The organism is Paenibacillus sp. 2003, from assembly GCF_031455635.1.
GTDB lineage: Bacteria > Bacillota > Bacilli > Paenibacillales > Paenibacillaceae > Paenibacillus > Paenibacillus amylolyticus_B.
The window spans coordinates 1-115,343 of record NZ_JAVDTB010000007.1 but is presented as its reverse complement, the minus strand read 5'-3'; the positions used below and the strand labels follow the sequence as shown (position 1 = coordinate 115,343).

Annotated in this window: 86 protein-coding genes; 24 read left to right on the top strand and 62 right to left on the bottom strand. The window is 48.7% G+C overall.

Annotation, left to right across the window (positions count from 1 at the left end; genetic code table 11):
* Nucleotides 1-57 precede the first annotated feature (57 nt).
* From prmC to J2X75_RS23520, 4 genes are all read right to left on the bottom strand, one after another.
* Nucleotides 58-942 carry a peptide chain release factor N(5)-glutamine methyltransferase gene (gene prmC, locus J2X75_RS23535; RefSeq protein WP_124116885.1) on the bottom strand — a complete coding sequence of 295 codons (885 nt, stop codon included), beginning with the start codon at nucleotides 940-942 and terminating at the stop codon, nucleotides 58-60.
* A gap of 24 nt (nucleotides 943-966) precedes the next feature.
* Nucleotides 967-2,034 carry a peptide chain release factor 1 gene (prfA, locus tag J2X75_RS23530; protein WP_017691918.1) on the bottom strand — a complete coding sequence of 356 codons (1,068 nt, stop codon included), beginning with the start codon at nucleotides 2,032-2,034 and terminating at the stop codon, nucleotides 967-969.
* Between the two features lie 694 nt (nucleotides 2,035-2,728).
* Nucleotides 2,729-3,829: a redox-regulated ATPase YchF gene (ychF, locus tag J2X75_RS23525; RefSeq protein ID WP_124116543.1), complete on the bottom strand. Its 1,101-nt coding sequence runs from the start codon at nucleotides 3,827-3,829 to the stop codon at nucleotides 2,729-2,731.
* Between the two features lie 192 nt (nucleotides 3,830-4,021).
* Nucleotides 4,022-4,492: a GNAT family N-acetyltransferase gene (locus J2X75_RS23520; protein WP_310340661.1), complete on the bottom strand. Its 471-nt coding sequence runs from the start codon at nucleotides 4,490-4,492 to the stop codon at nucleotides 4,022-4,024.
* A gap of 215 nt (nucleotides 4,493-4,707) precedes the next feature.
* Here J2X75_RS23520 and J2X75_RS23515 point away from each other — a divergent pair, with 215 nt between their 5' ends.
* Nucleotides 4,708-5,142 carry a hypothetical protein gene (locus J2X75_RS23515; RefSeq protein ID WP_310340658.1) on the top strand — a complete coding sequence of 145 codons (435 nt, stop codon included), beginning with the start codon at nucleotides 4,708-4,710 and terminating at the stop codon, nucleotides 5,140-5,142.
* Between the two features lie 82 nt (nucleotides 5,143-5,224).
* Here the strand turns inward: J2X75_RS23515 and J2X75_RS23510 are convergent, their stop codons facing one another.
* The 12 genes from J2X75_RS23510 to J2X75_RS23455 form a co-directional block, all read right to left on the bottom strand.
* Nucleotides 5,225-5,395, bottom strand: a complete 171-nt coding sequence (locus J2X75_RS23510) for an aspartyl-phosphate phosphatase Spo0E family protein (RefSeq protein WP_310340656.1) — start codon at nucleotides 5,393-5,395, stop codon at nucleotides 5,225-5,227.
* A gap of 149 nt (nucleotides 5,396-5,544) precedes the next feature.
* Nucleotides 5,545-5,682, bottom strand: a complete 138-nt coding sequence (locus tag J2X75_RS23505; RefSeq protein ID WP_307415876.1) for a hypothetical protein — start codon at nucleotides 5,680-5,682, stop codon at nucleotides 5,545-5,547.
* A gap of 6 nt (nucleotides 5,683-5,688) precedes the next feature.
* Complete coding sequence (locus J2X75_RS23500; protein ID WP_310340651.1) at nucleotides 5,689-7,032, bottom strand: transcriptional regulator; 1,344 nt, start codon at nucleotides 7,030-7,032, stop codon at nucleotides 5,689-5,691.
* Nucleotides 7,033-7,297: 265 nt separating this feature from the next.
* Nucleotides 7,298-8,374 carry a type 2 isopentenyl-diphosphate Delta-isomerase gene (gene fni / locus J2X75_RS23495; RefSeq protein ID WP_310340649.1) on the bottom strand — a complete coding sequence of 359 codons (1,077 nt, stop codon included), beginning with the start codon at nucleotides 8,372-8,374 and terminating at the stop codon, nucleotides 7,298-7,300.
* A gap of 326 nt (nucleotides 8,375-8,700) precedes the next feature.
* Entirely contained in the window at nucleotides 8,701-10,182 is a 1,482-nt protein-coding gene (locus J2X75_RS23490) for a phytoene desaturase family protein (protein WP_310340646.1), read from the bottom strand.
* Nucleotides 10,179-11,327 carry a glycosyltransferase family 2 protein gene (locus J2X75_RS23485; protein ID WP_310340643.1) on the bottom strand — a complete coding sequence of 383 codons (1,149 nt, stop codon included), beginning with the start codon at nucleotides 11,325-11,327 and terminating at the stop codon, nucleotides 10,179-10,181. Before J2X75_RS23485 ends, J2X75_RS23490 begins: the two co-directional genes overlap by 4 nt.
* A gap of 1 nt (nucleotide 11,328) precedes the next feature.
* On the bottom strand, nucleotides 11,329-12,090 hold the full coding sequence (locus tag J2X75_RS23480) for a lysophospholipid acyltransferase family protein (RefSeq protein WP_310340641.1): 762 nt from the start codon (nucleotides 12,088-12,090) through the stop codon (nucleotides 11,329-11,331).
* A complete protein-coding gene (locus tag J2X75_RS23475; protein ID WP_310340638.1) occupies nucleotides 12,059-12,826 on the bottom strand; it encodes a carotenoid biosynthesis protein in 768 nt (255 codons plus the stop codon). The genes J2X75_RS23480 and J2X75_RS23475 overlap by 32 nt, the downstream gene beginning before the upstream one ends.
* On the bottom strand, nucleotides 12,826-13,698 hold the full coding sequence (locus tag J2X75_RS23470) for a phytoene/squalene synthase family protein (RefSeq protein WP_310340636.1): 873 nt from the start codon (nucleotides 13,696-13,698) through the stop codon (nucleotides 12,826-12,828). Before J2X75_RS23470 ends, J2X75_RS23475 begins: the two co-directional genes overlap by 1 nt.
* A complete protein-coding gene (locus J2X75_RS23465; RefSeq protein ID WP_310340634.1) occupies nucleotides 13,695-15,158 on the bottom strand; it encodes a phytoene desaturase family protein in 1,464 nt (487 codons plus the stop codon). The genes J2X75_RS23470 and J2X75_RS23465 overlap by 4 nt, the downstream gene beginning before the upstream one ends.
* Complete coding sequence (locus J2X75_RS23460; protein WP_310340631.1) at nucleotides 15,155-16,705, bottom strand: phytoene desaturase family protein; 1,551 nt, start codon at nucleotides 16,703-16,705, stop codon at nucleotides 15,155-15,157. The genes J2X75_RS23465 and J2X75_RS23460 overlap by 4 nt, the downstream gene beginning before the upstream one ends.
* A gap of 265 nt (nucleotides 16,706-16,970) precedes the next feature.
* Nucleotides 16,971-17,915 (bottom strand): MerR family transcriptional regulator, encoded by a 945-nt coding sequence (locus tag J2X75_RS23455; RefSeq protein WP_310340628.1) that lies wholly within the window; start codon nucleotides 17,913-17,915, stop codon nucleotides 16,971-16,973.
* A gap of 267 nt (nucleotides 17,916-18,182) precedes the next feature.
* Between J2X75_RS23455 and J2X75_RS23450 the strand changes: the two genes are divergently transcribed.
* The 8 genes from J2X75_RS23450 (at nucleotide 18,183) to J2X75_RS23415 (ending at nucleotide 27,910) form a co-directional block, all read left to right on the top strand.
* On the top strand, nucleotides 18,183-19,658 hold the full coding sequence (locus J2X75_RS23450) for a phospholipase D family protein (protein ID WP_310340625.1): 1,476 nt from the start codon (nucleotides 18,183-18,185) through the stop codon (nucleotides 19,656-19,658).
* A 126-nt stretch (nucleotides 19,659-19,784) separates the two neighbouring features.
* On the top strand, nucleotides 19,785-20,408 hold the full coding sequence (locus J2X75_RS23445; RefSeq protein ID WP_307541700.1) for a TetR/AcrR family transcriptional regulator: 624 nt from the start codon (nucleotides 19,785-19,787) through the stop codon (nucleotides 20,406-20,408).
* On the top strand, nucleotides 20,405-20,746 hold the full coding sequence (locus J2X75_RS23440) for a DMT family transporter (protein WP_017691902.1): 342 nt from the start codon (nucleotides 20,405-20,407) through the stop codon (nucleotides 20,744-20,746). The genes J2X75_RS23445 and J2X75_RS23440 overlap by 4 nt, the downstream gene beginning before the upstream one ends.
* Nucleotides 20,746-21,060, top strand: coding sequence for a DMT family transporter (locus tag J2X75_RS23435; protein ID WP_017691901.1), 315 nt, complete (start codon nucleotides 20,746-20,748; stop codon nucleotides 21,058-21,060). Before J2X75_RS23440 ends, J2X75_RS23435 begins: the two co-directional genes overlap by 1 nt.
* A 270-nt stretch (nucleotides 21,061-21,330) precedes the next feature.
* Nucleotides 21,331-21,462, top strand: coding sequence for a hypothetical protein (locus J2X75_RS23430; protein ID WP_310340620.1), 132 nt, complete (start codon nucleotides 21,331-21,333; stop codon nucleotides 21,460-21,462).
* 212 nt (nucleotides 21,463-21,674) lie between these two features.
* Nucleotides 21,675-22,622, top strand: coding sequence for a TetR/AcrR family transcriptional regulator (locus tag J2X75_RS23425; RefSeq protein WP_310340618.1), 948 nt, complete (start codon nucleotides 21,675-21,677; stop codon nucleotides 22,620-22,622).
* A gap of 33 nt (nucleotides 22,623-22,655) precedes the next feature.
* Nucleotides 22,656-25,892, top strand: a complete 3,237-nt coding sequence (locus J2X75_RS23420; RefSeq protein ID WP_310340616.1) for an efflux RND transporter permease subunit — start codon at nucleotides 22,656-22,658, stop codon at nucleotides 25,890-25,892.
* A gap of 341 nt (nucleotides 25,893-26,233) precedes the next feature.
* Nucleotides 26,234-27,910, top strand: a complete 1,677-nt coding sequence (locus J2X75_RS23415) for a PucR family transcriptional regulator (RefSeq protein ID WP_310340613.1) — start codon at nucleotides 26,234-26,236, stop codon at nucleotides 27,908-27,910.
* A 16-nt stretch (nucleotides 27,911-27,926) separates the two neighbouring features.
* Here the strand turns inward: J2X75_RS23415 and J2X75_RS23410 are convergent, their stop codons facing one another.
* The 11 genes from J2X75_RS23410 to J2X75_RS23360 form a co-directional block, all read right to left on the bottom strand.
* Nucleotides 27,927-28,154, bottom strand: coding sequence for a hypothetical protein (locus J2X75_RS23410; protein ID WP_310340609.1), 228 nt, complete (start codon nucleotides 28,152-28,154; stop codon nucleotides 27,927-27,929).
* Nucleotides 28,154-29,599, bottom strand: coding sequence for a dihydropyrimidinase (gene hydA, locus J2X75_RS23405; protein WP_310340607.1), 1,446 nt, complete (start codon nucleotides 29,597-29,599; stop codon nucleotides 28,154-28,156). The genes J2X75_RS23410 and hydA overlap by 1 nt, the downstream gene beginning before the upstream one ends.
* Nucleotides 29,596-30,891, bottom strand: a complete 1,296-nt coding sequence (gene preA, locus J2X75_RS23400; protein WP_192134950.1) for an NAD-dependent dihydropyrimidine dehydrogenase subunit PreA — start codon at nucleotides 30,889-30,891, stop codon at nucleotides 29,596-29,598. Before preA ends, hydA begins: the two co-directional genes overlap by 4 nt.
* Nucleotides 30,892-31,394: 503 nt before the next feature.
* Nucleotides 31,395-32,762, bottom strand: a complete 1,368-nt coding sequence (locus J2X75_RS23395; protein WP_310340952.1) for an NAD(P)-dependent oxidoreductase — start codon at nucleotides 32,760-32,762, stop codon at nucleotides 31,395-31,397.
* A 111-nt stretch (nucleotides 32,763-32,873) separates the two neighbouring features.
* A complete protein-coding gene (locus J2X75_RS23390) occupies nucleotides 32,874-33,755 on the bottom strand; it encodes a nitrilase-related carbon-nitrogen hydrolase (RefSeq protein ID WP_307541687.1) in 882 nt (293 codons plus the stop codon).
* A 4-nt stretch (nucleotides 33,756-33,759) separates the two neighbouring features.
* Nucleotides 33,760-35,049 (bottom strand): M20 family metallo-hydrolase, encoded by a 1,290-nt coding sequence (locus tag J2X75_RS23385; protein ID WP_310340603.1) that lies wholly within the window; start codon nucleotides 35,047-35,049, stop codon nucleotides 33,760-33,762.
* Nucleotides 35,050-35,085: 36 nt separating this feature from the next.
* Nucleotides 35,086-36,459: an aspartate aminotransferase family protein gene (locus J2X75_RS23380; RefSeq protein WP_310340601.1), complete on the bottom strand. Its 1,374-nt coding sequence runs from the start codon at nucleotides 36,457-36,459 to the stop codon at nucleotides 35,086-35,088.
* A gap of 21 nt (nucleotides 36,460-36,480) precedes the next feature.
* Nucleotides 36,481-37,545 carry an ABC transporter substrate-binding protein gene (locus J2X75_RS23375; protein WP_310340598.1) on the bottom strand — a complete coding sequence of 355 codons (1,065 nt, stop codon included), beginning with the start codon at nucleotides 37,543-37,545 and terminating at the stop codon, nucleotides 36,481-36,483.
* 79 nt (nucleotides 37,546-37,624) lie between these two features.
* Nucleotides 37,625-38,563, bottom strand: coding sequence for an ABC transporter permease (locus tag J2X75_RS23370; protein ID WP_310340595.1), 939 nt, complete (start codon nucleotides 38,561-38,563; stop codon nucleotides 37,625-37,627).
* On the bottom strand, nucleotides 38,560-39,372 hold the full coding sequence (locus tag J2X75_RS23365; protein ID WP_310340593.1) for an ABC transporter permease: 813 nt from the start codon (nucleotides 39,370-39,372) through the stop codon (nucleotides 38,560-38,562). Before J2X75_RS23365 ends, J2X75_RS23370 begins: the two co-directional genes overlap by 4 nt.
* On the bottom strand, nucleotides 39,353-40,177 hold the full coding sequence (locus J2X75_RS23360; protein WP_310340590.1) for an ABC transporter ATP-binding protein: 825 nt from the start codon (nucleotides 40,175-40,177) through the stop codon (nucleotides 39,353-39,355). Before J2X75_RS23360 ends, J2X75_RS23365 begins: the two co-directional genes overlap by 20 nt.
* A gap of 446 nt (nucleotides 40,178-40,623) precedes the next feature.
* On the opposite strand from J2X75_RS23360, the gene J2X75_RS23355 reads away from it, so the two are divergent.
* The 3 genes from J2X75_RS23355 to J2X75_RS23345 all read left to right on the top strand — a co-directional run bounded on the left by J2X75_RS23355 (nucleotide 40,624) and on the right by J2X75_RS23345 (nucleotide 45,182).
* Nucleotides 40,624-42,849 (top strand): methyl-accepting chemotaxis protein, encoded by a 2,226-nt coding sequence (locus J2X75_RS23355; RefSeq protein WP_310340588.1) that lies wholly within the window; start codon nucleotides 40,624-40,626, stop codon nucleotides 42,847-42,849.
* 119 nt (nucleotides 42,850-42,968) lie between these two features.
* Nucleotides 42,969-43,970: a GTP 3',8-cyclase MoaA gene (moaA, locus tag J2X75_RS23350; protein ID WP_310340583.1), complete on the top strand. Its 1,002-nt coding sequence runs from the start codon at nucleotides 42,969-42,971 to the stop codon at nucleotides 43,968-43,970.
* 375 nt (nucleotides 43,971-44,345) lie between these two features.
* Nucleotides 44,346-45,182, top strand: coding sequence for a methyl-accepting chemotaxis protein (locus J2X75_RS23345; protein WP_310340580.1), 837 nt, complete (start codon nucleotides 44,346-44,348; stop codon nucleotides 45,180-45,182).
* Between the two features lie 210 nt (nucleotides 45,183-45,392).
* Here the strand turns inward: J2X75_RS23345 and J2X75_RS23340 are convergent, their stop codons facing one another.
* Nucleotides 45,393-46,001 (bottom strand): LysE/ArgO family amino acid transporter, encoded by a 609-nt coding sequence (locus J2X75_RS23340; protein WP_310340577.1) that lies wholly within the window; start codon nucleotides 45,999-46,001, stop codon nucleotides 45,393-45,395.
* Between the two features lie 135 nt (nucleotides 46,002-46,136).
* Here J2X75_RS23340 and J2X75_RS23335 point away from each other — a divergent pair, with 135 nt between their 5' ends.
* On the top strand, nucleotides 46,137-47,630 hold the full coding sequence (locus J2X75_RS23335) for an aminotransferase-like domain-containing protein (RefSeq protein ID WP_310340575.1): 1,494 nt from the start codon (nucleotides 46,137-46,139) through the stop codon (nucleotides 47,628-47,630).
* A gap of 160 nt (nucleotides 47,631-47,790) precedes the next feature.
* Here J2X75_RS23335 and J2X75_RS23330 read toward each other — a convergent pair whose 3' ends face one another.
* From J2X75_RS23330 to J2X75_RS23305, 6 genes are all read right to left on the bottom strand, one after another.
* Nucleotides 47,791-48,618 carry a carbohydrate ABC transporter permease gene (locus J2X75_RS23330; RefSeq protein WP_062836914.1) on the bottom strand — a complete coding sequence of 276 codons (828 nt, stop codon included), beginning with the start codon at nucleotides 48,616-48,618 and terminating at the stop codon, nucleotides 47,791-47,793.
* Nucleotides 48,615-49,499, bottom strand: coding sequence for a carbohydrate ABC transporter permease (locus J2X75_RS23325; protein ID WP_091012865.1), 885 nt, complete (start codon nucleotides 49,497-49,499; stop codon nucleotides 48,615-48,617). Before J2X75_RS23325 ends, J2X75_RS23330 begins: the two co-directional genes overlap by 4 nt.
* A 181-nt stretch (nucleotides 49,500-49,680) precedes the next feature.
* Nucleotides 49,681-50,961, bottom strand: coding sequence for an ABC transporter substrate-binding protein (locus J2X75_RS23320; RefSeq protein WP_310340570.1), 1,281 nt, complete (start codon nucleotides 50,959-50,961; stop codon nucleotides 49,681-49,683).
* A 147-nt stretch (nucleotides 50,962-51,108) separates the two neighbouring features.
* The gene (locus tag J2X75_RS23315; protein ID WP_310340568.1) at nucleotides 51,109-52,218 is read right to left on the bottom strand and encodes a response regulator transcription factor; all 1,110 of its coding nucleotides are present in this window, start codon (nucleotides 52,216-52,218) and stop codon (nucleotides 51,109-51,111) included.
* Nucleotides 52,215-54,005 carry a sensor histidine kinase gene (locus J2X75_RS23310; protein WP_310340565.1) on the bottom strand — a complete coding sequence of 597 codons (1,791 nt, stop codon included), beginning with the start codon at nucleotides 54,003-54,005 and terminating at the stop codon, nucleotides 52,215-52,217. Before J2X75_RS23310 ends, J2X75_RS23315 begins: the two co-directional genes overlap by 4 nt.
* A gap of 123 nt (nucleotides 54,006-54,128) precedes the next feature.
* A complete protein-coding gene (locus J2X75_RS23305; RefSeq protein WP_310340562.1) occupies nucleotides 54,129-56,132 on the bottom strand; it encodes a beta-galactosidase in 2,004 nt (667 codons plus the stop codon).
* A gap of 245 nt (nucleotides 56,133-56,377) precedes the next feature.
* Here J2X75_RS23305 and J2X75_RS23300 point away from each other — a divergent pair, with 245 nt between their 5' ends.
* Nucleotides 56,378-57,352 carry an AraC family transcriptional regulator gene (locus J2X75_RS23300; RefSeq protein ID WP_310340559.1) on the top strand — a complete coding sequence of 325 codons (975 nt, stop codon included), beginning with the start codon at nucleotides 56,378-56,380 and terminating at the stop codon, nucleotides 57,350-57,352.
* Here J2X75_RS23300 and mobA read toward each other — a convergent pair.
* Nucleotides 57,322-57,951, bottom strand: a complete 630-nt coding sequence (mobA, locus tag J2X75_RS23295; protein ID WP_310340556.1) for a molybdenum cofactor guanylyltransferase — start codon at nucleotides 57,949-57,951, stop codon at nucleotides 57,322-57,324. The two genes, J2X75_RS23300 and mobA, sit on opposite strands and share 31 nt — an antisense overlap.
* A 162-nt stretch (nucleotides 57,952-58,113) precedes the next feature.
* Here mobA and J2X75_RS23290 point away from each other — a divergent pair, with 162 nt between their 5' ends.
* A complete protein-coding gene (locus J2X75_RS23290) occupies nucleotides 58,114-59,307 on the top strand; it encodes an MFS transporter (protein ID WP_310340553.1) in 1,194 nt (397 codons plus the stop codon).
* Nucleotides 59,308-59,649: 342 nt separating this feature from the next.
* Here the strand turns inward: J2X75_RS23290 and J2X75_RS23285 are convergent, their stop codons facing one another.
* Nucleotides 59,650-61,383 carry a glutamine--tRNA ligase/YqeY domain fusion protein gene (locus J2X75_RS23285; protein WP_310340950.1) on the bottom strand — a complete coding sequence of 578 codons (1,734 nt, stop codon included), beginning with the start codon at nucleotides 61,381-61,383 and terminating at the stop codon, nucleotides 59,650-59,652.
* A 193-nt stretch (nucleotides 61,384-61,576) separates the two neighbouring features.
* Between J2X75_RS23285 and J2X75_RS23280 the strand changes: the two genes are divergently transcribed.
* Both J2X75_RS23280 and J2X75_RS23275 read left to right on the top strand, forming a co-directional pair.
* A complete protein-coding gene (locus J2X75_RS23280; protein WP_091012850.1) occupies nucleotides 61,577-61,834 on the top strand; it encodes a DUF2164 domain-containing protein in 258 nt (85 codons plus the stop codon).
* Nucleotides 61,835-61,882: 48 nt separating this feature from the next.
* Nucleotides 61,883-62,431, top strand: coding sequence for a GNAT family N-acetyltransferase (locus tag J2X75_RS23275; protein ID WP_124116580.1), 549 nt, complete (start codon nucleotides 61,883-61,885; stop codon nucleotides 62,429-62,431).
* Nucleotides 62,432-62,543: 112 nt separating this feature from the next.
* On the opposite strand, the gene J2X75_RS23270 is transcribed toward J2X75_RS23275, so the two are convergent.
* Both J2X75_RS23270 and J2X75_RS23265 read right to left on the bottom strand, forming a co-directional pair.
* The gene (locus J2X75_RS23270; RefSeq protein ID WP_307541646.1) at nucleotides 62,544-63,332 is read right to left on the bottom strand and encodes an SDR family oxidoreductase; all 789 of its coding nucleotides are present in this window, start codon (nucleotides 63,330-63,332) and stop codon (nucleotides 62,544-62,546) included.
* A gap of 27 nt (nucleotides 63,333-63,359) precedes the next feature.
* Nucleotides 63,360-63,860, bottom strand: coding sequence for a GNAT family N-acetyltransferase (locus tag J2X75_RS23265; RefSeq protein WP_310340546.1), 501 nt, complete (start codon nucleotides 63,858-63,860; stop codon nucleotides 63,360-63,362).
* 257 nt (nucleotides 63,861-64,117) lie between these two features.
* Here J2X75_RS23265 and J2X75_RS23260 point away from each other — a divergent pair, with 257 nt between their 5' ends.
* On the top strand, nucleotides 64,118-65,317 hold the full coding sequence (locus J2X75_RS23260; RefSeq protein WP_310340543.1) for a methyltransferase domain-containing protein: 1,200 nt from the start codon (nucleotides 64,118-64,120) through the stop codon (nucleotides 65,315-65,317).
* A gap of 79 nt (nucleotides 65,318-65,396) precedes the next feature.
* Here J2X75_RS23260 and J2X75_RS23255 read toward each other — a convergent pair whose 3' ends face one another.
* Both J2X75_RS23255 and J2X75_RS23250 read right to left on the bottom strand, forming a co-directional pair.
* Nucleotides 65,397-68,789 (bottom strand): GH36-type glycosyl hydrolase domain-containing protein, encoded by a 3,393-nt coding sequence (locus J2X75_RS23255; RefSeq protein WP_310340540.1) that lies wholly within the window; start codon nucleotides 68,787-68,789, stop codon nucleotides 65,397-65,399.
* Nucleotides 68,790-68,950: 161 nt separating this feature from the next.
* Entirely contained in the window at nucleotides 68,951-69,940 is a 990-nt protein-coding gene (locus J2X75_RS23250; protein ID WP_307541638.1) for a LacI family DNA-binding transcriptional regulator, read from the bottom strand.
* 529 nt (nucleotides 69,941-70,469) lie between these two features.
* Here J2X75_RS23250 and J2X75_RS23245 point away from each other — a divergent pair.
* The 3 genes from J2X75_RS23245 (at nucleotide 70,470) to J2X75_RS23235 (ending at nucleotide 75,208) form a co-directional block, all read left to right on the top strand.
* Complete coding sequence (locus tag J2X75_RS23245) at nucleotides 70,470-72,116, top strand: ABC transporter substrate-binding protein (RefSeq protein ID WP_310340531.1); 1,647 nt, start codon at nucleotides 70,470-70,472, stop codon at nucleotides 72,114-72,116.
* A gap of 110 nt (nucleotides 72,117-72,226) precedes the next feature.
* Nucleotides 72,227-73,255 carry an iron-hydroxamate ABC transporter substrate-binding protein gene (locus J2X75_RS23240; protein WP_310340528.1) on the top strand — a complete coding sequence of 343 codons (1,029 nt, stop codon included), beginning with the start codon at nucleotides 72,227-72,229 and terminating at the stop codon, nucleotides 73,253-73,255.
* A gap of 240 nt (nucleotides 73,256-73,495) precedes the next feature.
* The gene (locus tag J2X75_RS23235) at nucleotides 73,496-75,208 is read left to right on the top strand and encodes an ABC transporter ATP-binding protein (protein WP_249912707.1); all 1,713 of its coding nucleotides are present in this window, start codon (nucleotides 73,496-73,498) and stop codon (nucleotides 75,206-75,208) included.
* Between the two features lie 144 nt (nucleotides 75,209-75,352).
* Here J2X75_RS23235 and J2X75_RS23230 read toward each other — a convergent pair whose 3' ends face one another.
* The 10 genes from J2X75_RS23230 to J2X75_RS23185 form a co-directional block, all read right to left on the bottom strand.
* Nucleotides 75,353-76,642, bottom strand: a complete 1,290-nt coding sequence (locus tag J2X75_RS23230; RefSeq protein ID WP_310340523.1) for an ABC transporter substrate-binding protein — start codon at nucleotides 76,640-76,642, stop codon at nucleotides 75,353-75,355.
* The gene (locus J2X75_RS23225; protein ID WP_310340520.1) at nucleotides 76,639-78,396 is read right to left on the bottom strand and encodes a sensor histidine kinase; all 1,758 of its coding nucleotides are present in this window, start codon (nucleotides 78,394-78,396) and stop codon (nucleotides 76,639-76,641) included. Before J2X75_RS23225 ends, J2X75_RS23230 begins: the two co-directional genes overlap by 4 nt.
* A gap of 92 nt (nucleotides 78,397-78,488) precedes the next feature.
* Nucleotides 78,489-80,138: a type 2 periplasmic-binding domain-containing protein gene (locus tag J2X75_RS23220; RefSeq protein WP_249912710.1), complete on the bottom strand. Its 1,650-nt coding sequence runs from the start codon at nucleotides 80,136-80,138 to the stop codon at nucleotides 78,489-78,491.
* Between the two features lie 27 nt (nucleotides 80,139-80,165).
* On the bottom strand, nucleotides 80,166-81,035 hold the full coding sequence (locus J2X75_RS23215) for a carbohydrate ABC transporter permease (RefSeq protein ID WP_036612724.1): 870 nt from the start codon (nucleotides 81,033-81,035) through the stop codon (nucleotides 80,166-80,168).
* Nucleotides 81,036-81,050: 15 nt separating this feature from the next.
* On the bottom strand, nucleotides 81,051-81,911 hold the full coding sequence (locus tag J2X75_RS23210; RefSeq protein ID WP_235193717.1) for an ABC transporter permease: 861 nt from the start codon (nucleotides 81,909-81,911) through the stop codon (nucleotides 81,051-81,053).
* A gap of 354 nt (nucleotides 81,912-82,265) precedes the next feature.
* Nucleotides 82,266-83,813 (bottom strand): response regulator, encoded by a 1,548-nt coding sequence (locus J2X75_RS23205; RefSeq protein WP_133386141.1) that lies wholly within the window; start codon nucleotides 83,811-83,813, stop codon nucleotides 82,266-82,268.
* Between the two features lie 269 nt (nucleotides 83,814-84,082).
* Nucleotides 84,083-84,997 (bottom strand): class I SAM-dependent methyltransferase, encoded by a 915-nt coding sequence (locus J2X75_RS23200; protein WP_310340511.1) that lies wholly within the window; start codon nucleotides 84,995-84,997, stop codon nucleotides 84,083-84,085.
* Between the two features lie 205 nt (nucleotides 84,998-85,202).
* Nucleotides 85,203-86,426: an MFS transporter gene (locus tag J2X75_RS23195; protein WP_310340947.1), complete on the bottom strand. Its 1,224-nt coding sequence runs from the start codon at nucleotides 86,424-86,426 to the stop codon at nucleotides 85,203-85,205.
* A gap of 192 nt (nucleotides 86,427-86,618) precedes the next feature.
* The gene (locus J2X75_RS23190) at nucleotides 86,619-88,682 is read right to left on the bottom strand and encodes a molybdopterin-containing oxidoreductase family protein (protein WP_310340509.1); all 2,064 of its coding nucleotides are present in this window, start codon (nucleotides 88,680-88,682) and stop codon (nucleotides 86,619-86,621) included.
* A 428-nt stretch (nucleotides 88,683-89,110) separates the two neighbouring features.
* Nucleotides 89,111-89,962 carry a formate/nitrite transporter family protein gene (locus J2X75_RS23185; protein WP_310340505.1) on the bottom strand — a complete coding sequence of 284 codons (852 nt, stop codon included), beginning with the start codon at nucleotides 89,960-89,962 and terminating at the stop codon, nucleotides 89,111-89,113.
* A gap of 542 nt (nucleotides 89,963-90,504) precedes the next feature.
* On the opposite strand from J2X75_RS23185, the gene J2X75_RS23180 reads away from it, so the two are divergent.
* Nucleotides 90,505-90,735: a hypothetical protein gene (locus J2X75_RS23180; protein WP_310340502.1), complete on the top strand. Its 231-nt coding sequence runs from the start codon at nucleotides 90,505-90,507 to the stop codon at nucleotides 90,733-90,735.
* A gap of 147 nt (nucleotides 90,736-90,882) precedes the next feature.
* Here the strand turns inward: J2X75_RS23180 and J2X75_RS23175 are convergent, their stop codons facing one another.
* The 10 genes from J2X75_RS23175 to J2X75_RS23130 all read right to left on the bottom strand — a co-directional run bounded on the left by J2X75_RS23175 (nucleotide 90,883) and on the right by J2X75_RS23130 (nucleotide 109,419).
* Complete coding sequence (locus tag J2X75_RS23175) at nucleotides 90,883-92,244, bottom strand: FAD-dependent oxidoreductase (RefSeq protein WP_310340500.1); 1,362 nt, start codon at nucleotides 92,242-92,244, stop codon at nucleotides 90,883-90,885.
* 409 nt (nucleotides 92,245-92,653) lie between these two features.
* Nucleotides 92,654-93,133, bottom strand: coding sequence for a glutathione peroxidase (locus J2X75_RS23170; RefSeq protein WP_047840764.1), 480 nt, complete (start codon nucleotides 93,131-93,133; stop codon nucleotides 92,654-92,656).
* A gap of 226 nt (nucleotides 93,134-93,359) precedes the next feature.
* The gene (locus tag J2X75_RS23165; protein ID WP_310340496.1) at nucleotides 93,360-94,244 is read right to left on the bottom strand and encodes an ABC transporter ATP-binding protein; all 885 of its coding nucleotides are present in this window, start codon (nucleotides 94,242-94,244) and stop codon (nucleotides 93,360-93,362) included.
* Nucleotides 94,245-94,924: 680 nt separating this feature from the next.
* Nucleotides 94,925-98,143, bottom strand: a complete 3,219-nt coding sequence (locus tag J2X75_RS23160) for a GAP1-N2 domain-containing protein (RefSeq protein ID WP_310340494.1) — start codon at nucleotides 98,141-98,143, stop codon at nucleotides 94,925-94,927.
* Nucleotides 98,140-99,399 carry a TRAFAC clade GTPase domain-containing protein gene (locus J2X75_RS23155; RefSeq protein WP_024632789.1) on the bottom strand — a complete coding sequence of 420 codons (1,260 nt, stop codon included), beginning with the start codon at nucleotides 99,397-99,399 and terminating at the stop codon, nucleotides 98,140-98,142. The genes J2X75_RS23160 and J2X75_RS23155 overlap by 4 nt, the downstream gene beginning before the upstream one ends.
* A gap of 89 nt (nucleotides 99,400-99,488) precedes the next feature.
* On the bottom strand, nucleotides 99,489-100,136 hold the full coding sequence (locus J2X75_RS23150) for a beta-mannanase (protein WP_124116599.1): 648 nt from the start codon (nucleotides 100,134-100,136) through the stop codon (nucleotides 99,489-99,491).
* A gap of 19 nt (nucleotides 100,137-100,155) precedes the next feature.
* Nucleotides 100,156-101,439 (bottom strand): vWA domain-containing protein, encoded by a 1,284-nt coding sequence (locus tag J2X75_RS23145; protein WP_124116600.1) that lies wholly within the window; start codon nucleotides 101,437-101,439, stop codon nucleotides 100,156-100,158.
* An 85-nt stretch (nucleotides 101,440-101,524) separates the two neighbouring features.
* Nucleotides 101,525-103,972, bottom strand: a complete 2,448-nt coding sequence (locus tag J2X75_RS23140) for a transcription initiation factor TFIID (protein ID WP_310340486.1) — start codon at nucleotides 103,970-103,972, stop codon at nucleotides 101,525-101,527.
* 1 nt (nucleotide 103,973) lies between these two features.
* On the bottom strand, nucleotides 103,974-107,363 hold the full coding sequence (locus tag J2X75_RS23135) for a tubulin-like doman-containing protein (protein WP_310340484.1): 3,390 nt from the start codon (nucleotides 107,361-107,363) through the stop codon (nucleotides 103,974-103,976).
* A gap of 262 nt (nucleotides 107,364-107,625) precedes the next feature.
* Nucleotides 107,626-109,419 (bottom strand): vWA domain-containing protein, encoded by a 1,794-nt coding sequence (locus J2X75_RS23130; protein WP_310340482.1) that lies wholly within the window; start codon nucleotides 109,417-109,419, stop codon nucleotides 107,626-107,628.
* A 262-nt stretch (nucleotides 109,420-109,681) separates the two neighbouring features.
* On the opposite strand from J2X75_RS23130, the gene J2X75_RS23125 reads away from it, so the two are divergent.
* Nucleotides 109,682-109,825, top strand: coding sequence for a hypothetical protein (locus J2X75_RS23125; RefSeq protein ID WP_167483717.1), 144 nt, complete (start codon nucleotides 109,682-109,684; stop codon nucleotides 109,823-109,825).
* Between the two features lie 2 nt (nucleotides 109,826-109,827).
* On the top strand, nucleotides 109,828-110,760 hold the full coding sequence (locus J2X75_RS23120) for a hypothetical protein (RefSeq protein WP_047840770.1): 933 nt from the start codon (nucleotides 109,828-109,830) through the stop codon (nucleotides 110,758-110,760).
* 490 nt (nucleotides 110,761-111,250) lie between these two features.
* Here the strand turns inward: J2X75_RS23120 and J2X75_RS23115 are convergent, their stop codons facing one another.
* Together J2X75_RS23115 and J2X75_RS23110 are read right to left on the bottom strand one after the other, a co-directional pair.
* Nucleotides 111,251-112,843, bottom strand: coding sequence for a DEAD/DEAH box helicase (locus J2X75_RS23115; RefSeq protein WP_310340479.1), 1,593 nt, complete (start codon nucleotides 112,841-112,843; stop codon nucleotides 111,251-111,253).
* A gap of 439 nt (nucleotides 112,844-113,282) precedes the next feature.
* The gene (locus tag J2X75_RS23110) at nucleotides 113,283-114,734 is read right to left on the bottom strand and encodes a SulP family inorganic anion transporter (protein ID WP_310340477.1); all 1,452 of its coding nucleotides are present in this window, start codon (nucleotides 114,732-114,734) and stop codon (nucleotides 113,283-113,285) included.
* Nucleotides 114,735-115,343: the final 609 nt, after the last annotated feature.

The following is a 115,343-nucleotide window of genomic DNA, read 5'->3' as shown; positions in this document are numbered from 1 at the left end:
ATCTTCGGTATATCTCATTGTAGAGGATTTCACGGCAAAAAGAAAACCCGCGGAACCTTACATTTTCGTCACCTGTTCCGAAGTACGAACACCCAGGACATGCCGCTCGATTCCGGCAAGGTCCGGTACAATGATGATTTCCGGCCAATGTCCTGCCGATTCAAGCAGAGCTGCGATGTCGCGAGCCTGCCCCTGGCCCAGCTCAAAACCAATGATCTGCGGCGGCGCAGGCAGCAGCGCCAACTGCTCCAGCATGACACGGTACGGTGCAAGCCCGTCCGGACCGCCGTCCAGTGCCATGCGCGGCTCATGATCGCGCACCTCTTGCTGTAACCCGGCGATATCCGCCGCCGGGATGTATGGCGGGTTGGACACCAGGATGTCCACCCGAGCCCCGGCGAACGGGGCCAGCAGATCGCCTTCACGGAAGTCGATCTGTACCCCGTTCGCGGCCGCGTTCCGCGCGGCCACTTGCAGGGCAGCCGCCGAGAGATCTCCGGCGCCAACCTGCCAGCGCGGGCGCAGCGAAGCCATCGTCACCGCGATGGCACCACTGCCCGTGCCGATATCGACGGCGAGCGGAGCGCCGTCAGGAAACACGCGGTCGGCTTCGCGCAGCACAGCCTCGACCAACAGCTCGGTCTCCGGCCGCGGAATCAGCACGGCCGGCGTGACCTCGAACGGCAGCCCATAGAATTCCTGGCTGCCGATAATGTATTGCGCCGGCTCACCCGCAGCCTTGCGCGTGACGGCGTCCTCCCAGCGGCTGCGATGCTCGCTGGGAAAAGGCTCCGGCTGCATCATGTAATACGCGGCGCCATAAACGCCGAGTACATGTTCCAGCAGCAGCCGGGCGTTGTTTTGCGGCTCGTACACGCCGCACTTTTCCAAAAAAGAGGAAGCCTCCACGAAGGCTTCCCGACAGCTCTGTTCCGGCGTCATGACAAACTGCGCGCGGGTCACAGATTATTCTCCTCTATCCATCAACTCGGTCTGCTGAGCAATCGTCAGTGCAGACAAGATATCTTCAATCTCCCCGTTCATGATCTGATCCAGCTTGTGCATCGTCAGACCGATACGATGATCCGTCACACGGCTTTGCGGGAAGTTGTACGTACGAATACGCTCACTGCGGTCGCCCGTTCCCACTTTACTTTTCCGCTCAACAGAGATCTTCGCTTCCTCTTCCATACGTTTCATATCGAAGATACGTGTACGCAGAACCTGCAACGCTTTTTCCTTGTTGGAGTTCTGTGATTTCCCATCCTGACATGTCGCCACAATTCCCGTTGGAACGTGCGTTACCCGTACTGCAGATTTTGTGGTATTAACCGATTGTCCACCGGCACCACTGGAACAGAACGTATCAACACGGATGTCTTTATCATGAATTTCAATATCGAAATCTTCGGCTTCAGGCATAACCGCAACCGTTGAAGTTGACGTATGAATACGTCCGCCAGACTCAGTTGTTGGAATACGCTGTACACGGTGTGCGCCGCTTTCGTATTTCATTTTGCTGTATGCGCCGCGTCCGTTGATCAGGAAAACAACCTCTTTGAATCCACCGAGATCATTTGTGTTAACGTCCATCAGCTCTACACGCCAGCCTTGTGCATCTGCATAACGTGTGTACATTCGATATAGATCTGCTGCAAACAACGCTGCTTCATCTCCACCAGCTGCTCCGCGAATCTCAACAATAACGTTTTTGTCGTCATTCGGATCTTTTGGCAGCATGAGTACACGAATCAATTCGTCCAGTTCCTTCTGGCGAGTGCTCAGTTCGTCAATTTCCATTTTGACCATTTCACGCATCTCATCATCCAGTTTCTCACCCTGCATTTCCTTCGCAGCTTCGAGATCCTGACTTACCTGTTTATATTCATTGTACGCTTCATAAGTCGGTTGCAGATCGGATTGTTCTTTGGAGTATTCCCGCAACTTTTTGTTGTCACTTGCCACATCCGGGTCACACAAAAGCTCGCTCAACTTGTCATAACGGTCGGCTAACGCCTGTAATTTATCCAACATGTATAGTCACCTCACGCATTATTTTGTCCAAGCACATCACATTTTCAATAATTATTTCAATTCAACATTAATTACATCTATAATCTATATTTCACAACGCACAGGATTCTCAATGAATCCCCTGACCGCAGCATGTATTCACATTCATGTATGATCGACGTATAACATCGCTACAACGTCATCAAATCCTTTACTTTTAAAGTGATATCAAGAAATCGTGTACCCTGTATGAAATCCGCTTCAGCTCATCTGTTCAAGTGCGAATTTAACGTGGTATACGACTCTTAATTATAGCATATTCTTATGGTTCTGAATAGTAACTGTTCCGCAGACGGATGAACTAATTTTTGTATTGCAAAATACAAAATGAAATTGTTGTTCGATATTGTTCCGAAATGTTCCTACTGTGGTGTAATACAATATAAAATAAACAAAAGCCACGATGCGCTAACATCGTGACTTCTCTAACAAGGCCGGTGGGCGACCACGGCGAATTTCAATCAAACGAATGAAAAACCACCGGATTGCAAGTCGACCAACCTAATCCCGGTGGTTTTTCTTGTTCCGCGCTACTTTCCACGCACTGCATATAAGGCTATTAACCCCACTGCAAAACTCTAAGTCAAAGACCCCACGAACTTCACGAGAAAGTCGCAGGGTCATGTTATTAGTCTACATATAAACGTGTAACAACCTATACGTTGAAACGGAAGTGCATAACGTCGCCGTCATTTACAACGTACTCTTTACCTTCAAGACGAAGTTGTCCGCGCTCTTTGGCACCGTTCATGGAACCCGCTGCAACCAGATCGTCGTAGGAAACCACCTCTGCACGGATGAATCCGCGCTCGAAGTCGGTGTGAATGACACCCGCTGCGCCAGGCGCTTTTGTACCTTTACGGATTGTCCAAGCACGAACTTCCTGTACACCTGCTGTGAAGTATGTGTACAGACCGAGCAATTTGTAAGCCGCTTTGATCAACAGGTTCAGACCGGAATCCTCGATACCGAGTTCTTCCAGGAACATTTGTTTATCTTCGCCTTCCAGCTCAGAAATTTCTTCTTCAACCTTCGCGCTGATTGGCACTACTTCTGCGTTTTCAGCAGCTGCGAATTCTCTTACTTTTTGCACGTAAGCATTGTTCGCCACATCACCAATTTCATCCTCAGCTACATTGGCTGCGTACAAAACAGGCTTTAGAGTGAGCAAGTGCAGATCACGGATGATTAGAAGCTCGTCATCTGTAAGTTCCATGCTGCGTGCCGGCTTGTCATCGTACAGAACAGCTTTCACTTTCTCCAGCACTTCTACTTCTTGAGAGGCGGACTTGTTGCCGCCCTTCATGTTTTTCTTGGAGCGATCGATTTTCTTCTCAACACTCTCGATATCGGCCAGGATCAGCTCCAGATTGATTGTCTGGATGTCGCTTACCGGGTCAATTTTGCCATCGACGTGTGTAATGTTCTCATCTACAAAGCAACGTACCACGTGTACAATCGCATCTACTTCACGAATGTGGGCAAGGAACTTGTTACCCAGACCTTCGCCTTTGCTCGCACCGCGAACAAGACCTGCGATATCTACAAATTCAAACGCCGTTGGTACTGTTTTCTTAGGCACAACGAGTTCTGTCAATTTGTCCAAACGCTCATCGGGTACTTCAACGATCCCCACGTTAGGGTCAATCGTACAGAACGGATAGTTTGCCGATTCGGCACCTGCTTGTGTAATTGCGTTAAACAACGTAGATTTTCCGACGTTCGGAAGCCCTACAATTCCTGCTTTCAAAGCCATGTATATGACAACTCCTCATTGATTACTTGTTCGGTATGGATAATCCTATACATTATATATGACAAACCTCAAGGCATCAAGGAACTTCGCCAATTCGACCAGAGTCCCATACGCTTCCCGAAATCCCCGGTTACTGCGGATAATTCGTTTTGCGCAGATCTTAAGTTTTGCCTAGAATATCCTCTATTAGGTTTACCCTTTGATTTCCTTGTACATCGTCAGATCCGTTACCTCATATCCCATCTTGCGATACAGGCTGCTCGCCCGCACATTATGACCAAACACATGCAGGCCAATGCGATCCACGCCAAGACTCAAGGCCGTCTGTTCAAGCGCCTCCATCGTCTCTGTTCCATACCCTTTACCGCGGTGTGCTTCTTCAACCACAATGTCTAGTAAAAATGCATCTTTGCCACGACGATTATCCGTAATATTAAACCAGATATACCCCACATTACCGTCTACAGGGTGCACCAGATTGTAGAGATACGCTCCAGGCGTGTTCAAGCCCTCAGGCAGATAACGTTCATAAGATTCCTCCGCCAGTTGCTGCGCCTCTTCCTCCGCCCAAGTGCCCGCTTCTACTTTTTCCTGTGCAAAATCCTTAATCGATCGAATGCGAAAACTCGCATAATCTTCCTGATTCATTGGAGAAAGTTTCAATTTATTCCCCTCCTTATTTCGAGTGAACAACATTATGTAGTATCCCTGTGCAGTCCTTTTTGCACTGCTAGTATCTTATTGTATCCTGTTCTCCCGCTTGGCGCATGAAGTAATTCTGACGATTTGAACTTCAATTTTCATATGTATCCATTTTATCTATAACTTTTGATCTCTTCCCATCGTTTATACCTCATGAAGGAAAGGAGTAGATCATATTGAACACACGTCGCCGATTCTCCAAAAAGAAAATTATTATCTTATCCGCTATCATACTCGGAATCGCCATCGTCGCTTTTATGAGCTTTCTGAATGCAATGGATCCCTTTCGCCACTTAAGGATCACGATCCACAATCAGTCCGACTATGACCTCACCAATATTCAGGCTAGCCTAGTCCAAGGTGACAACTCGTTAAACAACAATGAGAGTGGCTCCACTTACGTATTCGATAAGGATATTCCCAGCGGAGCAAACGTGAAATTCGCCCCGCAGCTGAAACTTTCCGGGGAGGGGGTCGTATCCTTGGCGTTCACGGACAGTCGCGGAAAAACCTATAACAAAACGGTTTGCGGTTATACGGAATACTTGTCCGGCAATTCCTACGTTACTGTAACCAATGAGAATGTCACCGTGAAAGATGAATGTATGTAATAACGATACTTCGCTCTGTGGAATTATGTTAAAATATAGGGGCGAGCGACCCGCCAAAGTTTCTCGCCCAAAGTCGATTGAATTATTCAATCGGCTTTTTTATTTTAACCTGATTGTATAGATTAATTAGATCATCCAGGACCATAGATTGCTGTATAACATGAGGATGAAGCAGATCTCCATAGTCCATCTTGAGTTGATAGAGCTTTTGTCTCGCTGCTTCGATCTGCAACTTGAGCTCAACACAATCCATATTCACCCCTCCCTGTTGTAACATTCTAGTCCATTCTGCTAATTAGTAGGAAATCAGGCGAACTCCAACACGAAAAAGCTCCCTTCAAAGTAGAAAATTCACCATTCTACTTGAGGGAGCAGCTCATATTAAATTCAGAAACGCTGGTATTAACTTCCCATGCCATGGCCATTAGTTGTCATGATTACTGGACGGTCTTTTTCAACGGGGATGGGTTGAGTTATAGGAACAACTACGCCTACTGCGATACTGCATGTAACTATTAATACTGCCAATTTCATCTTCATTCGTCATCAAACCTCCCGAATCATTTTTTTATATCGTAGTTTAGCTTCTTCAACTGCAAAATACCGAAATTCTTCAAATATTTTTATACACTCTAGAACACTATCTTTATTCTTAATTTTAATTACAAAATCCAAACCGTTAAGAATCAACTCAAATCCTCTGTTATAATCTTGATGTTTTAAATAGTATGTACCTAGGCCCACAAGCAAAGTACCATATTGATCATTCGTATATTGCTCGCTGATTTTTCCAATACGGCTACTCTGTTCTTGGTACATGAAATACGCGTCATATACTTCAAGAACTGAATCAATGTTAATATCAAACCGATTTGCTGCATTCACAATTGCACATAAAGCAGGGAAGATTTCGTTCTCTCTCTCCGAGATGTAGTTCATATAACTTGGGATAACCTCTGTTTTACCTGACATTAATTCATATAGATAACGGTTGCCTTCTGCCCATTCCTCGAACTGACGAATAACAACAGTTTCCTCTTCGCTCGGATTATTTACCCAGCTATAATCGGTGTACAAAGAGACATATTGAAGTGCCTTTTCATATTCTTCATAATAGAAACAAGCTTCTCCAAGCGCTAAATATGCGTACAAAACGTAAAAAACAATCTGCTTTTTGGGTTTAGCCTCGGGCTCTTCAGATGCTCCCCCTAATTCATAATGGATCATTGCTTTTAATTTTAACTTGTCAGCAAGATTCTTCACCTTATCCCATCGGCGTAACGAAGCATACACATTAATCAAATCGTTCAATCCATCCAGCTGGTAGTGCTCATCAAGCCGATCTACAAAAAACTCAAACTGCGTAGCAAGTGTAAGATTGCTCAACTGATCCTTGGAAAGCCCGATTGTGAACAAACGATACTGACTTAGAGCCAACCGTTCAGAATGTTGCATTTTCTCCCCCTCGGCTACACAAAGGTACAAGGGCTTGGCCGCTTCAAACTTCCCTTCACGATATAACTGTTCAGCCAACTCGAACAAAAGCGGTGCATAGGAAAGATTATCCATAATTAGATTAACGGCTTCTTCCATATAATCGACCTTACCGAGTTCGGCACAACGGTATAAAAAAGGCCCAAGTCTTCGCCAATCCGGGCTTGTATGTACAAAACACTCATTTATGTATAATTCATAGAAGTAACCCTCTGTTAAACCCATCCCGGCAGTTAGTCGATCCAACTGCTGCATGCCTATGGGACGCAGCCCGTTCAGCGTACCACTCAACGTCCCTGAGTTAATTCCCGACACCTCAGAGAATTGATTGAGTGTCATATGGTTAGTTTTTAAGTAGTCTGCTAAATGATCACGTATTGTGGCTACTGAGTTCAAAGGTACACCACCTTTCCAAGCGAAATTAAGCAATGGTCAATAAAATAATACTATATTTTTGAATTTAATATCAATATTTTACTTGTAAATAATTTACTTTTATTTAAATTCAACATATCTATTGTCATATTAAAAAAGCCGAACGATATTACGCTCGGCTAGTTAGCTTATTATTTGCTGATTAGAAGCATCTCTGAGACATCGCAATCAAAGAAATTCTTAATTCTTACTCCTTATGCATTAATCGATGCTGCAGCATGTCCTTTTACAAAGTTAAACGCCGTTCAACCAGCCGCTCCGTCTGTTTCAAATCCTCAATCCGCCCTGAGCCAATGCCAAACATCACGGTACGCAGCTCGAATTCAACCTGTTCCAACCGCTCATTCAGCGCATCATCGGAAGCTACTGCGGATTCGAGCAGAGATCGACCGAAGCCGGCGAGATCCGCGCCGAGCGCGAGGGCTTTGGCCGCATCCACGCCAGTGTGCAGTCCACCGCTGCCAATCAGGGCCCCCGCTGGATTCAGCCCTCGTACTTCCTGAATACACTCCGCTGTTGGAATACCCCAGTCGGCAAAAGCTTCAGCTGCTGCCCGGCGTACCGGGTTATTGTTGCGGTACTTCTCCACCTGTACCCAGCTTGTACCACCTGCCCCGGCTACATCAATAAACGCGACACCCGCTTCATATAGGCGTTGAGCCGTCACGCCATCAATCCCAAAACCTACTTCTTTTACGCCAACAGGCACGTCTAACTCACGACACAAGTTCTCAATCCGCTGAAATAATCCGCTGAAGTTGGTATTACCTTCCGGCTGAAAAACTTCCTGCAACGTGTTCAGATGAAGCACGAGCATGTCCGCTCCTGCAATATCTACGGCACGCTGGAAGTCGGCCGTGGTGAACCCATAATTCAGCTGCACCGCGCCCAGGTTGGCTATGACCGGGATGTCCGGTGCCCAGCGACGGACATCGAAGGTACTCGCGAGTTCCGGCTGTTCCACGGCAGCCCGGATCGAACCTACGCCGAGCGCCCAGCCTCTGGCGTTCGCTACTCGGGCGAGGCGCTCATTGATGGCGCCCGTTGTTTTGCTTCCACCCGTCATCGAACTGATGAGCAAGGGTGTACGTACTTTTTTGCCAATAAACGAAGTCTCCAGATGCACCTCTTCAAAATCCAGTTCCGGCAGTGGGTGATGGCGAAACGCATACCGCTCCATACCGCTGGTTACCCCTTCTCCTGCCACATTCTCCTCAAGACAGAGGCGCACGTGTTCCAGCTTCCGTTCTCCCGTAGCCACTTCGGGAAGCAGCCGTTCGCCGGCTCGCTCTTGTTCATTCATGATGAGACCTCCTATGTGAGAATCGTGCGGATCGACAGGATAACCTGCCTGTTCCTAGCTTCTATGTATATAAGTCTTTTGTAAAAAAGACAAAACATTTATTAAATAAGCATTACAACTCAACTCTATCCAGTATAACGTTCCAAACCATCTATTGAAAGGATGCCCCGACACCAAATGTCTCACTTAAATCTCGGAGCACCGCTATCTTATGCCTACTCAAAAACACTGATCGTCCGTCGCACCTTCAAAGCTGGTTAGCACGGACGATGCACACGAACATGGATCAACAGAACACATTTCACTCCATCATCTGCACAACAAACTTATCTCAAAATTTCCGATGCCAACTGCTCACCAACAAGCTGCCCGGACAACGTCACAATCGGGGTTCCGCCGCCGGGATGTGTCGTTCCGCCTACGTACCAGAGTCCTTGTACATCTTTGCTTCGGTTGCCCGGTCGCATGAAGGTCTGCTTCACGGAGTTGGATGAAATGCCGTAGATCGAGCCTTGATGCGCCAAAGTATCCCGTTCAATATCTCGCGGCGTATATCGGATCAGCACATCGGATTGGTTCAACCCCGTTATTCCCCGTCCTGCCAACTGATCAAGCACAAACGCTCCATAACGTTCCGTCTGCTGCTCCCAATTCCATGAATCCGACAAGTAGGGGGCATTGACCAGAATGAATAGATTACTGGCTCCCGCCGGGGCCATGCCCGCTTCCGAATAACCGGAATAACAGATGTAGATTGTGGGATCGTCTGGCATTTTACGGTCGCCGAAAATATGGTCGAACTCCGGTTCATACCGTTCCGGGAAGAAAACCGTATGATGCAACAGTGCATCATATTGCCTTCGAACACCTGCCAGCGTCACAAATCCCGAAATGGAGGGCTCATATTTCCGTATGCGGGCATCGCTCATCTCTTTCCGATGTTCCGGTGCGAGCAGCAGTCGATTCACGCTAAGCACATCGCCATTGGCAACCACCTGATCGGCTTCCCGGAAGCCTTGATCCGTATCCACGCCTGCCACTTTGCCATTCCGAACAACAATCTGCCGGACCTCTGTACCGGTAATGATCTGCACACCTTTTTCCCGTGCCAGACGAGTCATTCCTTCGATCAGTTGATAGGTTCCGCCTTTGACCCCGTAGATGCCGACTTCTGCTTCCACATGACCCATCATGGCAAAGATAGAAGGCGATTGATACGGCGATGATCCCACATAGGTTGCGTACCGTCCGAACATAGCCAGCGTATGTGGATGCTGGAAATACGAACGCAACAGCTTATCCAGCTTCACCGTTGGCCGCACGCGGAGCAGGCTGCGCAGCATTTGGAGATTGTATTTGTCAGAAGGAGACAGCAGCAACTTACCGAGAAAATGACGATTGGCTTCCGCATATAGCGCAGCAGACTCATCCATAAATGCATCATAACGAGCCGCATCCTCCAGACTGTACGCTGCGATCTGCTCCTTCATCCACCCGCGATTACCTGACAAATCTACCACTGTGCCATCTGCGAATATATTACGCGTGCGCGGCTCTAACTCATATAACTGTACGTAATCTTCCATTGCTACTCCCGCATGGTCGAAGACTGAACGAAAGGTGGATGGCATCGTGATTGTGCTCGGTCCCCGGTCAAAATGATACCCGTCCCGCTCAATCTGTTGCAGCTTGCCACCTACGTGTTGCTGCCGTTCCATAATGGTCACCTGCACACCTTGTGAAGCCAGTCGTATCGCACACGACAGACCTCCGAATCCTGCACCGATTATAATGACGTTACCTCTCAACTGTACCGCCTACCTTTCCATACATACCCCTTGCCGGAGCGGCCTGCCTGCCAGGAAGCGAGTCCGATGGCAATGACACAGGCCATGCTGACCGGTTGCAGAAGGGCAAGCCACCAGGGTTGTCCGCCAGCATGATCTGCAACTCTTTTCACAGCCATACCTAATAATGTTCCAATCAATCCATACAGAATGGACATCGAACTGCCCATAAGGAGTCCAACAACTAAGCCCAGCGGGGGCACAATATACATCAGTGTATACATCAACATCGTGCCAAGCAGCAGTACGTCTTTACGCCCCATACCTTCGTACATGTTTTTCTTGTATCCATTCCATACTTCTGCACCGTTCTGATACATGCGGGTATTTGTTACGTCATGCACATCTGTCAGCATCACCGGATGACCTGCACGCTTGACCGCTTTGGCAAGACTCATGTCATCCACCAGATGCGCCTGAATGGCAGCATGACCGCCGGATGCTTCGTAACTGGAGCGGTGAATCAGCAAAAAAGCCCCCGTAGCGGCCACAAACATCGGACTGGATGATCTGCGTATCATGAAAATGGGCAGGTGACTGATGATGGTGAAGACCATCATGGGTACAACAAGTTTTTCCATCCACGTCTTTGTCACCTGATAAGGAAATCCGGTTACCAGACCCCCACTCTGCTCACACCCTGCCGCAAGAGTCTGTCGAATCGCACTTGGTTCCAGACGCACATCCGCATCCACAAACATAAACCATTCTCCCTTGGCCTCCTGAACCAGCCTGTGACACGCATGGGATTTCCCCATCCAGCCCTCAGGAAGATCGACGCCATGCAGCAGACGCACACGTGCATCGCGATCTGCAATTGCCTGTACCATGGCCGCTGTCTCATCTTCAGAGCGATCATCCAGCACCAATACTTCCATCCGGAATCCTGATGTATCACTCGCGAGCACACTTTCCAGACATCCTTCGATATGTAGTCTTTCATTTCTGGCTGGAATCAGCACCGAGACCAGCAGGTCTGGTGGTTGTATTCGGTCTGCTCGGAATGAACGCACTTTGGGCAGACAGGAGACATTCCATAGAGCGAACAGCAACTGTATGCCCAATATGCAGGTAAGCACAATCCAGAAGATTTCAGATGCATTCATGCTAACGGTTCACCCGCTTTCGCGTGCCATCGTATTTTTCACTTGTCGAACGTACATGACGAATCAGCGGAAGCGCATCTGGCAAACTTCCCTGTCCCAACCGTACAAGCTCTGATCTATGATCGTCTAACTGCTGTTCCAGCACATCGCCGAGTCTGGCGGCAATCTCTTCACTCTTGAGCGTCTTCCAGTCTTCCATCACAGGCGGACCCGCCTGCATCGATATTTCGGGTAAATCATGCTGGACCATCCCATGGCACAAGGTTACCGGTACGGCGATGGCATTCGGAGAACGACGAAGCAACAAACCGATGCCTCGACGGAACTGAATCGGTCTGGCCTCCTGATGCAGAATTTCTCCTTGTGGAAAAACCCAGACCCTTTTACCCGAATCCAGCAGTTCACCGGTGTACTGTAGAGAGGTCCGAATACCGGACGCACTCTCCTTATTGATCGAATACGCACCCAATTTACGAAAAAAAGCATATTGCTGAAGCTGTTGCTCCTCCATCATCACATAATGATCACCCCGCGATGTCTGCCTGGCCGCATGATAGAGCAGCAGACCATCCCACCAGGAACTGTGGTTCATGAAGTAGATCACCGGACGAGTCGGATCAATCGGGGAGTTGTCCCTGATGTCCACCTGCGGGTCCAGTGACCCTGTGAGCGTGAAGGAGCGGAAGCGCCGACGCAGCAGATAATAATGATTGTATAAGGCAAAAATATGATTAAACGGTTTTGATTTTACGGCGCGAATCATAGAGCCAGCTCCCTTCGGCAAGAAGCACACCAGCAATGGCGATGATAAAGCTGCCCGTAATTCCTTCCTTTAGGGCAAGCAGGCCGAACAGAAGAATAAACAGCTGATACAGCCATTTTGCACGCAGCAAAGAGCTACGGTCATTAGGCATGGCCGGAAGGAAGAGAGAGAGGAATGCACCCATGATAAACCAGCTTATGTAATTGGTCCACGGAACACCGTAGAATCCACCTGGAGCTTGCCACTCCCAGAATCCTCTTGCATGCGCAACAGGGTCGAGTACCAGATCAAGAACAATCGCCCAGAACCCGGTCTTCACTGCTCGAAGCAATTTGCCAGGCCAGGTTGAACCCCCGCCACTTAACAGCGCCGAGTTACCAACCACTGCGATCCAGGCAAACCCCAGCGTAACTGGCACACTGAACAGATGAATCCCGAAGAAATCTGAGTAAGCATACTCACCAAAGGGCCAATGCGTATGCACTCCTACCCACTCTACCCCCATACCTCCAAGCCAGATGATCACAGAGGATATCCAAAGTCCGGGTTTCAGCCAGATGACTGACTGGTCGGACAGGCCTGTCCGATTACGCCCTTGATAGATTAGATCCAGCACATACAATGCGTAGAAGATTAGAAATAAACCATTTGAAAAAGACAATACGTCAGGCACACCGATCGTTAACATCAAGGTTGCTCCAATGACATACCACGCCCAGTAAAGCCACTGGATCATCAGGATACCGCCGTTCGGGAGGCATGATAGGCCAGCATCGGGTAACGTTTCACAATCGCACCCAGCATCTCCAGTTTCAATTCCTCGCTAACATATGCCCGTTTGGTATATACGTCATAATCGTTGCGTTCAACCGCGTGTAGAATGGTGGAGTAAAAGGCTGCTGCCAGCTCTATGGAAAACGCACTTTCCGTTGGGTACGTATCCAGACGATCCATGCCAATACGGAGCCAGTTCAATGCTGCAGCTTTTAATTCATGAACAATGGCAATAAAACGTTCGTCCACGATTCCGTCTTCAAAGTCCTGCTCGGTGTAACCATGCTTCTCCATGATCTCCAGCGGAACATACCGGCGCACTCTGGCCCGATCTTCACCAACATCCCGAATAATATTAACGATCTGCATCCCTTTACCCAAAGCAATCCCGTTCACGGCTACTTCTGCGCCGTTATCATCCCGCAATACAGGCAACAACATCTCGCCTACGGTCCCGGCCACCAGATAACAATAATGCTCCAGTTCCTGCATCGTTGCATAATGCGTTACTTTAAGATCTGTGAGCTGCCCTTCCATCTGACGGAAAAATGGGCCCTTATCCAGATGAGGAAAACTGCTGAACAACCATCTCAGTGCTGGCCAGATAAAGTGTCCTTCCGCGTCATCCAACTGATCAAACAAATCATGGATCTCGTGAATCGTATATGGCGAATATTCCGGCTCGTCTACACTGTCATCAATCATGCGGCAGAAGGCATAAATGACATATACCGCTTCCCGACGTGGACTTGGCAGCCCTCTAAAGGCCTGATAAAAAGAGGAAGAACCCTTTTGCATCAACTCTTCACACCTGCTCAAAATCGCTTCATTCATGTTCCCATCTCCTTCATGAGTTGATTGACTGCCATACGTGCACTCTGCATTACAATCGGCACTCCGCCACCTGGATGTACTGATGCTCCTGCGGCATATAATCCCTTTATATTAGGGAATGGTTTGGGTTGCGGTCGGTATACACCGGACTGGAACAATACAGGTGCTATACCGAAGCTTCCGCCCCCATAGAGACCGTCTCGCTCTGCGTCAGCGGGTGTACGTACCTTTTTCCACTTGATCGCTGCACGAAGTCCCGGGAATCCACGTTGCTCCGCTTCTTCCAGTACCCGTTCTGCCAATGCTTCACTCTCCTGATCCCAGTCGACACCTTCGGCATCAGGCACGGGAATGAGGAAATACAATACACTCTGTCCGTGAGGCGCTGCAGATTCATCCAATGCGACCGGATTAAATACGTAAAATGAGGACTTTGCCGGAATGCGTCGCTGATTGAACACTTCCTGTAAGCTGCCTTCAAGACTCGGTGGCAGGAAGAACTGGTGCGTCGTTGTATCTTCCCAGGTTTTGTCCACGCCAACGTAGAGCAATACACATCCGGAAGATGGGCGATACGGTTTTCTTTTCCGCGGAGCCTTAGGCAACTGACCAAGCAATCCCGAGAGATGGGGAAAATCACCATTAAAGATAACTGCATCCACATGTTCTGCGCCTGCTGCCGTTTCTATACCTTTACAAATACCATTTTCAATCGTGAGGCCTGTAACTTCCGCATTCAGCACAACACGTCCACCACGTGAGATCAGTTCCTGTTCCAGAATGGCCGGCAAAGCTGCATATCCACCTTTGACCATCCAGATCCCATATTCATGCTCTGCATAGGGGAGCAGGGAGTAGATGCCTGGCGTTCCAAACGGTGATCCACCGATGTATAGACTTTGTAGCGAGTATGCGTCGAGTAATTCCTCGTGCTGAAAATAATCACCTACCGCTTTCCGGACACTTTTGTGTGCACGCAATCTGCCCATGAGTGACATAAGAGAAGGCGTAAAGAAATCCCTTTTGCGCGGAAAAGCCCGTTCCAGAAACGCTGCCCGGCCTGCCGGAAACAACGTGTCCATGTCTTTCATGAATCGTGTGAATCCCCGGCTCTCTCCCGGGAACAAACGTTCAATCTCAGCCGTCTGCTCCTCACGTGACGTCATCTTGGTCATGACACGACCACTGTGATAGTGCACTCTGTATAACGGATCACAGCGAAGTAACTCAATCTTCGAACGATCTACGCCTGCTTCCTCCAGTATGCCAAGTAACATCTCCGGCAGAAGCACGATGGTCGGCCCCTGATCGATCCGGTACTCTCCTTCCTGCTCATATCCAATGCGTCCGCCAACGCGGGAACCCCGTTCATACACGGTGACATCCCATCCCTGACGGTTCAACAACAACGCAGAAGTAAGTCCGCCAATTCCTGCCCCTACAATGGCGGCCCGCTTCATGAATGCCCTCCGGCTTCTGCCGTCTTCACATAAGAGGATGGTTTCAAGCGCGTGCGAGCGTCCTCTTCCTGGATCAGCCTCACGCTGATTCGAGCCGATTCAAAGATCGTGGGCAATCCGCTGCCCGGATGTGTTCCGCCGCCTACCAGCCATACACTTTTCAACTCTTCAAACTGGTTATGGGGACGCAGATACATCATCTGACCCAAATTATGTGCCATATTAAACGTTGCTCCGCGATACACATCCAGTTCATTCTCCCAATCAAGTGGAGTGAACAGCATACATTCTTCAATACGGCTGCGTATGTCTGCCAGCTCAGGAATGCCTTCCATGCGTTTCAGCATGGCCTCTTGCACATTCTCCCGTTCTGCCTCCCAATCAATGTCTGCGGTAAGGTTAGGCGTAGGCATAAGAACATATAAAGCAGATTTCCCTTCCGGTGCCAGCGTCGAATCAAGTCTGGAAGGGTTATGAATATATATAGATGGATCGGCTGATAACATTTTGTGCTTTGTAATCTCATCAACGTTCAACCGGTAGTCCTCGGGAAAATAGATCGAGTGGTGTGGCAGGTCCACTTCACCATCCACTCCCAGATACAGCATCGCTGTAGAGCAGGAGTACTTTTTGCGTTTCATTTTCTCCGGGGTATATTTCTTAAGCACGCCTGGTTCGAAAAGATGATTCACCGCATGTGCGAAGTCGGCGTTCACCACCACATGGTCCGCATCGATGCGTTCACCGTTCTCAAGCAACACACCTTCTGCACGACCATTGCGAACGATGACCTGTTTCACTGGGGTGGAAGTATGTATTCGTCCTCCGTATTCTTCCACGACATCAGCCATGGCTTGGAAGATCCGATTCACGCCGCCAATGGGGTGGAACAATCCGTAGTGATGCTCAATAAACGATAATATGGTAAAGGTACCCGGACAATCCCAGGCAGACATGCCAAGATATTTGGATTGGAATGTAAATGCCCAGCGTAGACGCTCATCTGTAAAATAGCGGGACAAGATTCCATAGACTGTATTGTGGACATCAAGCTTGGGTAGAGCTGTTACCGCATCCTTGCGCAAATAGTCAGTCAGCTTGCCAAAAGGACGACGGAGCAAAGGCATGACTTTGCCAAACTTCACTTCCTCTTCTTGCATGAACCGAAGGTAATTGTCTTCATTGCCCGGAAACAATTCCTTAATCTGTGCAGCTGTATCTTCCCGATTACGAGAAGGCGTGAACACCTTATCACCAAAGTTCAGTGCGTACAGTGGGGTTAGTTCTTTCATATGCACATAATCGGATAATTTACGTCCCACCACGTCGAACATCTCTTCAATCAGCTGGGGCATCATCAAAAATGTAGCACCCCGGTCGAATCGATATTCACCCAGTTCCAATCTGGCAGAACGCCCCCCGATGACTGGCTGTTTCTCATACACATCTACCTCGTACCCCTGACCGGACAATAACATCGCTGCTGCAAGTCCACCCGGACCTGCGCCAATAACAGCTGCACGTTTGCGTTGTTGATTCGGTATCATGCCACTCACCTTTCTATGTAGGGAATTCCTATAGTTCTCTAGCCCCTAACCTATTATTAAACCGCCCAAGAACACTTTAAGCGGTAACTAGCAAAAACATTATACAAATATAATACAAATATTATACGACCTTGTAAACCAAAAAATGACCCACCGGTCAAAATACAAGGATACTCCAATTATAAACGCAAAAAAACATCCCTTGATCACTTCGTCAAAGGATGTCCTGTATTCACTGAGCTATTCATTGAATGATAAGATATGTTTAGTTATTTGCCTGTCCAAACCTCGCACCAGGTGGTCGATTTGCGAGATACTCACGTTCTATCCATGACTGCCAATTCGCTGAATCCTCTGGCATAATCCATTGCGGGTAACGAGCATGTTCTGCACGCTCATAGCCCTTTCCACCAAGTACGAAGCGAATATGCGGAAACTCGTTTTTGATTCGCTCTATAAGCTGATCACACCGTTCAAGAAGCCCCGGACTTGTGATCGAAAGGCAGACCAACTTGATCTTTTGCTCCCGAATAATCGGGAAGACACCTTCCTCTGGCGTGTTCGCACCGAGATATAGTACTTCCGCTCCATTTTTACGCATAAAGAGAGAGAACAGCAGCAATCCAACCTGATGGTGCTCCCCTTCCGGACACAACGCCAGAACTTTGGGCAGATGCGGATAGATCGGGAACAGATGGAAAAACTGATAAAACCGCTGTGAAATCAGCTGTGTCATAAAGTGTTCCTGCGCTACCGAAGCCCTGCCTTGCTCCCATGCATCTCCAACCCGAACCAGAATGGGCACCAACACATGATAGAACATCGAGTCATACCCATACATGGTGAACCCAAAATCAATCAAACCATTGGCACGTTCACCCTGAAAGTTGTAGAGCGAGTCATAGATCTGATCTGCCATGCGTGCGTAGGCTTCTTCCATCGTAGGCACCGGAGCCATGATCGGCGTGGGCACAACCTCGGGCGGATTTAATTTGTTTACTTTCAACATCCTTACCGCTTCCGAAATATTGGTCTGATGTAGCTCAACCTGTTCTTTCAACCAGCGCAGATCCGCAACATTCTCTTCGGTATACATTCGATAACCCGATTCCGTCCGCTCAGGGGTGACCGCACTATACCGATTCTCCCAAGCCCGAAGCGTCACCGTCGGGATACCGAGCATGGCAGCGACTTGTTTGATGGAATACACCTTATTACCCACTTTCTTTCCTAAATGTCCAGATTTCAAAGGTTATATCATTGGTTCCCCGTCCTTGTCAGGCATATGAAAACCCTGACATTCTACAAAAATAATACACTCATTATACACAACGCTCAGACACCTGTCGATTGCATAATGCCAATTTTGCCATATGCATTTTACCGCTACATCAGTTATTCTACCGGGTTTTCCTGCGTCAACATTATCAACCGTGTGGTAATAGAAGTCAGCAAGTACAGAAGGGGGAGTCCACCGTTGGTCTCATTACGCCGCCATACATCAGACCGCAAGTCTTCACGCGGCAAATTTCCATACATACGAACAGGACTTGTCCTATTGGTCCTATGGCTCATCGCCGTCATGCTCTATCAGACCTACAAACCATTACCACCGGGTATTTCCTACGAAAGTCCGGAGTATCGTGTGGATCAAGTCGATTTCCTGCATGACCTCACTTATCCTTCCTCCGACGGACAGATGGAGCACGAACAGCAGATTTTCCAGCGCATGATGCAAATTGTGGAGGAAGCAGAGCAGTTTGTCCTGGTGGATATGTTCCTGTTCAATAATTATCAGCACAAGGGACAGAATTTTCCTCCCGTGAGTACTGAATTCACCGAAGCGCTGGTCGCCAAAAAAAATCAGCATCCTGATATGGACATCTGGTTTATTACAGATGAAGTAAATACCAACTATAACTCAGCACCCAATCCGTTGCTGGAACAAATGAAACAAGCAGGCATTCATGTGGTCATCACGGATGTGGACCCTTTGCGTGATTCAACTCCGGTATACTCTGCGGTCTGGCGGACCATCTTCCAATGGTTCGGCCAATCCGGAGATGGCTGGATCAAAAACCTGATGGCCACGGATGGTCCGGATGTAACGGTCCGTTCCTATCTCAAGCTGCTCAATGTGAAAGCAAATCATCGCAAAGTTGTTGTTAGTGAGAAGACGGCGATTGTCTCTTCTGGCAATATTCATGATGCGAGTGCCTACCACTCGAACATTGCATTTGAAGTAACAGGTCCAATCATTGGCGATATTCTTCAGTCAGAGCAAGCTATTCTCGACATCTCAGGCGGAGGCCAGGTTCCTGCCTACACAGCTCCTTCCACGGATTCGAACACGGGAGATTTGCGAATACGCTATTTAACTGAAGGCAAAGTGAATGACGCTGCACTCCATGAGATCAATCAGGCTGGCAAAGGTGACACCTTATGGATGGGCATGTTCTATGTGGCCTCTCCTAAAGTATTGGAAGCCCTGCTGGAAGCCGCAAAACGAGGAACCGAGATCCGGCTTGTACTTGATCCAAATGAAAATGCCTTTGGTCAGGAAAAGATTGGTATTCCGAACCGTCCTGTCGCTGCTGAATTGCATGATAAATCCGACGGTAAAATTCAGATCCGCTGGTATAACACCACCAAGGAGCAATACCACACCAAGATGATCTATATTGCCAAAGCAACCGGTGATCATATTGTCCTCGGGGGTTCAACCAACTTCACACCTCGAAACCTGAATGACTACAATCTGGAGAATGATCTATGGGTTGCTGCTCCTCCAGACAATAAGTTCACGCTTGATATCGCGAATTATTTCGAGCGTATTTGGAATAATAATGATGCCGAATTCACGTTAGACCTGGATGAGTTCCAGGAGAAGACTACGTTTTTGAAAGGTATCCTATATAAGCTGCAACTGATTCTGGGTTTTACAACCTTTTGATCAAAAACCACATTCATACCTGTTATGTCCGTCTGTACTCTACTGTGCAGACGGACATTTTCATCTTGACAGGCGATGTGAAGTGTGAAAATATAATTACCTAACGACCGTTAGGAAGGTGATTGAATGACTGCACAATCCATTCGGGATGCAGCCCTGTTCCATTTTGCCAGAGATGGCTATGAGGGAGCTTCTCTGAGAGCTATTGCTGATGAAGTCGGGATTAAAAAACCGTCCATATATGCGCATTTTAGCTGCAAGGATGACTTGTTTTTACACACACTTGCCTTTGCTTTTCACGAGGTAAAACGGCACACACTGGAATATTTCCGCGATCATGCGGATTTGCCATTGGAGCAGAGGCTGAAAGGCTTGCTGATCTGGTTCGAACAAGAATACAACGCCCATGCTTCGGCTCGTTTGATGCTGCGTAATTGTTTTTACCCACCCCTTTCTCTGTATGGCGAAGTGATGGATCAGGTGTATCCGTTTATCGATGGCATGGAACGCGCACTGACTCGTCTGCTGCAAAGGGCAATGCGTAATGGAGATATACCGCCCCTTCCCGCTGAACAAGCCGCCATTGCATTTATGACGTTCCTCGACGGTATTACCGTGGAGATTATCTATGGAAGTTCCCGTCGGTACAAGAGACGGTTGGAAGCATCCTGGCCTGTCTTTTGGCATGGCATTCATCATTTGAACGAAGAGGCACAAAGCGTTGTGCCGGAAGGAGATTTAACAACATGAACCGCAACTGGTTATATGTATTTATCGGTGGAATTATTGAGATTGTCTGGGTAAGCGGGCTGAAACATGCCTCGAATGCCTGGGAGTGGACTTTGACGGGGATTGCCATCGTGATCAGTTTTGGACTGATCATTGCCGCTTCCAAAAGGCTGCCTGTGGGTACGGTGTATGCCGTCTTTACGGGAATTGGTACGGCGGGCACCGTCCTTACGGAGATGGTACTGTTCGGTGAGCCGTTCCGCTTGGCCAAAGTATTGCTCATCGGGCTGCTGCTCTGCGGCGTAATCGGACTGAAGCTGGTTACGGATCAGCAAGAAGCCAAAGGAGGTGCAGTATAATGGCTTGGATGGCAATTGTAGGTGCAGGGATATGTGAAATTTTCGGCGTAATCGGTATTAATGGTGCTTCCACCAAGAAAGGATGGCCATACATTGTACTTATGCTGGTGTCGTTTGTGTTCAGCTTCTCGTTGTTGTCCTACGCCATGACGTCCATTCCCATGGGCACAGCGTATGCCGTGTGGACGGGGATCGGGACGGTCGGCAGTACGTTAACAGGCATGTTCCTGTTCGGTGAACGGAAAGAAGCGAAGCGTATCCTGTTTATCGCGATGATTTTGGTTGCAGCCGTTGGTCTGAAACTGATCACATAACGGAACGAAATGAAGTTACACTTTATATCTCTGGTGATAGCATATGCTTCCGAAGAAGCTTTCTTACAGAAAGCTTTAAGGCGAACACTTCGTTTCTTCAAGTCGGTTCTGCAATCTCCGTTATCGTGTAATTCTTAGCTTCCATTATGATATCTATTAAATTCTGTAATATAAAAAAGACGACTTCGATCAGGAAGTCGTCTTTTTTGGGATATGATATAAATAGGGAACCTCTTTATACTCTGCCACGTAAGAAAGGATGTCGTAATCATGAGAAAATTTTTGGCACGCATGGGCTCTTATACAGGGTATACCCTTCTGATCGGCATGGCCATCTTCTATCTCATCGCTCTAGTCGCCATTATTATACTCGCCTTGTACGCCTTCACTGGAGGAGCCTAACTTAAACGTTCTTGATAGCAACACCCAATCGTACATACAGGCTACACTTTGTTACATGTTGTTCTTTTTCCCTTTGATCATCCTCTTTCCTCAATATTAGTTTTCCAATTTACTCCCATTTGAATTCCTTCAACCAGATCGTTTATACTTGGTTTGACCTTAAAGTCAATTCAAGAACTCACAAGTTCCCTGATGAGGTGAATGTATCGTTAATGAACCCTATACATGAAATGAATGAGAAGAAAAAACTCATCATTACTACAGCACTCAAGTTATTCTCATCCAAAGGCAGTGCTGCAACATCCATGCAAGAGATTGCCGAACTATGCGGGATGTCCAAAGGCAGCCTTTATATCATGTTCAAATCCAAAGAGGAATTAGAAGCCAGTACGCTGGAGTACTGCATGTACACGCTTATGGACGAGATGACACAGATTGAGCATGAAACCAGCCTCTCCTCGCGAGAACGCCTGCACAAGCAGATCGAAACACTGCTCATTCATGTAGCCGAATTCAAGGAATTTTTGCGGGTACAGATGCGCAGCATGATGATGGATGATGAGCAACATCGCAAGGAACAATGCAATCCGTTGCAAAGAGACTTGGAGATCCGTACCTTACATTGGTTTAAAGATAAGTTGGAAGAGCAGTATGGACGGGAGATTGAACCTTATACGATTGATCTTATTTTGTTGACACACGGACTGTTCCTCTCCTATGTCAAAATCTGGTTTACAGAGATGCCATCTCTCACTGTTAATAAAATGGCAACAAACTTGCTGCAAATGATGGACTATGCAGCACACGGATTCCTTAAGCAGCGACCTTTGCCTTTGATTCCTTTGGAGGACTGGCCTGCCTGGATTACCGAACCCCATCCGGATTCCACGGTGATGCGGCATCCTATTCATATTATCAAGCAAATGCAGGATATTGCTGCCTCCGAATTGCCTGCTGGGCAACCGAAGAATGATGTACTTGAAACCATTGCCATTCTCAGACAGGAGATGATGGAATTCACGCCGCGGCGTGCCATTATTCTGGGCATGATGCACAATCTGGAGAACGTAACTGCCATTCAACCTTTGCACTCCGAGCTTCAGCATATTCTGGATGCCATGTATAGCCGGTTCATCCAGGCTGACTCGTCACACACATAAACAGGAGAAACAGAGAGGAGAAGAAACCATCGTATGAAAGGTATTATTAATTTTTCACTGAACAACAAGTTTGCGATTTGGATTCTCACGATTATCATCTCTTTCGCAGGTTTGTACAGCGGATTGACGATGAAACAAGAGACAGTCCCGAACATCAACGTACCGTTTCTGAATGTCACTGCCATTGATCCGGGGGCTGCACCGGAGGGAATTGTTGAAGATGTCACGAAGCCGCTGGAAGTAAAACTACGTAATGTAGATGGCGTGAAGACAGTTACCTCCACTTCCATGGAAAATGCAGCATCTATTACACTCGAATTTGATTATGGAACAGATCTGACCAACGCAACGGCAACCGTTCGTGAGGCACTGAATGAAGTTCAATTGCCTGACAGCGTGCAGAAGCCGACCATTTCCAAGTTCAGCATTAACTCTTTCCCGGTTGTATCGCTGAGCCTGTCTGACAAGGACGGCGGTGACCTGGAACAATTGACACGACTGGTTGAATCAGATATTCAGCCTGCACTCGAAGATATTGACGGTGTAGCTCAGGTTCAGGTTTCCGGTCAATATGTGAAAGAAGTTCAATTGAAGTTTGACCAAGCTAAAATGGCCGAGCTGGGCCTAACTGAAGATACGGTAAACGGCATCGTTCAAGGTTCATCCATTCGTGTGCCCCTTGGACTGTTTGAACTGGATAAATCCCAGAAAGCCGTTGTCGTAGATGGCAACATCATCGACATCGATGATCTAAAAAACCTTGCCATTCCAGTCGTACCTGGCGGTGCTGGGGCTTCCACAGGCAATGGTGCAAGCGCAGCCCCACAAGGCACTGGAGCACCAACTGGTGAAGCTAGCCAAGGTACCGCTCCTGGCTCTGCACAAGGAACGGACCCGGCTGCAGGGCAAGCTGCTGGCGGTAATGCTAGTGTAGGTAGCCCATCAGGCGCTGCCAACGCGCCTGGCATTCCAACTGTAAAACTAAGTGAAATAGCCAAGATCGACGTCATCGGTCAAGCGGAATCCATTTCCCGGACAGACGGCAAGGAATCCATCGGTATTTCCGTTGTAAAATCCAATGACGCCAACACAGTTGATGTCGTGAATGCAGTCAAAGACAAAGCTGAAGAGTTGCAGAAGCAGTTCAAAAACGCTGATCTGACTGTACTGCTTGACCAAGGTAAACCGATCCAGGACTCGGTGAACACGATGCTGGGCAAAGCCATTTTTGGTGCTTTGTTTGCTATCCTGATCATCCTGCTTTTCCTGCGTAATATTCGTTCAACCATTATCTCCATAATCTCGATCCCGCTCTCCTTGCTCATGGCATTGACTGCGCTCAATATAATGGATATTACCTTGAACATGATGACACTGGGTGCCATGACGGTTGCCATCGGACGGGTTGTCGATGACTCCATCGTTGTTATCGAGAACATCTACCGCAGATTAACACTTAAAGGCGAGAAACTGAAAGGCCGTGAACTGGTTCGCGAAGCAACGCGCGAGATGTTTGTGCCAATCCTTTCTTCCACGATCGTAACGATTGCAGTATTCCTGCCACTGGCACTGGTAAGCGGTATGGTGGGCGAGCTGTTCCTGCCATTTGCATTGACCATGGTATTTGCCTTGCTGGCATCCCTGATCGTTGCCATTACCATCGTGCCGATGCTTGCACATTCCCTGTTCCGTAAAGGACTCAAGAACAAGCAGAATCACGAAGAAAAACCAGGCAAGATGGCGGAAGTTTACAAACGCCTGCTGAACTGGACACTATCACACAAACTCATCACGGTCAGTATTGCAGTGATCCTGCTGGTCGGCAGTTTGTTCCTGTACCCGTTCATCGGTGCAAGCTTCTTGCCGGAACAACAGGATAAATATGTGACCATTACGTACAGTCCACAAACAGGAGCTTTGCGTGAAGATGTAGAAAAAGAAGCACTTGTTGCCGAGAAGTGGTTGCTGAAACAACCGGGTCTGGAGAAAATGCAATATTCCATCGGCGGAAGCAATCCACTGAGCAGTATGGGTGGCGGTAGCTCCAACTCGGCTCTCTTCTATATTGAATATAACGAAGATACAAAAGACTTTACAAAAGTGAAGGAACAACTAGTAGAAGGTCTGAAAAAAGAAGTTACCGTAGGAACCTGGAATGAGCTCGACATGTCCGGCGGTCTGGGTGGTAGTGGCCTGAGCCTATCCATCTATGGCGATAATGTAGAGCAACTCAAACCTGTATCGGACGAAATTCTGAAACTGGTTGAAGCGGATACGGATAATTTTGAAAAAGCAGACACCACACTCGCTGATACCTACGGGCAGTATACGCTCGTGGCAGATCAGGAGAAATTGAGTTCCCTAGGCCTGACTGCAGGCCAACTGGCTATGACGTTGAGCCCGGTACGGGAACGTCCTGTGCTTACGGAAGTCGATATTGATAACAAAACGTACAAAGTATATGTAGAGACAGACAACAAATCATTCAGCAGCATTAAAGAGATTGAGGATGAAACCGTCACTTCACCGCTTGGCATCGAAGTACCGATTAAAGATGTTGCCAAAGTGGAAGAAGGCACATCCCCGAACTCCATCATGCAAATTGACGGTAAGGTGGTTGTACAAGTTACAGCCAACATCCTGGCTTCGGATGTAACGAAAGCTTCAAATAACTTACAGGCTGAGATCGACAAGTTGGATCTGCCTGATGGCGTTGAAGTGAAGTTCGGCGGTACAACCGAACAGATTAATGATACCTTTACTCAGCTTGGTCTCGCCATGCTGGCAGCCATCGCCATTGTATACTTCGTGCTTGTTGTAACATTCGGCGGCGGTTTGGCACCATTCGCCATCCTGTTCTCCCTGCCATTTACGGTGATTGGTATTATGGTAGGTCTGTTCATCGCTGGTGGTACACTTGACGTCTCCGCCATGATGGGTGGATTGATGCTCATCGGGATCGTGGTCACCAACGCCATCGTGTTGATTGACCGTGTTATTCACAAGGAAAAAGAGGGTATGCCTACCCGTGAAGCCTTGCTGGAAGCCGGTGCAACTCGTCTGCGTCCAATTCTGATGACCGCTCTCGCAACCATCGGTGCCCTGTTGCCACTGGTTACGGGTCTCGAAGAGAGTGCGGGTATCATCTCCAAAGGATTGGGAATTACCGTAATCGGCGGTCTGATCAGTTCCACGCTGCTCACGCTGGTTATCGTACCGATTGTGTATGAGTTCCTGATGAAATTCAAAAAGAAAAGAATCGAAGATTAAGAAGTAGAGAGTCGTTCTCATGTAACGGTTCGAGTCGAACTTAAATACAGACTATAATATTTAGCTTCTCGCCCCTTAGCGCATATTGGAATGGTTATAAATTCCGATATAAAGCTAAGGGGCTTTTTTATGTAAATTCACACGAGACATTGACTGACATAGAAATGCTTCATTTTAATCAACATCACAAAAAATACAGACCCATTTGTCATTTGAAACAAATGAACGTTAGATTTCAGCCCATCGGCTGTAAATAGAATTATAATATGGATTAATTATGTAAGTTGACGGATTCCAGACTCCAGATAGATCACATGTTATTGGGGAAGGACGGTGGTTGTGTGGGGGAGACAACGCTTCATATTCAAGTCAGAGACATGTTAAAACGTCCCGTGTTTCGCAAGGCGGAAGTTCTGGCAAGTGATCGTGCGCTGGAGCGGTATGTTCGCTGGGTTCATATCATGGAAGTCCCTGAGGTAGGGGACTTACTCAATGGCGGGGAATTGGTGCTGACGACAGGCATTGGCTGGCAGGAAGGTGAGCAGCAAGGCCTGTCTTTTTTGCGTCAGTTAATTGCACGTGGGGCTGCCGGACTCTGTATGGAACTGGGGGATCATACCAAGTCGCAGCTCAGTGCCATGAAGGAAATAGCAGTTGCCGCGGATTTCCCGCTGATCTGGTTCCACGAACAAGTCCGTTATATTGATATTACGCAAGACCTGCATTTCACTCTGATTCGTAGTCATCAGCGGATGATTGCGGAACTCGATAGTCTTACCACCTCCTTTAACCAACTTCTTCTGAATGGAGATGGCGTACAACCTCTGCTTCGATTATTGTCACGAACAACCGGATGTGCCGTCGCACTATATCCACTTGAAGGGGAAGCGAGTAGCGTTCCCTATTGCCCTCCAGAGCAGCTGGAGACTCGTCGGCAGGATTGGTTTTTGCAGCGGGGACATTTGGCGGGAGAGGATATTCCGAAATTAATGCAGCTGTCAGATAACACATTACATGTGTTCAGCATGTCTGTTCGGGCGTTGGACTACACCTTTGCCGATCTTGTACTCATGCACCAAAAACTGCCGGATCACGATTCAAGCATACCCATCAAACCTTCGGATGAATTCGTCATTCAGGCACTGGAACGTTGCGCGGCCGCAATTGCTCAGGACTGGATGCGAACCAAATACATGGAAGAGAAGCGCCGTTACAAAGAAGATATCTGGGTCATTGACTGGCTTAACGGACATCACTCCACGAAGGAAATCCATGAATATGTATCCACCGTTAATCCCCATCTCGCAATGAGCAAAGCTACTATTATTTTATTCGACAGCAACCCCGCATACACAGACAGCCTCAAACTTCAGAAATTATTGATCCAACGCAACATCGTCGCCCGTTCCGTGTTCGCTCGGGAGAACTTCACCCTCTACAGCACCGTTCTGAACCACCAAATCATTCTTATCATTCTGGACCCACTACCTGGATCTCAGCGCAAAAACAGTCTCTGGCGCTGCATCGAACAGCTGCAGCAGCACGAGCAGGAACAGACCCACTGCCTCTTCTCAGGCCTGATCGGTATCGGTCATAGCTGCACGGACCTCTCCCGTATCAAGGATAGTCTGGAATCCGCGAAGGAGACACTTCGAATTCAGAAGGACATCGGCGAGATGCAGCAGCCTTTTTACAGTAACCTTCATTGTTATCGCATCATTGCCAGCATGAAACAGAACGGTAATCTGGGTGAATTCATCGAAGAATATCTGGGACCTCTTATCCGTTACGATGCGGAGAAAGGAGGTCAGCTGCTTCGCACCCTCAAACAATACTTGGTCCTGTGCTGCTCCAAGCAAGAAACGGCCACCGCGCTATATATCGTTAGACAGACGCTATATCACCGTTTGGACAAAATCGAAGCCCTTTTGGGAGAAGACTATATCCTCCCCGAGAAAAGGGTCGCAATCGAACTTGCACTCTATGCCTATGAGTACGTACACGGCCCGATCGCATGAAGAGCTTCAGCATGCTCTACGCTCCCTGTTGCTCCTGAAGCTGACGAATCAGGATGTGACTGAACCACTTCCGTCCAGATGCCGTGCCCACGTATTGCTCTTGTTTCTCTTCGGGAAGATCCGGGTGCCCCCATATGACATGAGCACCCTCCAGATGTTCCCGTACCGCATAGATCCGATAACCCTGTGCAACCATTCGCTCTATGGCGATCCTCTCCGCTTCGAACACATCATGATCCGACATCAGATTCTCCCTCCATTCACTGCCGTCACTGGCTGTTTCATCGGTATGGGTGCGCCTGCATCATACTTGTTGCGCTTCACATATTGGCCCGCTCCTGCCATTCCGGCAAATTGCTGATCTCGAATGACATATTCCCCACGGCACAACACCGTCACCGGACAACCCTGTACCTGCATGCCTTCAAATGCACTGTAATCGACGTTCATATGATGCGTATCTGCCGAGATCACCCTGGTTACAGATGGGTCAAAAATAACGATATCCGCATCTGTCCCTACAGCCAGAGTCCCTTTCTGCGGAAACAATCCAAATAACTTGCTCGCTCTTGTCGAACATAGATCGACCCACTGATTGAGTGTAATCCGCTCCTTGACTACACCTTCCGAATACAGAATGCTGAGGCGATCTTCGATGACGGGCCCGCCGTTCGGAATTTTGCTAAAATCATCCTTGCCCAAGTCCTTCTGCCCTTTGAAATTAAACGAGCAATGATCGGAGCCAATCGTCTGTAGTTGACCACTTTTTAATGCATTCCACAGCACTTCCTGATGTGCTGCTTCCCGCAGCGGTGGTGACCAGACATACTTTGCACCCTCGAAGTCCGGCTGATCCATGATCGACTGATCCAACGTCAAATACTGAGGACAGGTCTCCCCCCAGATCCGATAGCCCATTTCACGCATACGCGCGATCTGCTCCACTGCTTCCGCACAGGTCACGTGCACCACATACAACTGTGAATCCGCAAGTGCAGCCAGACGGGCCGCCCGGCCTGTCGCTTCTCCCTCCAGCATGGATGGACGAGTCAGCGCATGATGAATCGGCTCCGTTCGCCCTTCGGCGAGCGCCTGTCGAACCAGCAGGTCAATGACATCCCCGTTCTCGGCATGAACCATGACGAGTGCGCCGTACTCTTTTGCCTTTTGCAACGTCTGGAAGAGAATCCCGTCATCCGCCTGAAACTGGTTTTTATACGCCATGAACACCTTGAAGGATGATACACCCTCTTCTTCAATGATCTGCGGTAACTCTTCCAGCACCTGATCATTCATCTCTCCAATCATTAGATGGAAACCGTAGTCGATGGAGGCTTTACCCTCGGCTTTGGCATGCCACTCCTGGAGGGATTCGATCAATGGACGGCCTTTTTGTGTCAGGCAGAAATCAATGATCGTCGTTGTACCACCAAAGGCTGCGGCTGTCGTTCCCGTCGCAAAATCATCCGCCGTTACCGTTCCACCGAAGGGCATATCCAGATGCGTATGCGGATCGATCCCGCCCGGAATGACGTAACAGCCCGCTGCATCCACAACCTCCGTTCGTTCGTCTGGCACCAGTCCGATGCCAATCTGTGTGATTTTACCCTTTTCGATCAAAATATCTGCTTCAAAGGTATCTGACGCCGTGACCAACACACCATTACGAATCAATTTGCGGGTACTCATGATATCGCCTCCTTGGTTGACTGATCTCTAACGGATTGCAGCATGGCAATCGCAGACTGACGTTCATTCCAGGTTACAGGTTCCTGCTCAGGTACAAGCTCAACCATCTCAATCGCCCCATCCACCGGGCAAACGATCGAACACAGATTACAGCCAACACAGTCCTCTTCCACCACTTCCAGATAGGAGCCGGACGGGTCGGTCAACATATCAATACACTGATGCGAGGTGTCCTCACAAGCAATATGGCATTTGTTGCAATTGATGCAGATATCGCGGTTGATGCGGGCGACCACTTTGTAGTTCAGATCAAGATTGCCCCAATCCGAGTAACGTGGAACCGTCTGACCGACCAACTCTGCGACACTGCTCAGACCCTTTTCATCCAGATAATCGTTCAGCCCATCAATCATGTCCTCCACAATACGGAATCCATGATGCATCGCTGCGGTACATACCTGAACCCCTGTAGCGCCCATGAGCAGAAACTCTGCAGTATCCCGCCAGTCCGAGATGCCACCAATACCCGAGATCGGCACACCCACCTCCGGATTACGTGCGCACTCGGCAACCATGTTCAGTGCAATTGGCTTCACGGCTGGGCCACAGTATCCGCCATGTGCTCCTTTGCCGCCCACATGGGGCACGGTATTCCACGAATCCAGATCCACACCTGCCAGGGAGTTAATGGTATTGATCAGAGAGATCGCATCCGCGCCGCCTCGTACAGCTGCCCGGGCGGTCGCCGTAATATCCGTGATATTCGGCGTGAGCTTTACGATAACGGGTGTGGTCGCCACTTCCTTCACCCACATCGTCTGTAGTTCAACCAAGTCAGGCTGCTGACCGGAGGCAGCTCCCATGCCACGCTCAGCCATGCCATGCGGGCAGCCAAAATTCAGCTCCAGACCGTCAACGCCAACGGCTTCCACCTTTTTGACAATCTCATGCCACTTCTCCCGTGTGGGTTCCACCATCAGTGAAGCGACAACCGCACGATCCGGGAAGCGCTTCTTGGTCTCGGCAATCTCCCGCAGATTCACTTCCAGCGGGCGATCGGATATCAATTCAATATTGTTAAACCCCGCCACCCGCTGTCCACCGAAATGAACCGCCGCAAAACGCGAGGATGTATTGATGATGGGCTCACCCAGTGTCTTCCACACCGCGCCGCCCCAGCCCGCTTCGAACGCACGCTGAACCTGATACCCCGTATTGGTCGGTGGTGCAGAAGCCAACCAGAATGGATTGGGTGATCGAATACCTGCCAGATTAATGGATAAGTCAGCCATAACGATCCCTCCTTGGTGTTGTTTGAACTTTTTAGTTACACTGGACACTCCGATGACAGAACAACCTTCCGATCGCTGTTATCCCCAGATTTTTTTAATTCCTTTTATAAAGGGAAAATCCGGGGATAAAGGCGAACACTCCGTTTCTTCTGGTTCTTTCTGTCCTCTCCGTTTCGTGTAAATGTTTAGTTCAATTTTTATCGTGGTACTGGATATTGGGTCGTGCTCAGGATTTCTGCGTAGTAATGGTGTTTCTGGATAGTACGCACCTAAATTCTAACGAACCGCACACCTCTTATTCGACTCATATGAGGTAAATGCAAAATCTAACGAATCGTAGAAAGCTTATATTACTGTAGTAGCTCATTTCGGCTTCATTTCAACAGGCGTTCGTCAACATAAGACGTGTGAGATTCGTTAGATTTTTCAATCCTCCATAATTGCCACAATAAGGTGTGTAGGGTTCGTTAGCGCGTTAGGGACACGAGGACTTGATGTACTGCTCACGCCGTCTCTTCCACCTGTCCAGCCAACGCCTTCATGACTGCGGCGGCGGCCAGCTTACCCTGCTGTGCAGCCGAGACAACCATCGCCTCACCCTGGCCCTGACCAAAAATGACATCTCCTGCCGCATAAATCTGAGGATGCGAGGTACGGTACGTATGCGGTTCGATCTCAACGACGCCCCAGTGGTGACGCAGTCCAAATGCTTCGATTAATGGTAATAAACGATGCTGTCCAATCGCCCGGATGACCGTATCACATTCGATCATGAACTCCGATTCTTCCACAGGTACAGGCAATGCACGCCCACCGCCAGGCGGGGTAATTAGCTCCATTTTCACGCATTCTACAGCCTGAACCCGACCGTTCTCGTCTCCAATAATACGCTGCGGCATCGTAAACCAGCGGAACTCCACACCCTCCTGCTTGGCAAACGTATATTCAAACGCATAAGCCGTCATCTGGCTTTCCCCGCGCCGATATAACATCTGCACCCGCTCCGCACCAAGACGTACCGAACAGGTCGCTGCATCTACCGCCGTGTTGCCCGCCCCAATAACGGCGACCTTCAGACCATTCAGCGCGGGTGGAACCCCCTGCTTTGTAGATTCCACCAGCTCAATGGCATCATAGACACCTTCCAGTGTCTCCCCTTCAATGCCCAGCATAGGTACTGAACCCATGCCACAGGCCAGAATGACTGCTTCATGTTGCTCCAGCAACTGCGAAGCAGGGATATCCACACCGATACGCACCCCATAACGGATCTGCACACCAAGTGCCTCAACCTGCTCCACTTCCCATAGCGCAACCGATTCGGGCAAACGGAAGGATACGATGCCGTACGTGTTCAGCCCCCCGCCTTTGGGTTTTGCTTCATAGATCGTCACCTCATAACCTGCACGCGCCAGTTCACGTGCCGCCGATAGTCCTGCTGGCCCTGCTCCCACAACAGCGACGGTTCTCCCATTGGCAGGTGCTGCCTGGAATAACGACTCATTCTTCGCCCGTGCCCAGTCGGTGGCATAACGCTGCAAGTCACCAATCCGAATCGGCTTCGACGATTCGTTCAGGACACATGCGCCTTCACACAGTTCCTCTGTGGGACAGACACGTGCGCAGCTGGCTCCAACCGGATTCGCATCCATGATGGTGCGGGCCGATCCTTTCAGGTGCCCTGTTGATATTTTGCTAATAAAAGAAGGGATATTAATGTCGGTCGGACAGGCCTTGATACAAGGTGCATCGTAACAGTACAGACAGCGGTTTGACTCCTCCATCGCTTCCTTACCTGTCATGGCGGGTTTCATCTCGGCAAAACGACTCTCCCACCCATAATCGGATAACGTTGTTCCTGAGCTGTTCATCAAGGTCATGCACCTCCTGGAGAATGATCTACGCTATCTAAAACAATCTTGCGTGCATTACACGTGCCACCCCGCTGACAGAATCACTTACCGATCACTCGTTGCTGCTTCCTACAGACTAACGAGATGTTCGTACGTTTCCGGTCTGCGATCCCGGTAGAACTGCCATACATTACGCACCTCACGAATCATCTCCGTATCCATCTCGCCAATAACGACCTCATCCTGATCCCGACTGCCGATCGCTACCATTCTGCCTCGCGGGTCGACCAAGTACGACTGTCCATAAAATTCACCCATATTCCATGGCGCTTCCACGCCAACCCGGTTGATGGCTGCAACATAATAGCCGTTAGCTACCGCGTGAGCAGGCTGTTCCAGTTTCCACAGATATTCCGATGTACCCGCAACCGTAGCAGACGGATTGAACACAATCTCTGCCCCTGCCAGCCCGAGCAATCGTGCACCTTCCGGAAAATGACGATCATAACAGATGTACACACCCACTCTGGCGTAGGCCGTATCAAATACTGGAAACCCAAGGTTGCCTGGTTTGAAATAATACTTTTCCCAGAACCCATTTGTACCCTCACCTGCTTCCACATGCGGGATATGATGTTTGCGATATTTGCCCAGATATGAACCATCTGCATCAATGACAGCTGCCGTATTGTAATACGAAGCAATGCCCTCCACCTCGTACACAGGTAAAATAATCACCACCGCAAGCTCCTTCGCCAGTTCCTGAAAACGTCTGGTCGTTGGCCCTTCCGGCACCGGTTCAGCGGATGCATACCATTTTGGATTCTGCTCTGTGCAAAAGTACGGTCCATAGAATACTTCCTGCAATCCGATGATCTTGGCCCCTCGTGCAGCAGCTTCACGGACCAGCGCAATGTGCTTCTGAACCGCAGCTTCTTTGTGCACCTCAACGGGAGCCGAACCTTCAATCTCATGAGAAGCCTGGATTAATCCGATGCTGATTTTGCTCATATCGTCACAACGCCTCCTCGGGTAAAATGGTTGGTTGTTTCATTCCACTGCACATCCTCCGAATGGTGCGATACAACACTTCCGTGCCAAGTCCAATATCCTCCGGGGAGGAATATTCGCTGGGATGATGACTGATGCCGTCCTTGCTGCGGACAAAAATCATGCCATAATCACACACAAGCGAAAGGGCCAACGCATCATGGAACGGACCACTCATCAGCTCTGGCAAAGTAATCCCGATCTCTTCCGCGGATGAACGAATAACCGACATGATTGGCTCTGCACAATACCGCGGCTCACTATTCGTATCCTCTGTCAGCGAATAAGTTAGACCATATCGGAAACTCACGTCATCCAAAATGTTCATCAATCGGGCTTCAAGCCGGTTCCTGCGTTCCATCTCCATGTCTCGTAAATCCACCGTGAAGCTGACTTCCTCCGGGATGATATTACGCGAGTCCGGAAACACCCTCAGACTACCCACCGTACCTACGGTTGGAGCTTCCGGGTCTTCTCTCACCATATCGTCAAAAGCGGAAATAACTCTGGCGCTGCCTGCCAAAGCATCATGCCGCATGCCCATCGGAACGGAGCCGGCATGACCCGCCATACCTTTCATCGTAACCGTAAGCCACAGCGGACCCGAGATGCCGGTCACCAGACCTATCGGAGCATTCAGCGATTCCAGCACTGGCCCCTGCTCAATGTGCAGCTCCAGATAACTGCCTATGGAACCTGGTGGGTAGATCGCTTCTGCAAAATCCGAAGGAGAACAGCCGAAGGCTTCCAACGCCTCCCGGCGAGACACTCCGTTTTTATCCTGCCGCTCCAGTTCGCCTTCTTCCAACTGACCGGTTATACCACGCGAGCCGAACAGGCCTTTGTTAAAACGGGAACCTTCTTCATCGCAAAAGGCAATCACCTCAATCGGCATACGGGGCTGAATGCCATTTTCGATCAGGCATTGCACGGCTTCGAGTGCACCGAGCACACCAATCGCTCCATCATATCGACCGCCGTAAGGCTGAGAGTCGATGTGGGAACCAATCATGAGAATCGGCAGCGCCTGATCCGCACCTTCCAGACGACCAATCAGATTGCCGAAGGGATCAAGTCGCGTCGTCAAACCGGCATTTTCCATCCAGAGACGAACCTGTATGATGCCATCCATATCCTCCGGGGTCAGGGCAAGTCGGCAGACACCCGTCTCCGCGATTCGGCCAATCTGTGACAACTGCTCAATTCGCTCATTCAGCCGAAGCTGATTAATGACTTTGCCTGTTGTGGTCTGCATCCTACCTCGCCTCCTTGTGTTATCCATCTATGGCAACTAACCTGCGTCCAGACTACGCAGCGCAACGAGCAAACTTCCAGCGATCAGATCCAGCTCTTCCTCGGTGGTAACAAACGGCGGAGAGATCGTCAAAATGTTTGCAAACCCCGGCACGGTATCGCCGTTCTTGCCAATCAGAATGCCATCCCTTTTACAACTGGCGAGTACCTTCATTACTTTGTCCGCCTCCGCAGGTGAACCGTCTGCTTCAATCAATTCAATGCCACAGGCGAATCCGAATGAACGGATATCCCCCACAATGGATAGCTCCAGCAGTGGCTCCAGCTTCTCACGAAGCAGGTATCCCAGTTCTTCCGCCCGGCTGACCAGATTCTCTCGTTCCAGAACCTCCAGATTCGCCAGTGCCACCCGGCAGGATACCGGATTCCCGCCAAAGGTATTTACATGGCGAAAATGGGCATCCGGTCCGGGTTCCCGGAACGTCTCATACAGATCGGCTCGCACCGCCGTTGCCGATAGCGGCGAATAGGCACTGGTCATGCCTTTTGCCATCGTCACAATATCTGGTTGTACACCATAGTTCTGATGACCAAACTTCTGCCCGGAGCGGCCAAAACCGCAGATTACCTCATCTACAATGAGCAGCACGCCATAACGCTGACAGATCTCTTGCACAGTGCGCATATAATCCGGTGGGGGTACAATCATGCCGCCCCCTGTGATTACCGGCTCCATAATTACTGCCGCAACCGTCTCTGGACCTTCCCAACGAATCACCTCTTCATAGATGGTTGCACATTCGAGTCCGCATCCATCCTTGTTTCGTCCAAACGGACATCGGTAACAATATGGTGGTGGAACATGAGAGAAACCTACGCCGAGCGGCTCGTATTTGATCTTGCGGGCGGCTTGCCCGGTGGCGCCCAGTGCGCCCATGGAGTTGCCGTGATACGCACGGTGACGGGAGATGAATTTGTGCCGAGTAGGCTCACCATTCTGATGGTGGTACTGACGGGCTATTTTGAAAGCCACCTCATTTGCATCTGAACCTGAGTTGGAGAAGAATATTCGATACTCCCCTTCCAGCCATTCATTCAGCTTCTCCGCCAGCAAAATCGCCGGTTCGTGACTCTGCGTCATCGGTACATAAGCGAGTGCTTTCATCTGTTCGTAGGCACTTCTCGCAATCTCCTCACGGCCATGCCCCACATTCACGCACCACAGTCCCGACATCGCATCCAGATAACGCGTACCATCCTGATCGGTGATCCAACTGCCCTCCCCACTTACCGCAATCATCGGATGATCGTTATGAGGAGAGATGTGATGCCATACGTATTTGCGATCCTTCTCCAGCCATTCTTCCTTCGTACCGCCAAGCGGCTGAGGTTGCTGATCCACAGAACTCATTCGTCATCCTCCTCCACACGCTTATTTCACCGCTTCTTCATAGATGCTTTTCTCCAGCGCTTCATCCAGGTTGGCGGCTTTTTTGATCAAGCCATAATTCAGTGCAATATCCGCAGTCCGGGTAAATGACTCATCCACAAAGCTGCCGACTTGCTGCTCCGTAAATCCTTCCGGCCGAATCAGCTTTGCAATCTCTTCCAGCATCGTGACCTGATGTTCACGAGTGGTGCTGCCCTCCGTCACATTACTCATCACGATATCCACCGTCTCATTCTGATTGTCGATCGCGTAATTCCAGCCTTTTAGAATGGCACGGGTCACTTTGACCGCAAGCTCACGGTTGTTGTCTACCCAATCTTTCTTGGCAATCAGCGTATCCTCCAGCATGCCAACACCGGCATCTTCAATGTTGAACACATCCAGATTGGATTCTTTCATTCCACTTTCCAGTACCACGTGATATTCGTTATAGATCGTCGCCGTAGCCACATCCACCTGATCATTGAAAAACTGATCCATTGTGAACCCCTGCTTCACCAGTTCAATGTCTTTCTTCGGGTCGAGTCCATTCTTCTCCATGAACGCGAGCACCTGAAACTGCTGACTGCCAAACCAGGTACTTACCTTCTTGCCTTTCATCTGAGCAGGATCGGTAATGCCCAAGGACTTCTTGGCAATTAAACGATAGCTACTCTTCTGTGAGATCTGGGCGAGTGAGACAAGCGGCAGACCGTTATCCCGGCTGACCAGCAGACTGTCTACTCCCGTGATCCCTACATCGGCCGCACCATTAACCACCTGTTGCTCAATCACGATATCCGGGCCACCCGGAATAATCTCGGCATCAATGCCTTCATCTGCAAAAAAACCTTTTTCCTTCGCTGCATAGATCCCGGCAAACTGCGCCTGCGGCACCCATTTCAGCTGAATTTTCACTTTGGTTAAGGGTTGATCTGCTTCTCCCGTCCCTCCTGAACTCGCAGCAACAGGTTCAGCCGCCGGCTCGGACTTCGTAGAACACGCGCCCAGCATCGTAACAACCAACAGGACCAATACCAGCAAACCCGGCTTCAACGTTTTGGACATGTACAGAACAACCCCCTGTTTATATACGATTTTTCTATCAGGTATTACGATCTATGGATGGTTGATACCCTGATGTACGTTATTGATCTGTGCGTGCACGATTCCACGGAATGAGTCGCTTTTCTGCCAGGACAACCGCTTCATACAACACAATACCGAGCGCGGCGGCGATGACAATGCAGGACCAGGCCAAGGGCATGTTCGCCAATCGAATCTGATCCGAGAGCAAGTATCCAAGCCCTTGGGAGGCGATGAAAAATTCACCCACAATGGCCCCGATAATACTGGTCGACATATTGATCTTCAGTCCGGCAAAGAGGGAAGGCATGGCGTGGGGCAGTCTCAGCTTCCAAAAAAACTGCATCCTGCTCGCAGCAAGGCCACTCAGCAGATCACTGTACTGCGGTTGAATGGAAGTCAGCCCTTTGAACAGGCTGACGGCCATAGCGGCCATTGTAATCACCGTGACGACTGCAATACGCGACCAGATCCCATCACCAAACCAATTATTCATAATCGGGGCAAGGGCCACAATCGGAACAGCGTTCAGTGCTGACAAAACCGTAACCGCGGCCCTGCCGCTTGTTGGAAAGAACGATGCACCCGCTGCCGCTAGAGCGCCCAACAATGATCCGAGCAAGAAACCTCCCAGCATTTCGGTTCCGCTGTACATCGCATATCGAAAGAGCATATTGGCATTTTCCTGAATGGATGCCGCAATCGCGGAAGGGACAGGTAGTTGGTAGCTTTCCAGCGAGAATATCCAATGAAATAACCTGAGCTGCCAGAGGGCGAGAAATAACACACCAGCACCCCAAGGAAGCATGCTCAGTACAATCGAGCGCCCGCGAACGCTAGTGCCCAATCTGGTCTTTCCGGCTTGTCCCTGTTGTCCATGAATTTCCGATCCGGGAGCAGATGTTATCTGTAAATCAGTGAGGGGCGTAGCCGCGCCAGTTACAGCAGCAATCGCCACACCTTCATCACGCTTCCGTTGCAAAACTCTACCTTCACTCATGTGGCATCACCTCCTTTGGTCCTGAATTCAGGCTGCCAGGGGGTTAGCCAACGTTCAGCCAGGCTGATGGCCAGATACGAGATCAGGCCAATGCCAATGCTAAGCATGATGGTGGCCCAGAACATGCCAACTTGGGCATGGCCGTAATATAACGAACTGACCATCAGGACGCCGAGTCCGTCGGGAGCCCCCATCAATTCCACAACGATGGAGGAGGTCACCGCGAGCGGAGCAGCTATTTTCATACCAGAAAATAGTCCCGGCAGTGCTGAGGGCAGCAGGCATTTGATATATCGTGCAGTCAGTGAAGCTCCACAGGAACGCATAAGTTCCAGGTGCTCTGGTGCTACACTTTTCAATCCTTTTAACGTATGGATGATGATCGGGAAGAAAGTGACATACGCCGCCATAACAATTCGGGCCCATTCCGCGTTGTGGATGATGCCGTACACGATTGGTGCGAGACCAATAACCGGAACCATCTGTGAGGAGACAACATATGGCGATAACGTGCGCTCCAGCCAGACAGCCGCGCTCATGAGCAGTGCCAAACCCAGACCCAGCAACGTTCCCCCTGCAAAACCAATGGCTGCATTGCCAAACGTGACAGCCCCCTGCTCTGCGAGCGTACCCGAATACCGAAACAAGGCTGCAAGGACTTCGTGCAGATAAGGAAGGCGAGAAGCCGCCTGCTGGGGTGACAAGAACAGTTGGAGTATCCAGGCGATTCCTTCCCACAGCACCAATATGGCCATAATCCAGATGACGACCCAGGATCGATATCCCGGTTTAAAGAACCTCAGAGACATGAGATTCATCACGCTCCTCGTAGAAGCAGTTGCGAATGGTCGTGATCATGTGGTAGAAGGCTTCCGTTTCTCTCAGTTCCCTATGACGTTTGGAAGGCAGATTGACGGAATGAATGGAATGTACTAGCCCCGGATGTGCCGAGAGCACGATGATCCGGTCGGACAGAAATACGGCTTCGGGGATGCTGTGTGTGACAAAGAGGAAGGTCTTGCCTGTTGAGCGCTTGATCTCAAGCAACTCCAATTGAAGTTTTTCTTTGGTGAATTCGTCCAAGGCCGAGAAGGGTTCATCCATGAGCAGCAATGGTGGATCAAGTGCAAGTGCACGTGCAATGGATACACGTTGCTGCATGCCTCCACTGAGCTGCCATGGATAATGGTCTGCGAAGCGGGTTAACCCTACCATTTCAAGCAGTTCACCGCTAATGCGGCGGCACTCCTTCCGGCGGGTACCGAGCAGCTCCAAGGGTAATTCCACATTGTGACGAACGGTGCGCCAATCGAACAGGGCTGGTGTCTGGAAAACGATGCCGAACTGTCGCTGTAGACGAGCACGCTCAGGTTCCTGATCTGCAATGCGTACGGTGCCTGAGGTGGGCTGAAGCAGATCACCTACCAGCCGGAGCAAGGTCGACTTGCCACAGCCGGAAGGGCCCAGCAGAGAGACAAACTCATTGGAATGGATCTGGAATGTAACATCCGACAAGGCAGTCACTTGTTGTGTACCCGTACCAAAAACAACGGACACATGATCTACATCAATATGGCAGGCTTCGGGGACTGTGGCTGAGGATATGGAGGACATGGGCATTCTCCTTTGTGGGAAGTTGTTTTCATTGCACACCAAGGCTGAATGGGAGGTTTATATACACAAACGTAACAGGTTTTGCTTGTTAGATAATACTATATCGCTTTGGGCGGGGATTACATTATACAGTGTGTTTTGAGTATGGGCCTGTTCATGTTACACAATGTAAAATGAGACGGATTCTCAGATACATACATGTGAGTTTTTTTCGTAGATAGCTAACATTCATTTCACCTAACAACAAGCGCACGATCATTTGTATTTATTGATTAAATATTCGGAAAATATGACATATCCCCTCGTATTCTTGTTCGTTTTCTTGTATAAAGATTGAATAGACAGGTTGGATTCCTTTGTCACATATCACTTTGAAAACCACATATATATAGGTCTATCCAAAGATCAGTAGAACGAAGCTTTCAAATCCAGAAATCGGGGTGGTCATGATGTTTGATTGGCTGGGATGGAGAAAAGGATTGCCGCTCTGGCGATCGTATCGGTTGAACGCACATATGAAGGAAGATGTAGAACAGATTTTTGAGGGGATTGCCGAAACGAGACGACAGCTTATGATGGACTGGGCAGATGAACAGTGGAATCACCTGGACCGTTTGCTCCAACAGATACAGTCGGTCCAATTACAGGATGTATTACAAGGTTCACAGCAACAAAGCAAACTAGATGCATGGTTTCAATCCAGTTATATTCGAGCTGTTGATAGTACGGAGCTATTCATGCTAAACGAACAGAACCAGGTCGTATTCTCTACATATAAGAAACATATTGGACAGATCTATGAGGATCACGAAGCTTTGATTGGACCAGGATTGAAGTACTCCAGAGCAGATCGACATGAAAAAAAATGCTTGTATGGTCCTTACTCTGATCCACTGACGTTGGATATTGGTCCACGCTCGTCCGCTTTTCACGATGATGTCACCTTGCTGTTTATCTCCCCAATCCTGCAGGAAGGTCGATATGTCGGTTCATTATGCAGCCGTGTTCCCGGGGATGTACTCGGTGACCTGATCCAACGAGAATCAGGTCATATCTATCCCGATTCTGGTGACAATTACCTCTTTATGGCTGAGTCGATATTACGGCCCCATCTGCAACCCGGCACCGCCTTATCCCGAAGCCGCTTCGAGGATCGTACTTTTACACATGGGGAAAATCTCAAAGATGGCGTCACCACCGAATGGGGTATCGTTTCCGTCAAGGAGCATACCGAACTGGAACTCATGTTCACTGATCCATCGACCGGAGAACTACACCCTGGAGTAGCAAACACCATTCAGAATGGTTCCAATCTGTTCGTAGCCTTCCCCGGCTACTCGGATTACCGCCATATTTCTGTGATCGGCAAAGGCATCACCTTCCAGCTGCCACACTGTCCTGATCGCTGGGGCATGATGTGTGAAGGGGATCTGGAGGAAGTGTATCGGATACGAAGCATCGGCTGGCGCCAGTTCAAGCAGCACAGTCCCTTCACGCTTTTGTCAGGCATTGCAGGAGCAGCTCTTGTCTATGCCTTCACTGGAAGTGGTTGGAGCGCCGCAGCAATAGCAGCTTTTAATGTGTTATTTGGATTCTTCACTGCATTACAGCTGCATCGTAGCCAATATCGGCGGGTTCATGAAGACTTGCGTCGCATCAGCCGATTTATTCGAATTAACGCGGAAGGCAGGGGTGATCTGACCCAGCGCCTGGACACGTCTGCTTTTGCCCAAGATGAATCAGGTGAACTGGCGAAGTGGATCAACAACATGATTGATTCTCTGGAAGGCATTATGCTGAAGGTACAACTTGCCACGGTAGACGTTATGGATAATCAGTATCAGATGCGAACTTCAACAGAGACAACCCAAGGTAAGACTGAGCGTGTGAACTACAAGCTTGGTTCGATGGTTCAGGCCATTCGCACCCAACTGGAAGATCTCGACCAGGCCAAGATTGCTGCCGATCACATGCGCATAACATTGCAACAACTGGAGACCTCTGCAACCGAACAGATCAGCGTGGCTCAGCAAGAAGTGGAACGAATCGGCGACAAAATGACCCAAATCTCAGGAGCGGTATCCGATACCAACCGTACCATCCTGTCCTTCATGGATACCATGAAAGAGATTTACCGTGCACTTGCTGTCATTGATGAAATTTCAGCTCAGACCAATCTGCTGGCTCTGAATGCTACCATTGAAGCTGCACGTGTGGGCGAACATGGCCAAGGTTTCTCGGTTGTGGCAGGGGAGATTCGCAAGCTGGCCGAGTTATCCCGCTCTTCTACTGAAAATATTCATCAGATTCTGGACCGAATCTCAACTGCAGCAGGAGCTGCGTCCCAATTAATCACAGAGGGTGATCAGGTACTGGCTGAAGGAACGACACTGGTTCAGGCCGCTTCGCAACTTCTGCAAAATGCTACCGCTGAAGAACCTGAGCGCACACAAGTCGTGGATCAAATGGTCATGCTGATGGAGAATATTGCTGCGATCAGCCATCAAAATCGGGCGACTTCTGCTGAGGTAGAAGCAGAGATGATGGAGCTGATCCGTGATATGTTGCAGGTTCAGCATTCTTCGCATAACGTGGAAGCCATTACGGTCTTTCTGCAACAACTCGTGGGACAATTCCATCTGAACCACCCCGCCAAAAATGCTATCATCTGACGTCATCGTTGACGCGGATTGGAGAAATAGCTAAAATTTGATGCAACTGTTCCTTTTGAAATTGTCGTATCATTTATAATAGAAGATTTCCAATCTGAACCGATGAAAGGGTGGTCTGCATGGAACTGCTTCAGGATTCATTTGGCCGGATACATGACTACATCCGTATTTCTGTTACGGACCGCTGTAATTTACGCTGTGTGTACTGCATGCCCGCAGAGGGTATGGAGTTTGCTCCACATGATGAGATTATGAGCTACGAAGAAATAGCACAGGTGCTGAGGGTACTTGCGCCGATGGGCATGCGCAAAGTCCGGCTCACTGGGGGTGAACCGTTGGTACGCAAGGATCTGCACAAGCTCGTCAGCATGATCTCGGCAATTGACGGGATTGATGATATTGCCCTGACTACCAACGCTCTTCTGCTGGACAAACAAGCTCAGGCGTTGAAAGATGCTGGGTTGAACCGGATTAACATCAGTCTGGATTCACTGCGCGCTGATCGCTTCTCCATGATTACCCGCGGCGGAGATGTGAACAAGGTACTGAAAGGCATTGAAGCTGCAACAGCCGCTGGCCTTGCTCCGATCAAGCTGAATGTTGTGCTGATGAAGGGTATCAACGATGATGAGATCAAGGATTTTATTGCAATGACGATGGATCAACCTCTTCATGTGCGTTTTATTGAATATATGCCGATTGGACACGCTTCGGATTCATGGCGCAAATCTTATTTGCCGCTGGAAGCCGTGACAGATGTATGTGCTGAAGCAGGCTGGACGGTAGAAAATACAACAGGCCCTGCGGGCAATGGCCCATCACGCAATATGAAAGTTGTGGGCTCCGAAGGCACATTCGGATTGATTCATCCCGTGAGCGATCATTTCTGTGACAATTGCAACCGACTTCGGCTGACCGCTGACGGACATATCAAAGCCTGCCTGTACTGGTCGGATGAGTATAATGTTCGCCGCTTCGTGGATGATCCGGATGCCATGGCGGCACTCTTCCTCAAAGCGCTGGGTACGAAACCGAAGAATCATGAGATGGCTCTGGCTTTGGAACAAAAAATGCAATCTCATACACCGACGGTACGCCGCATGTCCCAGATTGGCGGATAACAACAGTACGCATATAACACGACCGGGCATTCCTGCGTATGGATATATATCTGTACCGTCAGGATGACCTCTTCACACAACGGAAGTGGTAACGCTGGCGCGGTGACCCCTTACGTAAATCAGCTTTCATAACGTGAAGTGGAGCGTGTCATAAGGCGTAGGTGGATAGCCAAAGCAGACAAGAACATCATGTTCTTGTCTGCTTTTTCGTTATATTTTCATAAATTTCTGAAAATCATCAATTCTCTTGTTTCATTTGTTAAAAATTTAATTAATATACGTTATGCCCTTATCAGGCCTTCAAGATTAACCTCATTCTGACGATGTATACACTACATCTAGATGATACATATACATTATAGGAGCTGAACCTTATTGAACATCGTTGAAGCACTCGTTGCAGCAAGTCCATATTTTAAAATTATGCTGAAAGAACACGATATCATGATTGCTGTAACCGATACGGAGAAGTTCTGGTATTATGTTCCCAGCAACGAACTCGATCTGGGCATCAAGGCAGGAGACCCCGTTTCCCTCGATGACCCTACACTACGCCGGGCACTTATACATGGGGAAACTTCAGCGAACCGTATTGATGCAAAATTCTATGGCACATCAATCAACTCGGCAGCCACCCCACTTCGCGATGAGCAAGGAAATATCGTAGGCACACTTGCCATTGGTTTCTCTCTTCAGAATGAGGAAAAACTGGAGTATTTCACTGAATTGATCGGTGGTATCAGCAGAAAATTAACAGATATGGTGCAGACGGTAGCTGCCCAATCCGAGCAATTGACGGCATCTTCCACGCAGATTATGGATAATACCCGCATGGCTGTGCAGAACTCAGGCGAAGTGAACAAAGTCGCCGCATTCATCCGTGAAATCTCAGAACAGACCAATCTGTTAGGCCTGAATGCAGCCATCGAAGCGGCCCGAGCAGGTGAAGCAGGTGCAGGATTTAGCGTCGTTGCATCTGAAGTGCGTAAACTTTCTACAGGTACCAAAGAAGCTACGGTGAATATCGAACGTTCCTTGAAGGATGTTCAGCATTCCATTCAGCAGATGGAGCAGGAGATCACATCCATCTCACAGTCTAGCAACCAACAGGCGGTGCTGGTAACCGAGTTCAGCGAGGTCATTGATCAGTTGAACAGTGTAAGCCGTGATCTGAAAGTGTTTATTGAATCCATGCTGCTTAAGGCAGAATAGATCCGATTACGATGAACCTAACTCAAATGATTAACCATATATAAAAGACGCTACACCGAAGCGGTATCGAGCACTACAGTTTCATCTCAATAACCAGATCAGCAGGCATCTATTGATAACCAAATTCAGCACCCACATACAACTCCCCGCGCGATTAACGTCACGGGGAGTTTTCTAATTCCAGTCAAAATGAACCACATCACGGTCCTTCTATGCATAGATGAGCTTCCACAGCATCATAACCGCCAGCCCAACCATGACTACAGCGGACAACCGATTAAACACCAGACTGATGCGTCCAGTTCGATCCGTTCTGCCAATCACCCTGCCTGCGCCTGCAAGTCCCAAGAACCATATCCACGACACAACGGCGGCTGTCAGGGCAAAATAGATGCGCTCCACCCCTTCATACTGAAGTGAACTGGTGCCAATCACGGCAACCGTGTCCAGCAGAGCATGGGGATTGAGTAAAGATACTGATGCGGCGAACGCAATCTGTCGCCCTGCTGACATTACCGTCTGCGAACCTTCCACAGATTCGGACGACCTCCAGATACTCCAAGCCATATACAGCAAAAACAAACTTCCTGCGCCATACAACACATTCGCCAGTACTGGCCATTGCAGCAAAATGAGCGACACCCCTCCAACAGCTGCCCCGATCAACAACGTATCACTGACCCCTGCCGTTATTACAGCAGGCAGGGCATGTACATAACGCCTCTGGCTCATGCCTTGGTTAAAAATAAATACATTCTGCACACCCAGTGGCAAGATCAGGCCAAACGCCAGAACCACTGCATGAATAACAACCTCCATTGTTCTTCCCCCTTATCTCTGTCCTCCATATTAGGGCAGATGATAACTGACGTAACCAACCACTTGGATGGCATTAGACCCAACCAAATGATATAGTGTTCGTTACAAAGAAAAACGGAGGTGATTCTGCCAGTTATGGAACGTTCTGATTCTCGGCTAAACATGGGGTGGAAGCCGAACCCTTCTCTCGACTTGCCCTTGTATCGCCAGATTGAAGCCTATGTCCGGCAGAAAATCACAACGGGCGAATGGTCAGCAGGCTACCGTCTCCCCTCACAGCGAATATGGGTTGAGTCCATGGGGGTGAACCGCAGTACATTGGTCACTGCCCTTGATAATCTGGGCGCCGCTGGTCTGATTGAGGGCAGACATGGTGGGGGAACCTATATTTCCGGCTCCGGTTGGCATGGTATGGCTCATGGAGCCATGCCCAACTGGAACGAAGCCATCGAGGAGGGTTGGTATTATCCCAACCTGCCCGAGATCCAGCAGATTAATCAGGCTGAATTCCGGCCTGGCATCATACGTCTTGGTACAGGGGAGCTTGCCCCGGAACTAATGCCTCAGGATGCTTTTAACGACATTCTGTACTCCCTGTCCCAGCGTTCTCGTACACTCAACTACCTGGAACCTCAGGGAAGCCTGGAGCTTCGTGAGGCTTTATCCGCCCATTTGCAGACGACTGGCATTCAGGCCTCTCCAGATTCCATACTGATCGTATCCGGCTCACTTCAGGCGCTACACTTGATTTCGGTCGGACTGCTCCCTCGCGGCTCAGCAGTTCTGCTGGAAAAACCATCGTATCTGTATTCCATTCACGCCTTTCAATCGGCAGGGTTGAAAATGAGTGGTATCCCAATGGATGACGAAGGATTGCATATTGCACGTCTGGAGGACGCGGCGCAGCATGTCAAAGATCATGACCACATCTCGCTTCTCTATACGATCCCGAGCTTTCACAATCCCACTGGCTCTGTGATGAGTGATCACCGCCGGGAAGAACTGATGACCACCGCTCGAACACTAGGCATCTCCATACTGGAGGATGCCGCCTATAGTGATCTTTGGTTGGAAACTCCTCCTCCGCCATCGCTGAAGGCGCGTGACCAGGAAGGACGGGTGCTGCATATGGGCACCTTGTCGAAGGCAGTCAGTCCCGGCTTGCGCCTCGGATGGCTAGTCGGGCCAGAGCCGGTCATACGCCGACTCGCAGATATCAAGATGCAGACCGATTACGGTACCAGTTCACTCGCCCAAGAAGCTGCTGCTCTGTGGTTCGCCGAAGGACATCATGCAGGACATATGGAACGCCTTCGCCCTGAACTACGCAGACGCAGAGACTTCATGCTGGATCTGTTACGACATCACTTTCATGGCATTGCGGAATGGGAAATACCCACTGGTGGGTTTTACATCTGGCTGCAATTCACTGTCTCCCCTCTCTCTATTCGCCAATTGTTCCATACCTGTCTGGAGCAAAATGTACTTATCCACCCGGGCTATCTGTATGACAGGCTGGACGCGAGTCACATTCGGCTGTCTTACGCTTATGCTTCCCCCGATGAGATGGAACATGGGTTAAAATGCCTCGCAGAGGCCGTCCACAGACTTATAGACTCTGGCTCCTGACTTAGAAGAATGCTGTTTCCTGATTTCACAACCAATAAACAGCCTTGACCTAGAAGGACCATGTCCTTCAGATCAAGGCTATTTGCGTAAGTTTCCTAAGTGTGTTCGAATACCAAAAGCGCGTAGCTACCGGTGAAGTTACGGGATTCACTCGAATGTTTTACCCCTTTACAGCACCCTCAGCAATTCCCTCCATGATGAACTTCTGGAAGAACGCATAGATCAGGATAACCGGAATCGCAGTCAGTACCAGGGATGACAGAATTAACGGCCATTCCTTGTTGTATTCCCCAAACAGCATGTTTGTGGACAGAATAAGCGTATAACGATTCACATCGGTCAGCATAAGCAGTGGCAACAAGAAGTCATTCCAGATCCACAGGAAGTCCAGAATCGCGATGGTGACTGTGATCGGAAGCAAGAGTGGAAAGATAATCTGGAAGAACGTCTGGAACTCATTACATCCGTCAATCTGAGCCGACTCCTCCAATTCACGCGGAATGGACTTCACAAACCCGTGATAGAGGAAGATCGCCATGTTCACACCAAGCCCGATATAGATCAGGGCCAATCCGTACGTGCTTCCCTGTACGCCCATGCCTTTGGCTACCCGTGTCAGCGGAATCATGATCGAGTGGAACGGTACCAGCATGGAAGCAACAAACAGGAAGAAGATCAGGTTGCTCAAACGGCCTGAGGTACGTGACAACTTGTATCCCGCAAGTGAGGCACAGAAGACAATTCCCCCGATCCCCAGAAAGGATACAATGGCCGAGTTCATCGAACTGCCCAACAGATTGATTTTGTTAAACGCGTCCGAATAATTCTCCCAGTGAAGCGTTGTCGGCAGCGCGATAAAAGATTGGAACATCTCACCTTGCGTTTTGAAAGAGTTCACCACCGCCATGTAGATCGGCAGCATTGCGACGAGAGAGCCCAGAATCAGCAGCAGGCGAATCAGATAACTGTTCAGTCGTTGCATCCTCATGCTTCCACCTCTTTCTTCTTCATGACGGTGATCTGGATGAGTGTAAAGATGAGTACGATGATGAACAGCACAACCGATTTGGCACTTGCATAGCCGTATCTGAAGTTATTGGAGAACGCTTCTTCATAGATGTTCATTGTGATAACCTGCGTGGCCCGGCCCGGTCCACCACCCGTCAGTCCATACACCACTTCAAACACTTTGAATGCTCCGTTCAATGTCAGGAAGAAACAGATGGTCACGGCATGAGTAATCATCGGCAACACCACATTGCGCAGTACCTGGAATGCGTTGGCTCCATCAATAACAGCCGCTTCCTTGAGGCTTTTCGGCACACCCTGGAGAGCAGCCAGATAGATGATCATCATATACCCTACTCCGTTCCAGAGCGATACCATCAGAATGGAGTAAAATGAAAACTTCGGATCACCCAACCATTGCTGGTCGAGGAACGAAAAAGCCAGTTTCTCTGCGAGCTGTGGCAGCACCTGAGAGAAGATGAAGGTCCACATGAAAGCACTGATGATTGTACTGATCATGTTAGGCATGAAGAACAGCGTCCGGAAAAGCCCTTTGCTGCGCGTCCGTGACTCAATGAACACGGCGAGCAGCAAAGCAATTCCATTTTGCAGAATCAGCATAAATATTACATATTTCATCGTGAACCACAGGGAGTTCAGAAAGTCGGGATCTTCTTTGAACAATTCCACAAAGTTGCCCAGACCGATAAAGCTGTAATCCCGATTGAGTCCGTTCCAATCCGTCAGACTATAGAACAGGCCACTAAACGTGGGATACAGCAGGAAAATCGCATAGATGACAAAGGCAGGCGCAGTGAACGCGAGCAGTGACAGATACTTCTTGAACACATTCGTAGCCATAGGTTCTCCCCCTTTTCACTCGAAGCGGATGATTGTAAACGAGGGAACGAAGAACGTTCTGCCTGCCGTATCATCTGCTTGGAGACTGCGACGAAACAAAGTACCGCTAATTTGTTGATTAAACTCCCAAAACCATTGAGGTTCTGTCAACAAAAGAGGGTACTAAATTCCTCGCAGCTCCTTACTTGTTGACTTTGTTGTAGGATTTCCACGCCTTGTCGAGCGCATCGATAACCTGCTGTTGATTTAATTGCCCAGAGTAGTAGCCTTGCAACGCTTTGCCTGACTCGTCTTTCACTGCTTGAGGGAGGGATGGGTCCTCATAAGCTTTACCTTCACTCACATATTTCTGGGCATCGTCTACCCACGGGAAGCTCTTGAAGTCATGGATCTTGGCAATCGGATTAAATTTGAGCGCTTCGAAGAATGCACTTGAATCCTTGTCATCGAGAATGTAGTTCACGAAATCGAGTGCCACTTCTTTGTTTTTGCTAGATGACGATACTGCCAGCGAAGTGGAGGTGCTCAGATTGATTTTGGTATCATCCGGATTGTCATTGATCGGCATTGGTGCTACACCAAAGTTCAAGTCCGGGTTGGACTTCAGAATGGTTTCGGCAAACCATGGTCCCTGAATCCACATCGCGGCGCTTCCTGAAGCGAAGGCTGCTGAACCATCATCTCCGCCCACTTCCAGCGCTTTGTCCGTTCCATTGGCATTGACCAGATCGAAGATATCAAACAATGCTTTCATATCGGAGAAGGAGCCCTGATCCTGATTCATCTTCTCCACGAAGTCTTTGTGCTCAGACTGAGTTAATGCACCCACGGTAAGTGGCAGGAATAATTGCGGAATCCAGGCTTCTTTGTAGGACAGTTCAAACGGTGTAATGTTGGCTGCTTTGAGTTTCTCCACGACCGCTTTCATTTCCGTTAACGTCGTTGGCACTTCCAGCCCTTGCTCTTTGAAAATATCTTTATTGTACAGATAGCCCCATGATACTGTTTCCAATGGAACAGCTACGATTTTGCCCTCCGCATCCGTTATGGAAGGTTTAACCGAATCCAGCAGCTTATCGACAAAAGGTTGGCCCGACAGGTCTTCCAGATAACCAGCTTTGCTGAATGGTGGAATTTCATTGACTGCATGCAGGGCGAACACATCCGGTGCATCATTGGAGGCGAGTCGTGTCTTCAGTATCTGAGGGGCATTGTCCGCTGGCGGCATCTCCAGTTGCACGTTCACCTCAATGTTTTTCTCTGCTTTCTCCTTGGCTTTGAACTGTTCTATATATTTATCGTAATGTTCTTTCAGCCGAGGTTGTGCAACGAATACTTTGAGTGATACCGTGCTGCCTGATGCCAATTCCTCCTGCCCATTGTCCGTTCCTGCATTGGAACCGCAACCTGCGAGCAGAACACTGACCAGTACCGCACTTGCTACGCTTTTCCATACTTTCATCTCTTATGACCTCCCGGTGTGTGACTGGTTTGTCTTTCATAGGCTCATTATATATCAGAAAATGAAAGCGCTTCATTGGACAAAATTAGACTTCTGTATTGGATTATTTTAAACCTTAATCCAGCCCAAAGGACATTCTTGAACGGCTCATTCCGTGCCACTGCCTGAATTGCCTGGCATACGTGCTAGTCCCTTACGCATCTCCCCCGGTGATACTCCGAAATGTTTCTTGAAAACACGATAGAAGTAGGACACATCTTCATAACCCGCCATCTCGGCAACATGTTTGAACGGAATCTGTTCATCCATCACCCATTCCTTCGCTCGTGTCATGCGTAACTGGACGACATAATCGGTCACATTCACCTCATACTCTTTCTTGAATACCTTGCTGAGATATTCCTTGCTGACAAAAAAGATCTGGGCGAGCTGCTCCAGCGTAATCATCTCCATACAGTGCAGCTCCATATATTGCTTCACTTCCTCCAGGTTCAGCTTGTTCTTGAATTTACGCTGCGCAATCAGCTGCTCCAAAGCCTGGTAGTATGGAGTCGAAATCCATGCGATCGTGGATTCAATGGAAGCCAGTGCAGCCGCAGGAGGTAGCGCCGTTGCTTCGGGCCGCTCATACAAGCCATTGGAGACGCACAGTTCATCCAGCAAAGCCTGTAATTCATGAGCCACCCTTCCAAGCTGCCGAGGTTTGTTAATCTCGCATCGTTCCAGCTTCTGTTGCAATTGCTGGAACCACTCCCGCAGACTCTGAACGTTCAGGTCATTAAACCGCAAGCGAGCCTGCTGCTGAAACAGGGAGAACTCACCTGCGAACGAAGATGGGTACGATTCCCATGATTCAGGCGCAGATTCAACCTTTTCCAACTCCTTTGCACATTTAGCAAGTACACCATTCAGTTCATCCGGATTCACCGGTTTGAGCAGATAATCTGCAGCCCGATGGCGGATCGCATGTTTTGCATAATTGAAGTCGTCATATCCGCTCACCACGATCACCTTGATCTGTGGGTACTGTCCGCTCAGCGTCTGTAACAGTTCCACACCGTCTGTACCGGGCATGCGCATGTCCGTAATGATAATGTGAGGCTGATGCTGCTTGACCAGTTGTATGGCCTGCTCACCATCCTCTGCCTCACCTGCAACGATCATACCGAGTTCATTCCAATCTCCGAGGTTGCGTAAAATATCCCGGTTCCACGGTTCATCGTCCACCAGCAGCACTCTGTACAGTTCCTTGTTCACAAGGCTTCGCCTCCTGTATTGCAGGGGATTCGTACCGTAACGCTTGTCCCCTGTCCGTATTCACTTTCTATGCTCATCCCATATTCAGGTCCAAAATGCATTACCATTCGTGAGGCCGCATTGACCAGTCCAATACTTGTACCTGAATTCCACACCCGATCGGACTGCCAGGTCAGACGCTCCAGTCTGGACTGCATCTCCGTTAGTTTCTCAGCATCCATACCCACGCCGTTATCACAAATTCGAATGGTTACATCTGTAGGTTCACAGACGACCTCAATACCCAGCTTCCACTCGCCCTGTTTCTTCTCCAGACCATGCAAAAATGCATTCTCCACAATGGGTTGCAAAGACAACTTGGGGATATAACACGCCTGAAGTTCTCCGGTAATCTCCAGTGTATATTCAAGCCTGCCGGCAAAACGTTGCTTCTGAATCAGCATATAATGCTCCAACTGATCGAGTTCAGCCTGTAGAGGGACAAGTCCATCCGGCGCTCGCACAATATAACGAAACATCTCGCTCAAGGCTCGAATGACCTTGTAACTGTCTGCCGGTTTTTGCGAGTAGACCATGCCGCCAATCATCTGCAACGTATTTTGCAGGAAATGCGGATGGATCTGGGATTGCAGTGCTTTGAGCTCCGCCGTCTGTTTCTCCAGATTCATCAGGTAGTTGTCTCGAATGTGTTCCCGGATACGGCTTGACATGCCATGCAGATTTTTCTCCAACAGACCAATCTCATCAACTCGGCCGCTTCGTACCACTTCTCTGTCCTTAATCAATTGAATACCCTTCATGGAATTGGCCAGTCGGACGATGGGCTTTGATGTGCGCCAGGCCACGAGCGCAGCTATTCCCACAGAAATGACGGTTGCCAGGCCACCTACAACCAGTCCGTATTTCATCGTTTCCAAGGCACTCTCGTTAATCACATGGGCAGGTACAATCTTGATCACACGCAGTCCTGACGGTTCGATGGAATGATAGAATACGTATTCCTTGGCTGTACGAATGAAACCGGAACTTTCTTTGGTGCCTGCCAATCTCTCCAATGCTTCAGCGGACGGCTGGATGTCTTGATTCGGCTGATAGACCGGGCTGCCCGCACTGTCGGCGATGTATACTGCATAATCCCCCCTGCTATCCAACAGCTCCAAGGTCTGATTGAACTCAGCCCACTTGACCTCCAGACTGATGGCGCCGATCTGTGCCTGATCCTCGAAGCGATTCATGCTGCGGGTCATGTGAAACTTTTGCGAATCGCCCGGATCATTGATAATCGTAAAATCTTTATGTTGTGCAAAAAGCTCATGATACCCTTCCGGTATTTCCGATACCGCTTTGATGCGAGAATCCATGGAGTTGAAGGTGAACAGGGTGTCCAATTCCTTCAGATAGAGTTCAACGCCAAATACATAATTGCCGGCAGAATAGTATACACTGTTCAGCATATTGAACATGGCCTTCTGTTCATCGAACCGACTGGCTGCCGGCGCTTCCTGATTCAACGCCAGATATTGATGCAATTCGTCACTGATCTGAATGGAATAGATAATATTATTCATGCGCGCGAACTGTTCACCCAGATAGATGGAGGCCCAGTTCATATTGGCGCGGTTGGTCTCCATAATCTCCTCTTCCATGGAAGAGCGGGTATTCTCGGCAGCCATAGCGGTCATGGCAATGACGGGCAGAACAGCCAGCAGCGTCATGGTAAGAATCAATTTATTGCGAATGCTGCGTTTGAAAGGATCTATCAGCTTCCGATAACATTCGGTAAACACAGCGCATCCACTCCTGAGCTAAAATAGACAAACGCCCCAGCATGGAAGCTGAGGGCGCTTTGGTCTTTATATTCGTTTGGAAATGTTAAATTCAACTTATATACCTATATTTATTATTTCCTATTATTGTTCAATGATCCGTATGCCCCATGGCTCCAGTTCGATCTTCTCTCCTTCAGCAATCGGGGTTCCTGCCAGAAGTTCAGTCCCTTCTCCATAAGCATTCACGAAGGATGTTGCCTCATCCGCATAATTGAAATAGTAGCGAATCGTGTTCCCCTGATCGTTCACACCCGTCTTCACAATGATAGGAAAAGCCAGTTCCTGATCCGCTCCCCATACGCCCGCTTCCTTCATGACACGCTCCAACACCTTACGGATCACCGCAGAACTGGTATAACAGCCGACATAGGTTGCTTTGCCTTTTCCATAGGTGTTCTGGGTAATTGCCGCATATTCACCCCAATGTGGATGATCATACCAAGCGAGTACTTCAGCCGTTGTCGGTGTAATTAGTTCCATCCAGGTGTGGATCTGGTTCTGTTCTTCACCAACTCCAAATGGATCATCGCGCAGCGAAACATGTTTTGGCTCTACAAAAAGGTTATAGCTGATCCCACATGCCTCACTGATCAGGCCGGGCTGGCGGGTAGAGCGTACCTTGATATGCTCATTTGCAAATCCGCTTTTGAACGAGTAGACGATATGTCCGCCATCCTGTACGAATTGATTCAATTTTTCCAGCAATGCATCCGAAGCAGCATACAGAGCAGGTACAACGAGCACGTCATATTCCGCATAACTCTCAACCGATGGGTCGATGAGGTCACAGCCAATGTTCATTTTATATAATTCATCGTACATCCAGCGCACCACATCATTATAATTCTTGTCACTGGTGAAGTTAAAACCAAACCACTTGATTGATGTCAGGGCCTCATTGCTGAACAGCACAGCCACCCGATTTTTTTTCTTCAGATTAACGAGCTTTGGACTGAGACGGGCAAAATCCCTGCCAATGGTCTTGGCTTCGTTGTATACCGGATTCGGTTCAAAGTCATGACTGAGCAAACCTTTCCAGTACGTCTCAAACGAATTGTGTAACGAATGCCAGTGCCAGTAAGCGACCATGTTTGCTCCTGATGCCAGATGACTGAATGCCTGCAAACGCAGCTGTCCCGGATAGGGAACCCAATGCCAGAACGCCTGTGCTTCGGTCTCGAGTACCAGATAGTTCGATTGTTTGGTGGAACGTGCCACATCCCCGCCGAATGAAATCTCAATGCCGGTCAGATCATCCTGGGAAGGATGGTAGATGTCCACACTGGTGATGTCAAAAGGTTTCGATGCGGCAAAATGGTCCACATCCCCTTGAATGCCGTAGGAATACCCACGCCAATCGAAGTCAAAGTTCTGGGTAACAAACTGTCCTTCCTGTTTGTATTCATTCACGATCCCCACTTGCCAAGCCAAAAAGTTGGTTACCAGCTGCCGCTGGAACTTGGCAAATTCAGCACCAAGACTGCCGTTAATCGTTCCTACCACAGACGGGAAGTCTTCCCAGCTATTGATCCGATTACTCCAGTAGTCGAGGCCAAATTCCTTGTTAAGCTCATCCAGGGAGCTGAACTTGTTCCGCATATATTTGACGAATTGCAGTTGGACATTATCTCCGGCTGTATTGTAATGCTTCGTCTCGTTATCTGTCTGATAACCGATGACCGCCGGATGTGTGCTTACCCGAGAGATCAGCTTGCGGATGATCCGCTCGGCATAAAATAGATAGGTTGGATGGGTAATGTCCATGATCTGTCTTGCGCCATATTTGCCAGGTCCCTGTGAGGTAGTAGCCAGCACGTCCGGATGCTCCTTGACCATCCACGTTGGAACAGCATACGTTGGTGTTCCTACGATAACCTGAATCCCCGCCTCATGCATGGCATCCAGCACACGGTCTACGGAAGAGAAGTCAAATACGCCATTCTGTGGTTCATGAGTACTCCAGGTTGATTCTGCAATACGGACCACGTTGATCCCTGCATCCTTCATCATCTGAATGTCCTTGTCCAATCTTTCGTAAGGCATATATTCATCATAGTAAGCTACGCCATATAATAATTTCTTCATGATTTAATCTCCTTTTTAGGTGGAAAATATAATGATCTTGACGTGTGCAAGAGTTGACATATTCCAATCCATAATGGTAGCGTTTACATTATTACCGGTTGAAGAACTTGGGTTGTTCAGCAACCACTTGAAACGCTGATGTGTTCCATGGATTATCCATGCTTGCGTTAAACTGATTATAATGAAGTATACTACGGGTGCCGATTGTATAAGGCAAGTTGTTTTTACCCTTTTCCGAGGTGAATATGATGGATATCCGATCACAGCTCCGAGAAATGCCTCACCATACGCTGGCCCACTGGCTACCTATTATCGACTGTAACATCAAATTCTATGGTGCGCACAGCCAACAAGTACCCTATGGATGGGCGATGCCGGAGGAATCACATCCAGGCTTTGAGATTATGTTGATCATCGAAGGTACGCAGGAGAGTGTGATTCATGGTTATACCTATACCGTGGAGGAAGGTTCCATTCTTCTCATTCCTCCCGGGTTCAAACATACGAATCAATGTGTATCCACAGAAGGCATGACTTATTTTAGCGCTCACTTTAATGTGGATGATCCGGTCTTCACCCTGAAGCTGATGTCACAGCACAGCCGAATCTACGCAGCAGGTACGGCTGATAATAGGAAGATGCGCGTTGTGCTGGAAAGTTGGATGGGGATGATTAACGTATCTGAGGCCTATACGTCCACTGACAAAATGCTCATGCAGGCACGCATGTTTGAACTGTTCGCCCTGTTGTCCCAAGCCGCTGACAATGAACCGGAGTCCACCACTTCCGTTGCTGTTTCACATGCACCAGCTCCAACAGCCATGCATTATGCGGGAGCTATAGCGGAGGCAATCAAGCAGGCATTCCATGCCCAGCTTCGAACCAAGGAAAGCAGTGTATCCACGGTCAAAGTAGAGCAGATTATATCCTCGTTTGGCATCAGCCCGGGATATGGTCTACAGGTCTTTCGCAAGGTGTACGGGCGATCGCCCAGGGCTTACCTGTCCAGTTTGAAGTTGCAGGAGGCCAAAGTGCTGATCGAACAGCCAGAGCTGTCGCTCGGGGAAATTGCGTGGAAGCTCGGCTACACCCATCTGTCCCATTTCAGCAGACAATTCAAACGTTGGACAGGCCAAAGCCCGCTTCAATATCGCAATCATCATGCAGATGTATCAGGTGATCCTGTATCCTACAGATCGGAATCGAGTCCAGAATCTTGATTACGGATACGCTCGTACTCTTCCGGCGTGTTCATATTACTCATTTGCATTGCTACTTGATGAACGCCCACTCTCTCAAGCTCTTCCGTTTCGACATAGAGGCAACCGATCTCTTCAAGCCATCGCATAACTCGAAGATGATCCTGGTTCAGACGCTGCTCCAGATCAGGGAGCACTCGTTTGTGATAAGCCCCTGCAAGAGGGTGGACATGTCCATCCACGCGTGGAACGATAGCAGCATAAGAGTTATGTGATTCGACCAGTTTTTTTATTCCATTAAAGAAAGACGTTTGCAGGAGCGGCATATCGCAGGCGCATACCAGATTCCAGTCTGTATCGGAAGCTTCCAACGCCGCGTGAAGACCGGCGAGTGGCCCCTTCCCCGGATAGTGATCCTGAACGCAGTCGTAGCCCATTGCACCGTAGGTTGTCACATTGGGTCCGGCAGCCACGATGATACGGGATACTGCGGGTCTCATGGCCTTCGTGACATGTTGCAGTACAAGGGAACCGTTTAGTTCCAGCATGGCCTTGTTGGTCCCCATGCGGCTGGATAAACCTCCTGCCAATATGATGCCTGTCCATTCCCTCGTGTTCATGTTGTTATCCTCCTTCAAATCACGATATGTGTTTGACTGCATCAATTTCAAAACGTTCGCTATGCATTGAATCCCCTTTCAACAAATGATACATTGAACAATATGCATTTGAAAGGAATGGCTTAATTGGACAGACCTGCACCTTCAAGAGGCAATCCCTCATTGGTTTCTCTGAAACTATATAACTTTTTCATATATGGAGCCATCTCGATCTTCGCCGGATTCCTGCAGCTTTACCTGCAAGAGATTGGCATGACCAAACTGGAGATTGGCAGTCTCATGGCGATTGGACCCTTTGTATCCTTGTTTGCCAACCCGTTCTGGGGCTTCTGGAGCGATAAATCTCGCAACATTCGCATCATTCTGATGATTATGATGGGAGGCACATTTGTGCTCGCCCAGGGTGTGTTCTATGCGCCCACTTATACATGGATCTATGTAGCCATGATTTTCTTTTATTTTTTTCAAAGTCCATTATTTGCTCAAACCAATAGCCTGATTCTCGGATATATCGATGGTACAAACCAAAAATTTGGGTCATTCCGGCTCTGGGGTTCACTCGGTTGGGCGCTGACTGCTGTCGCTGCCGGACCGCTCATTGACCGTTTTGGCATCGGCAGTGTATCCATTATATTTGCATGCATGATTGCCACAGCCTTTGTATTATCCGTATTTCTACCCAGACAACCAATCGCTTCGGATACACCCGTGGTTACTTTTCGGCGGTTTGGCAAAGTCATGTTCAATCCGTATTTTATGGCATTTATCGGCCTGGGTGTACTCGTATCAGTGCCTAATGCGATGAACAGTACTTTTATGTCACTATATATTGTAGAAATGGGTGGCGACAAACAAATGGTTGGCTGGGCCATCTTCACCTCATCCATTCTCGAAGTTGGCGTATTCCTGCTGCTCGACCGCTTGCTCAAACGCAAAATGAGCATGCTCCTGGCATCTCTCATTCTGATCAGTGTGCTGTTTGCACTGCGCTGGCAGCTCATGGCACTGGCTAACAACCCGCTGGAGATTGTATTCATTCAGTTGATGCATTCCATTACGTTCGGTGGGTACTTCTATGTGGGTACGCAGCTGACCATGCTGTTTATCCCAAGACCTTATCGTTCTTCCGGTCAAGCGGTCTACACGATGGCCTGGGGCGGTCTCTCCGGCGTGATTGCCGGTCTGTTCGGCGGCTGGTTGTTCCAGAGCTTCGGTGCGGAAATCATGTATAGCATTGGTGTATTCTTCTCGCTCATTGGCGCTGTTGGATTTGGCATCATGTGGTTATCGAATCGACGTAACGGCTATCAGCCAGTTGTATTGACGGAGATGGGTAATATGGATGAGGACAGATAATCATTTGTTTGAAAAAGTTGAAAGTTTCCACTGGAGCACTACGATGACAGAACAATCTTTCGATCGCTGTTATCACCAGATTTTTTTGATTCCCTTTCCCAAGGGTAAAATCCGGTGATAAAGGCGAACGCTCCGCTTCTCTAGCTTTGTTCTGTCCTCTCCGTTGGGGTGTAAATAAAACGTTCAAACATTCAAACAAAAGATTAAGCATAGGTGGAGTAAAGAGAAAGGCGTCTCCAGGGGTTGTTGCCCTGGAGACGCCTTTTACATTTATAAATTTAAGTCTACAAGTTAGGCTTATATCTCTAACTTGTAGCATTGATCCTACGCCTTGACTTTACCTTACGCCTTCGGCAGTTGGAACGAGCTTTTCAGGGATACGACCCGGTTAAATACCGGACGTCCTGGCTCGGAATGTTTTGGATCTACACTGAAGTAACCATGACGGAAGAATTGGAATTTATCCTGAGCGTTCGCTTCCTTCATCTCTTGCTCCACATACCCATTAACAATCTCAAGGGAGTTCGGGTTCAGTTGATCCAGGAACGTTTTCTCCGGTTGCTCTTCCACAACCTCAGGTTCAGCCCCAGCTACTGCCACTTCCACCTCTGCTTCGGGTGCTTCATCCAGGATCAACGGCTCATATAGACGGAATTCAGCAGGTACCGCTTGAGTCGCTTCTACCCAGTGGATTGTTCCTTTGACTTTACGACCAGTGAAGCCACTGCCGCTCTTTGTCTCCACATCATAGGTACAATGAATCTCAGTCACATTGCCTTCTGCATCTTTGATCACATCGTTACATTTGATGAAGTATGCATGTTTCAGACGAACTTCGTTGCCAGGGAACAAACGGAAATATTTGTTCGGCGGATTCTCCATGAAATCGTCTTGTTCAATATAAATCTCACGGGAGAACGGAATTTGGCGATTACCCATTTCCGGGTTCTCCACATTGTTCTCTGCTTCAAGCCATTCCACTTGCCCTTCAGGGTAGTTGGTAATAACCACTTTGAGCGGGTGCAGGACAGCCATCGTGCGTGGAGCTTTCAGTTTCAAGTCTTCACGTACAAAGTGTTCCAGCGTTTGCAGGTCGATAACTCCATAGTTTTTGGAAATGCCTGTCTCATATACAAAATCACGAATAGCTTCCGGTGTATAACCCCGGCGGCGCAGACCCGAAATTGTTGGCATACGTGGATCATCCCATCCATCCACATGTCCTTCATCTACGAGCAGTTTCAGCTTCCGCTTGCTTGTTACCATCTGGGACAGATTCAGGCGACCAAATTCATATTGATGCGGTTGGTTCTCCATCTCACATTCCGCAATAACCCAATCGTAGAATGGACGTTGATCCTCAAACTCCAGGGAACAGAGAGAGTGCGTCACACCTTCAATTGCATCTTCAAGCGGGTGAGCAAAGGCGTACATCGGATAGATGCACCATTTGTCACCCGTGTTATGATGGTGTGCATGTGAAATCCGGTAAATAACCGGATCGCGCAGATTGATATTCGGTGCAGACATATCGATCTTGGCACGCAGCACTTTCTCTCCGTTCTTGAATTCACCTGCACGCATACGTGTGAACAGGTCGAGATTTTCTTCCACCGAACGATCACGGTACGGGCTGTTCTTACCCGGCTCCGTCAGCGTTCCGCGCATTTCACGGATTTCGTCGGCGCTTTGGTCGTCGATATAGGCTTTACCTTTTTTAATTAACAAGATCGCACGGTTGTACATCTCATCAAAATAATCCGAGGCAAAACGTTTCTCGTTCCACTCGTATCCGAGCCATTTCACGTCTTCCTGAATGGATTGAACGTACTCCACATCTTCCTTGACCGGATTCGTGTCATCAAAGCGCAGATTCGTTTTGCCGCCAAATTCGCCGCCCAGCGTAAAGTTAATCCAGATCGCCTTGGCATGGCCGATATGCAGATAACCGTTCGGTTCCGGAGGAAAACGGGTAATAACTTCCTGGACTTTCCCAGACCGGAGATCTTCGGTAATAATATTTTTGATAAAGTTAGGTGGGGTTGTACGATTGTCCACAGGTATCAAACCTTTCATGAATTGATTGGAACTTTCAGTAATTGCAACGCGTTTCATTTAAATATACCTTTAACGGGGGAGGAGTTCAATAAAGAAGGCACCAAAGTCAGGTACAGCCGTGCATAAATAGGCCCAAAACCATTTTGACGGGTTCGCTCGAATCATGTAGCATGATAGTAAAATCAAATTAAAGGGAGGGTTTCCCATTCCATTGAACTCGCTTAAACTGACCAAAGAACAGCAGGATGAAGCCATTCGCACCATCCAGTCGTATTTCGAAGAGGAACGTGGCGAAGAACTCGGCGATCTGGCCGCTTGGGGTGTCCTCGACCTGTTCATGACACAGCTGGCTCCCTACATATATAATCAGGCACTCCGTGACGCTCGCACAACGGTTAATCAACGCATGGCCTCAATGGAAGAAGACCTGTTTGCACTGGAGCAAAAGTTACCCAAGACTTCCCGTTAATCCACTACAAAATAAACCCATACTATACAAAGAAAGAAGGTTGCATTCATGTTTACCTATTCATTGGATGAATATACCGAACTTCGGCCACTGGCCATGGAACATACCAAACCGCTGTTTGAACTGACGGATCGCTCGCGGGATCAACTGAGACATTGGTTGCCGTGGGTGGATCATGTGACAGAAGTGGAACACACCTCAAACTTCATTACTAACGCATTAAAACAAGGTGCTGAAAATGGCGGCTTCACCGCAGGCGTGTGGTTAAAAGGCGATCTCGCAGGCGTCATCGGATTCCACGAAATTAACTGGACTAACCGCTCGGTAAGCATAGGATATTGGCTTGGCAAAGGTTTTGAGGGTCAGGGCTTGATGACAAGTGCTTGTCGCGTTCTGGTTGATTATGCACTAGTCACACTGGATCTAAATCGCGTCGAGATTCGCTCGGCAACAAACAACAAACGGAGTCGCGCCATCCCTGAAAGACTCGGATTTGTTCTCGAAGGTGTCATTCGTCAGGCAGAAAAGCTGCCTAAAGGTTACGTTAATCATGCAGTGTACGGCATGCTTCAGCATGAATGGGAACTCTTGCGCTAATTCGCCTACATAATGAATCGGAGTGATCTCTCCCAACATATCGGAATAAAATAAATACCCTCTATCTCCACGGAATGTGGTGACAGAGGGTATTTTATTGTATTCATGACTTTTATAGGGCTCGGACCATGCCACCATCCACGATCAATGAGGTTCCGGTAATATACGTATTGGCCCCGGATAACAGGAAGACCACCGCTTTGGCAAACTCCTCCGGTTGACCGTAACGTCCTAGTGGAATCTCTTTACGGAATTGGTCAGATACCTCTTCCTCACTAATTCCGTTCTGCTCTGCCCGTGCTGCATCCAGCTCACGAATGCGGTCTGTTGCAATACGCCCCGGCGCTACCGTGTTGATCAAAATTCCGTATGGAGCCAGCTCTTGAGACAAGGTCTTCGCCAATCCAAACACGCCGGTACGGAACGTATTGGACAACACCAGACCCGGAATGGGCTGTTTCACCGAAGTTGAAGCGATATTGACAATGTGTCCTCCGCGTTCTTTCATATAAGGAAGTGCACCACGAATCAGCCTTACATAGCTGAGCACATTTAATTCAAATGCCCGTTCCCAATCTTCATCCGTCAGTGATTCAAATGAACCCGATGGCGGGCCACCCGAATTGTTCACCAGAATATCAATCTGCCCAAACAGCTCCGCTGTCTTGTGAATCAGCGCCTCAATATCTTCCTTGCGTGTTACATCGGTTGCACAATACTCCACACGTCCGCCACCACCAAGCGCCAGAAGCTCCTGCTTCACTGCTGCGAGCTTTTCTTCGCTCCGGCTGGCGAGCATGACGTCAGCACCTTCTGCTGCCAATTGAGCGGCTACCGCTTTGCCCAGCCCTCGACTGGAAGCCAGCACCAGTGCTTTTTTACCTTGAAGTCCCATGTCCATCGTTGTTCCTCCTCCTCAGCTACGTTTCTATTTGGTCTGGATAAAATAACCCATAAGAATATCGTCCACATACTTGTCTCCGATATAAAACTCAGACACCAGCCTGCCTTCCGTCACAAATCCACACTGGGTATAAAACGTGATGGCTCCCGGATTGCTAGAAAGTACGCGCAGCCTGAGCTTGCGAACGCCTTGTTGGGCCGCATGCTGCTTGATGGCATCCATCAAAGCAGTAGCAATGCCACAACGTCGATCATGAGGATGAACCGCAATATGAATCTCGTAGACATGACGGTTGACCGGCATACCTGTGGCTGGCTGAAAGCCAACATAACCACATACCCGCTCTCCCTGCACTGCAATCAATTGACTGCCTGGCGGGCAATGCTGCAGATAGTGCTGTCTGGAACGCCAATGCATCGGTGCAGGAGAGGTGTGTTTGTCCCATACCAGGGCATCCAACTCCATTAGCTGGGCCGCATCTTTAATCTCGGATGGACGAATCGTAAATGTATGGCTGGTAAGCATAATGATTCAACCTTTCGTGCTATAGTCGACAACGCTGTACGTTACAACGTTGGGAGAGTTAAGAACGTTGAGAAACTTAGGAATAGGAAGACATTGTTCGTTTACTTCACTATTTAAGTTTTTTGTTCTATATATTGTAGCATAGCCTCAGCTTTGACTAAAATTCCGCTCGATATTGAACCTTTTAGCAAAATGAAATAATCACTTAACCTTGCCCTAACGTCATAGTTTATACTGGTTCGATAAGGAGGGGATGCATGATGAATATCAAAGAGGCAGCAAGCAGGCTTGGTATATCGGCGAGAGCCATTCGTTTTTATGAAGAAAAAGGGTTAATTCTACCCGCCAAACAGTCCAGTAACGGGTATCGTACATACACTGAGAATGATATCTGGCGGCTTCAGACCATTGCTGCGCTACGTGAGATTGGCATGTCGCTACAGGATATTACACATGCGCTCGGAGAGATTGATCAAGGAAACCAGCAGCGGCTGGAAGAATACCTTGAGCTGCAACAGGCCGTCATGTATGCCCAGTGGATTGAGTTGAAACGTATGATGGATACAACCCAGCGCATGATTGACCTGAATCGTCAGGACGGACCGCTGGATGTCAGCCATCTGCACGACCTTGCGGACAGTGCGCGGCGTCTGCGTGAAGCACGACAGAACTGGCATGATCGGTGGAATTATGACACCCAGGCAGCCATCCATGATCAGCGAGTGCAGGCAGAAGGCAGAGTCAGTACTGAACATCCCAATTCAGAGGGCAGGCATCATTCGGCCAATGCCTCGCCTATAAGCGCTGAGAATGAAGTTTCACATCCACACCAGGATACAGATCATTCCACGCCGAGCGACTCCAATGATACGGTACAGTCTTCCTTTTATCTGTATCACAACTATGACGAAGCGCTCGAACAGACAGCTCATTGGATCTCTCCCGCTCTTGGTGAGAAAGGACTCGATATTGGTACAGGCACAGGTAATCTGGCTGGGAAACTGCTACAACACGGCGCAGACATGACTGCAATCGACCAATCCCGGGAGATGCTGCGCAGATGCCGCACCAAATATCCCGAGATGCATGTGAAACTTGGTAATTTTCTGGCGCTGCCTTTTACCGATCATTCCTTCGACTTTGTTGTATCCAGCTTTGCTTTCCATCATCTGAGTCCAGACCAGCAACTACTGGCCTTACAGGAGATGCAGCGGGTATTAACCTCGCGCGGACGTATCGGTCTAACGGATCTGATGTTTGTTGATGCGACTCACCGTGATTCCTATATTCGGCAGGCAGAGACCACAGAACACGAGGAACAGCTGCGCGCCTTACGCGAGCGTCACTTCCCTCTGCTGGGTGAGCTATGCAGCTGGCTGGAGCAGCAGGGCTACGTAACCAAGCATGTGCGGCATAATGAGCTGTTGCATACGTTGCTGGCAGTTCCGCTGCGGTGAGCAATCATGAGCATATGCCAAAAAGGCCATCCCGCCTTGAATAAAGGAGGATGACCTTGGTGTACATCATGTTATGAAATTACATATAAATATCAACAACCGTACGCTCAGTTGCACTGCGTGCTTGTCTGAACTCATCAAGCGAGATGCTTACACCGCCCTGACGGTAACGGTTCGCTGTACGCTCGGTACGAATGTCCTTGCCATTCACGGCTACACGGCTCACAGCACCTTCGTTCAAGTGATAGATAAACGTCACCGGCTCACCCGCATACACAAATTCGAATTGCATGCCATTCAGCTCAGCTGGCAATACCGGGTCAATGACCAAATCGCCGCCCTCTTGACGAATGCCAAGCGCATTGGAGATCAGCTGGTTCATGTAGATTCCAGGGCCGCTGGAGTAGATTCTCCATCCGCCTTTCACTTGTACAGTCCCTTTACGAAGCTGGTCAAAATGCTCCTGAGCCTCGTAACGTGTATTAAACTTGCCGTCTGAACTACTGAAGTACGAGTTCGCTTGGCGAATCTCCGCGTTAGGTACAACCTCACCGATACCAACCGGGTTGATCATCGCGAGACCATTCCACACCTGATCTGTCTTACCCAGCTTCGCCATCGCTTCCACGTAACGGATATGGGCGTGTACATATTGCAAACCAATCTCACGTCCAAAGTTGGATGCTTGCTCTGCACGTTTGAAGTGTGTGCTTACACCGCCAGCATATTGAGCCGGACGATTCATCAGACGTACGCCATCCGGGCACAGGAACTGTTCACGGATCAATGCGTAATGTGATTCTGCTTGCTCCGCATTCAGCAATTCACCGATCATGCTGCGCGTCATTGGCAACAGGCGATATTGAATGCCTGTCTCTGTGTCCGTTGGATGAAGCATCAGCTTCGCTTGGTCGGCTTCTTCCATGTACACAAAGCCTGGAATCACATCTGTGCCCAGCATGTAACGGTTAAAGTCCTCACGAATGCCTTGAGCCAGCACGTCAAGCTCCTGTGCAAAGTCTGCATCCTTGAATTTCAGCGCTTGCGAGAGCACATTCACGGACTGATACGTCAATGCCACCGTCCAACTGCTCACCATGTATTGCTTCAGCTGTGCATTGGCTGGTTGGAGCGTATCATCCCAGTCGCCATCTCCGTAGGAAGACAGGAACGTATCGTGCAGGAAGTGCGAACGGATATATTCGATCTCTTTTTTCGCGTGATCCAGTACCGTTGCCGTCTCTTCCGTGAACCCAAAGCTATGCTTGACGGTATAAGGTACTTTCTCATCCAGAATCGCATAATCGCGAGTCGCTGTCAGGTAATCCGCCAGCACTTTCAGCGGCCATACGATGATGTCGCCATGACTTTCTTCCTGTTGAATTGCAAAGTATTTATCAAACATGAACCATTGCGGCCAGTTGCCATCATCTTCATATTGGTGGGTATAAACCATTTTGATGATATCGCGAACTTGCTCATATTTTTGCGTTGCCATAAAGTACTCCACCGGACCTTGGCACACATCCCGTGTACCCCAAGCCGCGCCGCCATACTGTTCCAAACCGTGAGGCACAGAGTAGTGAACCAGCATGTTGTGGGTGTACCACCAAGCCAGCGCATTTACTTTGAACAGATCCTCTGCACGCTGACCTTCTCCACGGGACAAACGGAACCCGTTCATCACACCTGCGAAGAACTCGCGGTATGCCTGCACTTCCTCTTCAAATGTCAGGCTTGAACCTGCTACCACTCCGCTGTCCGCTTGGCCTTCCAATACCCCTTGTACCTTCAGCGTCCATTCAGCACTTGCTTCCAGACTAAGCGTAACCAGTGATGCAGAACCACTGCGGATACCACTTGCCAGCAACGTTTCGTCCCCTACATTCACAGCTGCGCCGTCCACCGACATGCGGTATTGCAGATCTGGGTACGTTCCTGCACTAATCGCTTGTGGATCAGCCTTGAAGATCAAAGTATCGCCATCCTGCGTCATATGCAGCGGATACTCGTATTCATTGACATTCATCGTAATTTGGTTCGTTACCAGGTAACGGTATGCCGTACCACTTGTGGAGCGTACGTTCATGCTCACTTCGGTGGTGTGTGCCCCTGTATAGTTCGTCACGATGATCGTATCGGATGCCGTTTTGTAGATCCAGCGTGCATAGTTGAAGCCAATCTCGAACAGGGATGGCATTGTCAGCAGACGATATTGTCCGTCCATTTCCACATAGATGCGTTGTCCCGCCGTTTTCGGCACATTTAATGCATTGCGGGCATTACTGATCATTTTATTAAAATTGGTGTTCCCAATAACGAGCTGTGAGTTGAAAATACCGTACATATACGATGTCGTTGTAATAACCTGTGCCCCAAGTTGCACGTTGCCACCACTCATCAGAATGTGACCGTGTGGACGCTCCACAAGCAGTTCTTTTGCTTTCAGAACGATATGTTCATAGCTGCCTGTGAAGAAGGATAACAATTCCTCGCCACTGTGCTCTTCCTGATGACGATCAGGGAACAGATCATGAATCTCATCTTGTGTCAGATCAAGTGTAACCAGAGGTTCACCCAGGGAGGAGGACAGTTTCACCTGTTCCAACGTATCACCGTTTTCCACAGTCAGAGCCTGTACTTCATTCCAAGCTGCTGTAACTTCATCTCCGAATTCCAGGGCAGAGATTCCTTCGGCATGATTAGGCTTCGCCAGTCCGTAGAAGACCACCTGAGCCTCTCCGTTCAGATTCAGCAGTTCCGATTGCAATGCGGTATAGGCAAATTCATACTGATACGTCTCATTCGCCAGTGTTGGGCGATTCAAGCTCTCTGGTTGATTCGTTTCCTTGTACGACAGACCGAAGAATTGGAATCCATCTGTGGAATAACCGACTGCTTTGGTCAGGGATCCTTGCTGCATATACGGAAATGCACTGCCCTGAGGCTGGTTTTGACGGGAACAAACGACATAACCTTTCGCTTCATCTTCAAACACCGTATGGTCAATGTATTGTGACAGATAAGCTTCATTACTGCGTACCGCACCTGGATCAGCAAGACCTACATCCTGTCCGTACACCACGTCTACGTTAAGTTGTTGTCCTGTGAGCTTCACATCCCAGAACCAGACACCTTGCGTTGTAGCCGTAAATACGACCTGATAGCCAATGCCTTGTTCATTACCTTCAAGCTGGACTGTGCCCTCCCAGATCAACTGGTTGCTGGACTGTGCTTTGCTTGTAATCACCTTGCTGTTCGAACGTACACCGAGCAACGGGAACGAGCTGATTTTCTCTCCCTCATGCACACGCAGGTACAGGTTGTTCAAAGATCCATCAATCTGGTTGCTGAGCAACTGGTTCAACATCGTTGTACCGGATGTAGCTTGGTACAGGTCTCCACTGTTCAAAAAAGTAAAGGATAACTCTCCGGCACTTAACCGGATCGGTTCATTAATCATCGTTGTCATAAGGTTCACTCCTTGAATTAGTTAAAATCGAAACGTTTCGATGAATCTGAAAAAGAATAGGGGCCTCTTCAAACCGGCTTTTTACAGCCCGTCCGGACGATAACCCCATCATTAAACTTTTACTTCAGCATGCGGGCAGTTCTTTGTTGTTCAGATTCGGTCTAAACCGAACGTACAGAGCTGCGCTCGATCATATTAATCGTTAACGTATATGAAGAGTCAACCGCTTCGCCATTGAGCATCTGGAATAACAGATGTCCGGCGAGCGACCCGGCTTCATGCTTCGGCTGGCGTATCGTTGTCAGCGGTGGATGCACATATTCGGACAACTGAATATCGTCAAAACCGATCACGGAAATGTCATTCGGCACCGATACACCGCGCTCTTCCAATGCCTTCAGGCCGCCAATCGCCATCTCATCGTTACCGTAAAATACCGCTGAGGGAAGCTCGCCCTGCATGATCATCATCTTGGTTGCACTGTATCCGCCCTCACGCACAAAGTTACCGTTCAGTCGCCATTTGGACTTTTCTTCAAGTCCCGCTTCCCGCATCGCTCGCAGATACCCTTGGTAACGGAGCGCGTTGTCATACGAGTTGGATGGGCCACTGATATAAGCAATCTTCTGATGTCCTGCCTGAATCAGGTGGCGGGTTGCAAGGTAACCGCCCTGCTCTCCATCCACCAGCACGTTGACCAAATGGTCACTCGACAGCTGACGATCCATCACAATGATCGGAAACCGATGACCGGCAGATTCTACCAGAATATCATCATGAATGTTATGCGCCAGGATGATGGCTCCATCTACTCTTTTTTCACGCAAAAATCGTACTGCCGTTGAATCCCGTCCACCCATGGAGCTGCACGCAATCAGGTCATACCCATTCGCGAGGGCTACATCCTGTACACTACGGATCAACTCCGAGTAATATGGGCCCGACAGATCGGTCAGGATCAAAGCGATCGTGTTTGTCCGGCTCCGTTTCAGGTCCATGGCAAAGCCGTTCTTGCGGTAATTCAGTTCTCGTGCTGCCTCAAGCACTTTAGCCTTGGTCTTGGCACTAACCTTGCTATCCCCGCTCAGCGCATAGGAAGCAGTCGAGAGTGCTACACCTGCGAGCTTTGCCACATCCTTAATCGTTGCCATTCCACATTCGCTCCTTCTAAACTAGAACAAATTCTAAGGTTATCTACATTTTATACGGTACATGGTCTTAACAACCACTACATCCTATACAATCGTTCATTAATCATTTTACATAGCAATGGTATAGCTATCAATCGAAACGTTTCGAGGTATTCTCAAAAAAAATCCTTGTCTCCATCCTTAGGGTACCACTGTTAATGTTCCTCATTCCAATATATACAAATAATGATGGTTATGACGCGTCTTTCAATCTGGCGTCCTATGAACCGTTATTGCCTAACACAATGAAACGGGTAGCAAACGTCAGATTGAAACGTTTCGACATTTTCATTATAGTCGGTGTTGATAGCGATTTCAACCACTTTATCCATTTTCCACAGAAAAATATAAAATGCTCAATCTGTCCATCCACGTCACTCCGTTTATAGTATATACTGCATAATAGTTCAGATTCGAGAATTTCGCCAGTATACGAAGGGCATAAGAGGAATGATGCCCTTGCCTACCTATGTAAGGAGACGGTTATTTAATGCATACATCCAAACCAACTTATCCTAAAAAATCGCTGTCGCACCCAGTTCCCTTGCAGAAAGTTCAGTCCATCCCTGATGTCCTGTTCAAGCTGCGCCATCTGGTGCAGCTTCACGACCGCGAGGCATTCTCCCGCATAGATGAGATGTGGAGCACTCTTCATGTGCTATATGTCATTACTGCTGGCCAGGCCAGGCTGATCAGTGCAGAGGGTAAACTGACATTAAATGCAGGCTGTGCAGTCGTTCGACAAGCTGGAAGCCTGCTTCAGCACGAGAACAAGCGTGGCTCCCTGTCGCCAGTACAGGGCATTGCTATTGCTTTTGATTCCACTGAAAATGAACAGCTTTTCTGGCCTTTCGGGATACCAGCTCCCATTGCGAGTCGTACTCTCACCGATAGGGCAGTAGAGCTGGTTCAAGCAAGTTCGAAAGGCCATGATTCCAGTCCATTCAGGCCACATATGCTTTTCTATGACTTACTGGATATTTTGCGGGATCATGTGGCTCATTCTGCTCATGAAGATCACTCCTGGCTCGATGCCGTGCTCAGACATATCCATCAGATGTATACCCATCCGTTGACCCGCGAACAATTGGCACGAGATGCGAATGTAAGTCCCGAGCATTTCTCACGGGAGTTCAAGAAACATACAGGTCTTACGTTTGTTGAATATGTAACTCGTCTCAGAATTAGAATGGCTCAAGAACATCTGTTGTTCGCGAACCCTACGCTACAGGAGATTGCACAACTGACAGGCTACAGGGATACCTTTTATCTGAGCCGCAAATTCAAACAGATGGTTGGATCAGCACCAACACACTACCGGAAAATGCCCAAAAAGATTGTATCTTTGACTTACAATTATACGGCCTCACTTCTGGCACTGGGCCACACTCCCCACATGGGCGCCGTTGCCAGCTGGATGGAAGAAAAACTGGGGGAACATGGTCATAATGGTCATGAACAATTTGAGCAACATTCCGAATATGAGCTGGTTAAACATCCAGAGCTGATTGCGAATGCTCATCCTGATGTCATTATCGGTTATGCACCACATCCCGCTTCTGATGAACTACGTCTGATCGCACCGACCATTCTGATGCCCTTTGAGGAACTTGATTGGCAGGAGCAGCTTCTTCATCTCGGCCGAATTACTGGGCTTGAGTCCAATGCACAAGCGTTGTTAGATAAATATCATCAACTTGAGCAAGAGGCCAGTCATACATTAGATCAATGGATGGAAGGAACACGAGGGTCCGCAGTTTGCATGTTTATGATTGGAGAGGACGGCGCTTATATCTATGGTCATGGCTGGGGCAGAGCTTCTCACGTGCTGTATCAATCGCTCGGCTTCACTCCACCGTCACGGATGGAACAGGATGGACAGTTACTTACGGGGTACGTTCATGTTCCGTTGTCCGAGATTCACTTATATGCCGCAGATCACATGTTTGTTGCCTACCCTGAGAAACCTGCCGAACGAGAAATGCTGGATAACCTGCTGAATCAGGAATCTTGGGGCACTCTCTCCGCCGTTCGTGAAGGACGTGTATACGAGATTGATGCCGACATGTTCTATGGATTCGATCCCTTGTCTGTTATGGAGCAGTTGCAGCATATCATGCGTCACCTCACATCATAATTGTCCATGCAGTACTGATCATAGTTGTCCATGTACAAATATCACGTCTTCCCCTATGTTATAAATGAGAATAATAATCATTATTGATTAAACACAGGGGGAACAAGAATATGTTTGCTGCAAAAAAACGCTTTTCCGGCTTGCTGCTTATGCTCGCCATCATTATGATCCTGGCTGCTTGCAGCAGCGGAACAGGCTCGACTGCCACTGAACAGACATCGGCAGCGGGAACTGAAACGACAACAGGCTCTACCGAGACTAACACAGACACGTCGTCCGGTTCGGATAATTCAAATGCTACGCGAATCTACAAGTCATTAAGCGGGGATGTTGAAATTCCGGCTGAACCGAAACGGATCGTTACCGATATGTACGTAAGTGATCTGCTTGCACTGGGTGTGAAACCCGTTGGGGCTGTTCAATATTATTTGGAGAACCCGTTCTATGCCGAGCAGGTGGCGGGCATAGAGAGTATTGGTGATCGGGCGGCGGTATCCATGGAGAAGGTTGTTGCCTTGAACCCGGATCTGATCATTACCTACTCTGATCAAGCCGAAGAGATTGAAAGTTATCAAAAGATCGCACCTACCGTAGTGATTCCTTATGGTACATTCACCAATGTGCATGACGAAATCCGGGGATTCGGAGAACTGATGAACAAATCCGAAGCAGCCGAAGCTTGGCTGAAAACGTACGATGAACGGATTGAAGCTGCTCGTGCTAAGGTGAAAACCGTCATTAAACCGGAGGAAACCTTCTCCATCCTTGAAGTATCCGACAAAAGTTATTATGGATATGGAGACAATTTTGGTCGAGGCGGACAAGCGGTCTACAGTGCTTTGCAACTTGCCCCACTCGAAATCACCAAAAAAGAACTGATGGGTGATACCCAATGGAAAGAGATTTCGCGTGAAGTTGTTGGTGATTATGCAGGGGATCATATCTTCTTAACCGTTGGAGAGAACAATAAAAATTACCAAGGCGACTCCATCTGGCAATCCCTGCCGGCTGTGAAAAACAATCAGGTGTATGAGTTGCTGGAAGACCGTTACTGGTACTTCGACCCGATTGCGATTCAAGGTCAGGCTGAAGAATTCGCCGATATGATCGTAGAACGTGCAGAACAAAACCGTAAATAACACAAGGATGAATACAGGTGTCCGGATAGGCTAGGGCGCGTCTAAAAACTCCGAAGGAAGCAGATTTTGCCGAATTTTCGTTCCAAGCCAGGAAGTTTTCCGCGGGCGTGCCGGGGCACGTCAAGGGAAAGTGACGCAGCAGGGGGCGAAAAGGCGGTAAAAGATGCACTTCAGCGAGTTTTGAGACACGCCCTAATCAGCCTGCTCGGGCATTTGTGTCATATCGAGGAGGACTTACATATGCTTCGCCGTTTTATGTCTTATTATCGCCCTTACAAAAGGCTCTTTATATTGGACTTCTCCTGTGCCATCGCCGCCGCGCTGCTGGAGTTAGCCTTTCCACTCGCCGTTAACCGGGTGGTCGATCAACTGCTTCCGGCTGGCAATTGGTCCATGATCTTAGCAGCGTGTGTCGGGTTGCTCGGCATCTACCTGCTCAGTTCCTTTTTCCATTATGCAGTGACCTATTGGGGCCACAAGCTTGGCATTAACATCGAATCCGATATGCGGCGTGAACTGTTCCAGCGAGTACAGAAGCAGTCCTTCCGTTTCTTCGATAACAATAAGACCGGACATCTGGTCTCCCGCATGACCAACGATCTGATGGATATTGGTGAGATCGCACATCACGGACCCGAGGACTTATTTATCGCCTTTATGACACTGGCCGGAGCTTTCGGGATTATGCTGGGGATCAACTGGCAGCTCGCTGTGATGACGTTTATCATCGTTCCGCTGATGATCTACCTGTCACTGTATTTCAGTCGCAAAATGTCCAAGGCGTTTAAGCGCATGTTTGCGGATATCGCCGATTATAATGCACGGGTAGAGAACAATGTGAGCGGCATCCGTGTGGTACAAGCTTTTGCCAATGAAAAGCATGAAGTAGGACGTTTCGTTGAGAACAACGAACGTTTCAGACTCACCAAATTGATCACCTACCGCATTATGGCCTGGAACTCTTCACTCAGTTTTATCCTGATGAAATTTGTATCGCTGTTTGTACTGGTATGTGGAACCTGGTTTGTCATTCAAGGCAGTATGACATACGGAGAATTCATCGCTTTTGTGATGTTATCCAATGTATTCCTCGGACCGATTGAAAAGATTAACTCCGTCATCGAGACGTATCCCAAAGGCATCGCCGGATTCAGACGTTACCTGGAGTTGCTTGAAGCTGTGCCGGATGTAGAAGATACACCTCAGGCGAAACCGATTCCGAATGTCAAAGGCGATATTGCTTTCCATAACGTTACCTTTTCTTATGGAGAACACAAACCTACGCTGTCTCAGGTCAATCTGAATATTCAGGCAGGCCAGACGGTTGCTCTGGTTGGACCTTCGGGCGGAGGTAAAACGACGTTATGCAGTCTGATCCCACGCTTCTATGATGTCGATGCGGGACATATCTCCATCGATGGCATTCCGGTGAAGGACATGACACTGGAATCACTGCGCTCCCATATCGGGATTGTGCAGCAGGATATTTTCCTGTTTGATGGAACGATTCGAGAAAATATTGCATACGGCAAACTGAATGCTTCCGATGAAGAAATCTGGCAAGCCATTCGCCGGGCCCAACTGGAAGAGCTGGTACAGTCCCAGCCAGATGGACTCGATACCATGATCGGTGAACGTGGCGTGAAGTTGTCCGGCGGACAGAAGCAACGTTTGTCCATCGCAAGAATGATCCTGAAAAACCCGCCAATTCTCATTCTGGATGAAGCTACCTCCGCACTCGATACCGAGACGGAAGCTGCCATTCAACTGGCGTTGTCCGAGCTGGCCCAAGGACGTACGACATTGGTGATCGCCCATCGTCTGGCGACGATCAGACACGCCGATCGTATCGTAGTGGTGGAGAACGGCAGCGTAGCCGAACAAGGAAGTCATGAAGAACTACTCGCTCGTAAAGGCCCATACAGCCGACTGCATCAAGCCCAGTTTGGTTAAAGGTAGGCTTAAACGCTTTAAGTTCAATATATGAGTTGTACAAATAAGTCACTACAGCAGTAAAACAACCTTCCTTCTGTACAAGAGGGAAGGTTGTTCTGTCATCGAAGTGGCAAGTGTAAATGACATTTAGTTCAATTTATATCACTTACCACCCAAAATGGCATTCGCTCGCTCACGAAAATCCTTTGCCGCTTGCTCAGGCGTAATTTTGCCAAACAGCAGAAGATCATACAACTCTCGCAATACCGCAGTGACCTCGGGTGCACCTACAGGATCAGGCGGGTCCATCTGAGTGCTGTTATCCGCAACCCAATCAATATAGTCAAACACCTGCGCCAGCTCCGGTTCAACCACCAGCTTCATCCGCTCTTTGACACTGGATGAGACGGGCACACCCCGCTCCCCTTTGAGCAGCAGATTGGCATCCAAATCATTCACAAAAAAGCTGATGAACTTGGCCGCCTCCTCCTTATGTCTGGAATTGCCCGCCATGGAGAAAAACATGCCTGGCTTCAAAAACAATCCATCCTGGCTGTTTGGCCCAGGCATTGGGGAGATGGTTAAGGGTTTGCCATAACGCTGAGCGGTGCTGATAAATTGGTTGGAATACCCCCAGCTAAACAAAGCCTCTCCCAGATAAAACGGGTCGTTATCAGGCTGGCCAATGTCGGATGTCCAGATATCCGGTGCAAAAATAAGCTTTTTCTCCGCGAGCTGCTGCATCCTGCCAAAGTAATCAATAAACAATCCATCATCCTCATAACCCAACCTCTCGCCATCCTCGGCGTACAGCTTGGAACCGTATTGTCTCAAGTAATACGCGAAAAACTGTTCCGGCGTGAAATAGGTTCCCAGATAGATGCCTTTCCCGAGCAATTGCTCGCCCATCCGGTCAAAATCCGCCCATGTCCACGTATCCGTTGGCAATTCAATATCATTGGCCTTCAACACTTCCGGATCATAGATGCTGAGCATGGCGTTAACCCCCAAACTGAGACCATAGGTTTTTCCATTCAGGCTACCACTCTCCAGCTGATCCTTCTCAATATATGTCGTGTCGATTAGCCCACTCTGCATGTACGGTGTCATATCCTCCAACAGTTGCAACGAACTGTACTGGGACAGATAGGAGATGTCCATCTGGATAATGTCGGGCAACGCATTGCCTGCTGCATGTGGGGCAAGTTTTCTCCAGTATTCGTTGAAACTGCTATATTCGTATTCAATGTTTACATGTGGATTCAACTTCTCATACAGGTTGATAACAGCTATCGTTGCATTGTTGCGGAACTCCCCGCCCCACCATGCGATTCGCAGCGTTATCGGCTCTTCGTCCACAATCATGCCTGGCCTTTGATCCAACTGGTTCACGCAGCCAGGAAGAGTCAGCATAAGACAGATCATGCCTATGGTTCGCCATAATCTTCTCATAGCCTCTCCTCCTTACCTGGTGATGGGGGTGGCAGCAGCACCATTACTCTTGTTCCAAGCCCCGGCTTGCTCTCCAGCAAAACATCATATTCTTCTCCAAAAGCCAGACGTACCCGCTCCCTGATATTCAGCAGACCAATACCTGTTCCTCTGGTCTTCACTTCTCCGCGCATCACTTGTTCCACATATTCAGGTTCCATGCCGGGACCGTGATCCTCCACGATAAGGGCCAACTTGCCACCTGATATCTCGGCATACACTCGAATCAGACATGATCCAACCTGCGGTTCCAGACCATATTGAATGGCATTCTCCAGTAATGGCTGTAGGGTCAACTTGGGAATGGCACACCCCAGATAAGAAGCAGGCACATCCATACGGAAATCCAGCCGCTGCCGGAAACGGTAGGTTTGAATGGTGATATAATGATTGACGATCTCCAGCTCTTCGGCAATGGTAATGATATTTTGCTTGAAGCTGATGGAGGAACGCAGCAAATACCCAAGTGACAGCACCATACTGGAGATTTGCTCCTGTCTGTTCTTTTTGGCCAGCCAATGGATCGAATCCAATGCATTATACAAAAAGTGAGGATTGATCTGCGCCTGTAATGCCTTGAACTCTGTTTCCTTAATGACCAGTTGGCTTGCATAATTTTCTTTGATCAATGTATTAATATGTGTAATCATCAGTCGATACGTACGCTGTAATAACCCCAGTTCATCCATGTGCTGGTGGGTTGGAATGGACAGATTGGCGTCTATGTTCTCCAGATCCCCATACTGAACCTCCTTCATCTGACTGATAAGCTGCCTGATCGGCCTTGTCAGACTGCGTGCGAACACCATACCAAGCGCGAGAACAACCAGAATGGCGATAAGATAAACGACAATCAAACTATTTTTCAACCATATAATACGTTCAAAAATTTCATCATAAGAGGCCATATTATAATACACCCAGCCGGTGTATGCGGATTTCTTCTGGGAAAGAAATATCTCCCTCCCATCCAAATTTTTGATCTCATATCCCCCACTGCCTGGAAGTGGATTCAGCCCCGTGGACACCGCTTCTGGAAGCTGGCGATAAGGATAGACCACCTCACTGCCTGCTTTTAAAATAATGTCACTGTCCTGGCTATCGATGCCCGCATACTCCTCAACGAGTCGCTCGATATTAATACGCAGAAACAGTATGCCTACCGGTTCCAGGGTCATCGGTTCGTAGGCTCTCACCTGACGGACCATAACCAGCATCGGGTCATCGTCATCAGGGTATAACCAGCGTACTGCACCATTGGCCTGCTCCGCAGCCGCAATCATCCGATCATATTTTTCCTGGGATACGGTTAGTGTCTCGCCATATTTATTGACTCTTCCTCTGGAATCAATCAGATGAACGGATTGCACATAACGTGCAGCCCCACTAATATGCTCCCATAGCCGATCCGTGATCTTCTTTCGTTCAATAAAGCTTGAATATGCGCTATCGTCATCCAGCAACGACTTCAAAGCTCTTTGAATCTGAGTATCAGAGATCATGTTTAATGATAACGCTTCCAACTTCTGAAGTTCAACATCCACTGTAGACGAAGAAAGGTTCAGAAGTCGGGATGACTTATCAAACAGCTGTTTGTCATACACCGAGTACGTATAATACAAGGACCCAAACGCCAGGATGATGATAAACGCCATCATGAACATAATCATCAGAAACATTTTCATTTTGATGCTGAGTTTGCGGTAGGCTGTCATGACCAAAGCGCTCCTTTGAACCACGTGATACTACTAGGTATATCACATGCAGGAAGGTTTTCCCAAAGTTTTAGCGCTCGATTTCTCACGTATTATTTGGACTGATATCGGTCATAGGCCGCCTGATGAACCTCAATCGCCCGGTCAATGCCCATGCTCTTGATTGTTTCGGCCATCGTGTCAAATTCAGTGATCGGCTTCTGTCCGCTAATGATGGCAGTCATCGTTTCATTCAAATACGTATTCACCTGGCTCATGATGGACGTACTTGTGGTCACCTCATCTGTTGACAAACGAATTGGAGGAAGCGTTAAAGCTGAGCTTGCTTTCATCCATTCCGCATTCGCGGCACGTTGTCCGTCGTCAAATAGTAAGGCATCCAAATAACGACTATCCTGATTGATCGGACCGTCCATAATGGATAAGGCATAAGAAGCCAGTGCCTGATCATACGTCAGACCGTTCGGATTATTAATGATGGTATCTGTGAATTTGACACCTTCCCCATCACGAACATAGCTGTCATTTTCGATACCAAAGTTGAACAGATCACTACCCTCTTCGCTATAGTTGTAGTCCATCCACTGTACAATATATTTCAGTTTGTCTTCGTCCGCGGAAGCTGTAATGGCCTCACCATAAGTCAACACTTTAGCGTCCAGATTAAATGTCGCATACGAAGTTCCATCCGGAGATACAGGCCACGGTACACCAGTCACGTTAAAGTTCGGATCCGTATCTCTCATCAGATTAAAGTATTTCCCCATGCCGCTGAACACCCCACCCTGATATGCGCCTGCCAGATTGCTGGTGACCTTGTAATCGAAAGCTTTACCGTCATTGGTCATGATCTCGGGATCAATCAGCCCTTCCTTGTACCACTTGGCCATGGTCTCCAAGAAATCACGGTAGCCCGGCTGAATCGGTCCAAACTCCACCTTGTCTCCATTCATCTGGAAGCCACCAATTACACCAAAGGCCGCGGCAAAATCATGGAGCTTAGTCAGGTTACCCGGTCCCCAGTTTCCGGTGAATGGCAGCTCATCTGGCTTGCCGTTGCCGTTGGGGTCCTGTTCCTTGAATGCCTTAAGCACCGTATACCACTCATCAATGTTGGTAGGTACTTTGAGATTTAATTTATCAAGCCAGTCCTGGCGCATAATTAAACCGGAAGTAGCATTCAGCTTCAATGCATCCAGCTTGAGCAGCGGGAACATATAGATCGTGCCATCGTCGAGTGCAATCTGTTTCTTCACATCCGGATCGGATTCAATAATCCGCTTTAAGTTCGGTGCATAACTGTCGATCAGTTCGTTCAATCGAATGATTCGACCATCCTTGATCATTTTTTCCGGTCCGCCAACGGCATCCGCCCAGTTATAATAAATGACATCCGGTAGTTCTTTCGTGGAGATCAACAGATTGAACTGGTCACGTTGTTGTCCAAGCGGAGGATGTGTGAACTTCACTTTGATTCCCGTCAATTTCTCCTTTTCCTTGTAAGACGCCATATCGCCAAAATTGTTCAAGGAAGCTGTCAGTTTGGCATCATTGGCGCGCCAGTAGTCAATGGTAAATGGCTCACTTGTAATCGGTAGCGGAATCTCGGTTAATGCCTGCACCGCAGGTTCTGTTCCTTCTGCTGGCTCTGCGTTACCTGGTTCATTATCACCCGTACAGCCCGCCAGTAAAGACATGGTAAGTAGCGATGACAACAGGATGGACCCCATTCTTTTTTTCAAGTAATTCGCCTCCATAGGATACATTTTTTATTGTTTCACAGCACCGATTAGAGCGCCCTGAACAAAATAACGTTGGATGAACGGATATACCAGCATAATCGGCAGCGTGGAGATAATAATGGTCGCATATTTGATGTTCTCCCCAATGGCAAAGCCGGTATCAGCGCCAGCGCCCATGGCCTCCGTACTGCTGCTGATCAGAATATCACGCATAATAATCTGGATCGGATACAACTCCTGACTGCGCAGGTAAAGCATCGGTCCGACATAATCATTCCAATGGTCAACCGCATAATACAGCATCATGACCGCCAGGATTGGCTTTGACAAAGGCAGTACAATTCGAAACAGAATCAGAAAGTCATTGGCGCCATCAAGCTTCGCCGATTCGATCAGACTGATCGGAATGCCCTCAAAGTTTGTTTTCATAATGAGGAAATAGAACGTACTGATGGCACCCGGAATAATAAGCGCGAAACGGGTATCCACCATGCCCAGATTCTGAATCAGCAGAAAAGTCGGGATCATGCCCCCGCCAAAAAACATCGTGAACGTAATTAATTTCATCAACGTTTTTCTGCCCATCAGATCACTGCGTGATAACCCATAGGCTGCCAGCGAAGTCATGAGCAGATTGATGGCTGTACCCACCACAACATAGAACAAGGTGTTCATATATCCCGTATAGATGCGAGTATCCTGAAATACCGACTTGTACGCTCCCAGCTGGAAACCTTCAGGAATGAGCATCAATGACCGGGAACGTAACATCTGATCCGGATCGCTGATTGAAGAATTGAACACGTACAGCATCGGGTAAAAGCATAAAATCATGATCACCACGAGCAGCAGTGTATTGAATACATCAAAAAGTCGTTCCCCTATAGACTGTTTCATCGCTTCACCTTCCAATTACCAGAGACTGGTTGAGTTAAGCTTTCTGCTGATCGCATTTGCGATAATGAGCAGTGCGAAATTAATGACACCGTTAAATAGTCCGATGGCGGTTGAATACGTATAATTCCCTTCCAAAATACCGGATCGATAAACAAAGGTGGAGATGACATCCGATGTCTCATAGGTCGGTGCCGTTTGCATCAGCAATATTTTCTGAAAATCCGCGTTCATGACCGCCCCCATACGCAGAATTAACATGATCACAATCGTTGGCATAATGCCCGGCAGTGTAATATGTAATAGCTGTCTCCAGCGGCCTGCACCATCAATTTTGGAAGCCTCATACAACTGTGGATCAATCCCACTAAGTGCTGCCAAAAAGATAATCGAGGCCCAGCCTGCTCCCTGCCATATGTTGGACAGGATGTACATCGGACGGAACATATCTTTTTCCGCCAAAAACATAATCGGCTGCAGATCGAAAAAGTCACGAATGACGTTAAATAACCCACCGTCCAGAGATGAGAACGTTTTCAACATTCCAACCACGACGACAACCGAGATGAAATGCGGCATATAACTAATGGTCTGTACTGCGCCTCTGAACCACTTTTTCCGGACTTCATTCAGCAACAGTGCTAGTAGAATCGGAGCCGGGAAACCAAACACAATACTGTAAAAACTCAAAATCAGTGTGTTCTTAATCAGTCGCCAGAAATAATAACTTTCAAAAAACATGGTGAAGTTGTCAAATCCGACCCATTCGCCTGCCAAGATTCCTTTGATCGGGTTGTAGGATTCCTGAAATGCCATCAGTAGCCCGTACATTGGCCCATAGCTGAAAATCAGATAGTAGGCTACCACAGGAACGAGCATCAGATAGACGTATCTGTTGCGGACAAGTTCCTTTTTCACCGAACTCCATTTGCCAGCTGGCTTCAAACGCCCAGGTTCGATCCCCCGGCTTCGATTCAGCTCCATCCACTCAACCTCCACTCTCGGTATTGATTCACTAACATGACACTTCTAATGATAGAAGCGAGCGCCTTTTCTTCCCATGCTCATTTCCGATAAATGGATGTTCAAAACCGAGTTCCGTCCGACAAAAAAAGACCCTGCTGCCGATGAATGGCGTACAGGGCCCGATCACAGATTAGATGTAGATCGGATATAGATCGGATATAGATCGGATATAAAGATTAGCTATGTAAAAGCCAGAGCGACGCTGTCCTAGGGTACTTTTTTATACTCGGAAGGGGAGAATCCCGTGTATTTCTTGAACATTTTGCTGAAATATGGCCAGTTGGCACCAAACCCTGTCTGCTCGGCAAGCGAGGATACAGTGCAGTTCCCGTCCTGCTCCAGAAGCTCCAACGCTTTACGGATGCGGTAGCTTAACACATAGTTCGTAAATTTCTCACCGGTTTCTTTTTTGAACATTTTGCCGATGTAGTCTGGATTCATGTATATTTCCCCAGCAATGGACTGGAGTGTTAATGTCTCGTCCTTGTAGCGTTTCTCTACCAACTGTTTCACACTACCTACCATCTGCGATTGTCTGGAGCGGTGTTGTTCGTAGCGGCGCAGCGTGATTTCCTTGGCGACGGCAAGCAGAAACTGTTGAAAAGAATGCAGCGTGCTGGATTCAATCATGCCCGGCAACTGGTCCATATACCTTTTCATCTCGGCAGAGCCACTGAGTCGAATCATCTCCATAAACATCTGAATAAGATAGGACTTTGTTTGGGATATATCGTATCGCAAGCTGGCAAGCATCTGAAACATCCGGTTCAGCTCTGATCCGACTTCCTGCCAGTGCCCCGCCTTGATTGCAGTAACCATCCGCTCCGGATCGTATTCGAATTCAGGAAGGGTGCGCTCCCCGGGAGAGTAGACATCCCGCTCCATAATGAGACTGCCCTCACCGAGGTAAAAGCGGTAATTGAGATAGACCAGCGTCTGCATGTACAAATGGCGTGCCTGCGATAGATCTCCTGGCTCGCTCAGCGCAATCGTGAGATCGTCATGATAATATCGGGTAAATGTGGCGCGAATCTCATCGATATTATGGAACAACTGCGTTTCAGACAACTTGTCCTCCATAATTAGTAGCATATGCCTTCCAACCGTGGCACTTAAGATGGGATTGTGAAAAATATCCTCGGCAATGTTCTTAACCGCGAACAAGTGCAAATACTCATGATCCCCCTCGATCTCTACCAGCAGCAACCGCACACGTTGATCCTGAAACTGTACATCGAATAATTCCTCGAAATACTTCCATTCCTTGACCCCGTATGTTCTGTTCGTGACCAGCTCTTTCAGAAAATATTCCTTGGCATGCGGCAGTACACGCTCCAGATTATATTGGATCGTCTGTACAAAACGCTCCTGATCGGTCAACTCCCGCTTCTCACTGACCAATTCACTGATAGCCTGTACGAGATGCTCTTCACTGCAGGGCTTAAGCAAGTAGTGCTTCACCCCATACTGCATGGCGGTCTTCGCATATTCGAACTCCGTAAAACCCGTGAGCATGATAAACGAGATATGCTGATACTTCTCTGCCACAGCTTCAACCAGCTGTAACCCATCCATTCCCGGCATACGGATGTCCGAGATGATGATATCCGGGCGTTGCCGCTCAATTGAAGCAAGCGCTTCCAATCCATCTTGAGCAATGCCTATCAGTTCTGTTCCTAATCGGGACCAGTTCACCACACTGGAAATCCCGTCCGAGATCATAAATTCATCATCAACCAGCAAAACCTTGTACATCGTATGCATCCTCCTGCCTTTAACCAGATCCATTCTATTATATGGGCATTATGCACAAATAGAGGAGAGAACGTTGAATGACATGGAATTGCACCCTAACAAGTCTGATTTCTAAACATTTGTATCACGTGTGATTTTATTGGCTACAGAATCATGGTTTGTGCTGGTCCTTTGATCAAACCAAACAACCTTCACCCTGCCACAGGGTGAAGGTTTGCCGCTGCTATGCAAATGCGGGCTATTACGTGACCATACATGCCCGGATTGATTTATTTTTTTACTGCGTGAATGAAATGTATCGTTTCAAATGCCCTTAGATAATCGATTCGATTCTGGAAAAACTGTTCCTGAATCGCCTCCGGAGTCAGATGCTCATAGATAAGCAACCCCGCTTCATCAAGCAAAGCCTCCATCTCCGCATATGCGTACCCGGATTGCATCGGCTCACCACCCATTGCAGCCAATTTAACCATATTTTCAACCCGATTAAACATTCCTTTTTCCTCAAAAAGATGCTCATCTGCATAATCCAGAACTATAGAGCTTCCGGTTGGCAGGTTCGCAAACACATGACGAATCACGTTAAACAGATCATTTTTGGGCAAATAATACGAAACACCCAGGAGACTAGCCAACGTCTTCCGTTTCTTCAAACCTTCAAGAGTCAAGCTGTCATTCGAAAGCTCACGCGTAAAATCCATGGGTACAAAGTGGAGATTGTCCGGAATAGTTAGCTCGACCTGATTCAGCCGCTCCTTCTTGAATTGCTGTGTAGCCGGATAATCTACTTCAATGATATCCAGCGTGTCCTCCAATTCCGGATGCCTCATAGCAAACGTATCCATCCCGGCGCCAAGAATGACTACCTGCTTCAATCCCAACGCGACTTCATGCAAGAGTACATGCTCACAGTAAGCGGCCCGAGATAGAGTTATTGGAGATAACTGTACCTGGGTAATCCATTTTAGAATCTTTTCCGGGTCGTCCTTGAGCTGTTGAGCCATATCCGGGTTGAAAAAATGAATGCCTCTAACCATGTTATTGCTGATATCTGAAAACTCTTGAGGAGAGATTAGCAATCTCGCCATAAAATCATCAAAAATGAGGGGTGTGTCATGTTGGCTGTGATAGGCTCGGCCAAAAGTCGAAATCAATGATGTGATACTGGATTCATTTTGCTTCATACTTATTCCTCCCGTACAAACAAAAATAAGATTCCCCTGGCCAGGAGAATCTTATTATATACGGAATATTTTTATATGTAAATTATAGCATAAATATATTTTTTTGTCAACTATAATTTACGGATGAGCAGACAGATTACAGTGGATTTACCGTCCACTTCAACTCGTTCTTCCTTCCGCATCCTATCCAACACGATGAGATCTGTTAGGCGTCCATTCCATACTCCTTCACTTCACGATTACGGTTCAACACCGCATGCAGTACAAAACCAAGTACAGCAATAGCTGCTGTGCCTGTTGCCAGCCAAGCTACAGGAATAAGTCCTTGCTTGTCATACATAACCCCCATCGCGTAGGGTCCGATAACCCGTCCAACAGCACCAATTCCACCCGATATCCCGATGTAAAAAGGAGCTGCCCTGCCCGCATGCTCGGAGATAAATGCAGGCGTTGCAGGGGAGATCAACATCTCTCCAAACGTGGCAAGTACCATGGCGAGCACCATGCCCGGATAGCTGTACATGGTGATCATGACAATGTAGGCCATGCCATAGAATACCGCACTCGCTGTCATCTGGGCAGTGGAGGTACGGGCCATGGTCCGTTTTACCCAACTGGTGAAAGGTTGGCCCACAAAGATCAGCACCCCGTTCAGGGTCCAGAGCAGACCGTACATTCTTTTTTCCATACCCTCAGAAATGATATACGGGGACACACCTGTGTTCCAGATGGAGTTGCCGAATAACAGGAAGAGCACACCCAAGCTCATAAACAGATATAATCGGGTATTGCCCAGCAGTGCCCAGACGCCCGGACCATCGGGAACGGTTTTGCGTTTCGTCAGATGTACCTCCCCCTGATCCGGTTCAACGCGGGACAGATAATACCAGAAGAACATCGCAAATCCGGCTGAGGTTACCCCGTTCAACACAAAGCTGAGGTGATAGGAAAAGTCAGCCAGAAAACCACTCAGCGCCGTTCCAATCGCCACCCCGATATTGTTCGCTACATAGATGATATTGAATAATTCACCGCGTCGCTCCGCAAACCGGAAGCCAATAAAGGCTTGAATCGCTGGCAGCGACAATGAACTGAACAAGCCAATCCAGCCCATGGCAGATATAAATACGACCCAGTACGCGCTAATCCAGGGCAGCGCAAACAAACCTAACGCATTCAGCACCAGTGAGCCAATAATCAGCTTCTTCACACCCACCCGATGGTACAACGAACCTCCAAGCAATTGTCCAAAGATGCCACCCAGGGATTGAATCAGGATTACAAAACCCGCGTTAGCCATCGTCCGTCCTAGCTCATCAAACACATACATGGTGGTCAGCGGCCACATCAGTGCACTGCCTGTTGCGTTAACCAGACTTGCCAGCAAAAATATTCTCACTTCTTTTGGATAGTTATCAAGCCATCTCATCATCGTTAATTCATTCTCCTTAGTACCTCTGCACAAACAAATAGCCATAAAAAATAAACCTTTGCCCTGACGGCATAACCATAACCAGCCAGAGCGAAGGCCTTTGGAAGTGTTACATCTATTGCACTTTAATCCTGCTCAAATTCTAGCCTTTGTTCATCTTACCTCAAAAAAATCATGCTGCAAGCACACTCATTGACGCTTCACTTCAACAGTGGCCGAGAAGAAGGTGGCCCCGTTCCCCATGTCCGACAAGCGATTGGAAGTGAGTGAATTCGCTCGCTGCTTCTTGCCTTCACCATCCCACCATAAGCCTTGACTGATGACGGTTCCTGGCAACATGGCCTCACTCACCTTGGCGGTAAGTTCGATGCGCCCACGATCATTCCATACGACCAGCGCATCCCCATCCTCAACGTTTCTGCGGGTAGCGTCCTCAGGGTGTATCTGCAATAGAGGCATCTTTTCCAAACGCTGATGTTTGGCTGAATTGCCAAAGGTGGAGTTCAGGAAATTATGGTTTGGCGGCGACAGGAACATCAATGGATACGTATCGGCAGGTCCAGCCGGATTCTCCCCATCATATCCTTCAACCAGAGCACTATAGGTAGGGAGCGGCGGAAGCCCTCTCTGTTCCATTGTCTCCGAATACAATTCGATTTTGCCTGAAGGCGTGGGCAACTGATCCAGAAATACAGCATGTGTCGTCATATCCAGCTTCACGAATCGGTGTTCCTTCAGTCCCTCCAACGTGACTCCATTCATGTAGGGGTTGCCTGTGCCCTGAAGTGCGTCCTCAATCATCTGTTCCGGCGTTTCTCCGAAGATTGCAGGATCGTACCCCATAGCCTGCCCAAGCAGTGAGAACAGTTCCACATTGCTCTTGCTCTCCCCAATCGGTGCAATTACCGGCTCTTGCAGATGAACGTACTGATGCCAATAAGAGGTGTACAGGTCCGTCGCTTCAAATGAAGATGTGGCTGGCAATACGATATCTGCATATTTTGCCGTATCCGTGATGAACAGATCATGCACAACCGTGAATAAATCTTCCCGTGCAAAACCTCGCTCCACCCGCTCGGTATCCGGTGCCACCACCAGTGGATTGCTGCAGTAAACCATCATTGCCCGGATTGGCTGCTCTGCTTCCAGCAACGCTTCACCAATCCGGTTCATGTTCACCACTCGCGGCTCCGGATTCTGCCGCAGCTCCGGACGTTCGAGCGCGTCGCTATTCGTGCTCGCGTAGCTGTTGGTGCGAATGGCACCGCCGCCTTGCTTCAGCCATTGCCCTGTAATGGCAGGCAGACATGCAACGCTACGCACGTTCATGCCCCCATTATCATGGTGCTGAAGGCCGTTGCCGATGTGAATATGGGCTGCCTGTGCGTTACCGTATAGTTCGGCCAGCTGCACAATCGTCTCCTCCGGCACGCCCGTAATACGTGCAACGCGGTCAGGGGTGTAACTGCGGACATGATCACGCAGTGCCTCATGACCCACCGTATACTTTTGCATAAACGCTTCATCCGTTAGTCCCCGTTCGAACAACACATGCATCAAGCCCAACGCCAGTGCGCTATCCGTGCCCGGGTACAGCGGAATAAACCAGTCACCCCACTGTGCGGTACGATTGCGATGAACGTCGATTACGACGATCTTGGCGCCTTTCTTGCGGGCTTTCTCCGCCAGAACGACTTGGTGCATATTTGTACTGACGATATTGCCGCCCCACACCAGGATGAGATCCGCATGCTCCGTATCTTCCGGCACAGTTCCCCGGTTGGCGCCCATCGTATATTTCCAGCCGGTATTTCCAGCGGAGTTACAGATCGTCTGCTCCAGTACACTCGCACCAAGCGCATTGAAGAAACGCCGATCCATACCGTCTACGCCCAGAATGCCCATGTTACCGTAAAAGCTGTAGGGCAGGATGCTCTCCGGGCCGTAGGTTTCGGACAATGCAGTGAACTTGGTCGTAATCTCCCTAATCGCTTCATCCCAACTGATTCGTTCGAACTTGCCTTCACCTTTGGCTCCTACACGTTTCATCGGATATTGTAGACGCTCGGGATGGTACACCCGCTCGGTCATATTTCTGACTTTATTACAAATGGCACCCTTGGTGATCGGATGATCCGGATTGCCTGCCACCTTCACAATTTTTCCGTTCTCTTTATGTAATAACAGACCACAAGTGTCCGGACAGTCGAGCGGGCACACCGCCGCAAATACACCATTCTCCTGATCGATCATCGTAAGGCTCCCCTCTTTAAAAGCTATCCCTATATCATATCTTCTTCGAGGTTATCGCGTAAAGAGAACAGTATGTTTTTGCTTCATATTCACCGCTATAGCGCCTTCAAAATATTTTCAATAAAATGTTTTTGAGTTTGATTCAACTTCAGAAATCAGGGGTAAATTAAAAATAAGGCATTAGGCTAGTGTTTCCCCACTTCCTCCTCATGCCATATCATGGACCACTCCCGAAATTCGCCATGAACAGGTTTCGTTCCCCCGAACCTTGTCATGGCGAATTTATTTTGCGTTGAATTCCAACAAGGTCCCCATACATAAAAACGATCCCGCCCTGCTCTATCACAGCATATTCGCCATGAACCGAGCAAGACAGAATCGTATTTACTTCTACATGAATATTTCATTACACGTGTATGCATGCCTCGCTATGCCTGCTTGCTCCACATCGCTCTGGCCTCCGTCTCCACAGCTTCGATCAACGTTGCTGCCTCCGGTTTCACTTTCGGCTCAGCTTGGCGCAGGTACACCACCCAGTAGGCTGCAGCTACAAACAGAGCACCTCCAGTCAGATTGCCGAGCCACACTGGAATGAAATTTATCACATATTGGCCCCACGAATAATGCCCTTCGAAGATTGCCGCCGGGATGAGGAACATATTGGCCACAACGTGCTGGAATCCAATAGCTACAAATGCCATCGTTGGAAACCAAATGCCCAGTACCTTGCCACTCATCGTATCGGATGCATAAGATAACCACACGGCCAGTGCCACCAGCCAGTTACAGCCGATGCCAGAGATGAAAGCTTGCAGGAAGCCGTCATGCAGCTTATGCCCAGCCATATCCACCACTTTCGCCAGATATACACCCTCTCCGGTCAGACCAAGCACATGTCCAAAGGCGTACGCGACAAAGATTGCTCCAAGAAAATTACCTATCGTTACTAAGGATAGATTTTTAAACATACTACCCACGGATAATTTTCGTGCAATCGTTGCAAGTGGAACTGCCATCATGTTGCCCGTCAGCAGCTCGCCACCACCTATGAGTACCATGATTAGTCCCACCGGGAACACTGCTGCACCAATCAGATTAACCAGACTTCCCCACTCTGCCGGCGCGGATGCAATCACCCGGATATCCAGTAGAAAACCCAGCGCAATAAAAGCCCCTGCCATAAAACTAAGCACCAATACAGAAGACACCGGATATTGCGCCTTCTTCATACCTGTTTGCGCCGTATATTGTGCAACCTCAAGAGGTGTTTTTGCTGCCATGTTGATCCTCTCCTTCATTGTTCATGAACAAATTGATTCCTCATTTTTTGTTGATATGTTCATTGTATCGCGAAGGTTTCGAGAGGTTTGTTACTTTTATCACAAAGTTTGAAGGTTCCTACTTTACTCTGCTTTCAAAGCCTTTTGTGCTGACTACAGACGAATAAAAAATCACTCTTTTTTTTGGAAAATACTTGAATATTATATAGAAATCATATTAAATTATAATTTAATCAATAACTATGTATGTGAGGAGAGATATACTCCATTGAAAAAAATAACATCTATATCTACACTATGTATAGCCTTGACTGTGGGTATCATATCCTACGTTTTTTGGAATAGTCGAGAGGCCCATGTAACAACCAAAGACAACGAGAATAGGAGTCAACTCACTGAAACGGTATCTATAGGAGATCCTAATCACACAGTGACAACTCATGAACATGAATCCAAACCGCTATTTAAAACAGTATTAGCTGGAAACAATGTATCTACTAATTTTAATGTTGACGAAGATTATAAGCATGTGAAAATCTTTATTGAGAACTCTGGAAAAAAAAACGATAAAAGCGGTAATGGTGCACAATCGTTCTAGGGACGAATATTTCGTTGAAAAAGTAGCCCCTGGTGAGACTATTGAATGGACGAGTTTTACTGAATTTCCACAAGGTATTGAGGAAGGAATGTATTCCATCACCTATCGTGCTGACGGAGACAACTTTAGCGGAAAAGCTTGGGGAATATCTGCTGAAAATACCAACGAGCTATAAAATCTATAAGTTCAGACAATGAATAATAATCATTGAGCCTCATCCTAAATGTATTAGAAATATCAATTAAGTAAAAGGCTGGCGAGTGATCGCCAGCCTTTTCTCATTCTATTTTTTTTCATATCTCTCACAACGAATCACACTTGTTTACACCATTGCTGGTGCTTTTACTTCTATTGGAGGCAGTGCTTGCAGACCCGCCGTGTTCAGGAAGTTCCATGGTTTGTTGTAATGTGGCTGGAAGAAGAAGTCGATGAAGGCCAGCTCATCTACGGTCATGTTATTTTGGATGCAGACCGAGATCGTATTAATCGATTGGGTCAGATCAACCTGAGACATCACCTGTGCTCCTACGATCCGACGAGTAGCCTGCTCATATACTACTTTGAGCAACAGTTTCTCAGCCGTTGGCATGAACTCCGGACGGTAGCTGTCTTCCAGTACGACAGATTCAACAATCAGACCTTCATCAGCAGCAGACGTTTCCGTCATCCCGGTACCAGCGATATTTTGCTCATAAATTTTGATACCCGATGTTCCTTGCGTACCCATATACGGTGTCGTAGGACGAACCAGGTTACGGGCTACGAGTGTACCCATCCGCACGGCGTTGGTTGCCAGTGGAATGTAAGATGCTTTGCCTGTTGGGTTGTAATGAATAGCACAGCTGTCACCCGCAGCGAAGACGTCTTTTTGACTCGTTTGCATGTATTTATCTACGATGATTGCGCCGTTTGGCAACATATCCACTTGGCCTTTAAGCAGCTCTGTATTTGGACGGAAACCAATGCACAGAATAACCAGATCGGTTTCAAACTCTCCTTTGGACGTGATCACTTTAGTCACTTTGCCATTTTCACCAGTAAACTTCTGTACCGTTTGACCAAGAGCCAGCTTGATGCCGCGTCCAGTCAACGTATCTTCGATCGCATCCGTGAATTCAGGGTCCAGGTATTTGTTCAAAATCCGGTCCACACTGTCGATTAGAGTAACTTCCTTGCCATTCATTTGGAAAGCTTCCACCAGCTCTACACCGATATATCCTGCACCTACAACAGTAACGCGTTTCGCATCTTTAGCTTTTTCGATAATCGTGTTGGAATGATTGTAGTTTTTGCACAGCAGAATGTTGTCCATCTCAATGCCTTCAAGCTTTGGAACGACAGGCCATGACCCCGTTGTCACGATCAGTTTGTCAAACGTATCTTCAAATTCTTCCCCGGTTTTCAGGTTTTTAGCCTGAAGGGTATGACCCTTGGCATCGACTGCTGTAACTTCATGAAGCATCTTGGTCTCAACACCAAGCTCTGCCAGTTGATTAGGCGAAGAATAGAACAAACCGTCAGGGTCTTTCACAACCCCACCTACGTAGAGCGCAATGCCGCAAGATAGGAAGGAGATATTGTCATTGCGCTCATACACGGTGATGGTAGCATCCGGGTACAATTTGGCGGTATTTACGATGGCTGCGGTTCCTGCGTGTGTACATCCGATAACTGCGATTTTCATTAAAAGTTCCTCCTCGAAATATATAAATGAGTTTGAATATAACGTTATTGCGGTTGTGAAATATTTCACTTCTTATTCGAAACTGTGTATGTGATTTATTTCACTTTATACACTCATTATAATGTGATCTTTTTCACATTGCAATAGGTTGTGCAAAAAAAGTTTGTCGAAGGAGGTCATTTCCCAGTATTTGAGCCTTTCTTCCCTTCATTGTATTGATTTCATTGTCCCCGGATTTGGGTGGGTTTATGCTATGTAATGGCTTCCGTAATCCCTGTATCGGCGCATAAAGTTAGAGGTGTCTATGGAGCCAACTCCTACCTGTGAAGAGAATATAGCCACGTATTTAAAATAATCAAAGAAGCCTATCCTTGCAGATACAAGGAAAGGCTTCTCAAAAGTTCATGTATTAACCGAGCAATTTCTCGATATCTGCAATCATTGTCTCCGGAGATTCTTTCGGTTCAACACGACCTACCACTTCACCTTCACGGTTAACAAGGAACTTGGTGAAGTTCCATTGGATGTCGCTTGTTTCGCCTACGCCAGGTTGTTGCTCCTTCAGGTATTGGAACAGGGGATGAGTGTCCTCACCATTCACATCTACCTTGGCAAACACCGGGAAATTCACACCATAGTTAATCTGGCAAAATGATTCCGCTTCCTCACTTGTACCTGGCTCCTGCCCTCCAAACTGGTTACAAGGGAAACCCAGTACAACCAAGCCTTGATCGCGATAACGATCATAGAGTTTTTGCAATTCACCATATTGCGGGGTTAGTCCACACTTGCTGGCTGTATTGGCAATGACCAATACCTTACCTTGATACAGATCCAGTGAGACTTCCTGGTTCGCGGTAGTTACCGCTTGATATGAATATACGGACATGACTGATTCCTCCCATGATACGTGTTGGTTTGGGCTGTGCCGAGCAGATTAATATAACCAATGAACTTACAGCCTGTCTTATTATTATAAACCTGATCCGATGCGATTACCAAATTCCGGGTCTACCCATATTTCTATACTCCCATGAATGCGAAAGAGCCGCATGCGATAGCGCACAGCGGCTTCATTCGTTCTATTATGCAGGGCCAACATATGGCCGAATTCATTAACTTCCTATCGCTTGAACGCGCTGTTCTGTCCGTCCTCCAGCATGAACCATTGCACTGTTCATGACCTTCGTATCTGGCGTTTTCGATTGCTGGCGTTCGCCTGCAAGAGCGTAAGGCAAGCAGAGCGGTACACCGGAACGCGGATCAATCACGATATCTGCTTCAATGTTGAATACTTCACGAAGCACATCCGAGTTCATGACTTCCACAGGTGAACCATGAGCAATGGCTTTACCTTTTTTGATACCAATCATGTGATGTGCGTAGCGGGAAGCATGATTCAAGTCATGCACAACCATAACAATGGTACGGTTGGCTGTGGCATTCAGTTGCTCCAGTAATTGCAATACTTCGAGCTGGTGAGCCATATCCAGGAACGTAGTCGGCTCGTCCAGGAAAAGGATATCTGTTTCTTGTGCAAGTGCCATGGCAATCCAGGCACGTTGACGCTGTCCACCGGACAGTTGATCAATCGGACGATCATGGAATTCAGTCATGGCTGTCACTTCTATAGCCCATTCAATCATACGTTTGTCTTCCGCACGCATGGAGCCAAATCCTTTTTGATAAGGAAAGCGACCATACGATACCAGTTCAGTAACGGTAAGACCTTCAGGGGCTGTTGGATTCTGTGGCAAAATCGCAAGCTGCTTGGCAACTTCACGCGTGGACTGTTTATGGATGGACTTCCCGTCGAGCAATACATTACCTGCTTTTGGAGCCATAATACGTGCCATCGTTTTCAGGATGGTTGACTTCCCTGAACCATTGGCTCCAACAAGTGCTGTAATTTTTCCTTGGGGAATCTGAATATTCAGATCCTCTACAATTAGTCTTTCCTCATAAGCGATATCCAGCTTGGTCGTCTCCAGACGAAACATGCGATCATCCCTCTCTCATTTATCCCGGTTATGTAATCCGGCTATGACAACAAAAACGAAATTGTAATTCTGTGTATTTCCGACGCAAATATCTTCTACACTAAAGATACTGATAATCATTATCATTTGTCAACATAAAAAACCAAATTTTCTTCTCTTTTCGTGCTTTATTTGGTCTTTCTTTAGCAGAAATCCCGCTCTTTTCCCAAGTACACATGAGATCTTTTCTCATTCATTCCGCGCACTTTATCACTTCTGACTGTCTTTCAAACTCTTGAATCGCAAATTTTGTGTCTGAATTGTGAATGTGTGAGTTTTTTTCATGCAATGGCTGTATAAATTGAACTAAAGGATAGTTACACTAGCCACTCCGATGACAGAACAACCTTCTGATCGCTGTTATCCCCAGATTTTTTTATCCTTTTTTAGTTGGTAAATCCGGGGATAAAGGCGAACGTTTCACTTCTTCAGGGTATTTCTGCCCTCTCCGTTTTTGTGTAAATGTTAGTTCAATATATTCATCCGCCATATCAAATAAAAAAAGATGACCTTGAAATCTAAAGTTCAAGGTCATCTCACATACGCTCGTTTAATAAGGTATGAAGCCAGCATTTTTCCTTATTGGATCAAAAGACACTTAATGAATCTATGCAACACGCTCAAATAATATGATTTACAGCTTAATTAGGCTGTGGCATCAACTGGATTACGGTCATTCCGCCCTGAGTGCTCTGCACACTGACAATGCTCTCGGCATCCATATTCGCTGGAAGATCGATCTGCAATCCATACGGATAGAGACGATCTACCTCTCCAATAGACATCTGTGCAGGAGTGGTCGCATCCGCATCCTGTTCATTGGATACAGATGTGTCAGGCGATGTGGAACCAGTAGCTTGATCGGCATCCTTACCTTGATCCGTGTCTCCACTCGCAGCATTAGACGATGCATTCGTCCCTGTATCCGTAGTTGCATCAGTAGTAGAATCTGAAGTGGCATCACCCGATGTTGCTGAATCTGCCTGCTGATCGCCATCCTCCGTCTGCTCTGTGTTCCCCGAGTTTCCCGCTGATGAACCATCCGTGCTTCCTTCGGAAGTACTTCCTGAACCACCATCGGAGGTATCTTGGGTATCAGGCTCTTCATTCCGATTAAAGCTCTCCCACTTGTCTGTAGTATCCAACTCCTGAGTACTATCATCCTTCATCGTCAATTGAAGTTTGCCTTGCTCAAACTCAGTGCTTCCCATATCGTTCCTGAAACGGATCACCAGTTGAGCAGGTGATTGCGTACCCTCCTGTTCACTCGCAGGAATCATATAAGCAATCTGCTCCGCGAGCTGCACCTCAGGTTCAGCCGGTATGACAGGCTCCTGGGTAGATGGAGGGGATGCCGCTGGCGGCTCTACAGAATCTTTCATCCATGCATATGTACCGCCCGCAATACCAAGAACCAGGATCAAGAGGATTAATCCGAACAGATTTTTCCTTTTACCCGTTAGCATTCGCACCAGTGGAGAGGACAATTCCGTCTTCGCACGGTCATAGACCGGCTTCATTGTCTTGCTGGCTCTCACATAATACGGTTTGAAAGCTGACTTCGACTTAAAAGCTTCACGGTCATGGGCTTTGAAATACGCCACGATGGCATCCGCATATCCTTTATGCACATTGGAACCTCGGACAAACATTCGATGATCTCCGGACCATTCGAAGAATGGATACAGCCCTTCAGCACGACTTGCATTCGTGCGGATGAATTCAATCAGTCCAGGATAATCCAACCGATTGCTGCCGCTTCCTCCCCGATAAAAAGCCATCGGCAAAGCTTCATATGCCGCAATCCCCGGATGAGCCTGCAGCTCTCCGGCAAGCCAGCGACGCGTCCAGCGTTGAAGTTCATTGCGTTCTGCCAGGGAAAGTGCCTCCAATGCCTCTTCTTCATTCCCCTCGCCACTAAGCCACACTCTCGCAGCCAGCATCATGTTCGTTCGAGCAGATACATCAGAGCCCTGACGTGCCGCCCAATCCCGAACCTCATTGCCATGCTGCAAAATATCAATGCTTAATAGCTGTTCACGGTTAACCCGTTCCAGATCCAGATCCTGAATCATAAACAGGTTAATAACATAAGCGAGCTTGTCTGCAAGGCGGGTTAACTCCTCCTGATATGCCGAATCTTGACTGGCAGACGGGGATCCCCCTTTGCGATTAGGGCGGGCTGTAGCTTCAGATTGACCAATTCGTGCCGTAATGCCTGTATCATAGGTGACATCAGCTGATACCCGATCCAATATACTAACACGCTGGAGGGCTTCATTCGCAGACTGTACCGGATTAGGCGCAGAACATAACCGTTCACGCAGCTCATTGGCTGTCCGCTCCTGCAAGAAGCTGTAATGGATCGCAGATGGATGGGACGTAACCCATCTTCGGATCACTTCAACCACGTTCGCTGCCGATTCCGTGCGTTTTAGCTGATTGTCCAAATAAGGCTCGAACAACAGCTTGGTAAGCGATTCATTGGCCAGCACTTTATCAAAGAAGGCTTGATTCAGCTGCGGATCCCGATCCAGCACAGCATACAATTCCTGCACAGCACGCATACGCTTCTGGGCGCGGGCATTATTCACACCGTAGATGAAATAGTCCACAATCCGGGATTGCACCACGGGCGCGGCAACACTAAAATATTCTCCAATGCGAGCTGCGACGTCTTCTTCGGGTACGTTCTCACGCTTCACGCTGTCCAGTTCCCTGCTGAGCAAGGTCAGGAACAGTTCGTTCAGGCGGGAACGTTGCTGTAATCCACCATCCGGCTTCAAATAGGTCAGCAAGCCACTCAGGACATGACTTTTGTTATCCAAATACAGGTCTTCCATGCCTTGTTCAAGACCATAGAACACCGCAAGTTCGCCATATGCTTCAATGGAAAGTTCCCGCCCAGGTTCCATGCCTGACAACATTTCATCCGCAAACGTATAGAACGCATCCGCCGCACCAGGTTCCTGCAATAAAGCCCAGGCGAATTCCGCATAAGGTAACTTCGCTACAGATGCATCCGCATGTGTCACTCTGCCGGATACCAGATCAAAGGTGAAATCCTTCTCCGTATTCCGGTCTTTCGGACGTAACGTCCCCCGCTCTACAAACTGGACGTGAATGCCCTTCTTGGCCTGTGGCTCTTTGGCAAACGTCATGAATCCCAGTTGCCGCCGGAATGCGTATGGTAAAGCCGTGTACAGCAAACGTAGCAATCCTTTGGCCCCTGCGGTCACTTCCTCTGCGGGAAGGTCCAGCGCAATGTATACTTTTCTGCGTGTTGCTACAGACTGCATTACCGCATAGAGCAGGCGCTTGAACAGCACTTCGTTCATCTTCAAGGCGCTCAGCACTTGGATTGGTGATCCTACGCCAGCATCTGTCGCCCCACCCTGTCCACTCCTAGGTGATATAGGCAATTCAGCAAGTGCTGGCAGAACTGTACCTTGTTCGATGTCATAGGACGTGGCGAACACGGCATCCAGCCAGCCGCCTCGTTTCATCTGCTCTTCCGAGCGTTCGGGAGACAAGACGTAATTATGTGCAAAAAAGGCACTGCGCAACCCGGTGAAATCCGCAGACTGGTACACATTTTGCCCAAGAATCGTCTCTCCACTCTCCAGATGAAGCAGATGAATGGAAGCCGGAAACTTCGTCTCGTCCTTCTCGCTACGGCCTGTTAGCTCCGCTGGAGCGTCATAGACACAGTAGGGGTGAAGCACTTTTTTGATAAAAGAAGGGTCCAGTCCCGGCGATGCCGCAACCGTATCAAACCCCTCTGTTGTGCGAAACACCCCGCGCCGCTCTCGGGTATACAGCTGCTGTTCAATGGGCGGGGTTACGGAAGAACGCATCATCCCACTCTCCCCTCAATGTACTTAAGCTTGTACAATAGCCATAAGAAGGGTTCATCCACGCGAATCGGACTAACCACACCTTGCAATTTCATATCCACCGGATTGCTACCCAGCGCAGAGACTGCGAAATAGGCTGTATCCTTGAAGTACACATCCATCGTTCCCTTGAACGGACGATCCACCTTCTCGATAAAACGCCGGATCTCCCCGTCGATATTCTCGAACTCGGTTAAGTCGAACCAATCGCGGTGCACCATGTTGCGGAAGACATTGCTGTTGGATTTGATATAATCCCCCTCTTCATCCTTGAGGGAATGCAGCATGTCGCTTTTCGTGAGCACAACGGCCGTTGGAATATTCGTTTTGGCTTTGTCCTGATACGCGATAAAATCTCCAAACATCGTCAGCACCACGTCTCGCGGTTCATCGTATCGCGGTGTCCACTCTCCCGGCTCGTTGCCGAGGTTAATGCGGATTTTGTCCCGAATCGATCGAATTTGAAGCGGGTCCACCATAAACAGAATACCTGCCGAGTTCTTAATATGCTGCCCGTGAAGTCCGAGATAATCCTGCTCCACCATACCTTCACCCGCAACGTCAAAGAACACCAGTGTCAGCGGCGCTTTATCTTCGTCCTTGAACACAAACTGGAAGATAAACGGCTCCTGCAACTTTTCCTTCTGTGTGGAATCCAGCAGATCGCCCCGTTCAAACAACGGTTCTTCATAATCCGCACGGAACCGGCGGCTGATCTCCGCATTCAATGGCATGCAAGCGGCGTCAAAATGATCGGCCGTATAATGCTGCAATGTATGAATTAATGAAGTCATGTAGACGGATTTACCCACCTGGGATGCACCAATGATAGAAATGATGTTGCTCGGTGCTTTACCTGCCGTAACAGGTAGCTCGTTATGACATTGCGGACACAACCGGCGGCGTGTAACGACACCGTACCGATCGTTCAGACCCATCACGATGTTATCGGAATAAATACGATGTTCCTCCGGTACATCATGTGGGGCCAATACGGCCTCCATATCAAATACCGTATCAAGTCCGAACCTTTCGCGATACCGATTCAACTTCGCATCTTCCCCGAGTGCGTAGTCCTCATCATCATCGCGGTGATGGGCGGCGCGGAACACCACCTCTTCCGGTGAAAACTTGCTGAAACAATAAGGGCATACAATATCGTAAAACAGCGGACGTTCCTCCGGCTGTTGTCTCTTCAAAAACCGACTAAAAAAGCTCATAGCCACTCCCCTCCCCTGATCAGTCAGACTAGGTGATTTACACTTGCACTACGATGACAGAGTAACCTTCCAATCGCTAGTCCAACTATCTAGTCTGATATAAGCCGATAGGCGGCTCCATATTTCGGTCCGTCCGTGAAGAATAATCGCACATAATCATCCTTGGCGACTTCAACGGGCGGCATCTCATTTCTTCCGGGAGCAAAATCACTCACAAAAGGGTACACCGTGCCATCTTCCTTATTCAGCGGTACCCCGCCCTGCTTGCGAACATAACAAAGGGCTTCCTTCGGAACAGGCACTTCCGCTGTGACGGTGATCAATACACTTTTTCGCTTCTGAAAAAAACCGCTCTTGTAGCGAATGGAAAAGCGGATATCCGCCTTGCCTGCGCTTGCAATCACCATATTGTCTTCATCTCGTTGACGGATCAGCACAGGCCCGTCTTCCTGCATCTGACACACATACACCGTGTACTTGATGGCACCAAAACCTGTGATCCGATCCGTGTAACCATTGCTCGCCTTATATTCCTCTCTTGTGTACAGCTTCAGCTTGCCCTGTGCAGGCTCTTCCCCGGTACGATCATCGCTCATCATATCCAGCTCCAGCCGTTCCACATACACAGCTTCTACCCGTTCCGGCCAGAGCCAGCGAAGTGTACAACGTCCTTCGTCCACCGCAAGTGTCAGTCTTCGAATCAAGGGTGTCGAAGGGTCTGCATCCGTAAACCGCATTTCCATTGACCTCCCGACGTTAGAATCCTTTGCTGCGTGTATCTCTTGGTCTCTGACCAAACCCTTCGGCAGAAGAAGTTCCGCCGCCAGCTTCACGACGACCCCGGCTCTTCCGCGGCGTGTTCTCCTTAATCGGAACAATCCAGGAGAAGAGGGTCAATACGCCTGACAAGATGAGCATCGCACCAAGTCGTACAAATGTATCACCCACGTTCGAGCCGTCGAGGCCCCATTCCAGCAGAAGCCCTGCCAGTAGACCCGACACCGCACCACCAATACCAAAGCTGAGCGCGAGATGACGGTTATCAAATACAAGTCCGAGTGACACACCCAATGCTACTCCAATCAGTAACACTGCTGCTACACGGAAAATCGCCAGATAAACGCTGTGCTCCATCATGCCTGTACGTTCCGTTACCAGTGTCCGTTCATCAATCGTATCGTAGATCTGCTGAAATGCCAGATTCAGACCACCGGAATCCGGTACATCATAGTACATGCCACCCGTTTGCTGAGCAATATTACGTAGCAGATCCGTACCGGATGGGTCCACCAGGCTTAGGCCGACTGTATTAATAGAAATCTGTTCATTGGTATATTGGGACAAAATATCGGCTGTATCCGCTTCACTGAAGCCATCGGATAACAAGATGACGACCGTACCACGTTTCGGGTCCTGTTTGCCCTGAATCTGTTCCATGCCTTCCCGCAGCACAGCATCAAAATTGGTGCCGCCCGAAGTCGTGACAATACCATCGATTTTGCCATAAACCTCATTCTTGGCCGCTTCACTATCGAGCGCAATAAACGGTTGCAATAACTGCGGCTGGTCATCAAACGTAATGACAGCCACCTGTTTGTCACTCTCCATTTGGCTAATCAGTGTCTTGGCGGCTTCAAAGCGTCCGTTATCCGGATCTGTCTCGCTCATGCTGCCCGAGTTGTCGATCATCAGTACGATGTCCTTGACTTGCTTCACACCGCCCGGATTGATCTGATACAACAATTGCAGGGCGAGTCCAACAACAAACAACAGAGCCAGCGTTGCCGGAACAAGCAATTTCCACGACAGTCCCAGATACCGGAGCTTCCATGAAGCACCATTCAGCTTGGGTGAGATCATCTCTGCGATCAAACAGAACAATCCAACGCTCAGCGCCAGTACGCCAAAGTATAATCCCATCAGCAACAGACGTGGCATCTCCCCAAGCCATTGACGCAGCATGATTTCTCCTGCCGCAAAGCCCACTGCCCCGCCAATCAGGCTGAACAGGACCAGGAGAAGATTGATTTTTCGCTGCATGTCTACATGCATCCTTTCCATACCAGCCGTAAACAGGCTGAGTTAATACAAGATTGGTGCTGGGTGCAGGACACCGCCAGATGTCTTAACGAATGGGTGACAACTTTTCCACCAGACCTGCGGGGTGAAGTTCATAACCATTCTCCGTGTACGAGTCATAATATACCTTGCCGTTCCGATACACCATAAGATCCTCCAGATGGAAACCTCCCATCAGATTCAGCTTCTCCACACCACTGCTGCGTTCTTCGTACACCACACCCAGCTTGTAGATGCGTGACGTCTCTTCGGCATGTGCCGCGTAGTCCATAAAAGCACTATGATGGTCACCAAAGAAATACTTCTCTTCATACCGATGTTCCTGCGTATAATCGAATACCCGTACCCGAACAACCGCCTGATCCTCCAGCGTGTGGTACAACCTGCGGAATAGGTCATCCCGGGTCAATACGTCTTTGTCTCCGTAAGCAATCGTAACGTTGGCCCGCTGCAACAGCTCTTCTTCAAATGGTAACCGCAACGGCTCGGCTGTAAGCAGCAACGAGTGACATACCTCCATCAGCCGTTTCAGCAGACGATCATCGCCTTCTGTGGCAAGCCGGTTCATGTCTCCCATGTAACGGTCCTCAAACCATACATCCCGTCCGCGCTTGGCTTCCAGGTCGATGATTAGCTCTTCCGTCACTTTGCCGTAGTACTCCATCACGTTCTGGCCGATGTATTCATCCGCAGCGGCGATACTTTGGGCAGCCGTTTCTCGCAGTGTACGTTCCAACACTTCAAGGGCTGCTGTGACGTGGCGACTATATCGGTGAAGTTCTTCCATCTCCGTTTCGTAGATGCGCAGCAGATGTAATTCATTTTCCAGTCGCAGCAAGTCTACCTTGGGTACATACACTCGTTCCAGCATACAGTCAATCAGATTGCGTACATTCTGCTTATCACGGAACAACGCACGTTTGAACGACTGATCTTCCACCCGCTCTTGCTGACGTTGCTCCAGCAGAGCACGTGCCGATTCAAGCTGCATCGATTTATCCCGAATCAGTCCGAGCAGCGCTTCACGTACACTGCCAGGCTCACTGTCACTCCAAGCCGCCCACTGGAAGTAACCAATCTCTGGATGCTCCGCGCGGGACTGTTCAGCCTGACGGCGCAGGGAACCACTAGAGCTACGCTCGCGCACACGTTCCTCCACAAGACGAACGACGTTATCGCGGAAGTACGCTTCGGCTCCTTGTCCAAACAACGCTCTCTCCGCTTCACGAAGTGAGAGCGGCTTCAGATCAGAGAAACTAACGTTATGCGTCATGATGCCACTCATGCCACTAACCAGATCTTCATCGGGCAGCAAGCCTTCGACTTTGCGTTCCACCGAGGCCGCATCGAGTCCGAAGAAAGCGAGTTTGTCCTTAATGCTCCATTCCGGCTCTTGCCGCATGCGTGCGATCAGATACCGATACATGTGATATAACACCGCCAGTGCAATCGGCTTGTTTGGCCGCCTGATCTCGGCAAAACCCGCACTTGCATAACCATGCTGATCAGAGGTGGTACGAATATTGTTTTTGAAGGATGTATTGTTGTACGTGTTCGCTCCCGTGCTTGAAACGGTACCCAAGCGATTCCCATCCTGCTTCCTGTTCTTCAACAGGCAGATCCGGCAGATAATCTCGGCATTTTCGATCCAGCCACCGGGAACGCCGGTTCCACGCTCATTTTTGTCGGACAACAGATATACCAGATCAAACAACGGTGACGCGGGATGTGTAACGGGAATGGAAATCCCATCCTCCGTCACCAACAGATTACCGCTGAACGTGTAGTCCAGCGACTGCATATAATCCAGTTCCCGCAGAAAAGCGAGGCCTGCTGCGCTGGCATAACCAAAGGAATCCACCTGTTCCATCTCGCTGACCAATACATGCAGATCCGTCTGCACGGACTTGAAGGCTTGGGACAAAATGGTCTCCGTCAGCTTGGTGAGCTCTGGCAACAATACATTCAGCGGATCATCCGCCCTGGTTACCACCGTAACGTAAATCCGATCAAATGACGAGTACAGCCGTCCATATTCGGCAATTCGGTTACTGACCCGACGAAGCGTACGATTCAGATCAAAGAGCGCCTGATCCGATTCGTGGAAACTGCGGTGTACATCCTTACGCCGTGTTTTGGATGGTCGCTCTGTCTGCCCAGCGGACAGAGGCAAGCGGTGAAGAGTCACCTGACCGTCATCGGACGAGCCACCAGTCCTCGTTTCAACCGGACCCGCTTCCTGATCTTCTGTCCCAATCTGAACGTAGACCACACCGTCTCCATTATCCCATTTCAGCCGATTGATCTCCTGCACAGCAGACACGGCAGGTGCAACCAGATCACCCACGAAAAGGAACAAAGCCGGGTAATGGATACTGCTGCGTCCATCACCCAGGCTGCCTTGACGCTCCTGCTCCATTGCATACTGTGCTGCATACTTCTCCAGATCACGCTTCAGGGTATTGTTCGAATTGAACTCCATCCCGGTCACCATCTTACTTCAGCCTTCTGCGAATGTCGTTCAGCTTGGACGACATCGTTCTGTAGAACTGATAGATATCTTCCCCGTTAGCCAGTTCTACCCGCTCGTATTCGAGACGATCACGTGATTCCATGAACAGCGCAGCCAGATCATCCAGCTTTGTCAGCAGTGGGGTGATATCTTCTGAAGCCGTCAGATCATTATCCCGACGGGAGGCTTTACGCAGCAGTGTACTGCGATCCTTCTCCGACAGGCCGCGGAAGTTCCCAAACACTTCATACTCGGCAAAGTTACGGCTCTTCATCAGGTTTGCGAACGGCTCCCATGCATCTTCTTCCGGGTCACGGTCATAGACGTAGAGCGCACCTTTTTTGACGATGGTGTCGGTATATAACGCTTCGATGAAGCGGTCATACCACTGCTCTTCATCCTGGTACTGGGCAAGAATGCCTTCGAGTTCGGCGACTTTGGCCGAGATGGCATTCATCTTTGCCAGTTCCTCACGTACACGTGCGATCAGCTGCGGGGAGCGTACCAGGTTTTCTTTGGCCATATCTTCATTAATACTTCCGAAAATATCCTTAACTCCTACACGTGGCAACCCTTCGGATTGCAGACGTTTCAGCTCAATCACCGCCCGCTTCACTTCGCCGAGGTTCGGCGTGGTGGACGTCAGACGCATGTCGTAGGCTCCCAGTTTGGCAGACAAATCAAACGCTTCTGTTGTCACAATCGCATACCGGTTACTTGTATTCTCATCAATGGATTTGGCTGTCACGATGTTGTATCCAAGCGCCTGCTCGAATTCGCTACGCACACGGGCGTTATACTGCTTCACGCGAGCGTTCTCGTACACATCTCCCCATGATTTCTCCGGAATCGGAGACGGCAGATAGGTCCAGTTGTTTTTCTCCGTTTGCACCAAGTGACGACCAATGCCTTCTTTGTCCAAAATGGTACGTTCATAACTTTCCTCATATACTTTGAGTGGTGTATACACAAAGAGTGGTACCCCGTTGCGGGTGTTCAGCCAGAAAATCCGGTTACGCACTTCACTTTCCTTGACGGTAAAATGAGACTTGCCTACCGCATTGTTCTGATAATTACGAATCCCTTTCAGAATGCCTGGCGCCTGTGCTGGTACCGAAACAAATCCCCATGAAGGGAAATGCAGACTGCCTGTACTGTTGCTCAGATTGAACACCGGAACGGCCTCGTCATCCAGCTTGCCAGCAATGAAACGTTCCACGAATTTTTCGACCGACTCATCCTGACCATATTTGATCACCAGGAAATCTTCCATGGAACGAGTAATCAGATCACCGAATTTCTCACTTAGGAAGTCGGAGATGGAGCTGACGATATCAATCTCGTTTTCCTTCACCCACTGGCTGGAGTTTTCCAGCAATTCACGGGAGAAGTCACGGATTAGATCATCTGTATCACGCTTATCCAACAGCCCGTCCACCACACTGACGATATCCGGTACACTTACGACGTTCCAGTAGTATGTTTTGTTGCCTTTGTGATCGGATTGTTCCTCGCCGCGTGTCAGCAGATCGCCGTTCTTCGCGAATATCGAGCTAAGGGCGTTCAGCGTCTCGGTAAATACGTTATAAATGCGGCTGTTCTCCTGGTTCAGCAACTCATACAGATCTTCATAGAACTCGATCATCTGATCGTTGCGTTCCACGTCGGCGTGCAGCCAGTACTCATGAATTTTTGCTTCAATATAAGCATTCTTTTTCTTCTCTTTGGAGACAAAAGCACTCTTCGCATCGCCCAATTTCTCTTCGGACTGCTCCTGAGCTGCTTCAATATCACGCGGAATGCGGAAGGCATTCTCACGCAGGGTTTCGATGTATGACTGAATCATCTTCAGTACACAGAATCCTTTTTCCGTATAAATCAGACGGGAGACATAGAACGGACCTTGTTCGGGATGCAAAAACATACGCCGGATCTGTTCGGTGAACTGACCGGCAATCTCACCCGGCAGCTGTTTCTTCGCCTTGATATATTCCTCGCGGGCACGCGCCAGGAAGTTCTGTTCCAGTTCGGTGTCCATATTCACAACCTGTGATTTCACCACGTTGCCATAGGATAGGCGTTCACTGTTCTGATAACCAGGTAGCGGCTCTGGCACGCGGGCTTCAAAGGACTTGACCACACTTTCGAGATCAATGCCCAGCTTGCGGGCAAACTTCTCGGTATCCTCCTGGTTTGGCGCTTTGGAGAACATGGTGTTCATTTTGTCGAACATACGATACGCCAGATAGGTGGTCATCTCTTCAATTGGTAGTACAGCCGAAGATGCACCAATGATGTTGTAATCATAGTTAGCCGGGTATACCTTGTTCATCTGTGCAATGTTGGTCCGGATGTTGCTGATATAGTCATGGATCGCAAACTCCTCACCCGACTGCTTCTCCTCACTTGCCATGAAGTTGGTAATGTTCTCGGCCGTGACGTTCATGCAGTAATCGTAGGCGTTCTCCAGCAATTTGCCCTCGGTATTCGTCGCAGAGATCAGATGACACAGGTTAAATGGTGGCAGTGGTGAGTTAACGGTTAAAATATTGCCGTACTTCTGTGTAAACCGCTCACCGCGGCTATCCACGTTCATCCAATAATCCAACTCTTTGAGCGCAGCATATCCGTTCTTGCGAATGTATTCGCGCGTGTGTTCGCTCAAGCTTTTGTTGGACAGGTTCACGTCTGGTGTGAACAGGTAGCCCAGCGTATTCACGCGGTCAATCCCGGCAGAGCCATGATCCCGTTCGATAATGCCGCGCACGATATAGGAAATATCGAGGAAACAGCCACTGCCTGTACCGCCGGACAGACCCGTCAGCAGGAACACCATCAGTTTTTTGTTGGTGCCTACAGATAAGGTTTTGATCTTTTTGTCGATGGCCTGTACGACCTGATTAATCTTCGTGAACAGGAGCAGACGTCCAGCCTGACGCACACCTGCGGCTCCGTTCATCCCGTCCGTAATGCTCAGTTCCGGAGATAGCCAGTCAGTAATGTACGGTTCCAGCACGCTGCGGTTCTGTAGAAGCCCGCCAATCTCGGCATTGGACAGCAGCACGAATTCATTGATCGGATCAAGTCCGATTCCTTTATACTTTTTGGCACGATCCTGTTCGTTTGTCTCAAAAGCCAGAAACTCCACATTGTCCGGCTTATCCATTTTTTTCTTGGATACCGGGTCCTGTGGCAGCTTGAAACGACGGTTGATCTGATATTTGAGACGCAACAGTGCGTCAATTCCCGTTCCCCCCAGACCAATAATCAGAATGGGGTTATCAATTGTATCAACTCTGATCTTCTCACTGACAATACCTCCGCCAAGTGATACATCCAGTTGCTGAATATGTTCTCTAACAATCGGTTTCATTCCATGTCCTCCTTTGATTAACCAAGTTGGAACTACAACTTAATTACACTTGCCACTCCGATGACAGAATAACCTTCCGATCGCTGTTATCCCCAGATTTTTTCAATTCACTTTTACAAAGTGAAAATCCGGGGATAGCGTATGCTTCCGATGTAGCTTTCTTTCAGAAAGCTTTTAGGCGAACGCTTCCGTTTCTTCACGTTATTTCTGTCCTCTGCGTTCTCGTGTAAACAGTTGGTCCCAAATTTTATTGGCATTCCTTTTAGACCAAATACTCGATCAAAATCGTTTTGTCCGCCTGTTGCAGCGGGATGCTCAGTCGGTCACCGTTCTTCAGTTCAACGCCTGAGCTTGCATCAACTGCACGACCGGATTTCTCCAGCGTACCGCCTGCGGTGTTACGGATGATAATTCGATCCCCATTGCTGGGCGTAAATACATAATTTTCGGTTTCCTTCAGCTCAGGATCCAGTTGCAACAACTGATGCAGATGGAATCTGCCTCGGAAGGATACCAGCTTTTTATATTGTGGATAGGACTTGTCGCCCGTGTTCTCATCACGAATCTCCACAACCATCTGACCTACAAATCCCCGGTTTTTGCGTTTCAGCCAACCCATCAGGAACCAGGCACCAACACCGACCACAATCAGAGCTATAACACCCAAGATGACAGGCAACCAAGGAAACGGCTTGTCCTGTTCACCGCCAGACGTTGTTGGTTGAGATGCACTTCCGGCTGCTCCGCTCGCGTTGATCGTGATTGGCTCACTTTCACGGTAGAAGCTGTCTTCTTCCGCACGGATGACTAATTCATAGTTATGATTGTCTGGTACTTCAAACGTTCCGGCAAAACCAGAACCTGTGTTTTCCAGCGGTTGTTCTTCACTTTTGCCTGTATCCACATCTTTCACAACCAGCGTGGCCTTCATATCTGTATACAGATCATTATCCTGAAGCGGCTGACCGCCATTCTCCAGTTTGGCTGCAAGATCAACCTTGTCTCCTTTGGTATAGGACTTGGTCTTAATTGGGTCCACAACGAGCTGAAGATCATAGTTGAACAACAGGTTGATATCGATGCTGTCTTTCGGAGCCCCTTTTACCCGAAGTTTCCAGTCTCCTTCTTGGGGTTTCAACAGCTTCACGAGTGAATAACTCTTCGACGTTGAGAGCTTGGCTGCATCCGAATTCAGGTCCACGGCTTGTCCGGAAGGGTCTGTCAATTGTACTTCCACCGGCTTCGAGGACATGATCGAAATGTTTGCTTCCAGCACACTGTCGTTTGGCACGTTCACGGTAACTTCCTGATAACTGCCGTTTCCCGTTACAGAGGGCAGTTTCACCACATTCAGTTTGGCATGATCGGCGAAGATCTCACTCAGGATCTGTGGCAGATCATCCGGTGTATCGGTAATGAATGACTTGCCTCCGGTCTGCTGGGCCAGATCTGCGAGTGCATCCTTGTTCAGCTTGCCATCCGCGTTCAGTCCAATCGTATACACCGGGATACCCTGATCCTGTGCTTCCTTCACGGATTTCGCCAGATCAGCGTCGGATTGTGCCTGTGTACGGCCTTTGGTTTTGTTAAAGTCATTGTTGCCATCCGCCAGCAACACGATCATTGGCGAGTGGGATGGGTCTGCACCATGATTCAGTATGTTCACGGCTTCGGCGACACCAACCGAGACATCGGTATATGGCCCCCGGCCGAGCTGATCAATAAAATCCTTCAGGCTGCTCTTGTCCGCATCGGACTGAATCTCCAGCATAGCCTTTTCCCGCTCCACCTGATCGGTATAAGCGACAATCCCTACCTTGTCCCCCTGGACTGGCAGCATATCAATAAACATTTTCATGGCTTCATTACTGATCTTGTCACGGTCACTTGTATTCATCGAGTTACTTACATCGGCTACAAGTACCGCATCAATTCCGCTTGTCTGTGCCTGAGCCGCTGCAGCTTGTGGCAGCAACGCTTGAGGTAACAGTAGCGTTAGAATTGCCAGCAGAACCATTGTTCCGCTGAGCCAGCGTATTTTGCTTGTCCGCAGCATTGGGTGTACTCCTTCACGTTTGAGATTAAAATGGGAATAGTTTATTATAGGCGTCAAGCCTTAAGGAAATCTTAACAGTCTACTAATAAATTCTGAAAAGCACCCCTATCTTGAGTTACAGTTTTGTAATGACTGACAAAAATCGACGATTTCATGCCTTGAACTGGCACAAAAGTACCAACTATGGAAATATGATATAGTTATTGCCAGCAAACTGCAATATAACAGCGCTTGTTTACCAAGCCATAGAAGGGAACGGATTATGGTTACATACGGATGCCTCGCCATATTGTTTCTTTTTGTCATCATAAAGGTAATTGCACTCCAGCTTCATCGGCGGAAACCAATCTCCCGCGAAGACACGGATCGTACCCTCTACACTATTCTGAATGGTGAGCGTGATTGAGCATGAGTACTAAACTAGTTGTATCCATACGACCATTTCAACGAACGACCTATGCCTATGAAAAGTTGCAAGTCTGCACCCGTTGTGGACAGTATACCTGCCTGTGGGAAGAGGAGTGCACGGCCTGTGGCCGGGGTACCCTGAATTCCGTTCAAGCGAAGGCAACTTCCCGTGTGAAACGTCGAATTGCACGCGACCTGTTCATTACCATATTGTTCGGTGCAGCTGCCACCTATTTTGGTGAGACCATAGATCAGACCATGGCGGCAGCCAGTGTTTCCCTGCTGCTTCTGGCCTTACTGATCTTCATGCAGAAACGTTCGTTCGAGGTAGAGCAGCAGCGCGAGTTGAAGCGCACGTTGCAACAGGATGAGGAACTCATCCGCCAGGGCATTAACCGCAACTGGGCTCTGGTCGCCGAAGCTCGAAAGCAGGATGAAGCACTTGCCTATGAGATGCTCCGCGAGATCGGCTCACTCGTCTACAATGACCGGATTCGACTGCAGCAGGTTGCGCTGTTACAATCCTTTGTCCTGCGCAGTGATATGGATCTGCAGCTCAAGCCCTTGCTGTTACGCAGCTTCGAGCGGCTGCTGGCTGAATATATCGGTGAGATTGCTCGGCTTAAGCCGGATTTGATCCGTGAAGATGCGATTCGTTATATCGCAACCTATGAAGTGAACATTTTACAGCTCCACAATGGAATTCAGATACTTACAGCCGTAGCTGCTGCTGCCGTCCGCAAGAGCAAATATATTGAGTTATTCCCTAGTCTTATTACCCGCTACGCCCGCTTTATGCCCAAAGATCGATTCATGAGACTTTATCACACGATTGAACGCTATCCGAGCAAGGCACGCGGAGGACTGGCAGAGTCGGTGGGCCGGGTGTATAACGAGAAATATCGGGATCAGTACGCAGATGTTCAGCTGTAGGCATGGTATGTTGAGAAAGAAAAACGTAGTTTAGTGCAAACTCACTCCCTGTATGTAGACGAATGCAATTTCATCCATCCCTGCATGCGCGTCAGCACCACAGATCGAAGGTTATGCTTCTAATGATATAAGAATTAATCCAAAAACACCCCATCCTTAGGTCTAGGATGAGGTGTTTTGAATTTTATGGCAGTCTGCCACGTGCTATACGCAGCACACGAAAAAAAGAATAACTAGATGGGGAATACCTAAATGGCATCTTCCATGGATCAAACAGGCGCGCAAACAGGCACTCGCAGATGACAAAAAGAATAAGCGGAAATGATCATCTGCCCTGTTGAAAAAGGGCCGCGACGTGGTTTCGTCGCGACCCTTGATCTGAGGGTTCGATACATCTGTACCCGAACCCTCTCATATGCGCCATGCCAAACGCTGTGGCATGGCATGGTTCCTGCGCAAGTGCGGCTATATTGCCGCTTGCGCCAAGGCTTTACCGTCCGCGACGTGAATCGCGACGGTCGCCCTTCGCCGGTCCGCGTCCTGCGGATTCCGGACGGCGAGAGCCTTCGCTGCTGCGCCCGGAGCTGCGCTTGTCGGCGCTACGGCCAGCCCAGCCGCTGCTACCTGTACTGCGTCCGCCTTGGCCCGTTGCACCGCGATTGCTGTCGCTGCTTCGTGCAGAACCACGACCTGCGCTGCGCTCGTCGCCACTGCGACCTGCACCGCGTCCACCTTGACCTGCTGCACCGCGACTGCTGTCGCTACTGCGGCCACCGCTACGACCACCACTGCGGCCACCTTCGCCGCCGCGGGAACCACGACCCCCACGTCCGCCATCTCTGCGATCGTTACGGCCTGCACCGCGACGGGCACTGCCTGTTCCGGAAGAGCGTCCGCCTGAACGTTCATCATCTCCCTGGCTGTTGATGGAACGTCTAGCTGCTCCAGTCGAAGCAATTGGACCTTCGCTCGTCCACTGGATACGGGACAGCTTCTGGTCGATACCCTGTTCAATACGTGCAAGCTCCGGTCTATCGTGCTCTGTTGCAAACGTTACAGCAAGACCTGTACCGCCTGCACGGCCCGTACGACCAATCCGGTGGATATAACTTTCCGCATCATGCGGCATATCGTAGTTAAATACATGCGTGACGCCTTCTACATCAAGTCCACGTGCAGCTACATCTGTAGCAACCAGCACTTGCAGTTTGGCATCACGGAACGCTTTCATCACGTTCTCACGCTTGGATTGGGACAGATCTCCATGAAGTTCATCACTTGCATAACCTGCTTCACGCAGATCTTGGTTTAGCTTGGATGCACGACGCTTGGTCCGGCAGAAAATGATCGCCAAGTATGGGCGATACGTATCAATCATGCCGCGAAGCGCTTCGAGCTTACCGCGATCCGTACATTCCAGCACCTGCTGGCGAATCTGTTTGATCGGGATAACAGATTGGGAAGATACCTTCACATCTTCCGGATCTTTCATGTAGGTCTTCGCCAGGTTGCGAATGCCCTTCGGCATTGTTGCTGAGAACAGCATGGTCTGACGTTTGTGTGGAAGCTCACTAAGAATCGTTTCCACATCGTCCAGGAAGCCCATGTGCAGCATTTGGTCGGCTTCATCCAGCACCAGTTTTTTCACATTATCAAGCTTCAACGTGCCACGACGCAGGTGATCCAGGAGACGCCCCGGTGTACCAATAACGATCTGAGTGCCGTTCTGCAATTTACGCAGTTGCTTGTCCACATCCTGCCCACCGTATACGGCAAGCACATGCAGTTTATCGTCGTTTGCCGTGAGCTTCTTTGCTTCTTCCGTAATTTGCAGCGCAAGCTCACGCGTAGGCGCAATAATCAGCGCTTGTGGCGAACGGTCGGATACGTTAATTTTCTGAATAATCGGCAGCAAAAATGCCAGCGTTTTCCCTGTGCCTGTCTGTGCCTCGGCGATAATATCGCGTCCACCCAACAGTACCGGAATCGAACGCTCCTGTACCGGAGTCGGCACGGCGATGCCCTGATGTTTCAGGATCTCGCACCATTCCGGGCGAATGCCCAGTTGTTCAAAGTTTGCCAATCGTTACACCTCTGTATATTCATTTAGATAAGTCCATTTCATAAAGACTTCAGTATCTGCAATCAAGACTAGCTTTCCTTATATCAATCATGATTATGAAATGAATTTTTAAAAAGCAATCCACTCGTTGCTCTTCTTCTCCATACCCTGTAGTTTACACGTTAGTCAAGCAAAACAAAAGGGGATACAGCGTTACCCCCTAACTTGTAGCACAAAATTCCAAGATCAGCGTGACTTGTATCGACCAAGTGACTTTAAGTCGGGTAGTAAGAGACTCTAGATCTGCCTTCAGGTTGCTGATCTGTGGATATGACCTAGCATGCCTCAGGCTCTAATAAAAAACAGCGACGCCCTCTCCCGATTTCCGGAAAAAGTGCGCCGCTGATTATAAATTATCTTTTTATGTTATCTATTCGTTGTTTACTTCGTTCCAACCAAGTTACGAACCGTGCCCGCCTGCTGTAGCAAATCCACTCCGTTCAAGAATACGAGAGCTTTCCTCGTTTAACCCGCGCAGGTGCACGGTTTTGCCCAGCTTCGCGTATTTGAACTTCACTTTGCCGATAGCCACAACCGCGGTATTATCCCAGATATGTGACCCTCCGAAATCAATCGTGATTTCCTTCGGATCGGCCTCTGCATCGAACTCATCCACAAAGCGGGACGAAGAACCAAAGAAGAATGGTCCGTGAACCCGATATACTTTCTGCCCTTGCTCTTGGCTCGCCTGTACGCGGATCTTGGTCTGTTTCCAGCCAAAATGCAGCACACTGAGCACAACGCCGACCATAACCCCGATCGACAGATCGTGGGTATAGACCACAATCGCCACCGTCACGATCATGACAAAGGCTTCCGCGCGCGGCACGCGAGTTATATTTTTGATAGAACTCCAGTCGAATGTCCCGATACACACCATAAACATTACACCGACGAGCGCCCCCATCGGTACCTGTTTCACCACACCGCTAAACAGCAGCAACAGGATCGCGAGAAACGCACCCGCAGTAAACGTAGACAATCTTCCACGTCCGCCAGACTTCACATTAATGACCGACTGCCCAATCATCGCACAGCCACCCATGCCGCCAAACAAACCGTTCACAAAATTCGCAATACCCTGACCACGCACTTCACGGTTCTTGCTGCTCTTGGTCTCGGTCATCTCATCCACGATGGTTGCGGTCAGCAGGGATTCCAACAAACCAACCAGTGCCATGGTGAATGAGTATGGCAGCAGAATCATCAGCGTGTCCCAAGTCCACGCAATATTCGGCAAATGGAACATCGGCAGAGTGCTCGTTATATTTCCCATATTGCCTACCGTTCTTACGTCCAGATGGAACACCACGGTAATAATCGTCATCACGATGATTGCAATCAGTGGAGCTGGAACGCCTTTGAAAAACCGTGGCAAAATATAAACGATCGCCAGCGTGCCCGCTACCATCGCATACATAATCCAGTTTGCTCCTGTGAAATGGGTTAACTGCGCCATAAAGATGAGTATGGCCAGCGCGTTCACAAATCCCGTCAGAACCGAATGAGGCACAAACGTAATAAACCGCCCAACCTTAAATATGCCCAGTAGAAACTGGATAATGCCCGTTAAAATCGTCGCTGCAAAAAGATATTCCACGCCATAATCCTTGACGAGTCCAACCATCAGTACCGCCATGGCACCTGTTGCCGCCGAGATCATGCCTGGTCTTCCACCAGCAATCGAGATCACAATCGCAATCGTAATCGAAGCGTATAATCCGACCATCGGATCAACACCTGCAATGATGGAGAAAGCAATGGCTTCCGGAATTAACGCCAGCGCTACCGTAATGCCTGCCAGCACGTCTCCGCGAATGTTGCCAAACCATTGTTGTTTTAAAGTATTCATATGTTCTTGCCGTTCCTCCTACGTGTATTCCTCATAATGGACAATCCTGCTGAAGAGTAACGGAAGCCGTTCACACTAACCAACTACCCAGGACAGCACAAAACAACGGATTCCTCTCCGCGTCATTCGCCTATGCTCATGCCTGACTTGCATCATTATTCACCATCCATATAGCCTTGACGGGTTAATATGCACTCATGTCTTTTCCGTTCCAGTGTGTACCGCTGGTGTTCCGTTACTGGCATCAGTTGTCTTACTCGTGCGACATCAGGAGCTGATCCTGACGCCCATAGGTTTTCCCCTCTCAGAAAAACCGGGTCCGTTAATGTACTGACCTATTATTATAGTCACAGGACCGGATATGTACTAATACAGTTAAGGCGAAAAAACAGAACCTTTTCTTCTATTATCTTAATCTTTCTATAATTTACTCACCAATTCTCTATTCACAAAAAATAACCCGCAAAGATCCTTTGAAGAAAGTCTCTTTACGGGTGTTCATGTGATACTATGCTAGAATCTTCCTGATTTGAATATCGAATAGAGCAGGAAAGCCACCATCAGAATCGCCACCAGAAAACCAATCTCAATGACCGGAATATCCCATAG

Coding starts and splice junctions, on each gene's coding strand:
- J2X75_RS23435 (WP_017691901.1), top strand. CDS start 20,746: ATGGCTTGGATGGCAATTGTAGGTGCAGGGATATGTGAAATTTTCGGC.
- J2X75_RS23380 (WP_310340601.1), bottom strand. CDS start 36,459: ATGAGTTCTGTGGATCAGCAACCTCAGCCGCTTGGCGGTACGAAGGAA.
- J2X75_RS23390 (WP_307541687.1), bottom strand. CDS start 33,755: ATGAGCAAAATCAGCATCGGATTAATCCAGGCTTCTCATGAGATTGAA.
- J2X75_RS23510 (WP_310340656.1), bottom strand. CDS start 5,395: ATGGATTGTGTTGAGCTCAAGTTGCAGATCGAAGCAGCGAGACAAAAG.
- J2X75_RS23210 (WP_235193717.1), bottom strand. CDS start 81,911: ATGCTCGTTCCTGTGGTAGCCTACTATCTGATTTTCAGCTATGGGCCA.
- J2X75_RS23185 (WP_310340505.1), bottom strand. CDS start 89,962: ATGGCAGCAAAAACACCTCTTGAGGTTGCACAATATACGGCGCAAACA.
- J2X75_RS23320 (WP_310340570.1), bottom strand. CDS start 50,961: ATGAAAGTATGGAAAAGCGTAGCAAGTGCGGTACTGGTCAGTGTTCTG.
- J2X75_RS23420 (WP_310340616.1), top strand. CDS start 22,656: ATGAAAGGTATTATTAATTTTTCACTGAACAACAAGTTTGCGATTTGG.
- J2X75_RS23340 (WP_310340577.1), bottom strand. CDS start 46,001: ATGGAGGTTGTTATTCATGCAGTGGTTCTGGCGTTTGGCCTGATCTTG.
- J2X75_RS23175 (WP_310340500.1), bottom strand. CDS start 92,244: ATGAAAATCGCAGTTATCGGATGTACACACGCAGGAACCGCAGCCATC.
- J2X75_RS23470 (WP_310340636.1), bottom strand. CDS start 13,698: ATGAATGAAGCGATTTTGAGCAGGTGTGAAGAGTTGATGCAAAAGGGT.
- J2X75_RS23270 (WP_307541646.1), bottom strand. CDS start 63,332: ATGGACATGGGACTTCAAGGTAAAAAAGCACTGGTGCTGGCTTCCAGT.
- J2X75_RS23205 (WP_133386141.1), bottom strand. CDS start 83,813: ATGTACAAGGTTTTGCTGGTTGATGATGAATTTATGATCTCGGACGGG.
- J2X75_RS23195 (WP_310340947.1), bottom strand. CDS start 86,426: ATGAGATGGCTTGATAACTATCCAAAAGAAGTGAGAATATTTTTGCTG.
- J2X75_RS23155 (WP_024632789.1), bottom strand. CDS start 99,399: ATGAGCTTTTTTAGTCGGTTTTTGAAGAGACAACAGCCGGAGGAACGT.
- J2X75_RS23170 (WP_047840764.1), bottom strand. CDS start 93,133: ATGTCCGTATATTCATATCAAGCGGTAACTACCGCGAACCAGGAAGTC.
- J2X75_RS23255 (WP_310340540.1), bottom strand. CDS start 68,789: ATGACAACGATGATTAATGAACCGATCCGGTTAAGTGCCGGAGAGTTA.
- J2X75_RS23485 (WP_310340643.1), bottom strand. CDS start 11,327: ATGAATGCATCTGAAATCTTCTGGATTGTGCTTACCTGCATATTGGGC.
- J2X75_RS23165 (WP_310340496.1), bottom strand. CDS start 94,244: ATGTTTCGTCTGGAGACGACCAAGCTGGATATCGCTTATGAGGAAAGA.
- J2X75_RS23305 (WP_310340562.1), bottom strand. CDS start 56,132: ATGAAGAAATTATTATATGGCGTAGCTTACTATGATGAATATATGCCT.
- J2X75_RS23245 (WP_310340531.1), top strand. CDS start 70,470: ATGCATACATCCAAACCAACTTATCCTAAAAAATCGCTGTCGCACCCA.
- J2X75_RS23225 (WP_310340520.1), bottom strand. CDS start 78,396: ATGACAGCCTACCGCAAACTCAGCATCAAAATGAAAATGTTTCTGATG.
- J2X75_RS23145 (WP_124116600.1), bottom strand. CDS start 101,439: ATGCAGCGAAAAATCAATCTTCTCCTGGTCCTGTTCAGCCTGATTGGC.
- J2X75_RS23375 (WP_310340598.1), bottom strand. CDS start 37,545: ATGTCCAAAACGTTGAAGCCGGGTTTGCTGGTATTGGTCCTGTTGGTT.
- J2X75_RS23480 (WP_310340641.1), bottom strand. CDS start 12,090: ATGATTCGCGCCGTAAAATCAAAACCGTTTAATCATATTTTTGCCTTA.
- J2X75_RS23330 (WP_062836914.1), bottom strand. CDS start 48,618: ATGAGGATGCAACGACTGAACAGTTATCTGATTCGCCTGCTGCTGATT.
- J2X75_RS23465 (WP_310340634.1), bottom strand. CDS start 15,158: ATGAAGCGGGCCGCCATTGTAGGGGCAGGAATTGGCGGACTTACTTCT.
- J2X75_RS23385 (WP_310340603.1), bottom strand. CDS start 35,049: ATGCAGACCACAACAGGCAAAGTCATTAATCAGCTTCGGCTGAATGAG.
- J2X75_RS23230 (WP_310340523.1), bottom strand. CDS start 76,642: ATGAGAAGATTATGGCGAACCATAGGCATGATCTGTCTTATGCTGACT.
- J2X75_RS23365 (WP_310340593.1), bottom strand. CDS start 39,372: ATGTCTCTGAGGTTCTTTAAACCGGGATATCGATCCTGGGTCGTCATC.
- J2X75_RS23160 (WP_310340494.1), bottom strand. CDS start 98,143: ATGATGCGTTCTTCCGTAACCCCGCCCATTGAACAGCAGCTGTATACC.
- hydA (WP_310340607.1), bottom strand. CDS start 29,599: ATGAGTACCCGCAAATTGATTCGTAATGGTGTGTTGGTCACGGCGTCA.
- fni (WP_310340649.1), bottom strand. CDS start 8,374: ATGAATGAACAAGAGCGAGCCGGCGAACGGCTGCTTCCCGAAGTGGCT.
- J2X75_RS23260 (WP_310340543.1), top strand. CDS start 64,118: ATGATGAATATCAAAGAGGCAGCAAGCAGGCTTGGTATATCGGCGAGA.
- J2X75_RS23410 (WP_310340609.1), bottom strand. CDS start 28,154: ATGTCGGATCATGATGTGTTCGAAGCGGAGAGGATCGCCATAGAGCGA.
- J2X75_RS23460 (WP_310340631.1), bottom strand. CDS start 16,705: ATGATACCGAATCAACAACGCAAACGTGCAGCTGTTATTGGCGCAGGT.
- J2X75_RS23240 (WP_310340528.1), top strand. CDS start 72,227: ATGTTTGCTGCAAAAAAACGCTTTTCCGGCTTGCTGCTTATGCTCGCC.
- J2X75_RS23430 (WP_310340620.1), top strand. CDS start 21,331: ATGAGAAAATTTTTGGCACGCATGGGCTCTTATACAGGGTATACCCTT.
- J2X75_RS23325 (WP_091012865.1), bottom strand. CDS start 49,499: ATGGCTACGAATGTGTTCAAGAAGTATCTGTCACTGCTCGCGTTCACT.
- J2X75_RS23445 (WP_307541700.1), top strand. CDS start 19,785: ATGACTGCACAATCCATTCGGGATGCAGCCCTGTTCCATTTTGCCAGA.
- J2X75_RS23125 (WP_167483717.1), top strand. CDS start 109,682: ATGGTTACATACGGATGCCTCGCCATATTGTTTCTTTTTGTCATCATA.
- J2X75_RS23150 (WP_124116599.1), bottom strand. CDS start 100,136: ATGCGGTTTACGGATGCAGACCCTTCGACACCCTTGATTCGAAGACTG.
- J2X75_RS23425 (WP_310340618.1), top strand. CDS start 21,675: ATGAACCCTATACATGAAATGAATGAGAAGAAAAAACTCATCATTACT.
- moaA (WP_310340583.1), top strand. CDS start 42,969: ATGGAACTGCTTCAGGATTCATTTGGCCGGATACATGACTACATCCGT.
- prfA (WP_017691918.1), bottom strand. CDS start 2,034: ATGTTGGATAAATTACAGGCGTTAGCCGACCGTTATGACAAGTTGAGC.
- J2X75_RS23285 (WP_310340950.1), bottom strand. CDS start 61,383: ATGAAAGGTTTGATACCTGTGGACAATCGTACAACCCCACCTAACTTT.
- J2X75_RS23130 (WP_310340482.1), bottom strand. CDS start 109,419: ATGCTGCGGACAAGCAAAATACGCTGGCTCAGCGGAACAATGGTTCTG.
- J2X75_RS23360 (WP_310340590.1), bottom strand. CDS start 40,177: ATGTCCTCCATATCCTCAGCCACAGTCCCCGAAGCCTGCCATATTGAT.
- J2X75_RS23200 (WP_310340511.1), bottom strand. CDS start 84,997: ATGAAGCAAAATGAATCCAGTATCACATCATTGATTTCGACTTTTGGC.
- J2X75_RS23235 (WP_249912707.1), top strand. CDS start 73,496: ATGCTTCGCCGTTTTATGTCTTATTATCGCCCTTACAAAAGGCTCTTT.
- J2X75_RS23335 (WP_310340575.1), top strand. CDS start 46,137: ATGGAACGTTCTGATTCTCGGCTAAACATGGGGTGGAAGCCGAACCCT.
- J2X75_RS23370 (WP_310340595.1), bottom strand. CDS start 38,563: ATGAGTGAAGGTAGAGTTTTGCAACGGAAGCGTGATGAAGGTGTGGCG.
- J2X75_RS23440 (WP_017691902.1), top strand. CDS start 20,405: ATGAACCGCAACTGGTTATATGTATTTATCGGTGGAATTATTGAGATT.
- prmC (WP_124116885.1), bottom strand. CDS start 942: ATGACGCCGGAACAGAGCTGTCGGGAAGCCTTCGTGGAGGCTTCCTCT.
- J2X75_RS23120 (WP_047840770.1), top strand. CDS start 109,828: ATGAGTACTAAACTAGTTGTATCCATACGACCATTTCAACGAACGACC.
- J2X75_RS23265 (WP_310340546.1), bottom strand. CDS start 63,860: ATGCTTACCAGCCATACATTTACGATTCGTCCATCCGAGATTAAAGAT.
- ychF (WP_124116543.1), bottom strand. CDS start 3,829: ATGGCTTTGAAAGCAGGAATTGTAGGGCTTCCGAACGTCGGAAAATCT.
- J2X75_RS23300 (WP_310340559.1), top strand. CDS start 56,378: ATGATGGATATCCGATCACAGCTCCGAGAAATGCCTCACCATACGCTG.
- J2X75_RS23475 (WP_310340638.1), bottom strand. CDS start 12,826: ATGATCCAGTGGCTTTACTGGGCGTGGTATGTCATTGGAGCAACCTTG.
- J2X75_RS23190 (WP_310340509.1), bottom strand. CDS start 88,682: ATGATCGATCAGGAGAATGGTGTATTTGCGGCGGTGTGCCCGCTCGAC.
- J2X75_RS23215 (WP_036612724.1), bottom strand. CDS start 81,035: ATGAAACAGTCTATAGGGGAACGACTTTTTGATGTATTCAATACACTG.
- J2X75_RS23355 (WP_310340588.1), top strand. CDS start 40,624: ATGATGTTTGATTGGCTGGGATGGAGAAAAGGATTGCCGCTCTGGCGA.
- preA (WP_192134950.1), bottom strand. CDS start 30,891: ATGGCTGACTTATCCATTAATCTGGCAGGTATTCGATCACCCAATCCA.
- J2X75_RS23395 (WP_310340952.1), bottom strand. CDS start 32,762: ATGAACAGCTCAGGAACAACGTTATCCGATTATGGGTGGGAGAGTCGT.
- J2X75_RS23135 (WP_310340484.1), bottom strand. CDS start 107,363: ATGAAACCGATTGTTAGAGAACATATTCAGCAACTGGATGTATCACTT.
- J2X75_RS23250 (WP_307541638.1), bottom strand. CDS start 69,940: ATGGCAACGATTAAGGATGTGGCAAAGCTCGCAGGTGTAGCACTCTCG.
- J2X75_RS23110 (WP_310340477.1), bottom strand. CDS start 114,734: ATGAATACTTTAAAACAACAATGGTTTGGCAACATTCGCGGAGACGTG.
- J2X75_RS23140 (WP_310340486.1), bottom strand. CDS start 103,972: ATGGTGACCGGGATGGAGTTCAATTCGAACAATACCCTGAAGCGTGAT.
- J2X75_RS23505 (WP_307415876.1), bottom strand. CDS start 5,682: ATGAAGATGAAATTGGCAGTATTAATAGTTACATGCAGTATCGCAGTA.
- J2X75_RS23275 (WP_124116580.1), top strand. CDS start 61,883: ATGTTTACCTATTCATTGGATGAATATACCGAACTTCGGCCACTGGCC.
- mobA (WP_310340556.1), bottom strand. CDS start 57,951: ATGAACACGAGGGAATGGACAGGCATCATATTGGCAGGAGGTTTATCC.